The sequence below is a fragment of the Vibrio sp. JZG10 genome (assembly GCF_054064075.1).
The window spans coordinates 115,344-230,686 of sequence record NZ_JBSUGE010000008.1 but is presented as its reverse complement, the minus strand read 5'-3'; the positions used below and the strand labels follow the sequence as shown (position 1 = coordinate 230,686).

The 115,343-nt window shown below is 43.6% G+C and carries 81 protein-coding genes and 2 pseudogenes (2 of these 83 cut by a window edge); 28 read left to right on the top strand and 55 right to left on the bottom strand.

Annotation, left to right across the window (positions count from 1 at the left end; genetic code table 11):
- The 4 genes from ACWYVB_RS11560 to ACWYVB_RS11545 all read left to right on the top strand — a co-directional run.
- Positions 1 to 989 carry the 3' portion of a carboxyl transferase domain-containing protein gene (locus tag ACWYVB_RS11560; protein WP_317410428.1) on the top strand. It extends 619 nt beyond the left edge of the window, so 989 of the gene's 1,608 nt are visible here — the last part of the coding sequence; the start codon falls outside the window, past its left edge; its stop codon occupies positions 987 to 989.
- Positions 990 to 1,083: 94 nt separating this feature from the next.
- Positions 1,084 to 1,866 (top strand): enoyl-CoA hydratase-related protein, encoded by a 783-nt coding sequence (locus ACWYVB_RS11555; protein ID WP_317410426.1) that lies wholly within the window; start codon positions 1,084 to 1,086, stop codon positions 1,864 to 1,866.
- Positions 1,859 to 3,907 carry an acetyl/propionyl/methylcrotonyl-CoA carboxylase subunit alpha gene (locus ACWYVB_RS11550; RefSeq protein WP_457529006.1) on the top strand — a complete coding sequence of 683 codons (2,049 nt, stop codon included), beginning with the start codon at positions 1,859 to 1,861 and terminating at the stop codon, positions 3,905 to 3,907. The genes ACWYVB_RS11555 and ACWYVB_RS11550 overlap by 8 nt, the downstream gene beginning before the upstream one ends.
- Complete coding sequence (locus ACWYVB_RS11545; RefSeq protein ID WP_457529004.1) at positions 3,888 to 4,790, top strand: hydroxymethylglutaryl-CoA lyase; 903 nt, start codon at positions 3,888 to 3,890, stop codon at positions 4,788 to 4,790. The genes ACWYVB_RS11550 and ACWYVB_RS11545 overlap by 20 nt, the downstream gene beginning before the upstream one ends.
- 86 nt (positions 4,791 to 4,876) lie before the next feature.
- On the opposite strand, the gene ACWYVB_RS11540 is transcribed toward ACWYVB_RS11545, so the two are convergent.
- Positions 4,877 to 7,498 (bottom strand): hybrid sensor histidine kinase/response regulator, encoded by a 2,622-nt coding sequence (locus tag ACWYVB_RS11540; protein WP_256936480.1) that lies wholly within the window; start codon positions 7,496 to 7,498, stop codon positions 4,877 to 4,879.
- Between the two features lie 11 nt (positions 7,499 to 7,509).
- A complete protein-coding gene (locus ACWYVB_RS11535; RefSeq protein WP_264912309.1) occupies positions 7,510 to 8,346 on the bottom strand; it encodes a phosphate/phosphite/phosphonate ABC transporter substrate-binding protein in 837 nt (278 codons plus the stop codon).
- A 132-nt stretch (positions 8,347 to 8,478) separates the two neighbouring features.
- Between ACWYVB_RS11535 and ACWYVB_RS11530 the strand changes: the two genes are divergently transcribed.
- Together ACWYVB_RS11530 and ACWYVB_RS11525 are read left to right on the top strand one after the other, a co-directional pair.
- Positions 8,479 to 8,799, top strand: a complete 321-nt coding sequence (locus ACWYVB_RS11530) for a DUF1840 domain-containing protein (protein WP_031427956.1) — start codon at positions 8,479 to 8,481, stop codon at positions 8,797 to 8,799.
- Between the two features lie 248 nt (positions 8,800 to 9,047).
- Positions 9,048 to 9,596: a sugar O-acetyltransferase gene (locus tag ACWYVB_RS11525; RefSeq protein ID WP_074190546.1), complete on the top strand. Its 549-nt coding sequence runs from the start codon at positions 9,048 to 9,050 to the stop codon at positions 9,594 to 9,596.
- A gap of 9 nt (positions 9,597 to 9,605) precedes the next feature.
- Here the strand turns inward: ACWYVB_RS11525 and ACWYVB_RS11520 are convergent, their stop codons facing one another.
- Positions 9,606 to 11,021: an aminotransferase-like domain-containing protein gene (locus ACWYVB_RS11520; RefSeq protein ID WP_074190710.1), complete on the bottom strand. Its 1,416-nt coding sequence runs from the start codon at positions 11,019 to 11,021 to the stop codon at positions 9,606 to 9,608.
- A 154-nt stretch (positions 11,022 to 11,175) separates the two neighbouring features.
- On the opposite strand from ACWYVB_RS11520, the gene ACWYVB_RS11515 reads away from it, so the two are divergent.
- The 3 genes from ACWYVB_RS11515 to ACWYVB_RS11505 are packed head-to-tail and all read left to right on the top strand — an operon-like array spanning position 11,176 to position 13,725.
- Positions 11,176 to 12,540, top strand: coding sequence for a cytochrome ubiquinol oxidase subunit I (locus ACWYVB_RS11515; protein ID WP_025526204.1), 1,365 nt, complete (start codon positions 11,176 to 11,178; stop codon positions 12,538 to 12,540).
- A 28-nt stretch (positions 12,541 to 12,568) separates the two neighbouring features.
- Positions 12,569 to 13,576, top strand: a complete 1,008-nt coding sequence (cydB, locus tag ACWYVB_RS11510) for a cytochrome d ubiquinol oxidase subunit II (RefSeq protein WP_317410419.1) — start codon at positions 12,569 to 12,571, stop codon at positions 13,574 to 13,576.
- Between the two features lie 20 nt (positions 13,577 to 13,596).
- On the top strand, positions 13,597 to 13,725 hold the full coding sequence (locus ACWYVB_RS11505; protein WP_005392582.1) for a DUF2474 domain-containing protein: 129 nt from the start codon (positions 13,597 to 13,599) through the stop codon (positions 13,723 to 13,725).
- Between the two features lie 133 nt (positions 13,726 to 13,858).
- Here ACWYVB_RS11505 and ACWYVB_RS11500 read toward each other — a convergent pair whose 3' ends face one another.
- The 3 genes from ACWYVB_RS11500 to ACWYVB_RS11490 all read right to left on the bottom strand — a co-directional run bounded on the left by ACWYVB_RS11500 (position 13,859) and on the right by ACWYVB_RS11490 (position 16,093).
- Positions 13,859 to 14,365, bottom strand: a complete 507-nt coding sequence (locus ACWYVB_RS11500) for a hypothetical protein (protein WP_031780268.1) — start codon at positions 14,363 to 14,365, stop codon at positions 13,859 to 13,861.
- 15 nt (positions 14,366 to 14,380) lie between these two features.
- Positions 14,381 to 15,058, bottom strand: coding sequence for a hexitol phosphatase HxpB (gene hxpB / locus ACWYVB_RS11495; RefSeq protein WP_317410418.1), 678 nt, complete (start codon positions 15,056 to 15,058; stop codon positions 14,381 to 14,383).
- A gap of 153 nt (positions 15,059 to 15,211) precedes the next feature.
- Positions 15,212 to 16,093: a LysR family transcriptional regulator gene (locus ACWYVB_RS11490; RefSeq protein WP_152814136.1), complete on the bottom strand. Its 882-nt coding sequence runs from the start codon at positions 16,091 to 16,093 to the stop codon at positions 15,212 to 15,214.
- Positions 16,094 to 16,190: 97 nt separating this feature from the next.
- Here ACWYVB_RS11490 and budA point away from each other — a divergent pair, with 97 nt between their 5' ends.
- From budA to ACWYVB_RS11475, 3 genes are read left to right on the top strand one after another with little or no spacing between them, the layout of a single operon-like run.
- Entirely contained in the window at positions 16,191 to 16,976 is a 786-nt protein-coding gene (budA, locus tag ACWYVB_RS11485; RefSeq protein ID WP_005373273.1) for an acetolactate decarboxylase, read from the top strand.
- A 29-nt stretch (positions 16,977 to 17,005) separates the two neighbouring features.
- Positions 17,006 to 18,709: an acetolactate synthase AlsS gene (gene alsS, locus ACWYVB_RS11480; protein WP_317410416.1), complete on the top strand. Its 1,704-nt coding sequence runs from the start codon at positions 17,006 to 17,008 to the stop codon at positions 18,707 to 18,709.
- Positions 18,706 to 19,464, top strand: coding sequence for a meso-2,3-butanediol dehydrogenase (locus ACWYVB_RS11475; protein ID WP_317410415.1), 759 nt, complete (start codon positions 18,706 to 18,708; stop codon positions 19,462 to 19,464). The genes alsS and ACWYVB_RS11475 overlap by 4 nt, the downstream gene beginning before the upstream one ends.
- An 89-nt stretch (positions 19,465 to 19,553) precedes the next feature.
- On the opposite strand, the gene ACWYVB_RS11470 is transcribed toward ACWYVB_RS11475, so the two are convergent.
- Both ACWYVB_RS11470 and ACWYVB_RS11465 read right to left on the bottom strand, forming a co-directional pair.
- Complete coding sequence (locus tag ACWYVB_RS11470) at positions 19,554 to 21,467, bottom strand: BCCT family transporter (protein ID WP_048624916.1); 1,914 nt, start codon at positions 21,465 to 21,467, stop codon at positions 19,554 to 19,556.
- Positions 21,468 to 21,598: 131 nt separating this feature from the next.
- Positions 21,599 to 21,907: a TPMT family class I SAM-dependent methyltransferase gene (locus ACWYVB_RS11465; protein WP_250157835.1), complete on the bottom strand. Its 309-nt coding sequence runs from the start codon at positions 21,905 to 21,907 to the stop codon at positions 21,599 to 21,601.
- Here ACWYVB_RS11465 and ACWYVB_RS11460 point away from each other — a divergent pair.
- The 3 genes and pseudogenes from ACWYVB_RS11460 to ACWYVB_RS11450 all read left to right on the top strand — a co-directional run.
- Positions 21,892 to 22,116: pseudogene (locus tag ACWYVB_RS11460) on the top strand (molybdopterin containing oxidoreductase); the annotation flags it as partial. The gene ACWYVB_RS11465 and the pseudogene ACWYVB_RS11460 sit on opposite strands and share 16 nt — an antisense overlap.
- A 19-nt stretch (positions 22,117 to 22,135) precedes the next feature.
- Positions 22,136 to 22,809 (top strand): annotated as a pseudogene (locus ACWYVB_RS11455) (c-type cytochrome).
- Between the two features lie 117 nt (positions 22,810 to 22,926).
- Positions 22,927 to 23,409 (top strand): hypothetical protein, encoded by a 483-nt coding sequence (locus tag ACWYVB_RS11450; protein ID WP_104970585.1) that lies wholly within the window; start codon positions 22,927 to 22,929, stop codon positions 23,407 to 23,409.
- On the opposite strand, the gene ACWYVB_RS11445 is transcribed toward ACWYVB_RS11450, so the two are convergent.
- The 9 genes from ACWYVB_RS11445 to ACWYVB_RS11405 form a co-directional block, all read right to left on the bottom strand.
- Positions 23,406 to 24,002 (bottom strand): methyltransferase domain-containing protein, encoded by a 597-nt coding sequence (locus tag ACWYVB_RS11445; RefSeq protein WP_457528998.1) that lies wholly within the window; start codon positions 24,000 to 24,002, stop codon positions 23,406 to 23,408. The two genes, ACWYVB_RS11450 and ACWYVB_RS11445, sit on opposite strands and share 4 nt — an antisense overlap.
- Positions 24,003 to 24,126: 124 nt before the next feature.
- The gene (locus ACWYVB_RS11440; RefSeq protein WP_074190534.1) at positions 24,127 to 25,329 is read right to left on the bottom strand and encodes a phenylacetate--CoA ligase family protein; all 1,203 of its coding nucleotides are present in this window, start codon (positions 25,327 to 25,329) and stop codon (positions 24,127 to 24,129) included.
- A 9-nt stretch (positions 25,330 to 25,338) separates the two neighbouring features.
- Positions 25,339 to 26,160, bottom strand: coding sequence for an ABC transporter ATP-binding protein (locus ACWYVB_RS11435; protein ID WP_005392594.1), 822 nt, complete (start codon positions 26,158 to 26,160; stop codon positions 25,339 to 25,341).
- Positions 26,161 to 26,240: 80 nt separating this feature from the next.
- A complete protein-coding gene (locus tag ACWYVB_RS11430; protein WP_006741059.1) occupies positions 26,241 to 27,485 on the bottom strand; it encodes an ABC transporter substrate-binding protein in 1,245 nt (414 codons plus the stop codon).
- Positions 27,486 to 27,530: 45 nt separating this feature from the next.
- The gene (locus tag ACWYVB_RS11425; RefSeq protein ID WP_317410413.1) at positions 27,531 to 28,598 is read right to left on the bottom strand and encodes a branched-chain amino acid ABC transporter permease; all 1,068 of its coding nucleotides are present in this window, start codon (positions 28,596 to 28,598) and stop codon (positions 27,531 to 27,533) included.
- 11 nt (positions 28,599 to 28,609) lie between these two features.
- A complete protein-coding gene (locus ACWYVB_RS11420) occupies positions 28,610 to 29,503 on the bottom strand; it encodes a branched-chain amino acid ABC transporter permease (RefSeq protein ID WP_006741061.1) in 894 nt (297 codons plus the stop codon).
- The gene (locus ACWYVB_RS11415; protein ID WP_457528995.1) at positions 29,503 to 31,455 is read right to left on the bottom strand and encodes an AMP-binding protein; all 1,953 of its coding nucleotides are present in this window, start codon (positions 31,453 to 31,455) and stop codon (positions 29,503 to 29,505) included. Before ACWYVB_RS11415 ends, ACWYVB_RS11420 begins: the two co-directional genes overlap by 1 nt.
- Complete coding sequence (locus ACWYVB_RS11410) at positions 31,455 to 32,255, bottom strand: ABC transporter ATP-binding protein (RefSeq protein WP_005392600.1); 801 nt, start codon at positions 32,253 to 32,255, stop codon at positions 31,455 to 31,457. Before ACWYVB_RS11410 ends, ACWYVB_RS11415 begins: the two co-directional genes overlap by 1 nt.
- Before the next feature lie 241 nt (positions 32,256 to 32,496).
- Positions 32,497 to 34,134: an electron transfer flavoprotein-ubiquinone oxidoreductase gene (locus ACWYVB_RS11405; RefSeq protein WP_457528993.1), complete on the bottom strand. Its 1,638-nt coding sequence runs from the start codon at positions 34,132 to 34,134 to the stop codon at positions 32,497 to 32,499.
- Positions 34,135 to 34,290: 156 nt separating this feature from the next.
- On the opposite strand from ACWYVB_RS11405, the gene ACWYVB_RS11400 reads away from it, so the two are divergent.
- The 3 genes from ACWYVB_RS11400 (at position 34,291) to ACWYVB_RS11390 (ending at position 38,086) form a co-directional block, all read left to right on the top strand.
- Entirely contained in the window at positions 34,291 to 35,043 is a 753-nt protein-coding gene (locus ACWYVB_RS11400; protein WP_317410410.1) for an electron transfer flavoprotein subunit beta/FixA family protein, read from the top strand.
- On the top strand, positions 35,040 to 35,966 hold the full coding sequence (locus ACWYVB_RS11395) for an electron transfer flavoprotein subunit alpha/FixB family protein (protein ID WP_104970578.1): 927 nt from the start codon (positions 35,040 to 35,042) through the stop codon (positions 35,964 to 35,966). Before ACWYVB_RS11400 ends, ACWYVB_RS11395 begins: the two co-directional genes overlap by 4 nt.
- 89 nt (positions 35,967 to 36,055) lie before the next feature.
- A complete protein-coding gene (locus ACWYVB_RS11390) occupies positions 36,056 to 38,086 on the top strand; it encodes an acetoacetate--CoA ligase (protein WP_457528990.1) in 2,031 nt (676 codons plus the stop codon).
- A 178-nt stretch (positions 38,087 to 38,264) separates the two neighbouring features.
- Here the strand turns inward: ACWYVB_RS11390 and ACWYVB_RS11385 are convergent, their stop codons facing one another.
- Both ACWYVB_RS11385 and ACWYVB_RS11380 read right to left on the bottom strand, forming a co-directional pair.
- Complete coding sequence (locus ACWYVB_RS11385) at positions 38,265 to 39,815, bottom strand: alpha-glucoside-specific PTS transporter subunit IIBC (protein WP_074190707.1); 1,551 nt, start codon at positions 39,813 to 39,815, stop codon at positions 38,265 to 38,267.
- A 55-nt stretch (positions 39,816 to 39,870) separates the two neighbouring features.
- Positions 39,871 to 41,199 carry a 6-phospho-alpha-glucosidase gene (locus ACWYVB_RS11380; RefSeq protein WP_006741068.1) on the bottom strand — a complete coding sequence of 443 codons (1,329 nt, stop codon included), beginning with the start codon at positions 41,197 to 41,199 and terminating at the stop codon, positions 39,871 to 39,873.
- 180 nt (positions 41,200 to 41,379) lie between these two features.
- Between ACWYVB_RS11380 and ACWYVB_RS11375 the strand changes: the two genes are divergently transcribed.
- A complete protein-coding gene (locus ACWYVB_RS11375; protein WP_005373312.1) occupies positions 41,380 to 42,087 on the top strand; it encodes a GntR family transcriptional regulator in 708 nt (235 codons plus the stop codon).
- A 19-nt stretch (positions 42,088 to 42,106) separates the two neighbouring features.
- Here the strand turns inward: ACWYVB_RS11375 and mnhG are convergent, their stop codons facing one another.
- From mnhG to ACWYVB_RS11330, 9 genes are all read right to left on the bottom strand, one after another.
- Complete coding sequence (mnhG, locus tag ACWYVB_RS11370; RefSeq protein ID WP_005392605.1) at positions 42,107 to 42,400, bottom strand: monovalent cation/H(+) antiporter subunit G; 294 nt, start codon at positions 42,398 to 42,400, stop codon at positions 42,107 to 42,109.
- Complete coding sequence (locus ACWYVB_RS11365; RefSeq protein WP_203347549.1) at positions 42,400 to 42,678, bottom strand: cation:proton antiporter; 279 nt, start codon at positions 42,676 to 42,678, stop codon at positions 42,400 to 42,402. Before ACWYVB_RS11365 ends, mnhG begins: the two co-directional genes overlap by 1 nt.
- Positions 42,671 to 43,147, bottom strand: coding sequence for a Na+/H+ antiporter subunit E (locus ACWYVB_RS11360; protein WP_005392607.1), 477 nt, complete (start codon positions 43,145 to 43,147; stop codon positions 42,671 to 42,673). The genes ACWYVB_RS11365 and ACWYVB_RS11360 overlap by 8 nt, the downstream gene beginning before the upstream one ends.
- The gene (locus tag ACWYVB_RS11355; RefSeq protein ID WP_203347550.1) at positions 43,144 to 44,640 is read right to left on the bottom strand and encodes a Na+/H+ antiporter subunit D; all 1,497 of its coding nucleotides are present in this window, start codon (positions 44,638 to 44,640) and stop codon (positions 43,144 to 43,146) included. The genes ACWYVB_RS11360 and ACWYVB_RS11355 overlap by 4 nt, the downstream gene beginning before the upstream one ends.
- A complete protein-coding gene (locus ACWYVB_RS11350) occupies positions 44,637 to 44,990 on the bottom strand; it encodes a Na+/H+ antiporter subunit C (protein WP_006741070.1) in 354 nt (117 codons plus the stop codon). Before ACWYVB_RS11350 ends, ACWYVB_RS11355 begins: the two co-directional genes overlap by 4 nt.
- Positions 44,990 to 47,659 (bottom strand): hydrogen gas-evolving membrane-bound hydrogenase subunit E, encoded by a 2,670-nt coding sequence (mbhE, locus tag ACWYVB_RS11345; protein ID WP_317410404.1) that lies wholly within the window; start codon positions 47,657 to 47,659, stop codon positions 44,990 to 44,992. Before mbhE ends, ACWYVB_RS11350 begins: the two co-directional genes overlap by 1 nt.
- A 166-nt stretch (positions 47,660 to 47,825) precedes the next feature.
- A complete protein-coding gene (locus ACWYVB_RS11340) occupies positions 47,826 to 48,017 on the bottom strand; it encodes a hypothetical protein (RefSeq protein WP_005392611.1) in 192 nt (63 codons plus the stop codon).
- Between the two features lie 110 nt (positions 48,018 to 48,127).
- Positions 48,128 to 49,063 (bottom strand): universal stress protein, encoded by a 936-nt coding sequence (locus tag ACWYVB_RS11335; RefSeq protein ID WP_317410403.1) that lies wholly within the window; start codon positions 49,061 to 49,063, stop codon positions 48,128 to 48,130.
- Between the two features lie 396 nt (positions 49,064 to 49,459).
- Positions 49,460 to 50,179: an SDR family oxidoreductase gene (locus tag ACWYVB_RS11330; RefSeq protein WP_046875926.1), complete on the bottom strand. Its 720-nt coding sequence runs from the start codon at positions 50,177 to 50,179 to the stop codon at positions 49,460 to 49,462.
- Between the two features lie 135 nt (positions 50,180 to 50,314).
- On the opposite strand from ACWYVB_RS11330, the gene ACWYVB_RS11325 reads away from it, so the two are divergent.
- Positions 50,315 to 51,223: a LysR family transcriptional regulator gene (locus tag ACWYVB_RS11325; protein WP_074190705.1), complete on the top strand. Its 909-nt coding sequence runs from the start codon at positions 50,315 to 50,317 to the stop codon at positions 51,221 to 51,223.
- A 93-nt stretch (positions 51,224 to 51,316) separates the two neighbouring features.
- Here the strand turns inward: ACWYVB_RS11325 and ACWYVB_RS11320 are convergent, their stop codons facing one another.
- Entirely contained in the window at positions 51,317 to 52,090 is a 774-nt protein-coding gene (locus ACWYVB_RS11320; RefSeq protein WP_317410402.1) for an AraC family transcriptional regulator, read from the bottom strand.
- Between the two features lie 99 nt (positions 52,091 to 52,189).
- Between ACWYVB_RS11320 and ACWYVB_RS11315 the strand changes: the two genes are divergently transcribed.
- A complete protein-coding gene (locus ACWYVB_RS11315) occupies positions 52,190 to 53,326 on the top strand; it encodes a multidrug effflux MFS transporter (protein ID WP_317410401.1) in 1,137 nt (378 codons plus the stop codon).
- A 116-nt stretch (positions 53,327 to 53,442) separates the two neighbouring features.
- Here ACWYVB_RS11315 and ACWYVB_RS11310 read toward each other — a convergent pair whose 3' ends face one another.
- The 4 genes from ACWYVB_RS11310 to ACWYVB_RS11295 form a co-directional block, all read right to left on the bottom strand.
- Positions 53,443 to 54,546 (bottom strand): alpha/beta hydrolase, encoded by a 1,104-nt coding sequence (locus ACWYVB_RS11310; RefSeq protein ID WP_317410400.1) that lies wholly within the window; start codon positions 54,544 to 54,546, stop codon positions 53,443 to 53,445.
- 613 nt (positions 54,547 to 55,159) lie between these two features.
- On the bottom strand, positions 55,160 to 55,738 hold the full coding sequence (locus ACWYVB_RS11305) for a hypothetical protein (protein WP_308400518.1): 579 nt from the start codon (positions 55,736 to 55,738) through the stop codon (positions 55,160 to 55,162).
- Positions 55,739 to 55,907: 169 nt separating this feature from the next.
- Entirely contained in the window at positions 55,908 to 56,480 is a 573-nt protein-coding gene (locus tag ACWYVB_RS11300) for a hypothetical protein (protein ID WP_264301655.1), read from the bottom strand.
- 285 nt (positions 56,481 to 56,765) lie between these two features.
- Positions 56,766 to 57,695 carry a LysR family transcriptional regulator gene (locus ACWYVB_RS11295; protein ID WP_074190519.1) on the bottom strand — a complete coding sequence of 310 codons (930 nt, stop codon included), beginning with the start codon at positions 57,693 to 57,695 and terminating at the stop codon, positions 56,766 to 56,768.
- A gap of 264 nt (positions 57,696 to 57,959) precedes the next feature.
- On the opposite strand from ACWYVB_RS11295, the gene ACWYVB_RS11290 reads away from it, so the two are divergent.
- Positions 57,960 to 59,801: a 2-oxoacid:acceptor oxidoreductase subunit alpha gene (locus ACWYVB_RS11290; protein ID WP_074190518.1), complete on the top strand. Its 1,842-nt coding sequence runs from the start codon at positions 57,960 to 57,962 to the stop codon at positions 59,799 to 59,801.
- Complete coding sequence (locus ACWYVB_RS11285; protein WP_074190517.1) at positions 59,791 to 60,789, top strand: 2-oxoacid:ferredoxin oxidoreductase subunit beta; 999 nt, start codon at positions 59,791 to 59,793, stop codon at positions 60,787 to 60,789. The genes ACWYVB_RS11290 and ACWYVB_RS11285 overlap by 11 nt, the downstream gene beginning before the upstream one ends.
- Before the next feature lie 183 nt (positions 60,790 to 60,972).
- Here ACWYVB_RS11285 and ACWYVB_RS11280 read toward each other — a convergent pair whose 3' ends face one another.
- Together ACWYVB_RS11280 and ampC are read right to left on the bottom strand one after the other, a co-directional pair.
- Positions 60,973 to 61,617, bottom strand: coding sequence for a CatB-related O-acetyltransferase (locus tag ACWYVB_RS11280; RefSeq protein WP_074190516.1), 645 nt, complete (start codon positions 61,615 to 61,617; stop codon positions 60,973 to 60,975).
- Positions 61,618 to 61,711: 94 nt separating this feature from the next.
- On the bottom strand, positions 61,712 to 62,863 hold the full coding sequence (gene ampC / locus ACWYVB_RS11275) for a class C beta-lactamase (RefSeq protein WP_074190515.1): 1,152 nt from the start codon (positions 62,861 to 62,863) through the stop codon (positions 61,712 to 61,714).
- A gap of 359 nt (positions 62,864 to 63,222) precedes the next feature.
- Here ampC and pdxR point away from each other — a divergent pair, with 359 nt between their 5' ends.
- Positions 63,223 to 64,626, top strand: coding sequence for a MocR-like pyridoxine biosynthesis transcription factor PdxR (gene pdxR / locus ACWYVB_RS11270; protein WP_317410391.1), 1,404 nt, complete (start codon positions 63,223 to 63,225; stop codon positions 64,624 to 64,626).
- A gap of 388 nt (positions 64,627 to 65,014) precedes the next feature.
- Here the strand turns inward: pdxR and ACWYVB_RS11265 are convergent, their stop codons facing one another.
- The 4 genes from ACWYVB_RS11265 to ACWYVB_RS11250 all read right to left on the bottom strand — a co-directional run bounded on the left by ACWYVB_RS11265 (position 65,015) and on the right by ACWYVB_RS11250 (position 76,752).
- Positions 65,015 to 73,717, bottom strand: a complete 8,703-nt coding sequence (locus ACWYVB_RS11265) for an Ig-like domain-containing protein (protein ID WP_317410390.1) — start codon at positions 73,715 to 73,717, stop codon at positions 65,015 to 65,017.
- Between the two features lie 120 nt (positions 73,718 to 73,837).
- Positions 73,838 to 74,452: a phage tail protein gene (locus ACWYVB_RS11260; RefSeq protein WP_301658407.1), complete on the bottom strand. Its 615-nt coding sequence runs from the start codon at positions 74,450 to 74,452 to the stop codon at positions 73,838 to 73,840.
- Between the two features lie 31 nt (positions 74,453 to 74,483).
- The gene (locus tag ACWYVB_RS11255) at positions 74,484 to 75,446 is read right to left on the bottom strand and encodes a formyltransferase family protein (RefSeq protein WP_226977509.1); all 963 of its coding nucleotides are present in this window, start codon (positions 75,444 to 75,446) and stop codon (positions 74,484 to 74,486) included.
- Positions 75,447 to 75,453: 7 nt separating this feature from the next.
- Positions 75,454 to 76,752: an SAM-dependent methyltransferase gene (locus tag ACWYVB_RS11250; RefSeq protein ID WP_317410387.1), complete on the bottom strand. Its 1,299-nt coding sequence runs from the start codon at positions 76,750 to 76,752 to the stop codon at positions 75,454 to 75,456.
- A gap of 869 nt (positions 76,753 to 77,621) precedes the next feature.
- Between ACWYVB_RS11250 and ACWYVB_RS11245 the strand changes: the two genes are divergently transcribed.
- Complete coding sequence (locus ACWYVB_RS11245) at positions 77,622 to 80,795, top strand: AAA family ATPase (protein ID WP_317410386.1); 3,174 nt, start codon at positions 77,622 to 77,624, stop codon at positions 80,793 to 80,795.
- 134 nt (positions 80,796 to 80,929) lie between these two features.
- Here the strand turns inward: ACWYVB_RS11245 and ACWYVB_RS11240 are convergent, their stop codons facing one another.
- Positions 80,930 to 81,403, bottom strand: coding sequence for a DUF1842 domain-containing protein (locus ACWYVB_RS11240; RefSeq protein WP_258626976.1), 474 nt, complete (start codon positions 81,401 to 81,403; stop codon positions 80,930 to 80,932).
- Between the two features lie 284 nt (positions 81,404 to 81,687).
- Here ACWYVB_RS11240 and ACWYVB_RS11235 point away from each other — a divergent pair, with 284 nt between their 5' ends.
- The 3 genes from ACWYVB_RS11235 to ACWYVB_RS11225 all read left to right on the top strand — a co-directional run bounded on the left by ACWYVB_RS11235 (position 81,688) and on the right by ACWYVB_RS11225 (position 85,555).
- Positions 81,688 to 83,379, top strand: a complete 1,692-nt coding sequence (locus tag ACWYVB_RS11235) for an FAD-binding oxidoreductase (RefSeq protein WP_317410384.1) — start codon at positions 81,688 to 81,690, stop codon at positions 83,377 to 83,379.
- An 88-nt stretch (positions 83,380 to 83,467) separates the two neighbouring features.
- Complete coding sequence (locus ACWYVB_RS11230) at positions 83,468 to 83,794, top strand: hypothetical protein (protein WP_170901855.1); 327 nt, start codon at positions 83,468 to 83,470, stop codon at positions 83,792 to 83,794.
- A gap of 465 nt (positions 83,795 to 84,259) precedes the next feature.
- Entirely contained in the window at positions 84,260 to 85,555 is a 1,296-nt protein-coding gene (locus ACWYVB_RS11225) for a linear amide C-N hydrolase (RefSeq protein WP_457528979.1), read from the top strand.
- 414 nt (positions 85,556 to 85,969) lie between these two features.
- On the opposite strand, the gene ACWYVB_RS11220 is transcribed toward ACWYVB_RS11225, so the two are convergent.
- The 15 genes from ACWYVB_RS11220 to ACWYVB_RS11150 form a co-directional block, all read right to left on the bottom strand.
- Positions 85,970 to 92,293 carry a DEAD/DEAH box helicase gene (locus tag ACWYVB_RS11220; protein ID WP_262646765.1) on the bottom strand — a complete coding sequence of 2,108 codons (6,324 nt, stop codon included), beginning with the start codon at positions 92,291 to 92,293 and terminating at the stop codon, positions 85,970 to 85,972.
- Positions 92,294 to 95,602: an STY4851/ECs_5259 family protein gene (locus ACWYVB_RS11215; protein WP_447073694.1), complete on the bottom strand. Its 3,309-nt coding sequence runs from the start codon at positions 95,600 to 95,602 to the stop codon at positions 92,294 to 92,296.
- Between the two features lie 227 nt (positions 95,603 to 95,829).
- Positions 95,830 to 97,650 carry a hypothetical protein gene (locus ACWYVB_RS11210; RefSeq protein ID WP_457528976.1) on the bottom strand — a complete coding sequence of 607 codons (1,821 nt, stop codon included), beginning with the start codon at positions 97,648 to 97,650 and terminating at the stop codon, positions 95,830 to 95,832.
- A complete protein-coding gene (locus ACWYVB_RS11205) occupies positions 97,650 to 100,238 on the bottom strand; it encodes an AAA family ATPase (protein ID WP_457528975.1) in 2,589 nt (862 codons plus the stop codon). The genes ACWYVB_RS11210 and ACWYVB_RS11205 overlap by 1 nt, the downstream gene beginning before the upstream one ends.
- On the bottom strand, positions 100,231 to 101,724 hold the full coding sequence (locus tag ACWYVB_RS11200) for a hypothetical protein (RefSeq protein ID WP_457528973.1): 1,494 nt from the start codon (positions 101,722 to 101,724) through the stop codon (positions 100,231 to 100,233). The genes ACWYVB_RS11205 and ACWYVB_RS11200 overlap by 8 nt, the downstream gene beginning before the upstream one ends.
- Positions 101,708 to 105,163: a DEAD/DEAH box helicase gene (locus ACWYVB_RS11195; RefSeq protein WP_457528971.1), complete on the bottom strand. Its 3,456-nt coding sequence runs from the start codon at positions 105,161 to 105,163 to the stop codon at positions 101,708 to 101,710. Before ACWYVB_RS11195 ends, ACWYVB_RS11200 begins: the two co-directional genes overlap by 17 nt.
- A gap of 3 nt (positions 105,164 to 105,166) precedes the next feature.
- On the bottom strand, positions 105,167 to 106,594 hold the full coding sequence (locus ACWYVB_RS11190; protein ID WP_457528969.1) for a protein kinase domain-containing protein: 1,428 nt from the start codon (positions 106,592 to 106,594) through the stop codon (positions 105,167 to 105,169).
- 3 nt (positions 106,595 to 106,597) lie between these two features.
- A complete protein-coding gene (locus ACWYVB_RS11185; protein WP_457528967.1) occupies positions 106,598 to 107,299 on the bottom strand; it encodes a PP2C family serine/threonine-protein phosphatase in 702 nt (233 codons plus the stop codon).
- Positions 107,299 to 107,985 carry a vWA domain-containing protein gene (locus ACWYVB_RS11180; protein WP_029801945.1) on the bottom strand — a complete coding sequence of 229 codons (687 nt, stop codon included), beginning with the start codon at positions 107,983 to 107,985 and terminating at the stop codon, positions 107,299 to 107,301. The genes ACWYVB_RS11185 and ACWYVB_RS11180 overlap by 1 nt, the downstream gene beginning before the upstream one ends.
- A gap of 42 nt (positions 107,986 to 108,027) precedes the next feature.
- Positions 108,028 to 108,669: a hypothetical protein gene (locus ACWYVB_RS11175; RefSeq protein ID WP_172558321.1), complete on the bottom strand. Its 642-nt coding sequence runs from the start codon at positions 108,667 to 108,669 to the stop codon at positions 108,028 to 108,030.
- Position 108,670: 1 nt separating this feature from the next.
- On the bottom strand, positions 108,671 to 109,762 hold the full coding sequence (locus ACWYVB_RS11170) for an MBL fold metallo-hydrolase (protein ID WP_222793258.1): 1,092 nt from the start codon (positions 109,760 to 109,762) through the stop codon (positions 108,671 to 108,673).
- A gap of 189 nt (positions 109,763 to 109,951) precedes the next feature.
- On the bottom strand, positions 109,952 to 110,851 hold the full coding sequence (locus ACWYVB_RS11165; RefSeq protein WP_457528964.1) for a hypothetical protein: 900 nt from the start codon (positions 110,849 to 110,851) through the stop codon (positions 109,952 to 109,954).
- On the bottom strand, positions 110,851 to 112,494 hold the full coding sequence (locus tag ACWYVB_RS11160; protein WP_457528962.1) for an AAA family ATPase: 1,644 nt from the start codon (positions 112,492 to 112,494) through the stop codon (positions 110,851 to 110,853). The genes ACWYVB_RS11165 and ACWYVB_RS11160 overlap by 1 nt, the downstream gene beginning before the upstream one ends.
- 79 nt (positions 112,495 to 112,573) lie before the next feature.
- Positions 112,574 to 113,782, bottom strand: a complete 1,209-nt coding sequence (locus tag ACWYVB_RS11155; protein ID WP_457528960.1) for a restriction endonuclease subunit S — start codon at positions 113,780 to 113,782, stop codon at positions 112,574 to 112,576.
- A protein-coding gene (locus ACWYVB_RS11150) for a type I restriction-modification system subunit M (RefSeq protein ID WP_457528958.1) crosses the window boundary here: on the bottom strand, positions 113,779 to 115,343 show its 3' portion. The gene runs 37 nt beyond the window's last position; only the last 1,565 of its 1,602 coding nucleotides appear in the window; its start codon lies beyond the right edge, outside the window; the stop codon is at positions 113,779 to 113,781. The genes ACWYVB_RS11155 and ACWYVB_RS11150 overlap by 4 nt, the downstream gene beginning before the upstream one ends.

Below are 115,343 nucleotides of genomic sequence, written 5' to 3'. Positions count from 1 at the left end.
AACAAGGCACGATTTTCTTGGCAGGTCCACCTCTTGTAAAAGCAGCGACAGGTGAAGAAGTCAGCGCGGAAGATCTTGGTGGCGCAGACGTTCACTGCCGTACCTCTGGTGTGGCGGACTATTACGCAGAAAATGATCACCACGCGTTAGAGTTGGCAAGACAAGCGGTTTCACAAATCAACCACTTGAAACCCGTTCAACTCAAGCAAAAAGCACCACAGGAACCACGTTTTCCTGCCAAAGAGCTGTACGGCATCGTCGGAACCGATCTTAAAAAGCCGTTTGATGTTAAAGAGGTCATTGCCCGAATTGTTGATGATTCCCAGTTCGATGAATTTAAAGCCTTGTTCGGCGAAACCTTGGTCTGTGGCTTTGCCCATATTCACGGTATGCCGATTGGCATTGTCGCTAACAACGGCATTCTATTTTCGGAATCAGCACAAAAAGGCGCGCATTTTATTGAGCTGTGCGCACAACGCAAAATTCCTCTGCTCTTCTTGCAGAACATCACGGGCTTTATGGTCGGTCAGAAGTACGAAGCCGAAGGCATCGCCAAACATGGTGCGAAAATGGTAACTGCTGTTGCGTGTGCAGACGTGCCGAAGTTTACCGTGGTTATTGGTGGATCGTATGGCGCAGGAAACTACGGCATGTGTGGCCGCGCTTATGATCCAACCATGATGTGGATGTGGCCAAACGCACGTATTTCCGTAATGGGTGGAGAGCAAGCGGCTGGCGTGATGGCGCAAGTGACCCGCGATATCAAAACGCGCAAAGGCGAAAGCTGGAGCGCGGAGGAAGAAGAAGCGTTCAAACGTCCAATTGCGGAGCAATATCAGACTCAAAGCCATGCATACTACGCCAGTGCACGCCTGTGGGACGACGGCATTATTGACCCTGCGAAAACCCGTGATGTTATCGGCATTGCTCTGTCTGCTGCGCTTAATGCGCCAATACCAGACAGTAAATTTGGCATCTTCCGTATGTAGTCGGATACAAAGCAAAGCCTAACTCCTCGCTATCCATCAATGATGAATAAAGTGCTGATTAGCGAGTATTGGAATATCAGACAAAGGAAGTCACATGACCGGACTACTGCTTGAAAAAGACAGCAATGGCGTTGCCTGGTTGAGCCTGAATCGGCCAGAAAAACACAACGCGTTTAATGACGCATTGATTACATCACTAATTGAGACACTAGAACAGCTCGAAAAGGACGATTCTCTCCGTGCACTGGTGTTAAGTGCACAGGGAAAACACTTTTCTGCGGGTGCGGATCTTGGCTGGATGCAGTCAATGGCCACCAAAAACGAGAGTGAAAACCTGCAAGATGCACAGCAACTAGCAAAACTTTTGCATACGCTGGATACCTTTAGCAAACCGACTATTGCTATGGTGCATGGCGCTGCATTTGGCGGCGCACTTGGGCTTATCTGCTGCTGCGATATCGCTATTGGTACACCTGAAAGCCGCTTCTGTTTGAGTGAAGTAAAGCTCGGTTTATTACCCGCTACCATCGGACCTTACGTAATCCGAGCGATTGGACAACGACAAAGCCGACGCTACTTTTTAACCGCCGAACTGATTGATGCCGAGACTGCGCTTTCGATGAACATTCTTCATCAGATCAACTCTCAGCCAAGAGAAGCCGTCAACCGTATCATTGGTCACCTGCTTAACAACGGTCCACAAGCCATGCAGGCAGCAAAAGCACTTTGTTTACGTTGTGATAACCAACCTATCGATCACTCATTAATTGAATACACTAGCCAAGCCATAGCAACCGCCCGCGTGTCCAGCGAAGGACAAGAAGGACTAGCTGCATTTTTTGAAAAGCGCGCCGCCAATTGGAGGAATCATGTTTAAAAGAATACTGATCGCAAACCGCGGTGAAATTGCTTGCCGAATCATTAAAACCGCAAAAAGCATGGCCATCGAGACAGTTGCCGTCTATTCCGAAGCGGATCGCAGCAGCTTACATGTTAAACAAGCAGATTTCGCTGAATTTATCGGCCCTGCTCCGGCGAGTGAGTCTTATCTTGATATCGATGCGATTATCGGTGCTGCGAAAAAATGGCAAGCTGATGCTATCCACCCTGGGTATGGTTTTCTCTCCGAGAACCCAAAACTAGCCAAAGCGTGCAGCGAAAATGGCATTGTATTTATTGGCCCACCTACCAGCGCAATTGAGGCAATGGGTTCGAAGTCGCAAGCCAAGGCCATTATGTCAGAGGCGAACGTGCCTTTGGTTCCGGGTTATCACGGTACAGACAACAGCGTTGAGCACTTATTAGCGGAAGCGGAAAAAATCGGTTACCCAGTGATGCTTAAAGCAACACAAGGTGGCGGCGGTAAAGGCATGCGAGTGGTCAATAGCGCAGCCGAAATGCCCTTGGCCATCGACGGTGCGCAGCGTGAAGCGCTTTCAAGCTTTGGCGATAAGCAGCTTCTAATCGAAAAATGCATATTGCAGCCTCGCCACGTTGAAGTTCAGGTATTTGCTGACCAACATGGCAACTGTGTTTACCTGTCTGACCGCGACTGTTCCATTCAGCGTCGTCACCAAAAAGTAGTCGAAGAAGCGCCTGCTCCCGGTCTTAGTGATGAACTGCGTAAACAAATGGGTAAAGCCGCGGTTCAGGCCGCTCAAGCGATCGACTATGTTGGCGCTGGCACGGTTGAATTCTTGCTCGATAGCCGCGGTGAGTTCTACTTTATGGAGATGAATACCCGTCTGCAAGTTGAACACCCTGTCACCGAGTTGATCACTGGCGTTGATTTGGTTGAATGGCAATTCAAAATCGCAGCTGGTGAGTGTTTACCGATCTCGCAATCCGAAATCACTCATAACGGCCATTCAATCGAGCTGCGAATTTACGCCGAAGATGCCGACAACGACTTTATGCCGTCGACTGGCCGCATTGATTATTTAAAAGAACCCGTATCAGACAGTAATGTCCGCTTAGCGTGCGTGCGCGTTGATAGCGGTGTTACCCAGGGCAATACCATTAGCGAATACTACGATCCAATGATCAGCAAAATGATCGTCTGGGGGCAAACTCGTGATATCGCGCTAAAGCAGCTTAAGCAGGCGTTAACTCAATATCACGTACGTGGAGTAACGACAAACATTGGTTATCTGCACAGTATTATTTCGCAGCCAGCCTTTGCCGAGATTGAGCTCGATACAGGTTTCCTCGTCACACATCAGCAAGGCATCAGCGCGCAACAAAATGTGTCGGACTCTATCTGGCTAACGTTGGCTGCCGTTGCTCGCTGGAATGATCTCATTTCAAAATCAGGCAGCTCAACGTTACCCGCCCCAACCGCACAAGGTTTTAGGTTGTCAGTTGACAACGTCTATCGATTTAACTTCACGGATACCAATGCCAACCATCATGTACGTTTGCAACAATCATCGCAGGATACAGGTTCTCACTTCACTATCCGATGCGGCGAGGAGTTGCATCAGGTCATCCTGCTTGAAAGTGGCAACCCGTTTATCGTCGATATTGATAATGAGCGTCACACCTTTAATGCAGTTAGCGACGAACAAAAGACAACGCTGTTTTATCTTGGTCAGCAACGTACGTTCGCTCATCAACCAAGTTTTGAATCACCAAAAGGCAAAGACGACGAACTTAGTCCAACCGCACCACTGAACGGCGTTATCTCGGCGGTCATGGTGAATAAGGGAGACAAAGTAGCGGCTGGCGATCCGATGTTAGTGCTCGAAGCGATGAAGATGGAATACACCATTACCTCTCCGGTGGCAGCGACCATTGATGAAGTGTTTTATCAACATGGAGACCAAGTACAGCACGGTTCCATCCTGCTGCATTTGGCTTCTACGCCAGAAAGTGGTTGTGCCGATAAGGAGCGCGAATATGCTACCAGCGAAGGTTAATATCGTCGAAGTCGGTGCTCGCGATGGCTTACAAAATGAAACGGCAGTGACGCTGGTCGATAAAATCCGTTTTATCAATCAGCTAAGCAACAGTGGTTTAAAACATATTGAAGCGGGTTCTTTCGTCTCACCTAAATGGGTGCCACAAATGGCCGACTCTGCTCAGGTGTTTGCGGGTATCACACAGCAACCAGATGTTGTTTACAGCGCGCTTACTCCCAACCTAGCAGGGTTAGAACGTGCGCTGGAAAGTGGCGTAAAACAAATTGCGATATTTGGCTCCGCTTCAGAAGCGTTCAGCCAGAAAAACATCAACTGCAGTATTGCGGAAAGCCTAGCCCGTTTTGAACCCGTTATCGAACTGGCGAACCAACACACCATACCTGTGCGCGGGTACTTGTCTTGCACTATGGTTTGTCCCTACGAGGGAGAAATAAAACCAGAGCAAACCACAGCGGTAGCGAATGCGCTGTTTGATATGGGATGCTATGAAATATCTCTGGGCGATACTGTCGGTAAAGCAACGCCTAATCGCGTTATCGCCATGCTGGATTCGCTGTTAACGCAACTGCCAAAAGACGCGCTCGCGGTACATTTTCATGACACCTATGGACAAGCTTTGGCCAATATTTACCAAGCCTTGTTAATGGGCATCAACACCATTGATAGTGCGGTTGCTGGTTTGGGCGGCTGCCCTTACGCGAAAGGTGCCAGTGGCAATGTTGCAACGGAAGATGTGCTTTATCTTTGTGAGCAACTTGGGATTGAAACAGGCATTGATCTTAAAATAATCAACCAAGCAGGTTGGCAAATTTGCCGAGCCTTAGGTAAACGGCCGATGTCGAAAGTGGCGTTAGCATTGGGTGATCCAAACAGCTTGTAAATTGCTCAACCCACGATACACAATTACAAACGAGCATGTTTAATAACATGCTCGTTTTTTTGAGCCGATTTAATCTAACCGAAACACTAAACAGAGGCGTGCTTTTCCTCTGCAAGGGTGTGGCATCCCCACTTCGCAATCATATTAAGCAAATCACTTTTCTGAACTGGTTTTGTCAGGTAATCATCCATACCTAATGCGATACTTTTTTGTTGCTGCTCTTGCATCGCATGTGCGGAAAACGCGACGATTGGACACCAAGGAAACGCACCACTTTCCTGTAACTCACGAATGTCTTTTGTCACGCCAAAACCATCTTTGTTTGGCATAGAAATATCGGTAATCACCAAGTCCGGAGAAAGCTGTTTATAAAGTTCAACGGCTTCAACACCATCTTCCGCCAACGTCAGTTTAACACCTGTGTCTTGCAACATTTTTTCAATCAATATTCGATTGATATGGCTGTCTTCTGCGACTAATAGGTGCAGGCTAGAAAAGTCAGGATTCTCATCTGAGGCAAGTTCTCGACGCTTTTGTGTCTTAGTAGAAAACAGAGCTTGCAGTTTATGCTGCGTGACCGGTTGCGGCAATAAACGATCCCGCTCGCACGACCATGCCTGCCCTTCCTCCATCACGCAAGGTGCAAGGAACAGTACCCGTTTGGCAGCGGATTCTGTCGCATCAAGCTCATAGAGCTCATCTCTATCTTGAGCATTGTTTACACTCGCGAGGATACGATCAAAACCATCCAATTTTTTACCCAAAGACTGCGCAGTTGACCAATCGTTGGCATGAGTAACTTCAATGCCAATCTCTTGAGCTAAATGTATCAAGTGTTGCACGCGCGGTTGATAATCATCAATAAACAATAGTCGATTTGCACTCAGCTCTATCGGATCGGAAAGAAGCTGACTTTGCTTAGGCAACTGCAAACTAAAGCTAAAACACGACCCTTTTCCAAAATCTGAATGCACACAAAGCTCGCCGTTGTACATGCTGATCAAACGTTTTGAGATTGCCAACCCCAAGCCTGTACCTTCATGGCGTCTTGTCGCGGAGGTATCGACCTGCTCAAACTTATCCATAATATGAGCCAATCGATTTTCGGGAATACCAATGCCCGTATCACTCACGGAAAAATCAAAACCGTGCTCACTTTCTCTGACTTTGAGTAGCACATGGCCTTCATCTGTGAATTTCACCGCATTACCGATCAAGTTAAGCAAGATTTGATTAATCCGACCTTTATCACCGACCACGACCGTATTCATGGCCAATGGCATATCAACCAACAACTTGAGGTTCTTTTTATCCGCCTGATAGGCACACAAAGCGGTGCAGCTCTCGACGAGTGAACGCAAGTCAAACTCCTCTTCAACTAACGTCAACTTGCCCGCTTCTACTTTGCTGTAGTCGAGGATGTCGTTAATGATGGTCACAAGGTTATTGGCAGATTTGTGCAGCAGGAGCAATAACTCCCTTGGCTCTCGACGGTTTTCGTTCTCAAGCAATATCTCGCTGATCCCCATGATCGCGTTCATTGGGGTGCGAATCTCATGGCTCATGTTCGCCAAAAATTCCGATTTGGCTTGCATCGCCTTTTTCGATTTATCTAAAGCAGACGACAGACGCCTCTCCATCCTGCGCCTGTCGGTGATGTCACGCTCTACCGCAATAAAACGTAACAGCCCGCCATCTTCATCAAACACAGGAGAGAGCTCCAACTCGACCCAATACGGGTGCTTCGACTTGGTATAGTTGAGTATTTCAACCCTAATAGGAGAGTGCTTACGGACACTGTTTGAGAGCAATGCCACCGTATTTGGATCTGTGTCTGGCCCTTGGAGTAACTCGCCCGGCGATTTGCCAATAACTTCTTCCAACGTATATTCGGTTAGCTGTTCAAACGCAGGGTTTACCCATGCAATAGTGCCGTCAGGGTGAGTAATGATAATGGTATCACGCGCATGTTCAGCAACCTCAGCAAGCTGCGATATTTTGGCCGATAACTGTTGCTGGGTTTGATGCTCTTGCTGAAGTTTAGTTTGCGCTTGCGCTAAAGAGCGTGACATTTGGTTAAACGCTTCGCCAACACGTGTAACTTCGTCATTGCCTGAAATCGAAATTTGCGAACCCGGACCTTGCTGTGAAACCTTGATTACCCCAGTACGAAGAAGATCGAGCCGCTTCATCAAATAGCTACCGAGAGCATACGAAAACATGGCCACCAGCGACATTTCAATAAAGGCGATAACCAAACTTGCTTGAGTCGCAAATGAAAGAACTTGATGTACATGTTCAACATTCACACCCATTTCAACCTTACCGAAAGTCTGCTCTCCAAGAGTAATCTCTTGCGCAACATCGTAAACTCCATCGGTCACATCAAACGGTCTCACACCAGTATCAACACCGCTGTAATCCCCCTGTAGCGTCAGCTCGACGCCATCTTGGTTAACAATACGAATATAAGCCAGCTCGCGCTCACTCACGACAGAGCGAGCAAAACTGTCTAGATAGGCTAAGTCCGTCGCAATCACCGCATCTCTCGACGCCTGAGCAAATACACTCACCAAGTGTTGGCTCCCAACCTCGAGGCTAGTCTCGTTGGAACTTTCCAACCAATTAAGCCCACTAATGATGAGTACACCGAGCGCAAGGGCCTCAATAAGAGCAATGCCAAGTATCGTTTTCGAACGCAGCGTCATAGGACAACCATTTATCTTGAGATTCCCAATTGAACAACATCTTGCCAATCTTGGTCTTGTGCAAGCTGTAACCCGTCAATGTTGAGTAAAGTAAAACTCTCCTGTGCTTTTGGATCGTCATTAAGTTGCGAAATTGCCTTTCGTAAGGCAAGAGTAATCTCTTCATCGACATTATTTGAAACCGCAATAGCATGAGGCGTATAACCAGCAGTTGTATAAATGATGCTAAGTTGGTCTTTTATTTCACTCGGTAAGCTCTCAAAGGTACGCTTCACGCCACCACCAGCAATGTACAAACCTTTAAGTACCCCCAAATAGACTGAGTCGTGCGAACCGACGTATTTAGGCGTAAACTTGATGCCTTTCCGCGCCAACTCTGATTGTGTGATGATAGAAGCAGCAAATGCTCGTGGGGCAGGAAAAGCGATGGTCTTGTCTTGCAGCTCATCAAGGGAAACCGACTTCCCTCGCCTTGCTACAATAATGCCTGTGATGCGCTTATTCTTCGCTCTTGATAAAGCCGTATAACCTGGGTTTTGATTCACCAACGTAAAGTGATATGGGTTCATGTATGCAATGTCGTAGGCTCCAGCCATCAAGCGTGCTTCGAACGTGGGAATATCACGTGCCGTGGCAAACTTAATCTCAACGCCAGCAAGATCTCCCCAGCGTTGCAGTAATGGCTGCCATTGTTGCACTAGTTTGGTCGCCGACTGTTGCGGTACGACACCAAAAACAATGGAAGGTTGAGCAACGACAGAAGGTGACCATGTGCATAACACCATAAGCAACGTAAATATTCGCTTGTGAAGCCGCCAAATCAACGTCTTTAGTTGGGAGTTCAACAAAATCATCTCCTTATGTTTGTCTTTCGTTAAAGATAGATAGCTATCTGAAAGATTGCGAATTATCGGATTAAATTGCCTCGTGTCTCAGATACCATTTATACTCAAATGAACACCTACAACAGGAGCAGGTAAATGCTTATTACATTTCGTTGCCATAGCCACTCGAACGTCACTATGTTTGGCGATATTGCGATAAAGATGATCAAAATGATGGGGCATAGTGGCTCAGTACCAGGGTCAATTTCCGCTCAAGACATCCCTGATGCTCTATCTAGATTGACCTCCGCTCTCGCAGCACAAGAAGCGATAGAGCAGAACAACAGTCAAGCAATGGAAGAAGATGAGGAGCAAGAGGAACAAACGGTCAGTTTAGGACGCAGAGCATTTCCACTTATTGAGCTTTTAAAATCGGCTATTAAAGAAGAATGCGAAGTGATGTGGGACAGCCAATAAATGCTCCAAATCAAGCTGTGGAGAGGAAAGCAACATCCAATCTATACTTTCCTCCCCTGCTAAAAGGAACTCACCCAATTCACTTCACTCCTCTATTTGAATGACTCTTAACGAGTGCTTACTCAAAACTAACCTATTGAATATAAATCAGTGATAAGCCTCTGATTTTATAATAAAAATCCCCTATTGACTGAAACACTCACTTATCATTGTGGCCTCAACTGCAAACCATTAATGGAATGATTGTTATGTCAGAACTGACTCGGATGCGCTCTGGAGAAACCTATAATTGCCTGGATGAAGAACTAAAGCTAATGCGCGCCAACACTGCGCAGCTTGTCTTCCAATTTAACCACGAGCCAAACCCAGATATCCGTAGACAACTATTGGCGGAAATGGGCGTCCAATTAGAAAACAGCGCCTGTATAGAGCCACCGCTTCAACTTACCTACGGTTGTCACTTGTCCATCGGGGAAAACACCTACATCAACTGGGATGCCATTATTCTGGACAATGGACAGGTTGAGATTGGTGCGAACGTCATGATTGGGCCTAGAGTGCAAATTTACACAGCCGCTCATTCACTCGATACACAAAGACGCTTAGCCGGAGATGAGATCGCCAAACCGGTCAAAATCGGCAATAACGTTTGGATTGGTGGGGGCGCAATCATACTGCCAGGCGTGACCATTTGCGATGAGGCCGTCGTCGGCGCTGGCTCTGTCGTAACCAAAGATGTTGCGCCAGGCGATCGAGTTGCTGGAAATCCGGCGCGCTCCATTAAACCAAAAAACTGAAGAAAGTCGCTATTTTGCCAAATGTTCGCGAATAATGTTGGCAAGCAGATTGAGAGCATGGACGTATTTGTCATTGAGCTCAAAAGAAGCGTTAAGACGAATACAGTGATCGTATTGTTCTGTCAGGCTGAACATCTTTCCCGGTGCGATGCTGATATTGTCTTTTAGCGCTTCTCGATATATCTGCAAGGCGTCGATATGCTTGGGAAGCTCTAACCAAATAAAGTACCCGCCGCTTTGGCTTAACACTTTGACTTCTTCAGGTAACAGCTCACTAAGCCGATCCGTCATCTTACTTTTACGTTCAAACAGCTTTTTCCGTAACTGCTTCAAATGCGATTCATAATTGCGGCTTGTTAAATAGTGCACCAATGTCATTTGTACTGGTGCACTCGTCGCTAACGTACTCATTAACTGTAACTTTTGTACCTCTAGCGCCCGCTTTCCCGCCGCAACCCAACCAATACGTAGCCCTGCGATTAATGATTTTGAAAACGAGGAGCACAACATGGTATTGCCCGTGTCATCAAACATTCTTAGTGGGTAAACCGAGTCATTCCCGGCATGCAGTTCGCTGTACACATCATCTTCAATCACTGGCACGTTATATCGCTGTGTCAGTTCAATCAGCTTTTGTTTTTTCTCGTTGGAGAGCGTAAAACCCAGAGGATTTTGGAAGTTCGACATCAGCCAACATGCTTTCACATCGTGTGTTTGCAGCGCTCGTTCCAATGAATCTAGGTCAATACCCGTGACTGGGTCTGTTCTTACTGAGAGCGCTTTCAAACCTAACCGCTCTAAGGATTGCAATGCGCCATAGAATGCAGGCGACTCCACAACCACCCAATCTCCCGGTCTTGTGCAGGCTTGCAAACTGAGCGTTAACGCCTCCAGCGCGCCTGCCGTAATGACAATTTCATCGGGTGAAATTTCAATGCCTTTCGCAGCATAACGCTTCGCGATGATGGTGCGTAATTGTTCGTTTCCTGGAGGTAAGTTATCAAAGGTGGTGGAAATCGGCATATTGCGAGCGGCTGCGCTCATCGCCCGATTCACGTGATAGCGTGGGTACAAACTTGGATCTGGATAGGCAAAGCCAAAATTGATCATGGATGGATTTTTACTCGCCTGCAGCACATCAAATATAAACTCATTGATGTCTACCTGCTCTGTCCACGAAACCGCGGCTGGCGCTTGGGGTTCATTTGAACTCTTAATATTGGGAGCGACTCGATAACCAGAGCGCGGCTGTGAGGTGACCCAGCCTTGAGATTCCAGAATTTGATAAGCGTGCAATACCGTCATCAAGCTCAAACCCGAGTGTTCAGATTGGCGACGCAGAGAAGGCAGTTTGTCACCCGGGTGCCATATCCCCGATTTTATCTGCCTTTTAAGCTGTTCCACTAACTCTTGATACTTCGCCAAACGCAAATCCCCTTCCATAAAGCCGAATGCAAAATAATAACACTTCAATATTTAATCTGTTATAGGTTTATAGTCACTGTCTGTACCTACTTCCCTCATTCCGCTCCTTTTAAAATAGCTCTCTCATAAAACTTAAAAGATCAAAGGAAGTTTAATGTTTGGCCTCGACGCATTTATGCTTGCACGGATACAGTTCGCCTTTACGGTATCCTTTCATATTATTTTCCCCGCTATCACCATAGGTTTGGCCACCTATCTCGCCGTGCTGGAAGGCTTATGGCTAAAAACACGTAATCCCGATTACCAAAAGCTCTATCACTTCTGGTCGAAAATTTTTGCAGTTAACTTTGGGATGGGCGTTGTATCTGGTCTTGTCATGGCCTATCAATTCGGCACCAACTGGAGTGGTTTCTCCGACTTCGCTGGTTCTATCACTGGCCCATTACTGACTTATGAAGTGTTAACGGCTTTCTTTCTCGAAGCTGGATTTCTTGGCGTGATGCTATTTGGTTGGCGTCGCGTCGGCGAAAAGCTGCACTTTTTTGCAACCTCGATGGTGGCGTTAGGCACGATCATTTCGACCTTCTGGATTCTCGCCTCCAACAGTTGGATGCAAACGCCACAAGGCTATGAAATTGTCGACGGACGCGTGGTACCAACCGACTGGTTTGCTATCGTTTTCAATCCTTCATTTCCTTATCGTTTGGCGCACATGAGCGTCGCGGCTTTCGTCAGTTCAGCACTCTTTGTAGGCGCGTCAGCCGCTTGGCATTTATTGAGAGGCAATCAAACGACTGCGGTAAAAACGATGTTTTCGATGTCGCTCGGGATCTTAGTGTTCCTTGCGCCACTCCAAGCCGTGATTGGCGATGTACACGGGCTAAACACCTTAGAATACCAGCCCGCCAAAATCGCTGCCATCGAAGGGCATTGGGATAACAGTGATGGCAAACCAACCCCATTGATTTTGTTCGGCATGCCAAACATGGAACAAGAACGCACAGACTATGCCTTAGAAATTCCTGTTCTAGGAAGTTTGATCCTACGCCACAGTTTAACTGAGCCAATCCCGGCGCTGAAAGACTTCCCGAAAGAGGAACGACCGAACTCACCTATCGTCTTTTGGTCATTTCGAATCATGGTCGGGCTAGGACTCCTAATGATTTTTCAAAGCTTCTACAGCATGTGGTTACGAAAAAAGAACACGCTTTATACCTCGCGTTGGTTCCTCAAGTTTTCATTATTTATGGGGCCATCTGGTCTTATTGCGATACTCGCTGGCTGGTTTACGACAGAGGTTGGGCGGCAGCCTTGGGTCGTGTATGGCGTACAAAAAACGCGTGATGCGGTTTCTGCACACGGAGACCTACAAATGAGCATCAGCCTGCTGTGTTTCCTTGTTGTGTACAGCTTGGTGTTTGGTTTTGGGTATTACTACATGATCCACCAAATCAAGAAAGGCCCCGATGCAATCGAACACGATGAGCACGACATGACGACCGTTTCAGGCCGCATTTAGAATTTGTCACAAAGTGAAGGTAGAGAATATGCATTTTGATTTATCCGTGATTTGGTTCGCGATCATCGTTTTTGCCACTTTGATGTACATCATCATGGATGGCTTCGATTTGGGTATTGGAATACTGATGCCCTTCATCAAGGATGAAAAACAAAAAGACGTCATGGTCAACAGTGTCGCGCCAGTTTGGGACGGCAACGAAACTTGGATTGTTCTTGGAGGCGCATCTCTATTTGGCGCTTTTCCGATGGCTTACGCGGTAATTATTGAAGCGCTAACCATCCCTTTGACGTTGATGTTGATTGCTTTGATCTTTCGTGGCGTAGCGTTTGAGTTTCGCTTTAAAGCATTGGAAAACCACTTAAAGTTCTGGGATCGCTCTTTTATGGTCGGCTCGATTTTAACCACGTTTTTCCAAGGCATCGTTGTTGGCGCGGTAATTCAAGGCTTTGCGGTGGAAAACCGCGTTTTCGTAGGTAGCCAACTAGACTGGCTCACCCCTTTTCCCATCTTTTGTGGTTTGGGTTTAGTCGCAACGTACGCACTGCTTGGTAGCACATGGCTCATCATGAAAACGGAAGGTGCACTGCAAAACACGATGTACCGCTTCACTAACAAAACACTACTGGCGATGATCTCCGCATTAGTCATTGTGAGCGCTTGGACCCCACTTGCTTACCCTGCCATTGCGGAAAGATGGTTTTCTCTGCCTAATTTGTTCTACTTATTGCCCGTACCTGTCATTACTGGGCTGGTATGTTTGAAGATTGCCGACTCCGTTAAAAAGCGTAAAGAGCGCAGCCCTTTCGTGATGGCATTGGTGATCGTGATTCTCGGGTTCGCAGGGCTTGGCATCAGTATCTGGCCAAATATCATTCCTCCTAGCATATCAATATGGGAAGCAGCGGCTCCTGCAAGCAGTCAGCGCTTTATGCTCGTTGGAGCGGTGATCATCATCCCGATAATTCTGGCTTACACCTTTTGGAGTTACTACGTCTTCTCTGGAAAAGTGAAAGAAGGCGAAGCGTACCATTAACGAGTTAATGAGGAGTGATTATGAAAATCAAAAATTGGTGTCGCCAGTGGGCATGGATGATTGGGATCTGGGCGGCCAGTGTGCTAGCTCTGGGGTTCGTATCAATGCTGTTTCGCGCCATGATGACCGCTGCAGGGTTAAAATCTTAGCTCGGCACTTTTAAGTCAATAAAAAATGGAAGCCTCTAGATCTTGTGTAAGAGCTAGAGGCGTTGAACCTAATACTCAATCTTAATGATAAAGCCAAGCGTTAAGAATCTACTCAAAACACTCTTTCATAAGTCTACATTGCCTGCAGTCGTTCATGCATGCTTACGAGATCAAAAGGTTCAAGCTTTTTCGCAAGGTTCAGTAATGCTTCCTTTTTATCTTGCGGTAAACTTTGAAACTTCGACTCTAAACGTAAATCCACTTTGCTAAAAAGTAGCTTTCTAATTTGACTAGCTTTTGCCTTTGATAATTGCAATCCATCATTATCGGAGGTTTCAATTATCATGATAATCCTTGCTAACTCACCGAATTCATTATCAGAGCATAAATAAAGTGATTGTTTGTATAAATAGCCAACAGAAATTTCAAAATCAATATTAAGCGCTTGAATCTTATCGACAATATTTTCACTCACATCATTTTGAGAAGAAGAGTTGATACAATCATCAAATCGCCTTTCAAATGTAACAAATCGATTATTGAGCTCGTCCAACATAGTCGTATCTTTTGCGAATGATTCTATAGGTAAAACCAATAAGAACATTGGCAGTAGGTATTTTTTCAGCGACCGACTGTTCACAATCAAGTCCTTCTTCTAAAAACTTTCATACGGTGTTGGTGCAATTGTTGCTCTCAAACTCAAGTCCATTAAACTCGCCAAATGGCTTTCATTAAACTCTGATAGCTTTTGCAGCTTTAGACTGGCTTCATTAAACTCTTGGTAGAACTTATCAGGTTGAGGTATCACGACTGTTTTTATGTTTGCTCGTGTTGCCGCAAGCATACCCGAATAAGAGTCTTCAAAGGCAATACAGTTACTTGAATCTACACCTAGTTTATTGATTGTTGAAAGGTAGACATCTGGCTCTGGCTTGCCCTGTTCTACATCGTCTGACGATGATATCGCGTCAAAGTAACTGGCAATACCGAGTTTGTTCAAAATGATGGGAATGAGTTGATAAGGTGAATTAGTAGACAATCCTATCTTAAACCCTTTTTCCTTAAGCAATTTGAGTGTTTCTGTAACACCCTCTAATTCGCATCCTTTTTCAATTATTAATGCCTCCACTTTATCCACAACAGCATTCTCTACTTCCTCTAGGCTCTTTTCTTGCCAAGGATTACGTTCATACCAAAACCTTGTTACTTCACCTGTCGTCATCGTCGCAGTCTGCTTTGATAATACTTCGGTCACTTGGACGCCAACTGATGAAAACACCTGCTTTTCAGCTTCCTTCCACAAAGGTTCTGAATCAATCAGCAACCCGTCCATATCAAAGACCGCAGCGTATATCATTGGTACACCCTCAGTAAGTTCTATTCGTTGAGTAAGATTTGTCTATTCAACCAAAGCATAGCTTTGCATATAACGAGGGAGAGTATCACATTTGCCTGGGGCTATCAGAGCCAGTTCGATAACTCATCTTTAAGCCTCAACATGACTGATGTTCGTGACTACTTTTAACGCCAGCTTATTGAGATTAGACGCCTCCCAAGCAACGACAACACGACTGGTTAGGGGGATATCATCAATCTCGGCGACTGTCGCGGAATCATCGAGATGTTCAGCCAGTGAGCGCGGAACGAGAGCAATACCTAGCCCTGCCTGCGCCATGGCGATCGTCGTACGAAGTTGCGGTGCTGCGAACTGTGGTTCGAGCCTTACTCCTGCGTCGGCAAAAAGTGTGCTCATGCCATCAAACAATGCAGGTCCAGTCTCTCGTGGAAACAGTAAAATTTTATGGCCTCTCAACTGTTTCATCTGGATACAGGGATATTTTGCCAGTTCGTGCCCCGCCGGAATCACCGCGACAAAAGGGTCGTTAAACAACACCTTGTGCTCAAAAGGCTCACTGGCGTAACAAGGTAGCCGCATGATTGCGAGATCAAGTTGTTTGCTTTTTAACTGAGCGGCAAGCTCTGGCATTGACAGTTCCGCCGCCTGTAAATGAACCCCATTCTCTTGAATACGCCCCACCCTCTCTAATACCTTAATGCAGGTTGATGTTGACGTTGCGAACCCGATTTTAACCTGCGTATTTTCACCACGGGCAATCTGTCGGGCTTTTGCTTTAGCGCGTTCCACATCAGCAAGAATATTTACCGCATCCGTATAGAAGACTTGCCCAGCATGGGTCAGTTCTACCCCTCTAGACAAGCGCTTAAATAGGTCCACACCAAGCTCGTACTCTAACTTTTTGATTTGTTGACTTAAAGGAGGTTGCGCAATCCCTAACTGTTCAGCGGCTCGGGTAAAGTGACGAGTCTCGGCGACCGCGACAAAATACTTCAGGTAGCGAAATTCCATATATTTTCCATATCAAAATAAATCTTTTTTATATTGGATTTAGCACCGTGTAGAAGTCAATCTAAATATACTCTTCATTGCATAACTGGTCTTACTCATGCGTGGATTTTATAACCCTCTATGTGCTTGTTCGCTTGAAGTAGCGAAAGAATTTTCTGAATACCATCACGTTACCGGAGATGGTGAGATTTATCAGACTTCGTTAATGAGTGCTTTGATCGCTGGTGTTTACGAAGGCTCAACAACCATAGAAGAACTGCTGAAACATGGGGATTTTGGTTTAGGTACGTTCAATGAATTGGATGGTGAGTTGATTGCTTTTGATAAGGAAGTTTTTCAACTCAAGTCGGATGGCTCCGCAAACCCGGCAGACCTAGCGCAAAAAACGCCCTTTGCTGTCATGACTTTTTTTAAGCCTGATATCGAGCTGCCACTGACATCGCGCATGTCACGTCATGAAGTCCATAGCCTCATAGACGACATGGTTCCAAGTGACAACCTATTTTGCGCAGTGCGCATTGATGGCGTTTTCGATTCAGTTCGTACTCGCACCGTACCTAAACAAACACGCCCTTATCGGCCAATGCTTGAAGTGGTCAAAGAACAACCAACATTCCGCTTCACGCATAAGCAAGGCGTGGTCGCTGGCTTTCGTAGTCCTAAATATACGACTGGCATCAATGTACCCGGCTATCACGAACACTTTATTACCGATGACCGCCAAGGAGGTGGTCATATTCAGGATTACAGCATTTCGTCAGGATTTCTCCAGATTGGCAAAGTCTCGCGGCTAGTGATTGATACACCAGTATCGACAGACTTTCTCAACGCCAATTTGGCTCCGGAAGATATAAATACCGCTATAGAAAAGGCGGAAAAGTAACAAAGTCAGGCAAATAATAAGGACAACAAATGCAATCCAAACCTTCAAATAAAAATGGAGCTCAGTTGATCGCTCAACAGCTAGAGTCTCTCGGCATTAAGTACATTTTCGGTATTCCCGGTGCAAAAATCGATCGACTGTTTGATGCGATTGAAGACACTAACATCCAAATGATTCCTGTACGTCACGAGGCTAACGGCGCATTTATGGCGGGCGTTATGGGAAGACTAACCGGCAAAGCAGGCGTCACAATGGTTACGTCAGGCCCTGGCTGTGGAAATCTAGTTACGGGGGTGGCAACAGCAAACTCCGAAGGCGATCCGCTGATTGCTATCGGTGGTGCGGTGAAACGAACTGACCAGCAAAAACAAACACACCAGAGCATGGATACCGTCAGTATTTTTCGCTCTATAACCAAGTTCAGTGCTGAAGTGCAGCATGTGGACGCCGCAAGCGAGATCATGGCGAACGCATTTCGTATCGCAGAGTCAGGTCGTCCTGGGGCTTGCTTTTTGAGTCTCCCCCAAGATGTTTTATCCGAGCAAACCCAAACGGACATTATTGTCCCCTCGCCTTACACACAGCCTGGTTGCGCAGACATCGCAGCAATCGAAGAAGCGGTCAGTCGAATCAGTAAAGCAAAGCGCTGCGTGGTTTTACTTGGCCTTTACGCGAGCCGCAGTCAAAACGCTGCTGCTATCGCCCGATTTCTTCAAAATACGCAGCTACCCGTTGTCGGCACTTACCAGGCCGCCGGCACGGTAGACATCAATTACTATCATCACTTTGCTGGGCGTGTCGGTTTGTTTAATAACCAACCTAGCGATGTTTTACTGCGGGACGCCGATTTAATTCTCACCATCGGCTTTAGCCCAATAGAGTATGACCCTGAGCTTTGGAACAGCCACCGCAACCCAGTGATTCACCTCGATATTGAACCAGCAGAATACCAACTTAATTATCAACCTTGTGTTGAAATCGTCGGAAACATTGCGCAGTCATTAGACAAAATGGGCAGCTATATCTCTGAATATGCTCGCCTTTCCCCAACGGCACTTTCAGTACTGGAAGAGGTAGCACTGCAACGGCAAGTGATCAAGGCTTATCCCAATGTCTATAACAAGCAAGGGTTTCATCCACTGGCGCTAATTAAAGCCATGCAATCTATCATCACACCAGATACCACGCTATGCCTTGATATGGGGAGCTTCCACATCTGGATCGCTCGTTACTTAAGCTGTTTTCGAGCTCGCCAAATGCTGGTGTCTAACGGCCAACAAACAATGGGCGTTGCACTACCATGGGCCATTGGTGCCAGCCTACTAAAACCTGGTAGCAAAGTGGTATCGATATCGGGAGACGGCGGTTTTATGCAATCGAGCATGGAGTTAGAAACCGCGGTTAGACTGAACTGCAATATCGTCCATATTGTGTGGGTTGATAACGCCTACAACATGGTAGAAATGCAAGAGATCAACAAATATCAGCGCTGCTCTGGTGTGAAATTTGGACCAATTGATTTCAAGGCCTACGCCGAATCATTTGGCGCGAAAGGCTTCGCAGTGACTAGTCAACACGAATTGCTACCGACATTGAATAAAGCCATGGACGTTGAAGGACCAGCAGTGGTGGCTATCCCCGTAGATTACAGCGACAACGACAAACTGATGTTGCCGCGCACAGAGAAAAATCAAGATCCCGTTTTTGTAAGTTTCGAAGGAGAAATCGCATGAGAGGATTAAAAAATAAAGTCGCACTCGTCACTGGTTCTGCCAATGGTATTGGTTTGGCCATCGCAAAACGTTTGTATGAAGAAGGCGCAAACGTCGCTCTTGCCGATTGGAATGAAGAGCAGTTGGCAAACGCCGTTGAGGGCTTTGATAAACAGCGTGTGTCTGCGCATTCCATTGATGTTTCTGATCCAGACAAAGTCGCAGCACTGATTTCTGATATTGTTACCCGTTTCGGTAAACTGGATATTTTAGTAAACAATGCTGGTGTACATGTCCCAGGTTCCGTGATTGAAGGTCGTGTGGAAGACTGGAAGAAGATCTCTGGTGTAAACATTGATGGTGTCGTTTATTGCGCGAAGTTTGCGTTACCTGAACTCTTAAAAACGAAAGGTTGTATGGTGAATACCGCGTCCGTTTCTGGTTTGGGTGGTGACTGGGGTGCCGCATTCTATTGCGCGAGTAAAGGCGCTGTGGTCAACCTTACTAGAGCGATGGCATTGGACCATGGTGCGGAGGGCGTAAGAATTAACGCAGTATGCCCAAGCTTAGTAAAAACCAACATGACGAACGGCTGGCCGCAGGAAATCCGCGATAAATTCAATGAGCGCATTGCGCTCGGCCGAGCCGCCGAACCTGAAGAAATTGCGTCCGTCGTGACTTTCTTGGCAAGTGATGACGCATCTTTCATTAATGGTGTAAACCTACCTGTAGACGGCGGTGCCACCGCATCAGATGGTCAACCTAAAATAGTATAAGCATTAACACTGACTGAGCAGAATCTTTAACTGTAAGATATCCACATAAAAAAGAGCCGAGTTTGTACTCGGCTCTTGTGTGTCTGTTCTCAAGCCTGCGACGTTGCTAAACCTGCCGACGCGCCGCCTAATAACACATGATTAAATTCCATTCGAGATTCTTGGGCTTGTTCAGACAGTTCTTGTTTCTTCTGTTGAGCCAACTCAAGCGCTTCGGTTAGTTGCTGTAGCTCTGTTTGCATCTCTTCTGGTAAATGATGGTCCGAAAACCCAGATTCACAGCTGTGCTCTAAGGCAAATGCGCGAATTCTCTTACGCATGCTCATCAGGGCTGCCATTGCTTCGCGCTCTTCTTCAGCCGCCTGTTGAGCTAAGTCTTTAAAGCGCTCAAATTTCGCCAAAGCCATTCCCTCTGTTGACCAAGGGTCAATTTCCGGCAGTTCTTCAATGTTAATGGTTGGCTCTTCGTATTCTGCTTGATGTTTAATATCTAGGCTCGCCGCGCGAACAAAGGACACCATCAACATCACCGAGATAACTAGCAATGGTAAACCTCCCACGATCGCAGCGGTTTGTAATGTCGATAAACCTCCCATGAACATTAGGACGGTTGGCAGAAAAGACAAAGTAAACGCCCAGAACAAACGGTTCCAGCGCATCGGTTCTTCCGTCACATCATTTTGAACCACAGACGCAAGAATGTACGAGATAGAGTCAAACGAAGTCGCCGTAAAAATGATACACAACAGTGTAAAAACACCAATAACGATTGGCCCTAACGGTAGTGTATCTAACGTTGCAAAAATAGCCGCCGGTGCGCCCGATTCGTTGAGGATTGCGATGACATCAAGCTCACCCGTCAATTGCAACGATAACCCGTAGTTACCTAAAACAATGAAGAATAAGAAACAACCTAAAGAACCGTAAAATATCGAACCTACGACCATCTGTTTGATCGTTCTTCCACGCGAGATACGCGCAACAAACAATCCCATGCAAGGAGCAAAGACCAACCACCATGCCCAGTAGAAAATAGTCCAGTCTTGCGGGAAGTGTGTATCTGTAAACTCACCATAACCACCAAACGGCTCCGCCCAAGTTGCCATAACAAAGAAGTTAGACAACATACGACCAATAGAATCTAAGCCCGTTTCTAACATGAACACGGTTGGCCCAACGGCAAGTACAAAGAGTAACAAGCCCATCGCACCCCAGAAGTTAATGTTACTAAGGAATTTGATCCCCTTCTCAAGCCCTGCATACGCGGAGTAACCAAAAATCGCAGTACAGAGAAGTAATACAGCCACTTGGCTGAAGGTATTGTTTGGAAGACCGAAGATATGATGTAGACCACCGTTGATAAGAGGCGCTGCTAAGCCAAGCGTAGTCGCCGCGCCACCCAACATACCAAAAATAAACAGCACATCGATAAACTTGCCAATACCACCGTTTGCGCGCTTTTCTCCTAATACAGGCATTAACGCACTAGAGATTTTCAAAACAGGTTGTTTGCGTACATAAAAGAAGTAAGCGATAGGCAGAGCAGGAATAAGGTAAATTGACCAAGCGATCGGTCCCCAGTGAAACAGACCATAAGTCGCGGCCCAGCGAATGGCTTCTTCACTGCCTGCTTCCAACTGAAATGGAGGTGATTGATAGTAGTATGCCCATTCGATACACCCCCAATACAGAATACTTGCGCCAATACCTCCACAAAATAGCATTGCAGCCCATGAGGCGTTACCAAATTCTGGTTGCTCGTCGGCTTCACCAAGTTTGATTTGGCCAAGATCGCTGAACACGGTGTAAATCATAAAACACATTGCTGCGATACCCAGTGCGAGGTATAACACACCAAGCTTATCGGTCATGAAAAATTTGGCCGAAGCTATCCAATCCGCACCTTGTGTGGGAAATAAAATTAAAGGTATAACGACGCTGAGTAAAAGAAAGAGTGAGCCTAAGAAGGTAGGCTTATCGATGAGAGAAAATGATTTATCCATATTATATATCCTTATGTTTTCAAAGGACATGATCCACATTTCTCGCAACTTCGCCAATTCACAACACTTATCGTTACCACAAGAATAATTGTCTTTAAAAGATGCATTATGTGACGCTGATTTTGTATTCATTATTTGATGCCATAGCGTTTAAATACGGCAACTTTTCTGCCACACCATCCAGCGCTCCTACCTTTAAAAACCTCAACACTGTTTGCCACCACTGAGGATTCCACAAGCTTAAACGTCGGTTCTAGATAACCCTCCAACTCCCCACTTCGCAAACAAAATGGAGGGAAGCGAGAGTGGTAATCATCATCTATAACGAAATAACCAATTAACAAACCGTCTCTTGGCAGCAATTTATCCACCATAGCAAAGTAATCTGGCCACTGGTCTCTCGGTAGTGCAGCGAGAAAGGATTGATTTTGGCGCAACATGGATGGATGCCGAACTCGCAGCCCCAGCCAATGACAGCGCTTGGCAGACGTTCAACGCCAAAGTGACATTCCCCCAAGCGGGCTACTACGAAGTTGGGGCAAAGGCGACTGATGACCAAGAGGTGGGCCAACCTTTTGCTATCGCATGGAACCCGAAAGGTTACCTCAACAACACCTTCCACCGAATCGCGCTGATTGTTAAGGGTTAAACATGAAGGGGGAATAACAGTGAAAGCAACATCCTTAAATAAGCGGGTTTTCCCGCTCTCGTTTACTCTTCTCGCGCTGTTAAGTTACTCAGCCCTAGCAAACAATGACGAGTTGATAGCCGCAGGCGAACAGCAAGCGATGGTGTGTAAAGCTTGTCACCAGTTTGAAAAATGGAGAAAGTGTTTGTGGTGCTGCCTCTTTGGGGCTTAGCAGAGCGTGATATTGCCGGCTTTACAGGCTTCAATTACAGCGAAGCCATCAAACAGCATCAAGGTCAATGGGACGCAGAAAAACTGGATGCTTTTTTTGGCGTCACCACCGGAGTTTGCTCCGGGCACAAACATGGTCTTTCCCGGCGTAAAAGACCCGGGGGCGCGAGCCGCAATCATTGCATGGCTAGCAACCCAAAACCCTACGCCACCAGATTGGAATACTGCTTCATCTGAAATGGAGGTCAAATCAGCTGGTGATGGGATATTAGCGCCAGGAGAGAATATGGAAATCGTCGCAGCAGTATGTCGGCCAGTCACTCTTTACACATGGTCACGCAGCAAGGATTAAGCCGACAAAGATGGGATGAAACCTTAGACTGGATGATTGAAGAACAAGGGATGGATGAACTGCCGGGTGATGATCGCGAAGCCATTCTGAAATACCTTTCGACCTATTATGGGGGTAACTCCCGCCTTTAAAACTAACGCTTATTGATATTTTACATACGTATTCTTTCTATGTGAGTATCCCCTCAACAGGAATAGAGTGAAGTAACCTCTGTTATTTCACAGTATGTATCGATGAGGTTTAAGAGATTGAAGGCAGAAGAGTTTTTTGACAACCATTACCTTTCTATTTGGGTTTTTCTTGTTGGCGTGGCAGTCATTACCTTGATTATGATGGGAGGCGGCATGGCAGTAACGTTGCTGGCAATATTGATTGACCAGTCGTCTGAGCACTTAACAACTGATGCTTTCTTGGCTCTAAACTTTTCTTTTGCTGGGATCATGACTCTACTGCTTGTTATCCCAAACATGATGATTGTTAGAGGCAAACCTAAAGCGGCAGAAATCAACTTAATCAATATTTACTTTCAGTTCCTTGTTTACGCTCTTGGCCTATTCCTTCTTGAAGATGAACATAAACTTTTTTTTGTTAGTTTTGTACTTTTTCCTATTATCGCTCTCTGGCTCATGGCATCGACCAAATATCATACATTTGTGACTTACTTTTCAGCGATTAAAAAAGAGCCAGAAAGTTTCCGCGAATACTTCTTCAAAAAGATTAAAAGCGACTAACACTTCTGCCACACCATCCAATACTCCTTACCTTTAAATACATCCACACTATTTGTAACGGTTGAAGATTCAATAAGTGTAAACGTTGGTTCAAAATATTGCGCCAACTCCCCACTTCGCAAACAAAATGGAGGGAAGCGAGAGTGGTAATCATCATCTATAACGAAATAACCAATTAACAAACCGTCTCTTGGCAGCAATTTATCCACCATAGCAAAGTAATCTGGCCACTGGTCTCTCGGTAGTGCAGCAAGAAAGGCACGCTCGTAAATCACATCAAATGAGTGCGTAGAGTCAGCGTTAAATACATCCCCCAGCACGACTTTATCTTTGTGCTTGCCCAACATCGATTGCGCCATTTTTACTGCTTGTTGGCTGTAATCCATCGCGATCACGTCATGCCCATATTGAATAAAAGAGCAGAGTTCATACGCAGCGCCACAACCGGGGATAAAAACAGATTGGCGGCCACTAAGCGCTTTTTCTAGGTAAGCTTTTAGCTCTTGAGGTGTGGTTTTGGCATCCCATGGCATAGTGCCTTGGGTAAACAAATTATCCCAAAACTGTTGATTGATGGTCGGTGCCTGCTTCATTTATCGCCCTCCTGATTGTACTGGCACAAAAAGAAAGGGATACGCAGCACAATGTGGTATCCCCTCTCCTAGCCTTTGATTTTTACGTTGTTAGCTTTTTATAAATTCGTTTTACAATGATGGGTTAACTGCGCAGGTCATTGATTAATGGCTGCTCCGCTTGGTTCGGTACAAACTGGACATTGCCTTTCAGTTTAGTGACAGACTGGAGTGTTGCTTGAATGTCCTCTGCTGATACATGAACATCATGACAGCAGAAAGTAATGGTATCGTTGAAGCCATCACGCTCAATTTTCAAAGAACCTTTAATATCGTGGCGACGACAGACTTCTTGGATCTGATGCGGATAAACAAACAGGCCTTTCACTTTCACCGCTGAGTCCGCACGCCCCATCCAGCCTTTAATTCGCGCATTCGTGCGTGGCGAACCCGAGCCCGTTTCTAGGTATGCCGATAAATCTCCCGTTGCGTAGCGAATCAGCGGAAACTTCTCATCGAGCGATGTCACGACCACTTCACCGACTTCTCCCGGTTGTACAGGAATGCCATCAGGATTAACGATTTCAACGATAATATCTTCGGCAATCACCAAGCCTTGCTCGCCTGTGACTTGATAAGCAATCAAACCAAGCTCAGCACTTGCGTAGGCTTGAGAGACTGCAATGCCTTTGTCCGCAAACGCCTGTTGCATGTCTGCGGTGACCGCTTCACCAGAGACCAGCGCTTTGGTAAAACTCGGCGACTCATCGTATTGTTCTTGGTACTTTTGTAGCAACGTCAGCAAGTAAGAAGGCGTGCCCGTATAACCCGTTGGCTGCAGCTGTTTAATCGCTTCAATTTGTGCTTCGGTATTCCCTACACCCGCCGGAAATACCGCGCAGCCACAAGCTCTTGCGCCACCATCCATAATAAATCCACCAGGCGAGAAATGATAAGAGAGCGTGTTATGCACTAAATCGCCCGCACTAAATCCAGCCGCGTGAAACGCGCGCCCCATACGCCAGAAATCCATCTCATCCGTTTGTGCCTCATACAACGGCCCCGGTGATTGGAATACACGCGCCATCTGACCAATCGCAACACTATTTAAACCACCAAACGGCGGTTTAAGTTGCTGCTGGTTTGGCATATTGAATTTGCGCGTAATTGGAAACTGGGTAAGCCCTTCACGATTATTCGCCAATGTAGGATCTAACTCAGCAAAATGCGCCGCATAATGTTCGCTGTTGGCTTTTGCATTTTCAATCAACGTTGGCAGACGTTGAAACAGTGATTCTTCTCGTGCTTGCGGAGACAACGATTCTTTCGCATCAAATAGTTCGTTCATCCTTGCTCCTTATAACCAACGCTTACGACGTTTGTAAGATTTCAGATTCTTGAAGCTCTTGCGATCTTCATCGCCGCCGCCAAGGTAGAACTCTTTCACATCTTCATTGTTTAGCAGTTCGTGCTTGCTGCCATCCAGTACGATTTTGCCTGATTCCATGATGTAACCGTAATCGGCCGCTTGAAGGGCAAAGTTGGCATTCTGCTCAACCAAAAGCATGGTAATGCCTTGATCTTTATTAATCTTGTTAATAATGCTGAACACCTCCTTCACCAACAGCGGCGAAAGCCCCATCGAAGGTTCATCCAACAAGATCATTTTTGGACGAGCCATCAGTGCACGACCAATCGCTAGCATTTGCTGCTCACCACCTGACAAATAACCCGCTAGACCAGTGCGCTCTTTAAGGCGAGGGAAATAATCAAACACCATTTCGATGTCTTGCTCGACTTCGTTGTCCGTGCGCGTGTAAGCGCCTAAGCGAAGATTTTCTATTACAGTCATATCTTCAACAATTCGGCGCCCTTCCATAACTTGGAAGATGCCCGAACGGACGATCTCTTCCGGGCTTTTGTTGTCTATGCGCTCGCCCATGAAGTTGATTTCGCCGCGCGTCACTTCACCATCTTCGGTTTTCAACAGACCAGAAATGGCTTTCAACGTCGTGGATTTACCCGCACCGTTGGCACCCAGTAAGGTCACAATCTGCCCTTTTGGAACTTCTAAGCTCACACCGCGAAGTACTAGTATTACTTCGTCGTAGACGACTTCAATGTTGTTCACTGAAAGCAGTATTTCTGCCGGTTCGATATTCGTTGCTAATTCAGCCATCAAGCTACTCCTTGCTAGGGTGAGAGTGTTCTCTCACCCATCCTTATTTTCAGTAAGCTTTGTTATTAATAAGTCGTAGATTAGTAACCTAGCCAGTCGTCACGACGTGACAATGTCACTTGAGACACTTTCTTAATATCGACTGCGCCGCCGTTGTTGTTACCCATAAACACGTTCACGGTTGTTGTGCCACGGTGATCTTCCGGCTTCCAGTTCGCAGGTACACAAACACCTTCTAAGCCTTGTGGGACCCAGTTGTCATGGACATACATGCCCTTCTTGATGTTTTCACCCGTGATGCCACCGTTGTCTTTCGCCCACTCCATCGCTTCTTTCATGTAGAACGCAGAACAAATGCCGCGAATGTAGTGGTGAGTTCTAAACTCGCCAGGCTCTGATTCAGACTGCTTAGAAATCTCACGAACCAGTTTCATGCCTTCGTTATCGTCTCCCCAAAACGCCGTCATGCCAGGAAAAACATAATCTTTAAGGCCATCGCCCGCCGCTTCAAGTACTGGTTTGTCACCGCCCCAAATGTTCGCCATGTACTGGAACTCTGTACCAACCGTATTACAAGACTTCACGAGTGAGATTACCGAGCTACCGATATTGGCAATGTAACCGTAGTTGGTGCCAGACTCTTTGAGTGACAGACATTGTGCTTTGAAGTCCCCTGGTTTTAGTGACACAACGACTGGGTTTTGCACCTCAAAACCAAGCTCTTCAGCATATTCTGCACACGCTTCTTTTGGCGCATTCGGGAATGGGTGGTTATCGCCAATATGGGTAAATTTCGGCGCACCTTGGTTGCCCTTTGATTCCCAATCTTCTTTCGCCCACTTCACTAGTGCACGACACGCATCTGAGTACGACGCACCATAGAAGAAGTTATAAGGCGCTGGTTTCGCGGTTTTTGGGTTCTTGCCGGTTGGGTCCGTTAAGTGACCTGAATAAGAGGCAGAGAACACTGGGACTTTGTCTTTGGTCACAAACGAGATGAGTGCTTCGGTATCTGCCGTGCCCCAGCCTTGTAGCGCAACCATGTCTTTACGCGCCACCCAACGTTTGTAGTTGGAAATGGCTACTGGCACTTTATACGCCATGTCTACCGTTTCAAATTCGAGCTCAGTACCGTTAATGCCACCGTTTTGGTTGATCCAGCGCAATGCGTCTCGTACACCAGAGCCATAAGGCTTACTCACGTAGGCTGTTGGTCCAGAAAAGTCGACCAATTGCCCGACAAATACAGAGTCTTTTGCCCAAGTGGCGGTAGTAAACAGTGCCGAAGATAGCACCAACGTTGTCGCTAAATGTCCTTTGTTCATAACTCGTTGTCCTTGTTATTGAGGTATATTCCACTTAATTCCACGTTAATATGAGAACGGATAGTGTTTCCAATATGCTCTAATCTGTTGCCAGCGATGCGATAACCCTTGAGGTTCGAAAATAAGGAACAGCATGATGACCAAGCCGATCGCCATTTCTTTGAAGTAAGCAAGCCCATCAACGAACGAAGTGTTATTGCTAAACGCAGCCAACCCCGTCACGCCAAACTCCAACACTTCTGGCAGTAATACGATAAATATCGTGCCCATCAATGTGCCTTTGACGGAACCCAAGCCACCAATGATGATCATTGCCAAGAACTGGATAGACATCATGATGGTGAAACCTTCTGCTGATACGAACCCTAAATAATGCCCGTAGAGTGCACCCCCGATGCCTGCATAGAACGCACACACACCAAATGAGAGCAGACGATACTTGGTGAGGTTGATACCCATGATTTCTGCCGACAGGTAGTGATCTCGTACCGAGACAAACGCACGACCATCACGAGAACGGATCAAGTTCGATGCCCACATGTACATAAAGATCAGCGCAAACAGAGCAATGTAGAAGAAGCTTTCATCGGTCGTAAACTCAAAGCCAAACAGATTGATAGGGTTTGCACCAGCACCGTATGAACCGCCACTGAACCACTCTGCGCGAGCAAAGAAATCTTCCAAAATAAACTGCGCAGCCAAAGTCGCGATCGCGAGGTATAAACCTTTAATTCGCGCGGCTGGCAGACCAAACAGCATCCCGACAATCATGGTTAAGTAACCCGCAAGCGGAATAGCAAACACGACTGGAATGTTGTACTGGTTATTCAGCCAAGCCGATGCAAAGGCACCAAAGCCAAAAAACGCGCCATGACCGAGTGAAATTTGTCCGGTAAAGCCAACTAGGATGTTTAAACCCAGCGCCGCGATACCGAGATACGCAATCTGAATAAACAGGTTAAGAAAATAGATATCCAATACCAAAGGCGCTGCCAACATGGCGATTACACCGGCAATCGCAAGGCTTCTTATGGTTTTGGTTTCAAAAATTGGCGTATCACTTTTGTATGTGGTTCGAAAATCCCCACATGGGCGCATGCTAAGTTGAGCCATGTTATTTCTCCTTAAATACGCTCGATATCTTTGGTACCAAACAGGCCGTATGGCTTGAAGGCAAGAATGATTAACAGCACATAGAAAGGTGCAATGTTATAAAGGTTACCCACTTGCAGGTATTGGCTATCAAAGAACTCAGCCAAGTTCTCTAGCACCCCGATGGTGATACCACCGACAATCGCGCCGACCACCGAGTCCAAGCCACCTAAAATAACGGCTGGGAACACTTTGATACCGATGATGGATAGCGCGTCAGAGACGCCGTTTACGATCCCGATAACAATCCCTGCTGTCGCGGATACCATTGCCGAAATAGCCCAACTGATGGCGAACACTTTCTTGATGGAAATGCCAAGACTCTGGGCGACTTGCTGGTTAAACGCCGTTGCGCGCATCGCCAAACCCATTTTGCTGAATTTGAAGAACCAGTAGAACGCACCCATGATGAACATTGAGAAGATCAAGCTCAGAATGTAAGCGAACTCAACGTTCAAACCTCCGATATTCACCACATTTGTTTCGAACACTTGCGGGTACGACACAGCCGAGACACCAAATATCCATTTCATCAATGCTTGGAAGAACATCGATAGACCGATGGTCACCATGATCACCGAGATGATCGGCTCACCAATCAACGGTCTGAGCACAATGGTTTGCACGGCAATACCGAACACCATCATGAACGCGAGTGTGAGTAAAAAGCCGATAAAAAATGGCAACTGTAGGTGCACCAACGCCGCCCAACATACCCACGCGCCAATCAGCAAGAACTCACCCTGAGCGAAGTTGACCACCTGGGTCGATTTGTATATCAGTACAAAGCACATGGCGACCACGCCATACAACATGCCAACGATCACGCCATTAATGACGAGTTGCAGTAATAAATCCGTATTCACTATGCGATCCTCCGTTGTTCGCTATCCACCAGTGTTGGCTCATGTTCAATAAGCGTTTCAATCACTAGCGACGTTTGAATGCGTGTTTTGGTGCCATCCTGATAAGTGATCACCGTATCCACATCGACTTTTGGATCGTCGCTGTAGATGGTTTCGATGATGTCTCCGTATTTCTCCGCAACCACACCACGGCGCACTTTACGCGTACGAGTTAGCTCGCCATCGTCGGCATCTAGCTCTTTGTAAAGTAGAATGAATTTGCTGATCTTCTGTGCATCCGGTAGGGATTCGTTCACTTTCAGCACTTCTTCACGAATCGCTTGATACACTTCTGGTTGAGCAGATAAGTTGGTGTAGTTAGTGAATGCTAAGCCACGCTGCTCTGCCCACTTCGCAACAATCGCGTAGCGAATACAGATGATGGCAGACAGCCAAGGTCGACCTTTGCCCACCACTACGGCTTCTGCAATAAACGGCGAGAACTTGAGTTTGTTTTCAATGAACTGCGGAGAGTAGCGGTCGCCATGGCTGGTTTCCGACATATCTTTCAGACGATCAATCACCACCAAGTGGCCAGAGTCTTTAAAATAGCCCGCATCGCCTGTGTGCATCCATCCGTCTTGTATGTCTTCGTCATACGCTTCCTGGTTGTTCAGGTAGCCAGTAAACATACCCGTACTTTTCGCGATGATCTCACCCACGCCATTGCTGTCTGGGTTGATGACTTTCACTTCTGCATTGTCAAACGCGACGCCGACGGAATCGTAATCCACGTCATCGGCTTGGTGGACGGTGTACGCACCACACATTTCGGTTTGACCGTAAAGCTGCTTGAGTGGTACGCCGATCGCTTGCAGATAACGGAAAGTATCCGGTCCCATCGCCGCACCACCCGTCGCAGCAGATGCTAGATTCGAGAAACCTAAGCGGTCACGCAGAGCACGTAGCAAAATCCATTCAGCGAGTTTTGAACGTTTACCCTGCTCCAACGCTTTATTCGCTAAGCTCATGCCCAGTTTGTACATCTTCTGCTTAAACGGTGTGGAATCCATCATTCGTGCAGACACATCTGCCACAATGTTTTCCCACACTCGCGGCGCAAGTAGGACGAAGTTTGGACCGATTTCGCGCAAGTCAGACATCATGGTTTCTTGTTCTTCCACGAAGTTGACGATTTGACGCGAAATCAACGCCTGACCAACCACATACACCTGCTCCATAATCCAAGGCAAAGGCAGAACAGAAACATAATTGTCGCCTGGGGAGCGCGGGTCGGCACGCAAATAAGCCGCACAGTGATCCAAGAAAGTTCCGCTGTGGAGCTGAGCCAATTTTGGTTTGGAAGTCGTACCCGACGTGGTACAAAGAATCGAAAGATCGCTGCCTTTGGTTGCCGCAACCATATTGAGGTATTTATCGGGATCCGCTTTGTCGATCAGTTGACCTTTTTTATAGACCTGCTCAACATCAATCAGTCGTGGGTCGTCGTACTTGCGCATTCCACGCGGGTCACAATAGATAATGAATTCTACGCTTGGGATCTCATCACCGAGCTCAAGTAGCTTATCGCATTGCTCCTCATCTTCCGCAACCACGACTTTTGCTTTGGCATAGTTTATGAGGTACGCCACCTCTTCGTGCATGGAATCTTGATAGATGCCCAGCGAGAAACCTTTGATCGCATGTGCGGCCAACTCGCCCCATACCCATTCCGGGCGGTTATCACCCAGCAAACCAACAACGTCTTGCTCACCAACACCTAAATCTTGCAGTGCCAGAGACATCCACTTCACTCGGTTTTCATAATCTTGCCAAGTGAACTCTCGCCAAATACCAAACTCCTTTTCACGCATTGCGACTTGCTCGGGCCAGTGCTTGGCGTTGTGCTGCAATACTTTTGGAAAGGTATCTAAGCGGGTTATATCTGCCCAATCATTATGTTGCTGTGCCATTATGCACTCTCCTCTAATGTCGGTAGCTCTTCGCCTAAGTACGCTTGTTTCACATGCGGGTTGGCCATCACTTCTTCTGGCTCGCCCATAGCAATGTGTTTACCAAAATCCAACACCAATACGCGGTTAGAGATATCCATCACCACGCCCATATCGTGCTCGATCATGATGATGGTGATGTCTAACTCTTCGTTTAAATCCATGATGTAACGCGCCATGTCTTCCTTTTCTTCCAAGTTCATGCCTGCCATTGGTTCATCAAGCAGCAGTAACTTAGGTTTTAAGGCAATGGCACGAGCAAGCTCTACACGTTTACGTAAACCGTAAGAAAGTGTGCCAGCGGTGGCTTTGCGAATGTGCTGAATTTCAAGAAAATCGATTACGTCTTCTACGTATTTACGGTGCGCCATTTCTTCTTTCTGCGCGTTAGAGAACCAGTAAAGTGGTCCTGTGACGAAGTTGTTTTTCAGTAGGTGATGTCGACCAACCATAATGTTGTCGAGTACCGACATATGAGAAAAGAGTGCTAAGTTCTGGAAGGTCCTTCCCAACCCTAACTCAGCTCGTTGGCTAGGTGTTCGTTTGGTTACATCATCTCCAGCGAAGATTACAGAGCCTTTGTTTGGTGTGTATCGACCAGAGATGCAATTGAGCATTGAGGTTTTACCTGCACCGTTTGGACCAATGATTGAAAAGATTTCCTTTTCATTCACATGGAAGCTCACGTCAGTTAGAGCTTTCACCCCACCAAAAGCCAATGAAATATCGTTTACCTGCAACAGAGGCGATTCCGATACCATAGTTGATCTCCCTTTCGTTATTTAAGTACGTTCCATTGAGCACTATTTGATCAAACCTAACTTTGATACTGGTAACCGCTTTTACACCTATGCATCAACTTTGTATTCAGTTTACGTAAACGTCAATTTAAAATCAGAATAGTGCTTGAAAGATTAAGTTGCAATCGAGTTCATCGAGAAAGATTTGAACTAACGCAAACTTTAAGTAAATAAATTGTTAATAAAAATTATTCTCAGACGACTACATATTCGGATAGTTAGGGCCACCACCACCTTCCGGCGGTGTCCAGGTAATATTTTGACTTGGATCTTTGATGTCGCAGGTCTTACAGTGGATACAGTTCGCCGCATTTATTTGCAGCTCTGGCTGCTCCTCCCCCTGTACGATTTCATACACGCCAGCCGGACAATAGCGCTGTGCTGGCTCTGCATATAATTCAAGGTTCTGCTCAATAGGAATCCGCTGGTTCGCCAAACGTAAGTGGCACGGCTGATCTTCCTCATGGAAGATATTGGATAGATAAACAGAAGAGAGGCGATCGAAACTTAACACGCCATCAGGCTTCGGATAGACAATTTCATTGCTGTTTTCCGCCAATAACAGAGACTGATGGTCGGGCTTATCACAGTGGATATGCCACTTAGCTTTACCTTTTAACACGTTATGTTCCAGCAGCGCTAAGCCACCGCCCAGCCACGATCCAAAGCGGTGAATGCCACTTGAGAAGTTACGTGCTTGATAAAGCTCTTCATACAGCCAAGACTGTTTGAAGAGCTTTTGATAATCAGCAGTAACTGACTGACTCTCAAGGGCTTCACATACTGCTTCGGCGGCAAGCATGCCTGATTTCATCGCGGTGTGCGTGCCTTTAATTTTAGCGCCGTTAAGCGTTCCTGCATCACAGCCAATCAACAAACCACCAGCAAACTGTTGCGTGGGAAGCGAATGGAAACCGCCCTTGGTGATCGCTCTTGCGCCATAACTAATGCGTTTACCATTTTTGAGGTATTGCTCAATCAACGGGTGATGTTTAAAACGTTGAAACTCATCGAATGGACTCAAGTGCGGATTCTTATAATTCAAGTCAACAATCAACCCAACGGCAACTTGGTTTCCCTCTAAATGGTAGAGGTAACTGCCACCTGTGGCTTCGTTTGATAACGGCCAACCTAATCCGTGCACTACTAAACCTTGCTGATGCTGCTCTGATGGGATTTCCCACAGCTCTTTAAAACCGATAGCGTAATGTTGAGGCGTTTTCTCTTCAGCAAGATTAAATCGGTTAATCAATTGCTTACCAATATGACCCCGCGCGCCTTCAGCAAACAGGGTAAACTTCGCTCGCAGTTCAATACCAGGTTCGAAATTGGCTTTTTGTTCGCCATTTTTATCTAACCCCATATCGCCCGTGATAACGCCACAAACACGGTTGTCTTCATCAATGATGGCTTGGCTGGCGGTAAAGCCTGGGTAGATCTCCACCCCTAAGTTCTCGGCCTGCAACGCCATCCATCGGCATAGATTGCCCAAGCTGATAATGTAATTACTGTCGTTATGTAACGTGTTAGGCACAGCCCAAGAAGGCAGCTCATGACCATTAATTTCATTGCCTAGATAGTAGGTTTTATCTTCGTTTACTTTGGTATTGAGTGGAGCGCCCTTCTCTTCCCAGTCGGGAAACAGTTCATCCAAACTTCGCGTTTCAAACACCGCACCCGATAAAATATGCGCTCCAACTTCAGAGCCTTTTTCTACCACGCAAACAGAGAGGTCTTGTTCTTTTTCTGCTGCTAATTGTTTGATTCGGCATGCCGCAGACAAACCTGCGGGACCAGCGCCTACAATCAGAACATCAAATTCCATGCAGTCTCTTTCCATGATTGCATTCCTTTTTCTTTGCATGTTGCCAACTTGTTAAGCAACAATATATTTAAAGTTGACGCAAACGTAAAGGTAAATTAACATCATTTTAAAGACGTCATCACATCGTCTTCACTGTAAACACATAGCCTTCACTGTAAAAAGGAATCTAACGTGAAAATACTAGTGCCAATCAAAAGGGTCATTGATCCCTACGTTAAAGTTCGTGTGAAAGCGGACCATAGCGAAGTTGAAACCAATAACGTCAAGATGACGATTAATCCATTTTGCGAAATAGCCGTTGAAGAAGCCGTACGACTAAAAGAGCAAGGTATTGCAGATGAAGTCATCGTTGTCAGTGCTGGCGGTAGCCAATGTCAGGAGCAACTACGTACTGCGCTTGCGTTAGGTGCCGATCGCGCTATTCATGTCGATACTGAAGACAAAATAGAGCCATTGGTCGTCGCTAAGCTGCTCAAAGCTCTGGTCGAGCAAGAACAAGCACAGCTTGTGATTACGGGTAAACAATCCATTGATACTGACAACAACCAAGTGGCTCAGATGCTGGCAGCCCTACTTGACTGGCCTCAAGCAACTTTCGCTTCCGACGTGAAGATAGAAGATCAAAAAGTTCAGGTCGTGAGAGAAGTGGATGGCGGCTTGATGACGGTTGCGATGAACTTACCTGCTGTGATCAGTACTGACTTACGCCTGAATGAACCGCGTTTTGCCTCTTTGCCTAATATTATGAAAGCTAAGCGCAAGCCGTTAGATACAATCACACCTGACACTCTGGGTGTTGAAGTGGTATTTAGCCAAACCATTCAAGAAGTCACACCACCAGCGCAGAGAAAAGGTGGCATCAAGGTTGAATCTGTCTCAGAGCTTCTCGATAAGCTGCGTAACGAAGCGAAGGTGATTTCATGAAGAACTTAATCATAGCAGAGCATGACAATAACCAATTGCATGCGGACACACTCAAAGTGGTTAATGCAGCAAAACAAGTCAGCCAAGACAATGTTTTGATCGTAGTGGGCCACGAGTGTGAAGAAGTCGCTCAGCAAGCCTGTCGCGTTGATGGTATATCAAATGTAATTTGTGTCGATGATGAGCAACTTAAGCATCAATTTGCCGAGAGTATCGCACCTATTGTAGTGAGTATTGCTGAAGGTTTTGACGCAATCTGGGCTAGCTCATCATCAAAAGGGAAAGATCTTGCACCGCGAATAGCAGCGAAGTTCGGCGTTGGGCAAATCTCCGATATTGTCCAAGTTATCGATGAAAACACTTTTATCCGCCCTATTTACGCAGGGAATGCATTTGCCAAAGTGACCACCAGCGACAAGGTTCGCGTCGTCACCGTGCGAGCATCTGCGTTTGAGCCGGTTACTTGTCACAACCAAGCTGATATCGAACATCAGCAGGTCACTATCTCAGAGCCAATGGTTGAATTGGTTTCTGTCGATAAAACCGTGTCAGAGCGTCCTGAATTAAGCGCGGCAGAGGTGGTTGTGTCAGGTGGACGCGGGGTCGGTAGCAAAGAGAACTTCGCATTGATCGAACAAGTCGCCGATAAACTGGGGGCCGCCATTGGCGCTTCTCGCGCGGCGGTTGATGCTGGGTTTGTCGCCAACGACTTACAAGTGGGTCAAACCGGAAAAATCGTTGCACCTAAGCTTTATATTGCGGTCGGGATCTCCGGTGCCATCCAACACCTTGCAGGAATGAAAGAGTCCAAAGTGATTGTCGCGATCAATAAAGATCCTGAATCTCCTATCTTTGAAGTTGCCGACTATGGATTGGTTGGTGATTTGTTTGAGGTATTACCTCAGCTTGCCGAGCAACTTTAAGCAATCGAAACGAGGGGCGAGCATTACGATGTTCGCCCTTTTATTTTGTTTTTAGCCATATTCAAACGGATTGAAGTTAGGAGGGACCTATGCCAAATTCTGCACCTATTTGGTCACCATCTGCTGAGCGCATCAGCAATAGCAACTTGCTACGATTTATCGAGACGGTTAATGCGCACCAAACTAAAGATATCTCAATCAATAATTACACGTCTTTACACCAGTGGTCCATTGACCACAATGACGAATTTTGGCGACATACCTGGCATTTCTGTAACGTCATTGGAAATATTGGCTCGCAAGTCAAAAGCCTTGGTGCTCCCAAGTGGACACAGACAGATTTTACTCAGAGCCATGTAAATAGGGACACCGTATGGTTTGCTGACGCCACGCTGAACTACGCAGAGAACCTCCTCTCTCAGGCCGAACAAACACCTGAGCGTGAGTTTATCGTTTTTACTAATGAACGCGGTGAACACAAGCAGCTCACTGGTACACAGTTGCTCGAACAAGTGTCTGTCGTTCAGCAATGGCTAATCACTTGTGGTGTTGGCAAAGGCGATGTCGTTGCGGGTTATTTGCCCTACCTTCCTGAAACCGTTATTGCCATGCTGGCCACCACCAGTCTTGGTGCCATTTGGACTTCAACCTCGCCTGATTTTGGTATCGATAGCGTCGTAGAGCGTTTTGGCCAGGTCAAGCCGAAAGTTCTTTTTTGCTGTGATGGCTACCAGTTCGGAGGCAAAGCTTTCGATATGACGGACAAAAACACGACTCTTAGTAGTAAGCTAAGCAGTGTCTCCGAATACGCCACTATTAGCGTATGCCAAATCGAATATGTACAAAACGCTAAGAGTGCTAGCACTTCTGACTTTGTGTATTGGTCTGATATTACTCACCACTTTTCTCCAAAACCAGTTCAATATCAATCAACATTGTTTAATGACCCGTTATTCATTTTGTATTCTTCTGGCACAACGGGGCAACCTAAGTGTATTGTCCATTCCGTGGGCGGTACCTTGCTCAATCACCTCAAAGAACATCAACTACATTGCGATATCAAACCACAAGACAAGGTTTTCTACTACACAACATGTGGCTGGATGATGTGGAACTGGCATGTTTCAGCACTTGCGAGTGGTGCTACCTTAGTGATTTACGATGGTAGTCCGGTTTACCCTGATCATTCCGTCTTATGGCGATTAGCGGAAGAACATAGCGTGTCACTGTTTGGTACGTCAGCGAAATACTTAGAGGCACTGGAGCATGCGAGTTACTCTCCCAAGTCAGAACATGACCTGAAATCACTCACAACCCTGTGTTCGACTGGCTCAGTGCTTTACCCAGAACAATTTAATTATGTCTATCAGCACATCAAGCAGGATTTACATCTAGCTTCTATCGCTGGCGGCACCGATATTTGTGGGTGTTTTGTACTTGGAAACCCTATCTCACCAGTTTACAAAGGCGAATGCCAAGGTTCAGGGCTTGGAATCGACGTGCGTGTTTTGGACGACGAGGGAAAAACCATTACACCGCAACGCGGCGAACTGACTTGCAATAACTCACTACCTAACTTCCCTATCGGTTTTTGGCACGACAACGGCGAACGCTATCACAACGCTTATTGGAGCAAGTTTACCGATATCTGGCACCACGGCGACGATGTGATGCAAACCGAACATGGCGGTTTTATTTTTTATGGCCGTAGTGACGCAACCTTAAATCCAGGCGGCGTACGAATCGGTACCGCCGAAATTTATCAGCAAGTGAACGCGTTACCCGAGATTGAAGACTCCATCGCTGTCGGCAAGTTAAACCAGCAGTCTGAAGAAATCTGGTTACTAGTAAAACTCGCTCACGACGTCGAGTTAACCCAACAACTCACCGATTCAATTCGCCAAACATTAAAAACAAAATGTTCACCGCGCCATGTACCACGCCAAATTTTTGCTATCAGTGATATTCCTAAAACGCGCTCAGGCAAATTGGTTGAGCTAGCAGTGAAACAATTGGTAAACGGACAAGCTGTAAAAAACATTGGTGCTATTGCTAACCCAGAAGTGCTGGAAGAAATTAAAACGCTTTTCAACATAGAAAGTGGCGCCACTGTCACTTAGAGACTCAACAAGTCTTCCAACAATACAGACGGGTATAACCTAACTGTATTTTTAGCTCGCTCGATAACTCCTCCCCACTTTCGTGGAAACTGCGCGAAATATGCTTCATGTACACAAAAAAGGTGAGATAATTCTATCTCACCTTTGAGCCATATTAGCTGGAGCATTAATTTGGGGGTTAAGCTTTTATCAGTTGGCTCATATCTTCGCGAACTTGTGGCACCGTTAAACCAACGATGATTTGAAGGCTCTCTTGATTTCTAACAATATTCACCGCTCCGTGCTGTGTGAAAAATGCGTTCTCCTTTACAAGAGAGACATCTTTAACTTTAACACGCAGACGCGTCGCGCAATTAGTTAACAATTCAATGTTTTCTTTTCCACCCAAACCTTCAATAAAGGCACTAGCTTGTGACGGACTTGCGCTACTGTTGTGGACCGCTTTCGCTTCTTTGTAGTCAGTTTTGGAATACAACTTACTATCTGCACCTTCACGTCCCGGAGTAAGTATGTTGTATTTTAAAATAAGCGCGCGAAACGTCACAAAGTAAACACCAGTAAACATGAGACCAATAATAATCTGAATCACGTATGTTCCCGCATGGTTACCAGCCAAAGGCAACCAGTTTTGGAAAATAAAGTCTATCAAGCCAGTCTGAAAGTTACCGGAAACACCAAACATAAAGGCGATCGTTGCCATTGTCGCAGATAACAACGCATGCAAAGCAAACAGCGCAGGTGCGATAAATAAGAATGTAAACTCTATTGGTTCAGTGATCCCTGTAAGAATTGCTGTGATTGCGGCTCCGAGCACTAACCCCATCACCATCTTTTTATTTTCTTTTTTCGCAACTGAATAAAGTGCTAGTGCGATACCCGTACAACCAAACACTTTACCCATTCCCGTCAACATCAAACCACCTTGGGGAAATTGTGTCGTTAAACTTTCCGAGCTCTGGGCGAATGTCTGTATATTTTGAATCCAATAGGCAACCGTCCCGCCATCGACTGCAACTGGCCCATAAAAAACGGGACCATATACGAAATGATGCAACCCCGTTGGTATCATGATTCGCTCTAAAAACGTAAATAGCCATACCCCTAAAGATCCAGCAGAAACCAAAAATGATTGCAGATTGTTAATACCATGCTGAATACTTGGCCAAGTCAAACAAGTTAGAATTGCCATCACGACCATAATTGGGAAACTAATGATCACAACCAATGGCGTTCCGCCAAATACAGCCGCCCAATCCGGTAGCTTTTTATCAAAGAATCGGTTGTGAACCCAAACAGAAAGACTTGCAATTAAAATGGCACCTAGCAAGTTTGTATCAAGCGTTAGAATGCCACCAACTTCAGTCAAACCTCGCTCACCTTCCGTATAGTTAACGCCCAGTTCTGGTCCCCAAAATTGAAGGATTCCACCAATAACGTAGTTAAACGTAATGTAGGAAACGAGTGTTGCAAGTACAGCGCGACCAGATGCTTTTTTAGCTAAAGCGATAGGTAACCCAACGGCAAAAATAAGTGCCATATTTTTAAATACGGCGAGTGATGCCTGTAAAATGATCGTCGAGACTTTAACCCAAGCACTCCCCTCCAGTGCCCAAGGAAACACTTCTTGATTTAACAGCACAACGGAGAAACCCAATAACATGCCCGCTGCTGGAAATAATAGAACGGGAACAAACATCGCGGCCCCGAACCTTTGAATAATGTCTTTCATATAAACCTCTTGTTTCATTCACGGAGCCTACAAGTAGGCCCCGAACGTCCAGTTGTTATTGAAAAAATTGAGGAAGGTAGGCTTTATTTTCTTCTAGTAATTGTTTTGTTATTTCTTTAGCTTTTGGCACATTAACCACGGTACGGTTAAGTGTGAGTGCATTAATCAGCTTTTGCTGACTTCCTTCGTACCAAGCATCCACGACTAATTTCTCGTAACCAAGTTGGCTCTCAATCATGGCTTTTTGGAAAGTTGGGATTTTTCCTACAGTAAAAGCTTTCGGTCCATCACTAGTTAGCGCTGCAGGAACTTCTACCATAGCGTCATTTTGTAAGTTTGTAATAGCACCATTATTCGGTACGATGACGAGATATACATCGCTCAAGTTGTAGGCTAGCGAAGCCGCGACTCTCACCATGTATCGACCATGGATATCGGCATGCAGTGTTTCGTGCTTCGTGGTGCCCGCTTCAATTATTCTTGCGTTCAATTCGAACACTCGCTTCTCACGGCCGTTAATTACCTGCCTTGCGCGAGTATTGTTGATATCCTCTTTCGCCACCATTTTTTCAGGGTACAAATAGTATTGAAGATACGTATTCGGCAAAAACTCTGGATTATCAGCAAGCATCGTTCTCATGTTTTTGAATGTGGCTTGCCACGATGGGTCATCCGCTATTTCCGCATCAACCGCACTGATCCCTTCTTTTAAGATGATATTTTTAATTTTATCCGTTAAGTCATAACCCTGTTTGTTACGAATTTTGGTAAACCAGCCATAGTGATTAAGCCCAAAGTATTCAGGAACAAAGTCCCAAATTTCACACCCTAACAATTGCGCATAGCTGACCATAATCGCTGCTGGCATATCACAGATATTTAGAATTCGCTTATCATGCGGAAATTCACGATTTAAAGCTTCAGCGACAATTGCCGCCGGGTTGGTGTAATTAAGAATCCACGCATCTGGACACGTTTGTCGGATCTCGTTCACTAGCTGGATCATGTCGCCGATAGAGCGAAGTCCATATGCCATTCCTCCCGCGCCACATGTCTCTTGCCCAACACAAGAGTTGGATAGCGGGATTTGTTCATCGCGCTCGCGCATGGCCAACCCACCAGTGCGGATCTGGATAAAGAAAAAGTCCGAATCTGCGAATGCGACAGATTTATCCGTTGTATAAACAAACTCTTCAACTTCTGGATAGTGTTCTCGCAATAGAATTTCAGTAGCTAATGCATTCGACTCTTGGCGTTTTTCATCTATGTCGTAAAACACGACTTTTGCGAGTGGAAAGTTATCTTTTTCGGCAATAAGGCTGTTCATCATACCAAGTGTGTATGTACTGCCAGCACCAACAATCGTTAATTTTTGACGTTTCATTTCGCTACCTCAAATGTTTACCCTGAAAATGTATAAAATAAGTATTAATACTTTTATGATACTTTTAAAGTGTAAGCACAAAGATACGAGATAAAAATCACACAAAGATCCTAAGGAAAAGTATTAACTACATCTCAGATCACATTCTTGCTATCATGATCCAAGACTTAGCGAGGTATTATGAAACCCAAATACATAGACATTGCGGAACGATTAGAAAAAAAGATCAAAGATGGGGAACTACAACCTAAATCGATGCTTCCAAAAGAGAGTGATTTGCAAGAAGAGTTTTCCGTAAGCCGCGTAACCATCAGAAAAAGCTTACAAATTCTGGTCGATAATAATTTAATTAGTCGGACAAGAGGTAGTGGAACTTATGTAAACGATCTAAAAGCCCAACATGATGCCTTACATTTGCTGGGTTTTATCGAGGAAGTCAGTAAACAGGGGAAAACTCCTAGCTCTCAAGTCATAAAGTTCGAACTTAAAAAGCCGAATGAGCAGGTTGCTAAGCAGTTAAATCTCTCGCCCAATGATGATACATATGAAATACATAGACTCAGATGTATTAATGATGAGCCTGAAATTTACGAAGTCACTCATATGCCAGCAGTGTTATTTCCAGACTTGAGCATAGCCATAATGAATGGTTCTAAATATGAGTACATTGAAAATAGCAAAGGATTGAAAATTGCGAAAAGCAGTCAGTCTGTCAAACCGTATTTGTTAGATGCAGAGACGGCCTCATACCTGAATGAATCAGAAGCTTCCCCTATTCTAAAAGTTGAGTCCACTGGTTACCTAGAAGATGGTCGTGCATTTGAATATACCGTCAATTACTTCCGACTTCATCAATACAGCTTCGAGTTTATTTCAACTAGGACGTAGTAGTATTCGACGCTAATGGTTAATCATTGCGCCAAATCTTATATCCGACCTCTCGCATTGCTCTTCCGAGTAGGTGGGAGGCAACTGGCGCAGTGAGAACGATAAACAACATCGTACCGATAACCCGAGAGATCACAGTAACTTCAGGGAGTGAGAAGGCAACCGCTAGTAGTAAGCAACTAACTCCAACGGTACCGGCTTTGGTTGCGGCATGCATTCGGGTATATAGATCTGGCAACCGCAACACACCTAAACTAGCGCTTAGGATCAATAACGTCCCTAAACATAAAAACAGCCCAATCAACACATCCATTATTCTCTCTCCTTCCTTTTAACGATCAAACGCGCAAATGCGATTGTGCCAAGAAATGCGACCAAACCTAATGTAATGGCGATATCTAACAAGGCATCCTCACCACTGTCTAAGGTGTAAACCGTAATAAAACCGATGGTGATAAATGAAATCAAATCTAACGCCACAACTCGGTCAGCCAGCGTTGGTCCTAAAATTAAACGGAAGAAAGCCATAACAAAACTGAGTAATAGCCCTGCATAGGCAAAAGTGACACTTATTTGCAGCCAGCTACCCACGCGTCACCTCCAAAATTCGATGCTCTAATCCGTTTTTAATTCCACGAATAACTTCTTCATGCTCAGGTGCAAACATGGCGTGAACGATAAGATGCTTTTTATCAGGCGTAACATCCAAACTGAGTGTGCCCGGTGTTAAAGAAACCATATTCGCAAGTAAGGTGATTTCAAGGTCGGAATCGACGTCCAAAGGGACATAGACGATATCTGGCTGGCTCAAATGCGTTGGCGTCACGACATCCCACACGACTCTTGCAACCGATATGATCATTTCATAAGCGAAGTACACCAGTAACTTTAATGCCGACGCAAAACGTCGAAAGTAGCTGGTTTTTAATCCAAATGGTTGGCTCAACCGTAAGGCAAAAAAACCGACCGTAAATCCGACAATAAAATTCAAACTCGAATAGCTGCCGTTTAACATCATCCATGCTAATGCTAAGAAAAGATTGAGGAATAGATAGATCATGGATTTCCTCCCAATACCGCTCGAATGTATTCATTCGGATTTAACAGTTGTTCAGCAGCTTGAACAGAAAACTGATAAAAAGGCTCCGCCACAAAGCCTATGACCAACGTGAATATGGTCAATACGGCAATTGGAACGCAATACAACCAATGTACTTTGACTTGCAGAGTCTGTTCTGTTTTCTCCCTAACCAGCTTTTTCCAGAATGCCTCACTCCAAATTTTCGTCATCGAGTAGACGGTAAGCAGCCCCACCAACAGCGCGGTACCGGCTAACCAGTAATATTCAGCCTGTAAACTCGATTTGATCACCAAAAATTTGCCCCAGAAACCAGAGAGCGGCGGAAATCCTGCCAGAGAAAACGCAGGGACAAGAAACAAGAACGCTAACCAAGGCATTGCTTTATATACCCCGCCCAAATGTTCAAGTTGACTAGAGCCATATTTGCGCTCAATAAAGCCACCGATTAAGAACAAATTCGCTTTTACAATGATGTGATGAACAATGTAGAAAATAGCGCCAGCCAAAGCTAAAGGAGTGTAAATCGCTAATCCCATTATCATGTAACCTATTTGGCTAATGATGTGAAAAGAAAGAATTTTCTTAATGTCGAATTGACTTGCCGCCCCCAAAACGCCCGTTAACATGGTGAGGCCAGCAATCCAAATCAACGTCGGCTGCCAACCACTCTCGGCGAGCGGAAATACTAATGTGAAGACTCGTATTAACGCGTATACGCCGACTTTAGTAAGCAACGCAGCAAACAGCGCAACCACACCACTTGGTAAGGTGTGATAAGAAGCTGGCAACCAAGCAAATAAAGGAAATAGTGCCGCTTTGATAGAAAAGGCAAACAAAAACAAGGCGGACAACATCATGTTGATGCTCAATTCGCTCTCTCCCGCTTTGGTATAGAGATCGGCCAAGTTCAAGGTGCCCGTAGCGCCATACAACAAACCGATGGCAAGTAAGAACACTAGCGTCGAAATCAGGTTCAACATCACATACTTCACTGCCCCATCAATTTGAGTTTTCGTTGCATCTAATACCATTAAACCAAATGACGCGATGAGCATGACCTCAAACCAAACATACAGATTAAAAATATCTCCGGTGAGGAACGCGCCATAAACACCAGCAAGCAACACGTGCGTCAACGCATGGTAATTGCTATAGGAAGGTTTTCGGTGAAGGTCCGCCATGGCATAGAAAACACATATCGCACCAATCACTGCCGTAATCATCACCATGGCAACGCTGAAGTAATCTGCGACAAAGACGATACCAAACGGTGCTTGCCACTGGCCAAAAGCAACGGCTTGAATACCATTACTTATGATGTTTTCTGTGAGAAGGCCTGCGACAACAAGGTTCAAAATCGCACTCGCGCCACTTAACCACTCAGCACTTTTTGTTGAGCGACGTACAAAGAAAATGGTCAGCGCCGTACTCAATGAAAGAACAACAGGTAACGTCAGCAAAATCGAACTCATTGACCCTCCTCAGAACGTTGCATTTCATCGACGTCTGCGGTTCCAGAATCTTTATAAGCTCGATAGAACAACATTAAAGCAAAAATAAGTAGCCCAAAACCGATGACTATCGCAGTTAAAATCAGTGCTTGAGGTAATGGGTTTGCCGCGCCATCTGGTGGCAAAAGTGCATTATCACCAATCAATGGCGGCTCTCCAGGAGTCAGCCTTCCCGCGGTAAAAATAGCAAGGTTAACCGCACTACTGAGTAACATGATACCGAACAAAAGACGCAAGATATGCTTTTCTAGCATTAAGTAAACGCCTGCGGCAACAAGTATTCCAACGACAACACTCCAGACTATTTCCATTACTCTAGCTCCTCATTAATACGAAGCAACATTCCCATCACGCCACCTATAACGGCAAGATAAACACCAACATCAAAAACCAACGGCGTACCCAGTGGTATCACATCTTTCCACCACAACCCGGTTAAAAACGGTTTATCAAACGCAAAGCTCAAAGCACCAGATATTAAGCTCAATGCGATGCCAGATAACGCAATGAAAAACGGCTTGAAATACAATCTAGAACGAACGTATTTCGGTGATTCCGCGAACATGAGAAGCGATAAGCCAATAACGGCAATCAATGCACCAATGAAGCCACCACCCGGTTCGTTATGACCACGTAATAACAGATACACTGAGAACACGAGCATGAGCGCCGCAACGATATGTGCCGTGGTTGCAAAAATTAATGATTGAATACGGTTTTGCTTTTTCGCTCTTGTCTTAAGCAAGCTCACTGCTGCAATCCCAGCAATGACAACGACGACAACCTCTCCCAATGTATCGAACGCACGAAAGTCGACGAGAATGACGTTGACAATATTGCGCCCATGCCCGCCTGGGACACTATTTTCCGCAAAGAAATCCGACACCGATGAATCCATCGGCTGGGACGTGATTCCTAACAAGAGGAAAGTAATCGAAACACCTATCACGCCCGCTATACAAACATTCGCCACTTTGCGTTTTATTGAATGCTTGGGCACGGTGGTTAAACGCGGCATATGACGCATTAACAATGCTAAAAAGACCACCATTAATGTTTCCACTAACAGTAAAGTCTTCGCGACGTCCGGAGCGCTGTAGATCATAAAAACAAGCGTGGTCATAAAGCCAATCATACCTAGCGCAGAAATCGCAAGAAGCCTTGAGTGAGACAACGTACATACGATCGCTGCACCAATCAGCAATAAGGCAATGCCAATTTCATAGAAAGCCACGTTTGAAAGCTGTTCAAACAAAGGCAGAGGAATAAATGCTACCTGACCAAGCAAAGCGACGGCGAGTACCGTGAAAAATAGCAGAACATAACGACTCAACTGCTTTTGCTGCAACAGCGCCGTTTGCCACTTCGCCAGTGTCATCATGCCATCTAATAGTCGTTCAAAAGCGTTCTCCGCTTTAGGTACGAACAGATGTAACCGCTGAAAAAATGCAGACACAGTAGGATAAACACGGTACACCACATACCCCAATACTAGCGTGATAACGCTTAGGACCAGCGGTACATTCACACCATGCCATAATGATGTCGCTTTAAGAGCAGCTGTGGGCAGAATGTCAGCAGAGCCCGGAAAAATGATATTGCGATCTAACCAATTTAAACCGACTAACGGAACGATGAGACTGCCAAGTGCCAAGAGTAAAGGTGAAACCCACATAGCCTTTTGGGCCTCAATCGGCTTCGTTTCAATTGGCACGAGATCACGGTGAGCAAAGAATGGTCTCGCAATAAGCATAATAGTTAGCGCAACCATCAGTATATTCACGATTAAAAGTACAAAGGCGATCCAGTTATTGAGCTCTACGGCGGATTTGTACATGTATTCTTTGCTCAAAAAGCCTAACAACGGCGGAAACCCAGCTTTCGACAATGCAGCCAAACTCCCCGCAACCATGCTGATGACGAGCACTGACTTCAAGCCGTACAGTTGATCGATATCTCGTGTTCCTGTCGCTTTGTCGATATTGCCCACCACCATAAACAGCGCTGCTTTATAGAAAGAGTGAGCGAGAATAAACATCAATACTGCACTCACGGCCAAATCTGTGCCCATACCTAACAATAATGTTAGTTTCCCCAAAGCCACGTTCGTGCTGTAGGCTAGCATCAGCTTCAAGTCAGTTTGTTTTAATGCGACAAACGTGCACCAAACGGCGGTGATACTCCCTGTGATCACTAAGGCATAAAACCAAACCTCGCTATGAGCATAAACTGGCGATAAACGTGCTAACAAGTAAATGCCCGCCTTTACCATTGTTGCCGAGTGTAAATACGCACTGACTGGAGTGGGCGCTGCCATCGCGTTAGGTAGCCAAAAATGAAACGGGAACTGCGCAGATTTAGTAAATGCACCAAGTAGTATGAGCACGAGAGATGGGATAAACCATTCATGCTGCGCAATAGTGTCTGCCTGCTCGATAATGGTATTTAGCTCATAACTCCCTGCCATTGCTCCCAGCAAGATAAGACCAGCTAGCAACGCTAGCCCACCAGCACCTGTAACGATCAACGACTGCAGTGCATTTTTTCGTGACGTTTTGTTTTCGTGATTAAAACCAATCAGTAAGTAAGAAGTGATGGTGGTGAGTTCCCAGAAAACAAATAACAACAGGATGTTATCGCTCATCACAATCCCTAGCATGGCAAGCATGAATAGGGTTAGGTATAAATGAAAGGAAAATCGGCTATCACTCTCTCGTAAGTAAGCCAAAGCGTATATTTGGATCAGTGCGCCAATCCCGCTGATCAGCCCGGCAAAAAGGAATGACAGACCATCTAACCTAAAGCTGAAGTTAATATCGAGGCCAGGTATCCATTCCGCATTCCAGCTTACGCCTGCGGGTGTGTAGATGTAAAAAAGAAAAGAGAAGATTAAAATTGGCAGCACAGGGAAAATCAGTAAGACCAACTGATTATCGAGATTTTTCGGCAGGTTTTCTTTACCCGTTATGCTATTCAACATCGCAGCCCATTCATTTTTATAAGAAAGTTCGCCCTATTTGGCGCAAAGATAAAAAGCTCCACTTGATTGTTTTAGCCCAAGTATTTCAAAAAAGATCATAAAACCAAGGGATAAGTAGCAAACAGCAATCACTGAATGCTACTTAAAGGAACGTTAATACAAACAGCTACTTGCTGTCCGCTACGGTGTAAGAACGTAGATCACTACTTACGTGTTCTCGACTGAATGTGTATGGATTATCGTCATCAGTTAACTCGAACGCATCGTAGGTGCAGTCACCGATATCATTTCTCGGACAAACATAAACGTTCGAACGTTCTATCATTTCTGTGTGGCATTTCGGGCATAGGTTTTTCATGTCACTCTCCTCTGATAACTTATTGATACACTGATAATTCCATGTTCTAGAACTCCGTCTCCCTCCTTTACCTAAAACAACCACTTAAACCCAGGTTTGTTACACACCAATTACTGAATCGGCGATACAAAACCATCGGGCTTAAGAGCGACCAAACTACAGTTTATAGATTGCAAAATGTTTTCAGCCGTATTACCAATGACGTAGCCAGATATCCCTGTTCTCGCTAAGGTACCCATGACTAGAACGTCCACTTCTATGCTTTCTACGTAATCCGGGATTTTTTCATCAGGCTTTCCGTGTAAATGATGAATCACAATTTCACCCGTAATCCCCGACTCTTCCAGCAGTTGTTGTAGAGCTTGTTTATGATCGGCTTTTGCTTTGTCGAGTTCATGTTTCAACTCAGCATCGTCGACTTGAATCCAAGCATTGTCATGTAGGTAGTTCTCTAAGTAATATTCCCAGCAAGAAATCACATGTAAACGACTGTCACAGGTGTCGGCTATTGAACGAGATAATTCAAGTAAACGCAACGCTAATGAGTGCTGTTCATCGCTCGCCGTTAACGGATCTATAGCAACAGCCACACGGCGTTTGTCTCTCGGCTTATCAATCGGTCGGTGTAACCATAATGGACAAGGACATTTGCGTAACAGTGTCATATCAATGGCTTTGAAGCCTTCAGCACCTTCACCGAGTGGTTCAGCTTCTTTGATGATAAGATCTTTGTTGTCAGCTAATGCTTCTTTAATGATACAGACAGCGGGTTTTTCACTGCTTTTCACAGTAAGAGGAAATGCCAGATCATCTTCAGAAAGATCGAGCTTCTGTCTGTATTCCTGAATGCTTTGTTTGAGGGAGTCTTGTAGCGATTGCTCATAACTTTGCTGATACTGGAGCATATCCGCGGGGAAATCGGGGCACGCAATTAGCCCTGAAACAGGTACTTTGTTGCTGGATGCGATCCTCATCGCTTGTTCGAGCGCCTCACTATGACCAGGCAATCCTTGTGTTGCAAAAAGTATGTTCGCGAATCGTTTCATACACACCTCCTTGTTTGGTTAAATATTAACCACCCACAAAGTATAATACCTAACGGATAATTGTAACGGCTTGTGACGTTGATGAAATCAATTCTCATTAAGCTATGGATATTGCTTCATTTTGCTTTACGTCACCTTCTCCTTTTCTTTACGACTGTGGCCCGCTGACCCCAATAGAGCTACATACTAAAAATTGAGACCAAATAAAAACCCAAATTACTCAAAGTTTTTTCTCACCTTGAGTAACTTGGGTATAAGCAATAACACACTTAGGCTACGGACTTAAATGGGTAACCTAAATTTTCATACGACTTAGTTGAAAGATGCCATATCAATCACGAATCAGTGTGCAAGTATTCACAGCCCTAATGATCCAGAAGTCGCTGTAAATTAATGTTAAGGTTGCTGTTTTGTTGGTGCCAAAGCAATTTCGCGAACACATACACCTTGCGGTTGCTGATAAGCAAACAGCACTGCTCGTGCAATATCGTCGGCTGCCAACACGCCCCCCATATCCTCTTTCCAAGCATCATAGCCATCTTTAATATCTTGAGACGTAGTATGGGAAAGTAATTCAGTTTCCACTGCGCCAGGTGCAATAGTCGTAACACGAACATTCGATGATGCGACTTCTTCACGTACGTTTTCAGAAATCGCATGAACCGCAAATTTGGTACCACAGTAAGCGGCATGATCAGGAAATGTTTTCTTGCCCGCAATAGAGCTGATATTAATGATCGTACCACTGTTACGCGCTTTCATCGGTGCTAAAACGGACTGCATGCCATTTAGCAAGCCAAGTACGTTCACATCAAACATGCGCTTCCACTCCGATGCGTCCTGAGTATCTATCTGGCCTAGAAGCATAACGCCTGCGTTATTTACAAGTGCATCTACCGGACCATACAACGCTTCTGCTTTCTCAATTGCCGCTTCAAAAGAAGCTTTATCGGTCACATCTACCTTTTCACAAAGCGTATTTGGTAAGTTTAATGCTTCTAAACGTTCTACACGTCTTGCTAACAAAAGAAGAGCATGGCCCTGTTCGCTGAAATGACGTGCAATCGCTTCACCAATGCCTGAACTAGCGCCTGTAATAACAATTAACTTTTTCATTTTGAATCCTTAATAGAACGGTTTACCTCAATGGCGATAAGTTTAAGAAAACTTTGTTTGTTGATATATACCGACCTAGTTGAAACACTGTTGTTATACTGCAACAATACTTTTTTGAATTACGCAGAAGTCATCATGCAAACACACATCAACCTTGCGGATATCCGCTCTTTCGTCCTAATCGCTCAACTAGGAAACTTCACGAAAGCAGCAGAGCAACTTGGCGTTTCTCGCTCACACGTTTCACGTCAAATAACAAATCTGGAACAACAAATTGGTGTTACTTTGCTACAAAGGACCACTCGAACACTGAACCTCACTGAAGCAGGCAAGGTTCTGTATAAACAGTGTGAAACTGCCCTTCACAATATTGATCAAGCTGTTATGGCAGTGGTTGATGATGTAGAAGACTTAAGAGGTGAAATTCGTATCAACTGCGTGGGGGGCTATTTAGGAGAAGACGTTGTCGCAGATATCGTTTCTCAGTTTCTAATCCAACACCCACAGGTGAGCATTAACTTAGATTTCAGCAGCCATCGTGTCGATTTAATCGCGGATGAATTCGACATCGCTTTTCGAATGGGAAAGTTAGACGACTCCAACTTTATCGCTCGCAAACTGATTGATGTGGAAATGGGGACGTACGCAAGCCCAAGTTATTTAGAAACATATGGCTATCCTTCGCATCCAAAAGACTTAGAAAAACACACTTGTTTGACAGGTAGTGTGACACGCTGGGCATTCGAGAACACAAATACAAAGCAGTCAACGGAACACCAGATACGTGGACAGTTACGATGTAAGAGTGGCAGAGTAATGATAAAAGCAGCGTTGGCGGGAAATGGTATCATCCGTGTACCAGCACTTTATTGCCAACAAGAACTCCAGACAGGCAAGCTAAAAGAAGTGTTTACCGACTGGAGCATTCCGAGTGTGGAGTTTTCACTCCTTTACCATCACGACCGACATCAACCAAAACGCATCCGAGCCTTTATTGACTTTGCTACTCAATATTTTCGTCAGCTGCCGAGTAAACACAAGTAACGTGCTCGATAGCATTTCACTATGTGAACCAATATATACGGAATCTATAAAACCCAAATTTGTACTAAAGAAATACGTAAGCATCGTGATGTTTTAAGGTCTAGTTTTCATAAACATTAGCGGTGTTTGCCCAGTTTGCTTTTTGAAAAATGCAATAAAAGCACTGTCTGAAGAAAACTCCAGCCAATCAGCAACGGCGCTGACTTGCATTCCCGTTGATAACAATTCAACTGCTTTTAAGAGCCTCCACTGTTGACGCCAATCTTGATAATTCATACCCGTTTCCGACTTAAATAATCGTGTTACCGTCTTAGTACTTGCCCCCACTTTGTCTGCAAGAGTAGTAAGCGAAGGAGCGAGAAATGAAGGTTCAACCAACTCCCGGCGAAATGTTGTTAAGCGCCGATGTGATGGCAAAGGCAACTGAAACGAATAACGTTTCGCAGCATAAAACTCCTCCCAGAAGAGTGCTGTCGTATTTAGCATCTCGCTGTTAGGCTTATCCCACTCCCAAAATGACATTTTATCAATGAGGGCTTGGAGTAAATTATTCACTTCTATCATCGTGATCTTACTCGGACAGGCAAACTCCTCACAATCAAAATACAAAGATCGATACGCCACCACATTCGTCATCAGTGCGCGATGCGGCGTATTAGGTGGGATCCAAACCGCCTTTGTCGGTGGCAAAATACAAATCGAGTCTTCCAGAGCAAAACTCATACAACCTTGAGGTGCGTACAATAACTGCCCTTTTTTGTGCTGATGCATACCTGAGTCGTGCTTGCCAATATCCGCAGCAATTCCCACTACACAATTAGAAATTTTGTCTGCGTCAAATTGTGTTTTTTCGTTAATAAGCGCCATTTTGTCCGAATGTTGATGTATTTGGTTTTTATGTTGTTATTAGATCAATCATAGCCTCATTTATACTGCCCGCCAACTTCATTAACGATGGGTAACAATATGAATACTAAGCCCTCTTTATGGCTCATGCTGGTTATGTTGATGTTTCCGCAAATTGTAGAAACCATCTATAGCCCAGCGTTGAGCTCAATCGCTCTATCATTTGATGTAAACCACGCACAAGCAGCCCAAACATTGTCGATTTACTTCCTAGCTTTTGCCATTGGCGTTGTAGTTTGGGGAGTTCTCGCAGATAAACTGGGAAGAAGGCCCACCATGCTTATTGGGCTCTTTATCTATGGTTGCGCATCTTTACTCGCAACTCAAACCGAAAGCTTTGCTGTTGTCATGGCTGCGCGAGCCCTGAGCGCATTTGGTATCGCGGTAGGATCCGTTGTCACACAGACCATGCTTCGTGACGCGTTTGACGGCCAAGAACTGAGTAAAGTCTTCAGCTTAATGGGGATGGGTATATCAATCAGCCCGGTAGTTGGCATGCTATTAGGTGGGCAGCTTACAGGGCTTGGTGGATATCGTTATGTGTTTTTTGCCTTATTTTTAATCGCGCTAGTATTGCTCGCTTATAACGTTATTAAGCTTCCTGAAACACAGAAGGAACACACACCAGTGCGGTTGCATCAACTTAGCTTGAAAATGCTAAGAGACGCGCGAATTTGGCGCTCAGCATTATTAGTCGCTTTGTATAACATTGCTCTGTTTGCTTATTACCAACTTGGCGCATTTACTTTCTCAGCACTTGGGTATAACTCCGAACAATTTGGATACAGTGGCATGGTACTGGGGTTAGGCACTCTGCTTGGAAGTTATTTAAATAAATCCCTAGTGTCTAAAAATGTTCGAAAAAGCCAACTACTTTGGCTCTCAGCAGTATTGCTTAGTTTGGGATCAGTCGGTGTGTTGATTCTGAGCCAATCAATCTGGTTTGTTGCTCCAATGATGTTAGTCGTCATGTCGTATGGGATTGCGATACCCAATATACTCAGTGACGCACTCGTTGATTATAAACAACAGGTAGGTAGCGCAGGCGCTTTATTTGGGCTCATGTACTACATCATGATCGGGACGGGATTAGCGATGGCTGGAACAGCACAAAACTTAGGTGTCGTTCTATTAGCATGTAGCTGTTTAGCGATTTTATTAGCGTTTTCTACAAAACAAGTTCATACCGACTTGTGAGTATAATAATGAAATACTCTCCGTAATGGTTCACCGAGAATCTAGAGAATTTTTCAATCAATAGGAACTGAGGAGCACAATAGTAACCGCTCCTCAGTTGTCTTCTAGAGGGCGATCTAAACTAAATTAACCTTAAAGAAGCTCTCTAATTTATCAAATGGGATCACATCCAATTGATCGTAGAGATCCGTATGATTCGCATTTGGAATGATCATCAATTCTTTAGGCTCTGCCGCCGCTTCATACGCCGTTTCACTGAAATAGCGAGAGTGCGCCTTTTCGCCATGAATGAACAACACTGGGCGTGGAGATATCTCTTCAATGTAGGTCAGAATTGGCATATTCATAAACGACAGCGGCGTTGTGAGTGTCCATGCAGCATTTGAGTTAATCGCTCGTGGATGAAAGCCACGTTCAGGAGACTTGTAATAGGCTGCATACTCAATAACAAATTGGGGCTCACCTCCAACTAACTCAAGCGATACTGGCCCGTAAGTAGGTGTTCCATTTTCGGCGTCTTCCCATCGTTGCAGGCTTAGCTGCTCTAACGTTTGCGTGCGCTGTTCAAACGTCGTACTGTCGTTATAGCCTTTAGACATTACACGGGTCATATCATACATCGTACTGGTTGCGACTGCTTTGACGCGTTTATCTGCAGCAGCTGCGTTTAACGCCATGCCGCCCCAACCACATATGCCTATCACACCAATTTTCTGACGATCAACGTCTTTCTGTAGGCCAATAAAGTCCACAGCTGCGCTAAAGTCCTCTGTATTGATATCAGGTGATGCAACGTTTCTTGGTTCACCACCACTCTCTCCGGTATACGACGGATCAAACGCTAAAGTAATGAAGCCTCGCTCGGCTAATGTTTGAGCATATAACCCTGAAGACTGCTCTTTCACAGCGCCAAATGGACCACTAATGACGATAGCCGCAAGCTTGCCACTTTTATTTTTAGGTCGATAAAGATCCGCTGCCAACATGATGCCATAACGGTTTTTAAAACTCACTTTGCGATGTTGAACTTGGTTACTTTTCGTAAATGTTTTATCCCAGGTGTCACCAAGATTTATTTGCGTCTCAGCTTGAACAGAACTCGTTGAGAGCGATCCGACTCCCATAGCAACCACGCTGGCACCCGTCATTTTCATCATATTGCGACGACCTTCATCAGGTTCATCTTGGTAACTTGCTTGATTGTCGTTCTGGCTTTTCATGGTAGACACTCCTAATTAACGTAACACACGATGAGTACAGTACGCGGAGGCTTTATCGCTCCTACTTTACTGACACGTACATTGTTGCAACTTTCGTATTTTTTCGTTAACCAGATACTACGCATTGCTTGCCTAATCTTCCGAAGATTGGTCTAAACCTGCCATAACGGTAAGTGCCTAAGTCAATTAGTCTCAGGGACTCACATGAGCCACTCTCATCGCAAAACTATGAAATTTACCTAAAGCTTGATAATCGTTGTGAAACCATCTATCAAAAACTTTCGCCCCAAAATCGTTCCTCCGACAAAGCTATGACATTTTCAAACCATATGTTAACTAAATGCTAAGGGGTACTGATAAAACTAGCAAAGTACTTACTAAATAATAAAGTGGCTCGCTCGTTATGCCAAAAATTCAAATATCACTTTATTTTCAAAACCAGCTATTGAAATCTGCAAAGTGTATGGGGGTTAATAATCCTGTTCTACGTGCGAAGTACTCTAACCAACGGCGAATGGCTCCGAATACCACCTATAGCTATCGCATTCCAGAGAGAGCACATAAATTATGCACCAGCGTGCACTAATAGTTAAAATGATTGGTGATAGCTACGTTAATTAAATGATTCTGTCAAATTAGAAGAGAATACAAGCCCATTAAGCTGATTTTGTTCACATATAACCTTGAACTTCTCAGTACAGTATAAGTTGCCGGCCCCTTCTAATCTCGATTTAAAGATCACTTTATCTTTTACATCGTCATCAATGAACACAAGGACCTCTAACCCGTCCGGGCTTCCATATGAGATCTTTTCTATACATTTTTGTCTATCTTCTTTTCCAAAAGTCAGCGATGTATATAAATACCATTTCTCGCCTTGATAGTTAACAGGTAAAAACTCCCCGCCCTCTGATAGATAAGTATTCAAGATTTCATATGCCCTCGGAGATAAAACAAGATATGTACGCAACCATAAGCTAATATCAGGTAATTCAGAGTTTTTTGTTAACACGTCTTCAAACTCGACTACCGCAGGCTTCCAAATACCTTTCAGAGATTTATTTTCAACACCCTGTAATAAGATCTTCTCAAAATAATTGAAATCCCCCAGCTGGGTAGCGACTTCATCGGGACAAGTGCATATCGTCTGAAACACATGTAAATTATCGTTAATCTTATAAACCGTCATCATCTTTTCCAAGCTTCACTCTTACCTTCCAATAAATAAATGTTATCCTTTAAGTCTATTTTGACTCGAAATAAGTTCACTTCAAAGTGCTGATTACGAAGAATTGCATTATAAAATTGGCGTTAATACAAGAGGTCATTTTTGATAAGTCAATTTCTTGCCGACCGATTAGTTAACTAAATGGGTCTGTCAAACTAGATGAGAACACAACTCCACCTAGATCATTTCTCTCGCACAAACTCTTAAACGATTCCGTACAATACAGAAAGGTCGGTCCTAGCATCTTTGACTTAAAAACGGCCTTTTCCGTAACACCGTTTCCATTAAACACTAACACCTCTAAACCTGCTAAGCTACCATATTCAAGTTTTTGGACACACTTGTCTTTATCTTCTGGCCCAAACTCCAATGGTGTATATAAGTACCACTCTTCTCCTTGATAACGAATCGATAAGAACTCACCTACTTTGCTCAGTGGTTCTTTTAAATATGCATAAGATTTAGGGGAAAGCACTAAGAAAACTCGTAGCCATAAACTGATATCTGGAAGTAATGAGTCTTTCTTGAGAACATCTTCAAACTCAATATCCACTTCACCCCATATACTTTTTAAAGAAAAGTTTTCTAATGGCTGCACAACGATTTTTTCTATTAAATCTATATCACCTAACTGCCTAGCGACAGAACTAGGCGTAGTGCTCACAATTTTATATTCATTGTGACAGTCGGAAATTTTATAAATCATTATAGGCCTCTTCAGTACTCATTTATCCTTTCAGGTATGGTCTTAGGATATATTCATTTTTTCAAATGATTTTTTACTGGAAGGAAAGAAGCTATAAAGGACAAGATAACAAAATAAAAGAGTCTCTCTACCTTAATGAGGCTGGGATTCCAACGGTGCTGATGGTGAAGCGTAACTTCTCAACTCCGTTACGACTTCAATTCCGTATTTAAGCTTGTCAATTAGCCATGGTCATATTACATTTCGACCTGTCACCACTTTCCAGTTTCAGAACAAAGAAGAGCTTTAATGGTTCAGCATCCAACTGCTGTTGATCGCCTCTCCCTGCTCATCAAGTTTATGAATAATATAGTCGATAAACACTTTTACTTTCGCGGGCACAAACTTACGACTTGGATAGTATATATAGACACCCTGACCTTCGGTTCTTTGAGGTTCAGAAACCAACATCAGTTTACCTTGCTGTACTAAGTCTCGAGCAAGATATTGGGGCATCAGAGCAATCCCTGCTCCTAAACTCGCTAAAGAGGCCATCGCATAACCATTGTCTACTGTCACTTGATGTGTAGGACTAAATTCTACTAATTGCCCATCTAAAGGCATCGTCAAGGTAAGCAAGCGCCCCGATTGTTTATAGCGGTACATTATCCATTTGTGCTGGTTAAGCGCTTCAACACTCTGAGGCCGACCAAACTTCTTTATGTACTCCGGACTGGCAAACATACCCATATCAATAGGACATAATCGCCTCGCAATCAGGTTGCTGTCATTAAGTCTCCCGCTTCGAATAGCAACGTCCATCCCACTCTCCAATATACTGGTGTATTCATCAGAAAAGCTAAGATCCAACTTCACTTCAGGGTAACGTTCGCAAAACTCTGGAATCAGCGGAGTTATATAGTTTTGCCCGAACGATAAAGGAAGGCTGACACGAAGTGTACCAAACGGAGATGCAATACTTTGATGAAGCTGCTCTTCACTACTTTTGAGCAAGTTGATCACTTCTCTTGCCGTCTCAAGGTAGTTAAACCCCGCTTCAGTGAGCTGGAGTTGACGTGTTGTACGGTGAACTAAACGAACACCCAAATCCTGTTCTAGGCGAGCAATCGCTTTACTAACAGTAGAAGGCGACTGCCCTAATTGATTCGCGACTGCTGTAAAGTTCCCTAAGTCCACAACAGATACAAACAACTTTATTAATGACAACTTATCCATACGCTCACAATTAATGAAAAATAATCACATCTAATATGACAGAAAAAGTATTTTTGTGTCATGCAAACTTTTCTAGTATTTCGGAAAAGCATACCTAGCTATGGATATTTCTACTGACCTCAGAGACGACAAATAAAGCCAACACCATTAACTCTACACTCATAATGCTCGTGCTTACGGCATTTTCTCCAACCTTTATTCCATTGCATCTCATTAAGTGCAATAAAACATACTGAACTTGCTCTAACACGGTAAGAGGTTTTAATGACAATAATTCAACTTAAACGCGAAGTGATCTGTTTTGCTGGCGATTCTGGAGATGGTATCCAATTACTTGGAGAACGCTTTTCAGACAACTCGTCGAAACAAGGAAACGATGTCATGACGTTACCTGATTATCCAGCTGAGATAAGGGCTCCGGCAGGAACCACATCTGGAGTATCGGCTTTTCAGATGCAGTTTGCCTCAACAGAGATTTATACTCCTGGCGACGATTTTTCAGTCTTAATCGCTCTGAATGCCGCTGCATTAAAAACCAAAATCTCACAACTCGTTGAAGGCGGTTTGGTGCTTATTGATCTCGATGGTTTTAATAAAAAAAACCTTGAGCTTGCTGGCTATGAATCTAACCCATTGAGCGATGGTAGCCTCGCAAATTACCGAGTGATTAGTGACAGTTTTACGCGTTTAACCGTTCAATCTCTTTCTCAGTTAAACATAGCGCCTAAAGTAGTGAAGCGAAGCAAAAACTTTTTTATGCTTGGTATTGTTTTATGGATTTACAGCCGTCCACTAGAGCCGACCATTGAATGGCTAAATAATAAATTCGCTGACAATCCGCAAGCGAGAGAGGCAAATACTTTAGCCATAAAGTCGGGATTTCATTATGCCGAAACAACCGAAATATTCAGCGACTGTTTTCAGGTTGCTCCCGTAGCAGATAAAGCAGGCTTGTATCGCACTGTTTCAGGGAACGAAGCATTATCGCTTGGGTTAATATGCGCAGCAGAAAAACTCCAACGCCAGCTATTTTTGGGCTCGTACCCCATAACACCCGCCTCAGATATTCTACACACGCTATCAACCTATCAACACTTTGGGGTTACGACATTCCAAGCAGAAGATGAGATTGCAGCTGCTTGTTCAGCTTTAGGCGCATCTTATGCTGGCGGTTTAGGAGTCACATCAACGTCTGGCCCTGGATTATGTTTGAAAGCAGAGACCATTAACCTTGCCGTGATGGCGGAGTTGCCAATGGTTGTTATCAACGTACAACGTGGAGGCCCCTCAACTGGCCTACCGACTAAAACAGAGCAATCAGACTTGCTTTTGTCTTTGTATGGTAGAAATGGGGATTCACCACTCCCAGTGTTGGCTCCTGCTTCTCCCGCAGACTGCTTTGACATGGCAATCGAGGCCTGTCGAATTGCTACTACATTTATGACGCCAGTGATCTTATTGAGTGACGGCTACTTAGCAAACGGCTCCGAATCTTGGCTCGTGCCCAACCCTGATGAGATTAAGCTCACTGCCGAGGCAGCAAAAGCAAACATAAGCCCGTTTTATCCCTATGCCCGTGATGACGTGTATTACAGCAGAGAGTGGGTCACGCCTGGTACAAAAGAGAAAATGCATCGCATTGGAGGATTGGAAAAGCAAGCGATTACAGGCAACCCTTCTCATGATCCTGAAAACCACCAGCGCATGACTGATGAAAGAGCAAAAAAAATAAATAACATCTGCCATTTCATCCCTAAACAAACGCTAACAGGCAGTACTCAAGACTCACTGCTAGTGCTAAGTTGGGGAAGCACGCAAGGTTCTGTGTCGACCGCAATTGAGCATCTGAGAAAGCAAGGAGCATCGGTTGCTCACGCCCATATTAAGTATCTAAACCCGTTTCCAATCAATTTGGAAGAGATCATTAGCCAATTCAAACATGTGCTTGTTTTTGAGTTGAATAACCAACAACTCGTCAAAGTGATTCGCTCACAATATGCCATTTCTGCACGCTCCGTAACCCAAGTTAAGGGGTTACCATTCAAAGTTCACGAGGTTATTGAGTCTATTAACCACCACCTGAAGGATATTAAAAATGACGACTAAGGTACTCAACCGCAAAGATTTCGCATCTGATGTTGAAGTCAAATGGTGTCGAGGCTGTGGTGATTTTAACGTATTAAAAACGATGCAATCCGTTCTAGCACGATTAGGTCGAACTAAAGAGAACACCGTATTCATCTCAGGGATTGGCTGCTCATCTCGTTTTCCTTATTATCTCGATACTTATGGATTTCATACGATTCACGGCCGTGCCCCTGCCATCGCTACTGGTGTAAAAGCTAGCAATCCAGAGTTAGATGTTTGGGTTGTAACTGGCGATGGTGACGCACTGAGTATTGGCGGTAATCACTTTATTCACGCGATTCGACGCAACCAAGACATTAAAATTTTGCTTTTTAATAATGCTGTCTATGGACTGACCAAAGGCCAATTTTCCCCGACAAGCGAACAGGGCTTCATTTCTAAGTCGAGTCCTGAAGGTTCTCCCGATCAAGCGCTTAAACCTCTGGCATTAGCAGCATCCGCAGGTGCTACGTTCATAGCACGAACATCGGACAATGATCCTACACACATGACGATGGTGTTAGAGGCTGCTGCCGCGCATTCGGGCACTGCTGTAGTTGAAATCCTGCAAAACTGCGTCATTTTTAACGATAAAGTGCACGAACCTTACAACGGCCCAGCTAATAGAAGCGAACATCTACTTTATCTCTCAGATAATGAACCGTTATTGTTTGGTAAAACACACTCAAAAGCGTTGATCAATAAAGGGTTTGGCTTCCAGATTGTCGAATCAGAGGCCCCGAACCTTTTGCTCCACTCCAGTCAATGCGAGGAGTCATACTATGCTTATGCGCTTGCTAACTTGAGCTATCCAGACTTTCCCGTACCCGTGGGCGTTTTTCGTTCAGTGACTCGACCTACTTTTGATCAGGTCATTCGACATCAAAAACATCAAGCAACTCTAAAATATGGTCAAGGCGACTTAACCGAATTGCTCAAACAAAACAGTTATGAGCGTCTCTGCTAACAATTGAAAGAGCCAGCTATTGAGGCAATCTTCCCTGCAAAGATGAAACTAAAAGGTTTCCGATTCTAGTTGGCAACTTGCTGAATGATGAGTTGATAAGGAAGTGTGGTGGTTGCAGATATCCATCACACTAAAAAGAGGCTCTATAATGAGCCTCTTCTGTTTTTTAAAATAGTGACATCGTCACTCTACTGAATGATTTCTATCGTATTCAGCGCTTGCCTTTTTCAGCCCTTCTAAATCGTCTGAACATAACAATCTCTTCAGGCTGTCGATTTTCTTATCAGGCCAATCATATATCCTAAGAGCGAGTAGTTCGTCTATCGTCTCTAGAGAAAAGCGATATTTGATATGCTTAGCTGGTGAGCCTGCAACCATGCTGTAAGGCTCAACATCTTTCGTCACCACGCTGTTTGCCGCAACGATTGCTCCTTCTCCGATAGTCACACCCGGCATTATCATGGATCGCATACCGAGCCAGGCGCCATCGCCAATGTGAGTATCTCCTTTCCCGACATACGCTTCTTCAATAAAGTCCATAAATGGGTACAAGGAGAACCAATCAGCTCTATGTGTACTATTTCCCCCCATAACAATCACAACTTCCGCTGCAATACAGACAAAGTCACCTATATGTAACTTATCAATCTTCCATTTTGGTTCCCAATCTCGGCTGAACTCATCGCCTTGTAGATATCTTACAACGGACTCCTCAAAACCGGCGTCCCAACAATCACTGTAATAACTATGTTTACCTTTAATCGTTATATTGGGATTCGTAACAACTTCATGTAGCAAAGTCACCTTAGACCAATGCTTAGTTTTCATGAATACTCCTATAAATACTATCGAATAAAACAATGCAGATAGTATGTATCTAAATAAGCTCTAATAATTACGTAGTGCCTATTACCACTAAAATTTATTTCACCACCGAGCTAATAATATTGTAAGCAGCCTCTACTCTTTCTGCATTGGGGTAGTTTTTATTCGCTAGAATCACTATGCCTATTTTTTCAGAGGGTACATACGCGACATATGCCCCAAAGCCACCTGTTGAGCCCGTTTTGTTATACCAAACGTCACGACCGAGAGTACCGGATAAACTTGCTTGAACCGGTTTAGCGTTGAGAATTACGTCGCTGGAGTTACCCTTCAATAATTGCGAAAGTGAAACGGGATAATCATAACCTTCCCACCCTACGGCTTGTGTAAACGTGTCGGTATCAAAATACTTAGTATGAGTTCGCTCTAGCGCGTTTTCTATATCAGTATTAAGTTGCGCTTGACCCATATTTGCTTCGATATATTGAAGCATATCTAAGCTTGTTGATTTAATACCATAGGCTTGTGCATCAAGAATACCTGGATTAACTCTAACGGGTTTTCCCTCAGAACTATAACCAAAAGCATAGTTGTTAAGCTTATCCTTTGGTACATCGACAAACGTATTGGTCATACCGAGCTCAGATAGGATGACGGTTTCCATCATTTCCGTATAGTCTGACTTCATACTCAAGGCACCGATGTAGCCAAATAGACCAATACTAGGGTTTGAGTACTTCCTCTTAGTACCGGCTTCGTACTCCGGTTTCCACGTTTTGTAGTACTGAATCATGTCAGCGTCGTTCGTTACTTCGCTAGGGAATTGCAATGGTAGACCACCTGCAGTGTAGGTTGCGACATGAACTAGCTTGGTATTACCCAGAACACTATTTTCTAATTCTGGAATATAATCTTTGACCTTGTCATCCATATTCAACTTGCCTTTTTCTTGGGCGTACCCAGTCAAAGTAGCGGCAAAAGTTTTACTGATAGAGCCGAGTTCAAAAATAGTGTCGTTAGTGACTAAACTCCCCTTACTTTCGTCAGCGAAACCGTAATTGTAAAAATAACGCATACCATCAATCGTTACTGCAACAGCCAACCCCGGAATGTCGTATTCGTTCATTAATCCTTTAGCACATTCATCAACTACGCTCTTTAATTGACTGCTAACCGTTAACTCCGTTTTCGCAAACGTGACGAAAGAAGTGAGCGATAAAATGGCCACCAAGGCATTGTTTAATTTCATTGAACCCTCAATTTTTAATTTTCACTTATAATTAATTTCTAGTTTATTCCAAGGCTTTTAGCTTTTTATATAAAAGTAATCCTGACTTGAAGAACTCCAATCGTTAACCCCCGTTGAATAACACTGTGTCTTCAAATTTTTAGTGCGATATAAACAGGTTTAAACCTGATCACCGTTGATAGGTAGGCCGATTAGATACGAATGTAAGTAACATCCGTTTGCAAAATGGGGAAATAGTGTACTCAAATGCGCTTTCTCCATACCAAGATAACGGTATACTAGGCAGATATACTTGGTATATACAGATCCACATCCTCACAACGCTTTAGAGCCACTTTTCAACGTCTACAGAGAAAACGATGCCATTTTCACTACACTTCGAAACTGGAAAAGTCACCAGCCAACAGCTTTATTCCGAGATATACCAAGGGATATTAGAAGGCAGATTACGATCAAATGAGAGATTACCGTCGACTCGCATGTTGTCAAAAAAGTTAGGCATAGCAAGAAACACTGTCATTTCGGTGTATGAGCGACTTCAGTTCGAGGGGTGGATAGTAAAAAAGGCAGGGTCTGGCACGTACGTAAGTAATGCTCTAGAACAAACGGTGAATCAAGATAAGAGACCAATAAAACACTACCAACTAGGGGTGTTTGGCACTAACGCAGCGAAAAAGCCAGAGATCATCGCACCAAAGAATCTAGACTATGACTTCACTTTAGGCGTTCCTGATCATCAGAGAATAGCAAAGCATATTTGGCGACACTCAAGACTGAGTAGGCTCAATGCATTAACTCCAGAGTTTGCACATGGTGGTGATTTGCAAGGGTTAGCTTGTTTACGAGAGTCTATCTGCGAGTATGTAAGACATTCGAGAGGCGTAATCTGTGATCCTGAAGACATCATCATTACGCAAGGGTGCCAGCAGGCAATAATGACGACTCTCCTTACATTACTCTCTCCGGGGGACCTCGTGTCGACAGAAGATCCAGGATATCCTGTTTTTCGAAATCAAGCTCGATTGCTTGGCGCGCAAATAGGCACCGTGCCGATGGACGACCAAGGCGTTGTCGTTGAATCAATCCCTTCTAATACCAAAATTATTTATACAACGCCTAGTCATCAGTTCCCTTTAGGCTTTAGCTACTCCGTCGAAAGAAAGTTAGAACTGTTGAGGTGGGCAGAAGTTAATAACGCAATCATTATCGAAGATGATTATGATGCGGAATATCACTATCTCAATACCAGTAAGCAAGCTCTCAAGTCACAAGACAAAAATGACTGCGTCATAATGATAGGCAGTTTCTCTAAAATACTATTTCCCGGCATACGCATTGGCTATATGATTCCACCAAAGTCTTTAATAGAGCCAATTTCAAATATGTTATGGCACTTGGGAAGAAGTACATCTGTAGTGTCTCAAATCCTACTTGACGAATTCATGCGTGACGGTCATTTCTCTCACCATTTACTCAATATGAATAAAATTTACAGCGAAAGGTACCATAAACTCACTCAATTAATTGACAACGTAGATTGCTTACAACGTATTCCGAGCCAAGGTGGGTTACATATAGCAGCTGAAGTATCGGGGTGCGCGACAAAAATGGCGAATAAGTTTGCTTCATCCAATGTAGCGGTTTATCCATCATCACATTTTTCTATCAACAATCATTCTAATGCCATCTTATTTGGATTTGGCATTATCCCTACCCCAAAAATAGAAAGAGCATTTGATATTATTCAATCAGTATTAGATTAAACCGAGATAGTAGCAAGTATCTCATCCTAAAGCAGATATAAAATTGCCCCTTCAAAAATATTATAAACTTAAAGAGTCATAGACTTATGAAGAGGCAATATCAAATTATCGTTTAGGTATCAATTTATCGTCTTGTTATCACCAGCAGAGTCAGGGCAACTGCGAGCTTGGAACGCTTTTCAACCCAATAAGGGTTCACTACGAATTGTGGCTCTCTAACCCGCTTGTTTTGCTTCAGCCCCAACACTATATTTCTTCGACTATAAACGTACTAGGTTCAAAGTAAAGCGACGTATCACGCATTAATCTCCAGTAATTTACCATACCGCTTCATGATCACTTGGGATACAAATTATCGAAAAATACCAAACCATAAGTTAATACGCTGCTAACGGCTCAAAAAATAACGAAGTTGTAGCGCAATTATATCAACATCATTTTCATGTAAAAAATAACGAGCGCCTTGGACACCGATCTCCCAATTATCTGAGAGGTTGTAGCCAACTTCTGCACCAATATATCCATCAAAACCATCCACTTCCGTCGTTATCTTGCTGCCTTGATACGTACTTTCAATATCGGTATCCCAAAACAAGCCCCCTAAACTCAGTTTTGCGGACCATGAATTGTATTGCCAGAACTTATAACCGATGTCGAAGCCTATGCCCTTAACAAGGAGTGGTGCTATAGATGCGACACTAACGTGATAGTCTTCTGGTGAAGTAGTCGCACTACGCAATGTTGCACTACCTTCCCCCATATCAATATAACGGATAGTTCCTGACCATTGCTCAGAAAAAGCATATCCAAACCCGATAGAACGGTAGAGCCCGGTGTTGTCAGTAGAGATTACGTTATCACCTTTAACAGCATCACGCTCATCTGCATGGCTTGACCCCATTTGAACATCAACATACCAACCCGCTTGACTACTAAAACTAAACACAGCAATTAGTGCTAGAGCACTGTTTCTTCCATAACGTTTCATGGCTCCTAACAAAATCAAAAGCATCAACACCATGCCACCCAATGATCCTGCTGAAGTATTTTCAACCTTTACATCTCTTACCAACTTAACTGTCACTATAACTTTCCCTGTGTCTTGCAGGCCTTGGCTATCTTGAATGATATATGTCAACACATCATTGCCTTCAAACCCTGAGGTAGGGGTATAGGTCACGCTCTGATCTGCATTCATGACCACCTGCCCATACTGCGCTTGGACTGAAACCAACTTCAATGTGTCGTTATCCGGATCGGTATCGTTAGCAAGGACATAAACCGTGACAGGGGTACGATCATCGGTGGTAATATTATCGTCCACCGCATTCGGATTCTGACTGTTTACCACATTCACCGTCACCTTCGCCGATCCCGTTCCACCATTACCATCCGTTACGCTATAAGTGATCAAAGCCTCCCCGTAGTACTGTGGTTGAGTGACATAACTTAGTTTGTTATCAACCACACTAACACTACCAATATCTACAGAAGCGCGACTTACCTTCAGCCCATCACCATCAGCATCGGTATCATTGCTCAATACATCGAGCGTCACCGTACCATTGAGACTCACAAACGCATTGTCGTCAATCGCTTGAGGAAGTGCATTATTGCTTACACGAGCGGCAACGACGCCAGGGTCAACGACACTGCCATTAGCCAATCCGTCATCATCGTTCGGACCACCGTCTTCAATGGTAAGTTGTACACACCAGTCACCTTCAGTCAGACCCTGTGACCATGAACTGTGCCCTGGTGGCGGACAATAACCAGCCTCGCCAGCACTAGAAGAAACTGTGTTTTGAGCATCCTCAATAAAGTCTATCCACCCCTGTTCAGCGTTATACTTTCGGTACACTGCATTTGCTGGAACAGGTAAACGCTGAGGCAAAACTAATTGATAGCTTTGGCCGGGCAGCGGCAAATTAGTTACTACAAAATCAAAGATTCCCCCGATGCTCTTCATGTTGATATCTTTAGGAAGCTCCTCATCTAGCAATAAAGCTCCTCCTGTTGTGTTAGTCAGAATGGTTATTCCTTTGCGTAAACAGACACCTGGCTGCCCCTCAATGAGGAAGCGATCTTTTTCTGACACAACCTGTTGAATTACGTTACAGTCAGAAATTGCGTCAAGATAGTCAGGAATGCCATCACCATCACTATCATTATGACCTTCTTGATCATCCGGGATTAAGTCGCCATCACTATCTTCACTTCCGAGCTCCGCCAATGTGTGTACCACTTCTAAATAGACATTCCGTGTCACTGATAATGGTGGAGTGCCATTGTCAGTAACTGTCAATTGCAAATTGTAAATCGCTGAACTCAGTAATTGCGGAGAGAAAGTCAATGTTTCGCTGTACATCTGCCCCGCAATCACTTGGTTAAGTACATCGCTATCACTACTCCATCTGAAACTGTGTATATCGGACATATTTGCATCATTAACACTGCTTGTGATTGTGACCGGTTCAACACCATTTTCAATTTGGCTCCGCTGCTCCCCCGCCTGAGATACACTTACCGAGACCTTCGGAGCCACATTCTCTTCAAAGATTGTCAAGGTGTAACGACTCTTACTACCTAGATTAAGGGTGCTGTCCAAATCAATCACTAAGGTTTCAACGCCTTCACTTTGTCCATCATTAAGTAGTTCGAACGAAAGTTTGCCTTCGGTACCACTAGTTATCACCACTTCGCCAGAGGTGAGTGTGTGGTCATCACTGTCTGTGCTTCCTGAAACCGTGTAAGGTACGACTACTGGGTAACTCGGCGAAGGGCCGTTAAGGTGTATCGTTACGCTATGGTTGGTGCCTTCCGTGGTTTGCGCATCTTTGGAGATACTTATCAGTGGATACACTGTTACCGTTTGACTAGCCTCAGCGACGTTTCCATCAGAGTCTTGAGTACGCCAATAGACCGTATTAGTTCCAGGTCGGAAGAAGGTCGTGCTGTCGACCAATGAAACAGGTAATAGCTTGCCTGTACTATCTCGGGCCACGGCAGAGCCTAATTCAACTTTAGTAAAGAGCGAAGTTGCTTTCACTTCAATATCTGAAGGTGCGGTTATTGTTGGTGCGTCCAATTTCGCACTTTTAATTGTCACGATTGCTTTCGCGGTGGCCTTTCCACCATTACCATCTTTCACACTGTATTGCACTGTCACTGTACCAATTGAGGTCGTTACCAATTGGATTTGACTGCCCACAATCGTTGCCGTTCCAGATGTAGGTTTAACCCATTCCAGTTGTAATGTGTCTAGATCAATATCGCTGTCGTTGCTGAGTACATCCAATAAGTAGCTACCATCGTTACTCTCGGTAAAGACATAGGTATCATTAACTGCCATTGGTTCATCATTGACGTTGATTACCGTGATGCTAAACGCTGCTAGAGAGGCGCTTAGCTCACCGTCAGAGACACTAATAACAATATTATTGGTACTGCCAACATGCTCATTTTCCGGCGTACCACTTAGCAACCCAGTTGCTCTATCAAAGGTTGCCCATGATGGTTTATTGCGGATTGAAAAGCTCAAGCTACTACTATCAACATCCGATGCCTGCAGCGCGAAGCGATACGTACTGCCTTCGTCGACCGTAAGAGCAGGAGTGCCACTGATCACTGGCGCGTCATTGACATTGTTAACAACAATACTGAATCGATTGAGCATTGTGGTCGTGAGACCATCAGAAACCGAGATAACAATGCCCTGATATTTGCCAACATCACCATTATCTGGTGTACCACTAAGCGTGCCTGTTGATGCATCAAAGCTAGCCCAAGATGGCTTGTTCACGATACTGAAGGTGAAGGCTTGGCTGTCAACATCTGACACTTGTGGCGTGAACAGATAGATGCTGTCTTCATTCACTTGTGTTGCTGGTGAGCCAGATATAACGGGTGCATCATTCACGTTATTCACAGTAATCGAAAACGCTGACAATGAGGAAGAAATTTTGCCGTCGGATACGCTAATCACTATATCTGAATAAGTCCCCACATCACTGTTACTTGGCGTGCCAGAAAGTGCTCCTGTTGTCTTGTCAAATGTAGCCCAAGGTGGCTTGTTAGCTATCAAGTAGGTCAGAGTATCCGCTGGGTCATCGTCCAATGCCGCGGGCACAAACTGATACACACTATCTTCATCAACTTGCGCCGATGGGGTACCCGTAATCACTGGCGAGTCATTAACGCTATTCACCGTGATGGTCACTAACGCCACTCCAGAGGTAAGTTCTCCGTCACTTACGCTGTAAGTGAAACTGTCCTGACCAAAGAAGTTACTGTTACCCGTATAAACCGCGTGATTGCCTGTGACGGTAACATTACCGTTGACTGGCGATGTTACAATTTGATAGCTCAAAGATGAGCCTTCTGCATCGTTACCATTTAAAGTAATGGTCAGCGGTATCTCTTCCTCTCCCGTAGCACTGATATCGGTCGCGGTTGGTGTATCGTTGACTGGATTAACCGTCAAATCGACACGAACCTCTGTCGAGTCTAGATCACCGTCGTTGACCTTGAACAAGAAGAAGTCGGAGCCATTGAAGTTCGCTTCTGGTGTATAGCGCCAACCATTATTGGTCAACTGCTCTAGCACGCCATGACTGACTTGCTCAGTGATAAGATACTGCAGAGTGTCATCATCGTTATCAATATCTGAACCAACCAGCGTGATCACCAAACTATTGTCTTCATCAAGCGTTTGTGACTGTGCTTGCGCCATTGGTGCGTCGTTGACTGGTGTTACCGTCATGGTCACTGTTGCGACGTTAGATACAGCACCTGCTAAGTCTGCCACCGTATAGGTGAAGCTGTCTTCACCGAAGTAGTTCTCATTGGGGTTGTAAACAATCGCTCCTGACGCCGTCACGTTCACACTGCCATATGCTGGCGTATCGACGACTGTGACACTAGTGAGTTCAAAACTGTCTCCAGCATCGGCATCACTATCATTGCCTAATACGTTGACTTCAAAGGAGCCTCCCTCCAGTAGTTGTGCACTGTTATCAACAGCAACGGGGGCATCATTCACTGGCGTAATATTGAGCGTGACGGTTGCTGGCACGGAGACTGCCTGACCACTATCGGTTAACGTGTAGGTAAAGCTATGTTGACCATTAACGTTCGCTGTTGGCACAATCTTTAGGGTCCCATCGGCATTAACACTGACCGAGGCAAAACTGTATCCCCCCTCTCCTTGACCAAGATCTTGCAGGGTAATACTACTCGCGGTGAATGACCCATCTTCAATATCACTGTCGTTACTTAAAACATCGAGTATCGATGTGACATCTTCATCAAAGGTAAAACTGTCTGCCTCCGCCACTGGTGAGTCATTGACGGAACCGATATTGACGCTGACTGTGGCCGCAAGAGAAACGCCGCCTTCACTGTCTGCGATCGTGTAAGTAAAACTGTCGCTACCATTTTCATTCGCATTCGGCGTATATACAAAAGTGCCTACAGCTTGATCAATGGCGACTTGTCCTTTTTGAGGCAAACTAACTAACGCTAAATCACCCGCTGGGATGCCATCTTCAACATCCTTCGCTTGACTACGCGCGGTGACTGCTGCGCTTGCGGTATCTTCGTCAGTGTTAATGGTCAGCGCTTTCGCGACTGGCGCATCATTTATAGCCATGATAGTGACGGTCACTGTCGCGTCTTGTGACTCCTGCAACAGGGCATCTTTCACGGTATAGGTAAAGCTATCCGTGCCTGTCTCATTACTATTTGGCGTATAGGTAACAACACCATTACTGATCGACACCTGACCTTTAATTGGTTGCGTTTTAACCGTTGCAGAAGAAGCGACCATGTCATCATTAATATCGGAATCGTTGGCTAACAGATCAAATTGTTTCGCCGTATCTTCCTCAGTCGAGAAGCTATCATCAACTGCCGTTGGCGCGACATCGTAGCGTTTAGTCACCGTATCCGTCACTGCATCAGATGCATTGCCTGCGGCATCGGTTACCACCACGCTTACTGTCAACGTCCCCTCTTGCAAACCAGTGACGTCAATGCCCGTTACTTGCATGGTCTCCGAGGAGATTGTTTGACTAGCGCCGTCAATGGTCGTGGTACCGTCGGTCACGCGATAAGTGAACATCGCGTTCACTTCAGCTGCTGCGAAGGTAAAGCTCATCGCCTGTTCGTTGGTTTTGTTAATGCTCTCCTGATCAATGCTGATGCTATGTCCAGTCGGGATCCCCGTATCCACTGAGATCAACAACTGAGTCGCTGCAGTATTGAGGTTGCCAGCTGCATCGCTAAATTGCTCTGCTGCAACATCAATAGTTGCATCCTCAGTGCTTTCTTCTGCAGGTGTAAAGGTAGCCGTGTAACTGGCGCCACTGCCCGCAAAGTTAGAAAGAGTTCCGCCAGCAACGGTCACATCGGCTTCGGCAAAATCAGTTGCGGCTTCACTCAATGTAAACGTGAGTGTTGCCGTTTCACCCGCTTTCAGCGCAGCGCTGGAGCTAGTGATACTGACGGTTGGAAGCACAGTATCGACGCTGATGGAAAGTGGTGTTGCTGCACTATTGCTGTTACCAGAGGCATCGGTATATGTGCCGGTGGCAACATCAATGGTGCCGCTCGCCACACTCTCTTCCGTTGGTGTAAAGGTCGCCGTGTAACTGCTACCGCTGCCCGCAAAGTTGGACAAACTGCCGCCAGTGACGGTGACATCTGACTCAGCAAAGTCACTTGATGACTCACTTAAGGTGAACGTGATACTCGCCGTTTCGCCAGAGATCAAATCGAGGTCTGAACTGCTCAAAGAAACAGTTGGCTGCACGTTATCTAACGTAAATGTTTTGCTAGCTGCACTGGAGGTGTTGCCTGCAGCATCGCTCTGGCTAGCCGCGACCGTCAGGGTGCCGTTGTTAAACGCACTTACATCAAGCTCACTGCCAATAGTCGTCCAAGCCCCGGTATTGTCGGCCGTCACCGTACGACTGGCATAATTGCTGTAGTCCGTGATGGTCACGGTCACGCTATTGCCTGCTTCCGCGCCGGAGCCAGCAATCAGCACGTCGTTGTCTTCTGCCGCATTGACGATGCCATCAGTTTCAATCGGCGTGGTGATGGTCACAGCTGATGGTGCGGCGTTATCCAGGGTAATGCTCTGAGTGGCGGCGGTGGAAGTATTACCTGCTATATCTGCTTGGGTTGCAGACACCGTCAGGGTGCCGTTGTTAAACGCACTTACATCAAGCTCGCTGCCGCTCAGAGTCCAGTTGCCTGAGTTGTCGGCCGTCACCGTACGACTGACAGAGCTGTTATTGTCCGTGATAGTCACGGTCACGCTGTTGCCTGCTTCCGCGCCGGAACCGGCAATCAGCACATCATTATCTTCCGCTGCATTGACAATACCATCGGTTTCAATCGGCGTGGTGATGGTCACTGCTGATGGGGCTGCATTGTCCAGGGTAATGCTCTGTGTGGCTGCGGTGGAGATATTACCTGCTATATCAGCTTGGGTTGCAGACACCGTCAGGGTACCATTGTTCAAGCCACTGATATCCAGCTCGCTGCCGCTTAATGTCCAGTTGCCTGAGTTGTCGGCCGTCACCGTACGACTGACAGAGCTGTTATTGTCTGTGATAGTCACGGTCACGCTGTTACCTGCTTCCGCGCCGGAGCCAGCGATCAGCACATCGTTGTCTTCTGCAGCGTTGACGATACTGTCAGTCTCAATCGGCGTGGTAATGCTCACTACGGATGGTGCTATTGTATCAATGGTGACACTTAACGCGTTGGATGCCGAGCTAACATTATCATCGCTATCTGACGCTTTAGCACTTATTGCATGTGTAATACCAGACGCCAACTCATTGGTTGTTATCTGCCAGTTTCCTCCAGTAGCAGTGCCTGTGCCAATAACCGTTGCACCTCCACCGACTTGATCACTGTATAAAGTAACGATCGATCCACTCTCGGAAATCCCACTAAACGTTGGAGTAGTGTCACTGGTAATATTATCAGTATTTAATGATCCGGTATCCGAACTAGCATCTAAATCGGGTGTAGATGGCGCATTTGGCGTGGTATCGACCGTAGTAAAGTTAAATGTGGCATCATCGCTGATCCCAGCAAAGCTATTATTTGCGGTGTCAGCCACGGCACTAGATTCAATATGAATGGCGTAAGTCCGGTTTCCTATCAGATCACTGGTTGGGTTTAAGTAAACTTTATCGTTGGTAACACTGATGCGGCCAGCGCCTGGTGAAGTTGTTGTGCCATCGCTTTCGGTGGCAACATTAAATACTTCAAAATCGCGACTGTCTGTAACATTACGAATGGTAATATTGCCGCTCTTCAGCTCAATATTCTCATCAAAGGCAATCTCGATGTTTTTGCTAACAGAAACATTGGTTGCATCATCAGTGGGGGTTGAGCTCGCACTGACAAAAGTAGGCGCGGTTGAGTCTGAAACCGCAGCGTCATCAATCTTGATACTTTTGATAAGATAACGAGAGTCAGCACCCGGACTTCGGGTAAACGCCATAGTCACTGTATCAACGTCCTGCCATGCAGAATCAGTAAAGTCTGTACCACGGGTCAGGGTAAACAAATCCTGTAACCCTGAGTTTGCTTCACCACCTTTTGGCAAGGTGACAGTTTCGGTCACTGTTTGAGTATTATTAGAGAAGCCAGTTAACACAAGTTGATACGTTTTATCTGAGTCTCGGGCCGACCCCTGCATAAAGGTAATTTCGTCGAAACTGAAGTTAGTACTTGATCGCTCAAAAAAGCGGAAGCCACGATTGTTGAACTCATTAATCATGGTATTTGAGAAAAAAACACCAGCTACAAACCCGAGGTCATTTAGGCCAGTAAACGGAGTGCTATCAGTGCTATTGCCGGCATCTAATACCATAGACACAGCACCTGCACTGGTAAGAGTGACCGAGGGCATACCCCCAGTGACGCCTGTCTCCACCTCACTAAAATTGGAACCTGAACCATTAGAGTAGTTAATCGTTTGCTGTGCGGCCCAGACTTCACCGGAAAAAAACGCTGAGGACACCCATGCTGTTGTAATTGCGATCGCTACCTGACGACGTAATCTCATTTTCCTCTCCCTGAATATGACGGCCTTATCAACATAGCCGGGTTATCATAATCAACTTAAATATTTAATTTTTTATAGGAAAGGATTAGCGAAAGTTTCAGCCAATTCTTTCTTGGTTGATTAGCTGCGCGGTGGGTATACTCCCGCAGTGGCAATTAACCAATTAATCGGCAATACCGGGCTCAAAATATTAAGTGGCTCTGAACCGCCTGTTTCAGTCACAGTTACAGTACCTCCTTCCGAGCCACCACCAGACACACTTAAGCCTTCGATCTCAGTCAAATCTGGTTGCTGAAACGTCGGTTTATAGAACCCGGGGGTAGAGTTTTGCGCTATATACGAATTACTTTCGGGTACCTGCGTATTTGCAGCATTGGTAGCAACCTGCATCCTGCCTGTTACAGGTGCAGCAGTGCCAAGAGGGGTAAAAATTGCCGTATGTAAGTGTGCTGGCATTTGGGTTATATCAATGGTTACCAGTTCAGTACCCAATCTTTCTCCCTGATGATAATCCATCCCCCCAGGTCGTGTGCCTACACCAACTGGACTGCGGCCACGCAAATCAGGTAAACCAAAGGTAGTTCGGGCGTCACCTCCGTATAGAGTGCTAACTAGAGAGAAGAGTGCTGGATTATCTTCAATTGCCTGCATTTGCCCCGAGCACATTGCCCAATTTCTAATTGCAAAATTGCCGCCAAATGCGGTTAGTGTCCCAAGATACGGTTCTGTAGCCATACTGTTCTTCCTTTTAACGTATACACTTAAGTTAAAACCAACCCATAACGTAATCTTTACTCGCAGGCTGAAGCAATGACATTCCAGCGTCCAGCCCAGCCATTTGCGCGTAGCGATAACCCGAAAACACGCCTTGCGGTGTAGCAATAACATCTATTGATATGGCGCTATCTAACGTTTTCACTTGTAACCCATGTTGTGGGCTGATCTGGAGAATGCTCCCCGCCTCAACACCGACTAAAGAAGTCTCCATTGCGCTTGCTTGCAAAACATTGGCGACACCATTTGGCAAGCTCAACATCGCACCTCCGAAGTCATGATTGCCTGCTCGCACTAAGTTGACGATTTCGCGACTCGTTTGCACGTTCCAACGAATGTGCAGATCATGTTGGTTTACTGCTCGTGCCACTTCGTTGGGGTTTGATACTTGCTTATGCCAAACCAGCCCTTGCTTTTGTTGCGCGATGAGGAAGTCATACATCAGCTTAGCCGTCATTTGTGACGCTTTTTGCTGAGCACTGGTTAAGGTCTCAAACGGGTGAAATGGTACCTCTAACTCCATTCCTATAGCGCCAGAATCAGCCGATGCCTCAAGACGATGCAGGGTGAGGCTAAAGGTGTCTAAACCGTCTCTTAATTGCCAATAGAGAGGCATCGGGCCTCGATACTCGGGCAGCTTTCCCGGATGAATGTTGTACAAGTTTCCGTTGAAAAACTGACACAGCGAGGAATGAACTATGTGCCTGAACAAATAGATGACGCCATCCGTGACTCGCCAAGCATCGAGTTGCGCTATCAAAGCACTGCTGTCATTGGCGGTATACTGAGCAATATGAATCGATTGAGCGCTCAGATAGCTATGTAGCTGCTGTAAGTCAGGATTTAGTTCTCCTTCCGGTACTACCACGCCCGCCAATTTATGCTGTTGTGCCAACAACTGAATGATGGGCAAGGCGTAACAACTTCCTGTAAAAACGACGTATTTTTGCTGCATATCGAAATCATCCATGGGTGGCGACAAAACCTGGCAATCCGGTTAACTGATAATAGAAACTGACCTTACCCCCTCCCTTCGCTTCAAAGTAATGGTGTTCAACAGCTTTGGGCTTGGCATCCACATAAAAAGTCATGTCGGGTTTAGGATGGGTAATACCAGAGTCGTATTGTCCGACCATCGCATCTCCGTAAGTATCGATATGGCTGTAAATGGCCAGGATACGTTTTGCCATATCTGGCACATCTTTCGGCAGCTCAATGGTGTTGCCTTGCAGCATTTTTATTCCACCATCTAGCTCAAAAATCTCGCTTCTGAGCAACATGGCTTTATTGACGTTAAGAATTTCTCCCAGATCAATTCGCTCATCTATCGCTTCCGGCTGGCAATGGTTGGAATGTGCATACTCTGCTTTTTCCCATTGTTGATTAAATTCCGTCTCCCCGATGACCATCATGGCGCGCACAGATACCTGATTGGGGATCATTTCGCCTTGAATATGTAAATATTGAACCAAATGTTTCGCGATGCTGAGGAACCCTTCCCGACTAAAGCCATGCTGCATCGCTTCAAGTATCAGGAGATCAAACGTTTGAGTTGGCGAAAATTGGGTAGCATCTTCTTCCACTAAGGCTTCAATGTAGTCTGCGATATCGAGATCAGCGATCAATTGATTGAGTGCTTTAATCGCTCCGGGGTGAATATCTACTAGTGTCACCTGAAGCTGCTCTGCGCTAATCCGATCACTTTGTTTGTAGTGAGCAAGTAAAGGCAGCAGCAATGGTGCAAAGGGGCCGCAAGCTGGATAAAGCACTTTAACCTGTGGCTTGTTGGCAAGCATTTGTTGGATAGCTTTGTTTGTACCACACGCAAAGCCTTTAATTCGGTACACATCTTTGATGGTGTGTTTACAGTTAAGTGGAGACATGACCAGCCCAGACGTGGAAATGTACTGTCGGGTCAGTTCCTCTTGAGTGAGTTTAGCCAGAGAAAGAGATTGGCAAGCGTTGCCATACATGCTCTGAAAGGCTTGCACCAGTGTTCGGTGCTCAACTTTCGTCTCCTTCAATACGAGCTCAACTGCCGCAGCGAAACTCTCTTTCAGTTGCCGTTGGCGTTCAGCCGTGCTGAGTTGGTTTTGGAGCATAGCCTCAAGTTGAGTCCGTAATGAGTACTTAAGCAGCTCATCCATTTCGGGTTCAGCAAAACCAAACTGTTGAGTTTGTTGCTGCACTTCTTCACCACCGACCGTCTCACGAGATTGAGGACGTTGCTGGTAGAATTCTATAGGTGAGCCCTTTTGCATAATTCATGAACCTCAATTGCCGCTGTAGCAGTTGTTAATGATGTAAACAAGCCTGTACTTGAGAAAAACATACACCATAAGCTCGGCGTTATAATATCTGAGCTCACGGATCTAATTTCATAAACCGTACTGACAAAATTGGGCAGAAAAATTGAGATAAAAACAGTTCCAATTCTGGAAATTCAGAGAGTAGTAAATAGTTAGGGTAATAGGCCTTTCGATAGGATTCTTCTAAAGCAAGCGCTTGCCAATCCCCTCGATAACAAGATCGTTTGACATGTGGCAGCCACGCAGTCTCCTTGATAGAGGTAAGCGCGGCATTCAAGTGTGGTGTAATATGAAATCCTTTTAACAGGCAGAAAAAGCCAATATCCATTGTATAAAGCCAACTATTTATAATATTGAAATTAAAATTATTTTTATCGGCAGTTATTTAGAAATTGCCGATATTTAATTTATAGACTAGAAAAACTTAACTCGCCAGAATAGAAATAAAAAAAACACTAAAAATAAAACTGTCAATTTATGTATTTAAAATTAAAGAATTTAATTGTTAAAGTTTAATATAATCCAATATAAGTTGAAGGTGTGCAATCTTTTAAAAGATATACATTTAAAGATATTTCAAAAAACTTATTAAGAAAAACATGAATTCACAACAATAATTATCAAAATTATTAATAACAAAAACACCACTAATACAACAATGAATTAAGGTAGTTTGAAGATTAAAATGCCCATTTCATTTTCGTATATAACATTTTAACTACTAGTATTATATGTGGTGAAATAAGATAAATTTATTCACTCAACATATCCAATCGATTCAGGTTTACTGGGAAAAGCTGTACGTTACAACGGAGTGAAATATGGCAAATAGGGATGGAAGAATTCCACTCAACGTATTACGACTCAAAGAACTGAGAAAGAAATTAGGACTGAGCCAAGAAAGACTGGCGGAAGAATGCTTTCAACAGGGTTTTGTCGTATCTATTGCTTCCATAAAGCGAGCAGAGTCTGGGGCGAATGTGCTGTATCGTACCGCATCCAATCTCGCGGAATACTTTTCTGTCCCCGTAGAGGACCTCTTAATAGATCGCGCCTCAGAACCATTACTTACAAATGTGTCTTCATCACCACCATATTTTTTTATTTTTGCAATCGAAGCAAAGTGTGATTTGACCGTAAAGACTCTGCAAACATTACTTTTCAGCCAAAACACTACACCCATAATACAAAACCGGACGTTTGTTCTTACTTGGTCTATACAGGAATCGGACGAATATGTTTTTGAACGAATTCGACAACTAGCCCTTCAATTACAGGTTGCTCTTTCGGCTTCGATTCGGTCTTTTATCAATGTGAAATACAAGCATCGAGTCACTGAGCTATCGGAACATCCGAATGCGATAACCCCAATCAATGAAATCCTAGTTAAAATCCCTTGGGGAGAAATAGCTGCTTGTCCTTGCTTTATCTCGTCCAATTGTGCCAGACCAATAAAACCGTTTCTAACAGGAGAGCCAGACTTCAACAACTGGCATCTTGTATCCTTACACCAAAGCCATACTGACTGTTTTGTAGGGCGTAAACTTGAACTAGAAACATTAAATAGCGGAATCAAGCGATGGCAAAAACAAGAAGCAGGCCAAACGTATTGTATTACTGGTACCGCAGGGATAGGAAAGACCAGCCTACTCAACCAGGTCATTGCGTCTTTGAATCGATCCTCGTGTTTAACCACAGAGATTCAAATCCTGAATCATGGTAGTGCTTATCTCTTGTCCCCTCAAAATATATTCACTCGGGCAATTTGTTCATTTACTCGTGAAGATACCGATGATTCTATTCGTCAGCAAACTGTCGAGTCATCAATTCCCTCTTCTTTCCACCTCTGCCTTTATTGGTTAATGGGGGTAGCACTCAACGAATCAGAAAAGCAGTTGCTGAACTTAATGGAGTTCCAAACGCTGAAACAAACGATAGAGCAATCTATCCCTTTCTTAATTCAACAACGGCAGACCAGCAAACCGCATTTGATTATTGTTGAAGATGTCCATTGGGCCGACGAAGTAATGTTGGCATTTCTTGAGACACTGCTACCTCATATCACAAAAACCAATATTTTACTCTTTCTGACGTTTAGGCAGCAAAAACGACTTAGTTCCAAACAATCTTGGTTTGCCAACGTGAATCTAATCGAACTTAGGGAGTTATCATCTGAAGAGTCTTACGAGTTAGCTTGCTCAATCACATGCCAACAGAATAAACATATCAATGACTGTATAAAGCTTGCGAAAGGCCATCCTCTATACTTGCGCCAAACACTGCTTTGCTCTCAGTTTGATAAAGACGTTCCGGAGTCATTGGAACATTTAGTTTCGATACAATTAGCTCAACTTCCAGCCCAAGATCGCCAAGCACTCTGTACTGCCTCTGTGTTGGGGCAGTGCTTTCAACTGGAGCAACTGCGTGAAATCACTCGAATTCCCGGCTACGTACCAGATAAGTTAGTCGATGCTGGCTTAGTAAAACTCAATGGCGATCAATACCTTTTCCATCATGATTTGATTTGCAATGCTGTTTTCCGTCAAATAGACAAGTCACAGTGTTCAAAAATACACATGGCCTGTGCAAAATGGTATGAGAACCGAGATCGATTCTTATATGCCGTCCATATTAATCATGCCAAGGTCGAAGGTGTATTTACTGTTCTTGAACAGACCGCCAAACATTACCTGAGTAATTATCAGTTTGAAAAAGCACTGACTCTTATTGAGTACGCTATTAAAGAGTCACCTAAAGAACAGATGGCGTATGCACTAAATATGAAAGGAAACTGCCTGTATTCGATGGGACGCATCAAAGAGAGTATTGAGGTTCTTGAGCAAGCGGTTCATCACACAGAAAATGATCCTGAACGTGTTCAATACTATTTAGACCTCATTAACCCCTACCGCTTAACCGACAACTTTGTACAAGCGATGTCGATTTTAGACCAAGCCCAAGCCCTGTGCGAAAAGCTGACGTTAAATAAATCTTTGTGTGAAATCCACTCGATGAGAGGTAATATGCTGTTCCCTACTGGGCAGCTAGACGAATGTGAGAAAGAACATTTACTTGCATTAGATTACAGTCAGCGAGCAAACTGTTTTCGCGCGAAAGCGAAATCGCTTGGCGGCCTCGGTGATTGTGCCTACGCACAAGGAAAAATGGCCCGCTCATACGAGCACTTAACCCAGTGTTTGCAATTGTGTGAAGAGCATCAGTTGCTTTCGATTGAAACTGCCAATCGCTACATGCTGGCAACAGTGATGATCTATCAACTGCAATCTGACGAAGCACTAAAACAGGCTCAGCATGCCTCGAATCTTGCCTATCTCACGGCAAACCGCCGAGCAGAAATTGTTTCCAGACTTACGGCAGCATGGATCTTTCTCGACCGTAATGTCTTGGTGCAAGCTGAAAACGAAATATCGACCGCTCTGCAACTTTCAAAACAGCTTAATGCTCATCGATTTGTCGCTTTTCTTTTGGAGTCCAGTGCAAGATTGCACTGGTATCAGGGAAAAGAGGAGAAAGCCCTTTCGGACATCGACACGGCTCTAGATCTTGTTCATATCAATAAGCTACACAATTTTATTGGTCCTTGGCTCGTATCTACCAAGGCACTTATTTGTGGCGATGAATCAACGGCCCTCTCCGCTTTGCGCACTGGTGAGGCTTGGCTAGAATCTACCTGTGTTGGTCATAACTATTTACGCTTTTACCAACAAGGAATCCAAGTAGCGTGGCAGTATAAGCAGCCTACGCTACTTCGAAAATATCGCGATAAGCTGTCTAACTTCACCCAAGAAGATCCGCATCCATGGGGTGATTTTTATATTGAACAAGCGAATCTGATGCTTGCCTTACTCGACCAGTCCAGCTCCGTCTCTGAGTTGTTAAACTTCAATCAGGCCGCGCGTAAGCATCAACTGAACCAGGCTCAAATAAGTGTTGATGAGCTCGACCATTGGCTCTTCACATCTACTCAACCATGAAATATTCAATAAACGAAGAAAGTCGACTAATTGCACCGTCAAATCCTCTTGTTTGCTCGATTTACCTCATCAAACACAGATATTCGAAACCATCGAATATCTGTGTTTTGGCACAGTGTCATCGCTGATTAGATTTATGCTGGCGCAAGATCACTTTGCTCCACCTTAAAGTTTTCGATGCTAGGAACATGCTCAGGTAAAAGTAGAGTAACGCGTTGATTTGCTACTTCAACCCATTTACCTGAACTATTTTTATATCGATAGAATGCCACGCCTGACTTCCAATCATCATTAAGTAGGATGTTGAGCGTTACGTTGTGAAGATCTGCTCCTAGAGGAGCAATGCCTAGGTAAGGCTGGTAGCCCTGCAACGTGACCATGATATGACAATCACGCATCGTGCATTGATAGTTGAAACTGCCATTGAGATCAGACACCACATTTAACGGTGGGTTAATGGCCTGAAAGATATGTCCTTTACCCACTATTGATTTGTCTTCGCTGGCCACGAGTAGATTAACATCGAAGTTCACTCCTCCAGGTAAGCCGTTACCAATTTGATAATGAGCAGTAAAAATTGCTTGTGATTCTTTTGATTCCATTTTCATTGTGTTCTCCAACTGAATTTATTGTCGTTAGTGACCCATTCAATGTAGATAACACGTCATTCAAGTTCAGTATCACTTTAGGCTCAGATCTACTTGATCTACATAAATTATCTACGGTCACGCAGATGCCGCTCGTTCTTTTCATCAACCAGATATTATTGCTCTCTCGCTGATGCTTTTGGCGATTTGTACAGAACAACTGATACCAAACTGATATGGCGAACATATGCGTGCGAGTTAATATTTAAACAACTATTCAATACATAAGCCAAATGGGAAAAATAATGGAACAAGAATGGATGCAGGGAACTAAAGAAAACCAAGTGGTAGAACAGCACCCTAACCCTCAAATACAACGCCTCGCTGTACTTAACGCGTACTCAATATCAATCAATAATGCCAAACTGTTTATTCAGAAAATGGATAAATGCGGTTTTCCTAAAGAGCGACTACTGACACCTCTTGAAAACACGGTTTCACCGGTTCCCGGTTTGAACCAATATCAAGTCGAGTCACTCATCTTCAATACTCGCTATCAACACCAACCCTTTGTCATTGTCATGTGCGAAAGTACGCAAGAAGTTCAACAAGCCTATCTAACAGCAACTCGATTCAGTCTCCCGATTCGTGTTCGCTCAGGAGGGCATGATCACGCAGGTGAATGCAGTGGTGACAACGTCATTTTGATTGACGTGAGCAGAATTAAGACCTTCCAATTGTGTGAAAATATTGCCACCATTGGTGCTGGCTATCGCTTCTATCAACTGACACCAAAACTTGCAGAGCATGATCGAATGATTGCACATGGAACCTGTGCCACAGTTGGGTTGACTGGCTATATTCAAGGCGGAGGATGGGGCCCTTGGACGCGAAAATACGGCATGTGTTGTGAGCACCTAGTGAGTGCAACCGTGGTATTGGGTGATGGTACGATCACAAAAGTCTCAGCAGAGTCCAACCCTCACCTATTTTGGGCACTAAGAGGCGGCGGAGGCATGAGTTATGGCATTGTTACCGAGCTACGCGTAAAAACATTCCCTTTACCCAAAGAGATCCACCGCTTCGAGCTTCAGTGGAACCTCTATCCAAAAATCAACGGTATGCTTCAGCCAATACCAACGCACCCTACCATAGATGTGCTAAAAAATTGGGAGCAGGCTATAAAAAGCCTCGATACGCCTAAACTTCTTGGCACCAACTTGCAAATTGATGCTCTGCCTGAATCATCTAACCACTGTGATCTCGAAACCATCAGCCATCACTGCACCATGTATGGCTACTGGGAAGGAACAGAACAAGATCTTCACCAATTTATAGCCGTTCAATTTGGCGCTTGCTTCCCTGATTTAGTTCAAGTCTATGAAGCACATGGCACTGACTTTGACGGGAAGAAATACGATCACTCCCTGATGAGCACATGGGGGCGCGATTCTTTGTGTCAAAGCGGTTCTCCTTTCCCTCCAGATTATGACGCCCCAGCACCTCACAAAATCACTTCGCGATTGGTGTCAGAGCGAGGTCTTAAAGCAGAAGGCTATACTGCACTTTTGCAAAGCTTAACTTCGCCTTTGATAAAGCCAGAAAACCGCGATCAAGGGCTATTTAGTTACGTAACCTTAGGTGCGATCACTGGTGGCTTTTATCATCACTCAGACGACCTTGAAGACATATCTTTCCCCTACCGCCAGTGTCAATATACAGTCCAATACCAAACTTGGTGGAATGAAGAGATAAAGCAAAAACTAGAACTACAAAATAACCCAGTACTTGTTGATGTAAACAGAGCCATGGACTGGATTGATAAAGCCAGAGAAGCTGATATACCGGGAACCTATGGTGCCTTCATCAGCTTTAAAGATCCGGCAATTCCCACAAGCGTTTATTTTGATCGAAGCTACCGCGACTTAATCGGTATAAAAGAGAAATACGCTAAGGATAAGTTTAATCATCTTAGAACTAATAAGACCATCATTTAACATCAATATGCATCTTAAGAAGCATATATTAACAGACCGTCATTTGGCCGTTCTATTACGTATAGAAATTAAAAAAAGAGGAAAAATTATGACAACTAAGGGGTCATTTTACGTTAAAAATAACTCCAGCGATAAAATCACCGGATATGTGAGATTTAAAGACTCTCCGGAAATGGAGGTCCGTTTCGACTTGAATACTGGCGAACAATCTGAATCTGCTAGTTTTGAATCCGGTGCCGCTACCCATGACTCCTGGTACTACAGTTTCAAAAAGGCAGGTGAAACCTATACTGGGAACAAGTCCTGTGCATTCTATGCAAAAGACGAAAATAAAGGCCCCGTCGCTGTGGAAATCTTTAATGATAATTTAAAAATATCTCCACCACTTAGCGGTTCTTGTGAGAAAACTTTATAGCCGCTTACCCGATTCATCACTTCGCCCGAGACAGTTGCACAACTTCTCGGGCAGTTTCATTTCTCGGTATTTGGATTGAAAACCCTCCCCATTTTCAATCACAATCTGAAATTGTTAACTTTATGTTCTCACTTTATATCACCACTGCAAGATAATCGAATCAATACAAATCACTTTTAAAATCAACTTTAAATCTAGAGTAACCAAGATTGAAAAAATAAATATATTATTGAGTTCTAAGATCAAAGATTTTTACTTAATACATCACTTTTTATTTTAACTCTATCAACTGATACTAAACTGCTACTGACGTTTTTTGATTGAATGCTTAAATTAATAGCATGCGCTTATCTCCATGGCTAAAACCATTATTAAAGCGCAATTCTTCTATATCCACGTAATCTCCAAGCATTTGATTCAGAGAGTTTCTTGGATATGCATCATTCAAGATAAACAACGGAAAGCATGGCTATGTGTACAGATGTGAATATCAATTATGGTTGCAACAACCAAACCTTATCCGCTAGAACCATGGAGTTTGCAGTTAACCTTCAGACCGAGATTTGGTTTAGAGCCCAACAAACTTACCAAATTACGACCTTTACTTCCGACGAAAAAGCCGACCGTGTTTTTAATGGTCAGCCGCCACAACGTCACAGTAAAGAATGTGAGTTTAAAGCAAGTTGGCAGGGAAAATTAAGCTTCATCCACTGCAACGCCATTACCCGATATAATAACCCTCTTTTAACAGCTGATGGCATTAATGAATCCGGCCTTTCCGTCGGATCGCTATACTTGCCCATACTCAATCAAAATGTATCGACCTCTCACATCCCCAATGATGCCTTTGCATTAGGAAGCGGTCTGTTTGGTACTTTTATCTTGTCTACGTTTAATACTGTGGACGAGATGGTGACCTACTTCACCACCCACCCCGTTTACGTGTTTAACTCTACTATTTCAACTGGTGAAACAGAGAGTGACAATATGACGTTGGATCAGCATTTCGTGATTCACGATGCAAATAATGACAGTGCAGTCATTGAGTTTCTTAACGGTAATATGCATATCTATCGAGCATTTAAAGAAAGCGATATGTTCAGCAAAGAGGAAAATCAGCAAGCACGCTATCAATGTACCGAATACGACTTTGATGATTATAAAGTGGTTGTGGACCACTCCTACGTAGGAGTAATGACTAACTGCCCAAATTACCATTGGCATGTCAATCACCTCTCTTATTTTTCCAATTTGCGCAACTACAACCCAGAACCGAACAATGAAGTAACCATGCAACGTCATGTCCAAGTGCCTGGCCCACTTCAATCAATCAATGGCGCTGGCTTGATGGGCCTACCCGCCGACCCAACACCGCCGTCTCGATTTGTACAAACCTATGCAATTAAGCAGTTAAGCGAACAACCAACTAACTTCGACGAAGCCTTCTCACTCGGACAAAAGCTACTTAATCGCGTTGATATACCTTTGGGCATCATGGCGAATGAGTTTGAGACATCCGATAACCCTGAAGTCTTTTTTAGTGATATCACCCAATGGAGCGTTATTAGACATAACAGTCATCAGTCACCCGCGTTCTATCTGCGTACTTACGGAGACATGACTTGGCGAGTCGCTAATGTCAAAGACTATATTGGATTAAATAGAGACTGTCAGATTTCAAGCGTTTTACAGCTCATGCCAGTTACAACATCATTACCGTTTGAACAAGTCGAATCTCGACCAACTATTAAAATCGCTTAGAGTTAATTTTGAAGCGCAAACAAATGAGAAGCAAAAAGCTAATAAAAAAGCCAGAGTAAGAAATCAATCTCACTCTGGCTCATAGCTGCATATAGTATAGTTTTATCTGCTATAGATATAACGTATGGTTGCTTTTATTGTTGATACAACCATAATTTGATATTTATAAATCTCATAATTTCAACTAGTTATAAAAAATACAACCATATATTGATATCACCAAATACAACCATAAGTTGATATTTTTGTGATAAACAGAATTAATGCTGAGTTTTTATGTAAGAAAGTTTCTTACATAAAAACTGTCGCTGTACCAAGTTTGGTTAATACAAAGCGCTCATACATTAAACTGAACTTTAATGTGTGATTGATAACCCAACAGTAATATCTATAGACAATACTGATTGGAAATACCTACAACACGTTAACAGCAATCCAAGTGGACCAGTTAGCACTGTTAGACACCTTAGCTAATTTATATACTTCAATTAACCTTTTTATCTGGTCGTGCGTGTCTCTCATAAAATCAAACCGATGCATACCACCAGAGAGATCTAATCGCCAATAGCCAAACCCTTGATCTAGAGTGACTTCAACTATATCACCAGTAGAAAAATGCAACTTTATCGCTCTTCGATGCGGCACTTCGCGTTTATTATCAATTATATTTGTATCTACTGTTTTAGCGGCCATATGAGTCAACCATGCACCAAATATTGCTTTATAGTCATCCCGATCATCCCAATCATGGTTTACCGTATAAGGATTTCTATTTTGTTCATCAAAGCAACTATTTACTTCTATTTGGCAATCTGATGTTCCTACTAGTGCTTTGAGAACTTCCGCTAACAATAATAAAGAAACTGGGCTTTGGAGATACCGATCCGAATACGAAACACTCTTCAGTTCACCTTCTTTAAGCAGCTTTGTTAGTCGCTCATCTTTACTTTTTAATAACGTCACAAAACCTCGACCGAAGTTTGAGAGCTGCCCATTTAATTCAGTCGCAATATCAACATGAACAGCTCCTAACAAGTGAGTTGGTTCCTTGGAGTCTAACTCAAAAGGAATTGTCGAGATTTCTGGTTCACTATAAGAAATAATGGAGATGTCTTCTGCTGTAAGCCAATGCTCTCCTGGGGTGGTGGCTCTAACGTCAAGGTTGGCTAATGTTGACCAACCACTACTTGTCAAGCCTTGGAAAACGATCGCCCCACACTCTTCCCCATATCTTAGCTGAACTCCAATTTTTTGTATGTCCCTTAAGAAACTCACAATTTCTTCAGTAAATTCAATTTTAGGTACAACGACTGAAACCGCTATATTCCTCGCTAATAGTTCATGCAATTTAGTTTTCATCAAGACGAGAGAGGTATCCCAACCTTCTACTTCAGAAGAAAGAACAAACAAACATTCCGATACCTTTTCATTGAGTACATCGTTCAACTGCGCTTCAATAGTTTGGGGACAGTACCTCCCATCCTTGATAAGGTTTTGGTGCTTAGGCGATAGTGATACGTAATGCTTAAAATCCTCTCCTAACCATGCTATTGCTAACATGCGATCGAGTTTATCGGTATCGTGTTTCGAATCCGTTTCTAAGAGGCACTCAGGGCAAAACGCATCACACTGCTTCCTACAATCAAGCTTTACAAGCAACCCATTCAATATTTCAGATATATGACATGGTGCTTTTGTCGCAAATCCAGCCCCTCCCCCAACACTGTCGAATAATTGAAGCACCAACGCATGTTGATTATCACCAATGACTGTTGGGCGAACGCTATACTGGACCTCATTTGTCGAGACACCGAGTTGCTCTACTAAGCACTTTCGTAACGCTACAGCCAAAGTGGTCGCTATTTTTCGACCCTGCTCATTATCAGGTATGTATTCACCCGTTTTGGGATTCTTAATCACCAGTTCAAATACGTCTGTTCGAGAGTTAATACCCAAATGAATCGAAGACATTATCTTGGCAGACCCGTCACAGTCCGCATGTCGACCTACTTCATCTTTATCGAACTTACTAGGGCGCGGTGGTTTATGTGTCTTTTCAAAGTTAAGTGCGTTTGGCAACTCACCTTTCGCTGTCATTGACTCTGCACGACCACAAGCCATACATAACGCATATCCTTTACCCGACAGACCAGAACTATGATGGAAGACCTTACCGTTATTGTCAGAGATCATATATCCAAGTGCAGGCATTGGTAATGGAGTCGCTGTACCTGATGCAATAACCCAGGAAGGTTGAACGGGAACATAAACATTATTAGAAATATTATTCGTCGGCTCTCGATAATAATCAGTGACAAACCCTGTAGGCTGAATTACTTTTTTGCGGCATTCCGTGTTATCAGGAATTGCTTGCCCACAAGCGATATTAGTACACACGAGATTACTCGAATCAGATTGTACTTCTAAATCAGTTTCGTAACCTGTCTGACCACACCTTGGACAACGCCAGGCTAGGTCAAACTTCTGAGAATCTTTCGCGCCATCAACGTGAATTTTTTGCCAATTCAGAGAAATACCTGCCGCTCGATGTACTCGACCATCAAGCACTATTTCAGAACCAGGAGCATACTCGCGAATTGCAACAGCTAAATTTCGACTTGGCAATCCTCGATTTATAGAAACATTATCTTCTCGATCGAGTTTACTTAGATTCCTAAATTGAAGCTGCCTTCTAAAATCGACGATATTATCGGTATCCAAGTTTACGACATCCGTAGGGAATCCATATCCCGGGAGGAACGCCCTTGTTGCTAAATCTCGCAGTAAGTACTCTCGACATAAACGGGACTTCTCACTATTTAGCTTAAAAGCATACGGGCCATCAGGATCAACGCCGATCAATTCATTTTCTATGTATTGATATTCATTTACCCACCTAGTGGTTATTTCCTCTATTTTCTTTGCTGAGTACTTACAAATTTGTGCCAAAGGAGCATTTCTCAACGCGGTACCTTTAACTAAAGTAGACAAGGCTGATTGAAACTTCTTATCACACGTTTTCACCCAATTGATATAACGTTCTGCGATAGATTTTTCGTCATTAACCTTTGCGTTAAACCACTCAAGATCTAAGTTAAATTTTTCTTTACTTGTTAAACCAATTTCTTCGATTAAAAAGCGTCCCATCAAAAATGAATTTACATGTCTCTGCACCAATTTCTCAGATGAAAATTCAACGTGTGGAGCAGGTATAACGGTGGTGAATGGCCATTTCGGGTTGTTAAAAACCAACGAGTCATGAGGATTGCTTTTGCATAGCGTATAACTTATCGCTCTAGACTCTTTAGATCGGCCTGCCCGACCTGCGCGTTGAAGGTAGTTAGCAGGGTGTGGCGGTACATTATTCATCACTACCGCAGTAATCCCCCCTATATCAACGCCCATTTCCATTGTTGTAGAGCAATTGAGGACATTTTTCCTACCAACTTTAAACTCATCCTCATATATTTTAAGTCGCTCAGCGGATTGTTGCGCAGAGTGTTCTGCAGAAGAGTAGTAAAAACCACCCTCTACTGTTCTGTCATTAATATCCGTCCACAAGTTTTGCTCTCTTAGTGCTTTCACTTCCGATGAGTTCGCAATAGCTTTGCGCGTTAAAATCAGTGAAAGCAAGAAGTCATCACTTCCTTCAAAAGCCCATACAGCCGGAAGTTTCACTTCTTCACATAGATTATCATCTAACTGACCTTTAAACGGAATATACGGAGTGATTCCTTTGAACGTAGTATCCAACAGCTTGTTCGTAACCGGGCATATGTAAGCCGAATTCATCAATGAAAAGCTGACATTAGTCAAGTTCAAACTATATTGTTTGTCTGCTGTTGAATCTTGCAAGATTTTCGAACCAGTTAACGCATTCCAAGCAGAAATCAACCAGCCATTAATAGTGTCTTCTCCTGACGTACTCGTTATATCAATACCTGTGGCAATAGTGAGCAAATTGATTATACGTTGTTGACGTTTACTGCCTTTTCTTACTAGCGGCCAACTCTTTGCTCTGTTTTCATCGACATCACTCGCGTCAGGCCCTAATAAGGTTTTGGGAGAAAAGTGCATGCCGATCCAACGAATCCATTCACGATCAATGGTTATATAGGAGTTTTCGCGTACAAAGAAATCCAGACATACTTTAAGGTAATCGCGCCAATCTGTTACTGTTAAGCCGTAATTTTCCCAAAGCTCCGGTACAACATCGATTTTATCCAATCCTGGGTAGACTATCTTAACCAAGCCCTGAGTTTCTAGACTGTTTCTATTTTTGGGTCGTCTAGCAAATTCTCTTGTCAGTAGCATTTGAGTCAGTCGTATAGGCCCAGTCGAATCATCAAATATTTCCGGCGACAACCTCTTGTTCTCTTTTAACATCGACTCTTTTAAATCATTATCTTGCTTAATAACATCAACAAGATCAGACCAAGGGACCGTTTGAGGCACCGATATAGCAACCGAGCTACTAGCAATATTAATATATTCTTTTAGTGCTTTTGCGTCTTCAGGCATAGATTGTTCGATGGATGGCAACATAACTCGTAGTTTTTCGATCGGCATACTCAAGTAGTCTTTCACCTGGTTAAGTAACGCCCCATCTATAACAACTTTGTCTTCAACATGCCTACGAAGCTCCTTAAATACTAAACCTCGCAACCGAGACCGCTCAGCTTCTTGTTGCATCCGAATTGACATTTTCGCGGTTCCTTGTCGGCTATCGGTAAAGGTAATTAACCGACGTCCTCTCCCTGGAACGGAATTAGGACCTATCCTGGATTCTTTATCCACCTCAATATCTGGGCAGTACTCGAGTACTGTTGGTACCGCATTCGCCGTATAGAATGGCGCGCCTAATAGACCTCTTCGCAACGCTTTATTGTACTGACCTCTTCCTGAGTAACCACATTCACAACACTGTTGCGATTCACTCATCGACTTAGTCAACCGGATTGGACTCTTATCTGGAAAGCGTTCATGTCCAGCAATATCAAAACCCGTTAATAGGTAATCATCGCTCTGTTTTGAGCCGATAACGACTTGAGTATCACTTGCCGTTGCATTTTTAGAAAACTGATCTGAGCGCTCTTCATCCATCTCTTTTTCAGCTTCATCAAGTAGCGAAAACTCATCATTAATTTTTCCCGTCCACTGTTGCAAGTGTCCATTGTGATCGGCTGCCAATAAATGAGGTTCGTTACAATCATTGCAAAACGCAAGTTCAAGCACTACCGCACCACAATGACATTTCTGACGATGTTCACTATACACATACCCAAATGGCCATGCGCCATTCAGTTTAGATTGTTTTTTATTCGGGCAGTTGGGGTCAATACAGCACCACAAACCATGCAATGTTCGCTGAAAATAATGAGCTCTGAGTTTTAAAAATGCCTCACTATTATGGGAACTTTTAGTTCCTGTGCAAATATCTAACCATCGAGTTAACTCTGCTTCATCTAACTCATAAGGTTTTAATTTATCTATTAATTCAGCGTAATGTACTGGACCTATATTGTCTCCAGATAACAATTCTCGTATTTTCACAGCTAATGCTGAGCTCGCTAAAGCAGAGTATCGACGTTCTGATACTTCCGAGTTTTGACTCCGCTTCTTCTCTTTGGGTTGTTCACCTTCTGGATCTATCGCTTCTATTTCACTGAGGGTTAAATTTGCTGGCGTTACTTTGGGCAAGTTAGGAACAACACGTTTCCCCCCAATGACAACTACCTGCTGTACATCAACATTAGCTAACCTAGCAAGATATTGTTTTAGTTGCGTTTCAGCTTCTGCGCCCGCAATCGTTGCGGAAGTCGCAATAAAGCGAATATCTTCAGGCTTAACATCAAAAGCTTGCATGACACGTCTTAATTGCAGAGCAAGCTCAGCGGCCTGGGAACCAACATACGTATGCGCTTCATCGAGTACGATCCAACGCAACTTACCCTGCGACTTTTGGATAATGGGAGCATCAGCTTGCCTCACCAACATATACTCCAGCATGGTTCCGTTAGTTACCAAAATGGGTGCTGGGTCGTCTCGCATCAACTTTCTAGAAAGAACTTCCTGAGGCTGCTTTCTTTGCCTTTGCCTATCTTGGGCTTTAAGGTCATTTGGGGTATTCCCGTTATACAAACAAAAACGAATATCTCCGTTAAAGTGCCTCGTCCAAGCATTTAGTCGTTCTTTCTGAGAATTTATTAACGCATTCAAAGGATAAAGAAATAACGCTCTCACTCCAGTTAGCGAATTGTTTATCTGTTGCGTTTCTCTATACAAATCTTCGAGTACTGGCACCATGAAGCACTCAGTTTTACCAGAGCCAGTACCACTGGTGATAATTTGAGATTGGGGTTGAAGATCAAGTAAGCCTCTCCATGCTTCTAATTGGTGTTTATATGGTCTTATCTCTCGATTCAACACATACTTACACTTGCAACTGCTGTCTTTTTTACACCCTTCTTTATGCGGTGCGACATCTAGCGCGTCTAGTAGTTCTGGGCTGAGTAGGTTGTTATGTTTAGGGGTAGAGAGGTCTTCTATCGTTATTTCGTCTGCTTCCCAAGCAAACATTTGCTCAAACACAGGACCATGAACAAACTTTTCATCCGTTTCCATCAACTCACTTAAATGGTTTCTAAGAGCGGGATTATTAATACCCAAAATACTCAAAGTTGACTCTTTTGCTCGACTATTAGCTTGTTGTTTTAGGGTGGAAAAATATTGCTTCATTTAAGCTTCCTCTTGAGCAAATACATATAATGCACTTTGAAATACGGGGTTAAACCAATGACGATCAAACTCGACAATCTGTCGCAAATGGAAATAATGAATGGGATAAAGTGTCGACGATAGTTCTTCCAATTGAACTTTTCCACACGCCACTGCCGCTGCAAAGATAGGAAAATAAAGGACGCTCTTGTGGAACCCACGAATGACTTCGAAATGAATAAGCGATTCACAGTGTTTTTTGCACCATGTTTCTAACTCAAAACTAAATGCTGTCGGCCACTCACGGTCAGACAAATGAACTCGCACCAAGTCTTGACTCCATTCAGGCAGACAATATTGAAAAACAGCTGACAAATTCGGTTCTGGTTGGATAAATTGATCGGAGAACAATGCTCGACACTGTTCTTCAAACAATGGGGTAAATTCAGAAAGTGTTTCTAGTCTACTGTTTACTTTGTTATCCACCACTTTGTCAGGCAGTCCTATGCTTAACAACATCTGACGATATTTATCAATATTCGACTGCCAAATATGCAGCGGTATAAGCTCCCAAATAACATTAAATTCCACTTTCAAACGTTCCATCAACTGAACGGGGTTATCAGCTTTAAACGCTAGTGCTGATAGGCAAGCGGTGTGTTTCACTATTGCTTTCCATACTTCAAACGTAGCCAATGGGAGGTGAGAATAATTGGCAAATAAGTCATTAATAAATCGCCAACTACTGTGATTAAAATCATTAGCTAACATTGGAAATACATCGGCTATCGCATTTGGATTAGTTATTGGGTGGAATAAGGCAACAGCCTTGTTTAAGGTATGGATATCACTAATACAATCAATAGCCTCACTACCAGGAATAAATTTTGCGCGAAATGCCAGCTCAGTCTTGCTTGAAGGAACGATTAACGTTGGCTGATATAACCTTTTATTCAGTTCGAATACACCTGTCGCTGCGCCATTGGAATATCTTTGTTGAAGAGCATGCGGTTTTTCTGCTGGGTCTGCCAAATTAATCACTTCTGGCTGAATGATGAGATCTTTCCCCAGCTTCACGTCAAAACTTACCGTCTCATTAACCAACTGAGCTTCGGTTGCATATCGACCAATAATTATTTGTTGCTCTCTACAACCCGCCCCCCCAATTACCATTCGAACTTCATCATCAAGTTCACCAGATGCCGCCAGTAGCTCCTGAATTCTATGACGGAACTCATATAGACTTACTTCAAGTACCTTATCTGTAACCTTGTACTCCCAATAATAATAAGCATCACGAGACTTCATAGGTCCTTTCAATTCAATATGATAACTCGCCGCAACATCCACGCGCGGGAAAAACTGAATACGCGCGCCTAATAAATCATCTATGGTGATACGTTTAGCTAGACCCTTACCATCTTTGTCAAAGATTAATGCACCAGACGCTGGAAAAGGTACCCGTACTTTTATCGGGTCAGCCATCAAGTTAGCACTTATGGAAACAATAATATCTGCTGGCGGTGCCCCTTCGGCTGTCACCTTGATCCTTTTACCGCTTTCTATATTTGTTTGCTTATAAGAGATTTGCTCTCCTTCTATCGATACAAATAAGTTGCGTTCACAATGAAGATCAACGTAGCCACTATTAGCTTGTTTAGACGGCTTAAGCTCAAACTGGAATGACTGCGGAAGAATAGCAAGCCGTTTACGAAGTATTGTGCGATTACCACTCCCCTTTAAACGTACTGATTGGATACCAAACAAACCAGATTGATGAGCTTCTCCTAATGGCTTACTACCTAACCACAATTCTGTATTCGCTTCTTGACTGGTAATGGTTGGCAAACCCAAATAGATTGGTTGTCCCGTACTAGAGTAATACTGTAATTTAGCTCCTCGCACACTCACTTGCTCAGCCAACACTGCTGACTGACGAGTCGATATTACATAGGTGTCGCCTTCACCTTCTTCAGTACGGTAATCAACCTTAATTTCCCCACTAAACTCTACTAATTGGTAGCGTTCAGTCGTTACTGACTTGCACAAGTCTGGAAACTCGGCTGTGTACGTTGAACCTTTTAGCAAAAGAGCTTTAAGTTGGTCTGCTTTGACATTTACGCTTCCTTGTCCAATGACCCAATCATGTTCACCGTCTGACTTAAGAACAATCGGCATCTCATTAATAGCGATGTCACAGTTCGGAATTTCTTCTCTATGAAGCTCAATACCAGCCTGTAATACTACTAAGTACAAGTCTTGCTCTATGGATTGGCGACGAAACTCACATGCAGGGGTTCGCAAAATTACCTGGGTCATTTCGCCTTCAAAGGTTGTATGCCCTACCCCCAACTCGGCGATTACTCGATTACCTTCTTGTATAAATAACTCAACCCGACTGTTAATCAATGCTTCGCGTTTAAAAGGCATTGGTATCGCCTTCATCAATTTAATTTGAGTAACAAAACCCAAGTCTTCATTGTTCGAAACCCTTTGCGAGCAAATAATTCGTTTTGTTTGTTGTGACTTGCTTTGTCGCTGAACTGAAGCTGAAGTCAGTAAACTGGAGAGAAATTCACTGCCAGTGTCTGTATCAAGTGGGATTGGAAATAGATCTCGCCAATTTGGCAGTTGGGTATCTAAATGATTGACTGGTTGCTCTTGTTGTTGCAGGTTGTATTCGTCGGTTAAACGCAGCAATAGCTCCGCCATATTAGTAATAAGATCAACCGTTGTTTCTTGTTTAAATGCCTCAGGTAAGTGTTCAAGCCCCTCTAACACCAACTCGAACGGCGACTGACCGAATGCCTGAGCATCATCAAAAACCCTAAGAATACGCTTAAAAATTACTAAGAACCTGCCGCCTTCACTAGCTAGCAGACCATAAGGCAGACCGCCCTCTCGGAACACTGAGCCAAGAAAACTATGCCTATCATCGTTATATTGACTAACGGTTCGCTGCCAATATTGAAAACCTGTTTTTATTACCTTACTACGTTGATTTGCATCTAACTCAAACCCTAAACTGCTTGATATACCACTCCAACTCCATCCTCCTTGATATTTACGTCGGTACCATTCAGCACTAAAAAGACAAAAAGCCGCACACCAGCTACTATCCCGATGCAACTTTGTTGGCAATTTTTGGCTTTTTAAACTGATTTGCAAATGACTATATTCGGGCTCTGATAGTTGATAAGTAAATAGCGGCTGGCCCGTGGGCTGAGATAGTTCTCGTTTCGTCAAAATGGCCCTTAGACAGCCACTAACAGAAGTAGAGTCGAATATCATACTTGCAGATCCAAGTTTGCTGCGGGACGTAGTATCCATTGAACACCTCTCCTTAGTGCCTAGCCTCAAATTTTATTTTGCTAAATACTCCGTACTTAGCAGCCTCTGTATACAAGCAAGTGCATTGCAACAAACATTCCCTTCAGTAACAAGTTGATTTCATATGGAATAAGTAGGTAGTCACACTTTGATTTAGTAAATAAAATTACAGAGGTGTAACTAATTTACCTATCTCATCCCTTAGCCTAGTCAACGCTTGCTCTTGATTACTCATCAAAATCAACAGAAAAACTTCTTCGTCCGGTAAGTAAAAAGTCGCTGCTCTTATAGAATTGTTCAAAATTAAAATTGCCATTGTTTGAATCTTTCAAGTATCGTGTAAAGCCGCAACTACAAGTTTGCTTAAACCCAGAAGGTTGAGATACAAAATTAGTCTTTGCTGAACAAATGGGGCATACAATCAAAGATTCTATTTCCTTTTGACGTATTTCTAGGGCTGTAATCTGTTCTCGAGCATTAGATTGAACTAATAAGTCTTTTAACTGCTTTAGCTCTTTCTGGTTTATTTCACCAAATAATCGTAAAGAATGTTTGTGGGAATCGACGGAAATACTTGTTATTTTCTGAGCGAACTCCAGAGGTTTTGTAGGTACTTTTACTATAGGTGTTCCATAAGACATTAAAATGTCCTTATACAGTACTCTATCAACTATGAGTCCTAACCGTTCTACACAGTACATATCTGACGGTGTGATCGTAATGAATTTATCCGCATTCATATCTTGATGGTTCTGATTGCCGATATTTGGCCAAGCGATAACATGGTTTTTACTGAGATGCTGACAATTCTCAGCTAAGGGCACATGACTAAACCAAGGTACAACTGTTAGCAATATATCATTGCTTCTAGAAACCCCATCTCTAACAAGCACTAATTGCCATTCAAAACCACATCGCTGAAGCCTTAGTTTTCTTCCCGCCCACTCTCCTTCACTTCGCCCATTCAAATACGGGTGTAAAGCATGTGTTAGTACGAGGCCTACATATTGAGAATATGAATAAGCCAGTTCCTGATTCAGCCAAAATTGCTCATCAGGGCTATTCTTTGTTCTCGATATCGTTACCTCTAACTGTTCCCACAAAATCGCCAAATGCCCATAATGCGGGTCATGACTAAGGATATTTGTTCGGTGTAGTGCTCCACTTAATTGCTTATTTCTGTCAATTCGAGAGTACAAACCCGTTTGTTTAAGGCTTTGAACAGAGTGATTCAGATGCTGAAGTTTATCTATGGTTTCACTCAGTAACTCGCTCGCCTGGGCTGTCGTTTCTTCATCAAAAGTCCTTCCCCAGAGCTCACATACGTTTTTAGATAAACGAAAATCAATATATTGAGACTGATAAAACTTCATTGCCTGATCTATCGTCAGCAATAAAGTTGTGAGTGTGGATAAACGCCTCTGAAGATGATATTCGAATTTATCTAAAAGCCTCGCAAAGACACAATTTTCGTAAATATTGTATTCGTCGTCACTAAACCGAGCCAATACCTTCTTGGGTACTACGCCACTGAGAGTCTGTCGCTGCCAGCATTCAGAATGGGAAGCCAAATGAACTAAAGCTCCTTTTGACAGTCGTTTCGCCCGAGCCGCATCTGTCACTTCTTCATCGTAACGAATATCGAGTCTTGGGCGCTGCGAAATATGGTGAAAATGCCCCTTATTAAGAACTTCCAACAACACGATTTCCACAGGTAGCAAATGGCTTTCTGAATTAACAATAGCAGCAGGTAACATAGGTGAAACCAAACTATCAGCATGACTCTCCATTTGTTTACTGATGGTTGTGATTGCATTATTAAATAGATCAATTGAAGGTTTAAGTCCTTTATCTGCCTGTATAAAAGAATAGTTTCCCGAATTTAGCTGACAACGTACATAACCATCATCAACCAGTAAGTGTTCATAATGTATTTTTGCATGCCTATTGAGACACTCATCATTTTTACCTAGCCATTGATAACGACATGGCTCAATAGTTGGTGGTAAATCAGGTAACTTTTTTTGACTCAACCTGTCAAACCACATTACAAACGCTCCTTACGTTGGCGGTCTGTATTTAATAATTCTAAAGATTTGCGAGGATCACCGGATAGATTATGACTAATCCAAAAATCTTCCAAAGCATCGGTCAATTTGCCGACATCATCAGCGTTAATATCATAACGTCCAGTAACCTTGCCACTACGCATAACACGACTGGATAACAAATGATCTAAAGCTTCTCCTTCAGTTGCACCACAAGCTAGCATTACGGGAATAAAACGTTTCGCCTGACGTTCAAATCGGTTACCCCATCCAAGCTCAAAAGTCTCAGTCAATTGAGTGGTAATATCATGCTCAGACAGCTTCAAAAGCAAATTTTCCACTTCCTTTCTGTGCTTCTGACTTGCTTGATGAAATGCTTTCTGGAGCGACTTAAATGAATAATTAGCCTTATCAAACTTTTCGATATTGAATTGGATATCCTGCTTCGGTAACGTCATCACGTGTGCACGGTCATAAGTTTTGTCTGCTAATTCATTCGTCGTTTCATCATGGTTTGATGTCCCGATAAACCAAACATTCTGTGGTACTAAGATTTGCCGACCATCTTTTAAGCCTTTAGGAGCATTTGGGAGAGCTGTTTCTGAGAGGCTTATCAGGCGGTCCTGACGGTCATTTTTCTCTAATGCAGAAAGGAATTCCGAAAAGTACTGTTCAGGCCGAGATAAGTTCATTTCATCCAACAAAATAACGTTACAGGTGTCATTCCAGCGAGGAGTTTGAGCCTGGTAAAGTGCTTGCAAACAGTCTTTTTCGTAAAACTTACGCTCGAAAGCATTATAGTGACCAAGAAGATCATCTCTATCACGCCAGCCTGACTGAACGGCGATATCCGTACAGAAACCACCCATCGCTTTAGCAAACGCTTTAGCCAAACTGGTTTTACCTGTACCACTGATCCCCTGAAAAACGTGCAACTGACTCATTGCTAGACCACTCAGTAATACTCGGATATCTTCTAATGGGTAATATAGTTTTACGCGCTCTGCCTGAGCAATTCGGTGCTGAAGCTCTGATGCAAAGATACGAAGATCAGGCACATCTTCGAGTTCCATTGTCGCCTGAAAACCCTTCTTGCTGTCCATATTTGACATAGCAGGGAAAGGAGTCTGGGTTTTATGCGCGTCGGTAAGTTTTTCGATACGACTTTCCAAATCGTTGATATGCACACTTAATGTGTTTTTGTGCTGTTCAAGTACCTTATTCTGTTGCTGGATAGTCTGTAATTGAGTTGCGGCTATCCGTTTTTGTCCAACTTCTGACTTTGCCTTCTCATACTCAGGTCGAATTTCATTCAACTCTTTTTCCAACTCACTGACACGACTGCGTAAATATTGGCTTTGCTCTTCCAAACCTGCATGATCAGTATCAGAAAGCTTATTTTTTAATTCTCGGTTCTGCTGTTTAAGTTGCTCCAATTGATCAATAAATTCTCTTATCGGCTGTTCACCCAAAGAATGTTGTAACTCTTCAAAATCTGCCAACTTATCATTTAATTGCTCAACTTTATTCCATGCGTTATCTATTTTTTGTTTCTGCGTAGAAGTTTCCTTTTGATGGGATACACGTTCTTCAGCCATCCTCTCATCAACAATAGAATCCAGATTATCTTTAGCTTCACGCAAATCTTCCCACTCATCATTAAGCTGTTTTCTCTCCAGATCCAAAGCATCTTGAATCTCTTTACGCTGACGTTCTATTGTTTCTTGCTGATAATGATTTTTTAAATCCAGTGTCGTTTTATAAGTCGCTTTTTCATCTTCTAAAGCAGACAGTTCCAACTTAAGCTGTTCTTTCTCTTTATCCAGCTCTGATGCCTTAACCTGCTGAGCAGATTGCAACGTAATCAATTCAATCTCTTTTTTATCCAACTCAGCTTTACGTTGCAATTCAGTATCCGACAGCGCTAGCTTAGCTGCTTCAATTGCATGCTCAAGCTCAAATTTCTGCTTGCTTAACTCGGAGATCTTTAATTTGTAGCCTGTAATTTCTTTTTCTTGCTCTATCTTCAACCGCTCTAACGATTCACGATTTTGTCGTTCAAAACCTTGGTTAGCATTTAGCTCACGAGAATTCAGTTCGCGTTCACGAGACGTCTGTTCACTTTGTTGTTTTGCCAACTTTGTTTGCAGAAGATCCAATTCATTACTTTGTTTTCCTAAACTTTCAGTTCGGATACATAGCTCATCTTGTTCTGTATGAAGTTTCTCTTCTAATGCTTCTAATTCTAAGCCTTTTTGATTGCTGGTATCCCAACGCACTTTATATTCTTCATCCAGACCTTGTTTATATTTATTGATTTCTTTGCAAACATCGGCAAACTGTCGAATCCAACCTCTGAACTGGTTTGTTTTCTCATCAGGAAGTGCATTAATAAGACTCTTCAAATAATCTTCATCAAGCAATATATTCAGTTTTTTACCCACACTATCATAGACTTGACTAGCATTTTCGAAAGATGCCGTCCACATAGGTATCTGTTTTTCCAACTGGGTTTTATCGTTCGACTTCTGAGTTGTTGCTACGTTGTTCTGGGGTTGATTTCCGTTATTTTTTTTACTTCTAGCCACGGATCCATTCCTTAAATTGTTCTGAAAATTGTAATGCGAATTCGATATTTTTCTGCGCCACTTCAACCGTTATTTCAGTGTACTGCTTCCCTGTGTAACGACTATTTCCATGGCTGGTTTGATTGCGTAAGTCAGCTAACGCTAATAATTTTTGTAAATCCAATTGTTCACTTTTAAGAACTTTCAACGGATGTATAGCGGTACCTATCGTCCCAAGCGCGGCTGCAAAAACTAAAGCTTTTAAGGAACTAGTTGGATTTTTGAAAGCACGAATAACCATTTGTAGCTTCTGCCTAGACAGCGTCGCTATAACATCTTCAGTAAATGCGGGAAGATTTAGGCTAGTTAATAAACTACGGTTTAAATTAGCATCATTTTGTTTTGACTTAGGTAATTGCTCAACTGATCCTTGAAAGGACTTAATCAGCCATTGCATCAACACTTCTAACAGCTTTTGGCATTCCGTAATGGCTGCTTCCAGGTCATTTTTATTATTTTGCCCACTTTCCAACATTTCCTGGCGAGTGAGTAATACCGATAATGCATCTGCAATATCAGGCTCCTTTTGTACCCATGGATACTCCATCATTACTTGTAAAGATGCTTGCTCCTGTAAGCTTTTCAGCCACTCTGACACTGTCTGGTTATCAGGTTCTGGCTGTTCAATTAACCCACTCAAGCTTATACATAAATTTTTGTCATGTTCTAATAGTTCAGGCAAGTTTCCAGCTAACCACCAAGCTTCATCACGAATGTCAAAAGGATCCTTAATACTCCAAAGTCTGGTACTATGGCTTGCCGTAATCCATACCAATATCCAAGCAGATTCCGGTTGTTCTGATTGGTAAGTCAACCCTGAAAGTTTTATCTGTTTTGGTAACTCGCCAGATGCATATAGCTGTCGAGCTATACGATAATCACTACGATAGTCTTGCCATGCCCGCATAGTATCTTGTGTCTTTGGTATGGAATGATTGACCTGTTTAAATGAAGGTTTGAATGGCTCCAATGCTTTCCCTGTTTTACGATTTAATGAAAATTTAGGAAATTTTTCACTTGGATTATCTGGTTCTATTATTGCGAGGCGATTATCAATTCTAGGCCAAAGCTTACCTGATACGGCATCCTGAAAAAGATATCCACTAGCTAATTGTTCACTTTGATCGTCTTCTTCACCAATCGCTTTAAGTCCAGACTCTGTCAATTCGATCGCTTTATCATCAATCCAGCCTCTACTTAATAATTGCGCCTGAATAAGCTTAACCAAATTGATATGAAAACCTGTTAATTCAGCGATATCACCAGTATCAAAAGTATTAGCTCGAATTAAACGCATCACGACTTTTTGAAACAAGTTCATTTTAGGCTGTTGAACTTCTGGATACAGAACCTGATGAACAAGCACTGGCCAAAGAATAGCTCTGGCTTTACCTGAAGGTTTATTACCGTATTTAAGGTAAGTCATAGTATCAACGAATGCAGCCATGCTGACCTCCACATAGTTCATAAAATGCGTTCAAGGCCGGAACACCTTCCTGTGCACATTCATTGGTTACTAATTCTGAATCTCCCACGCAAATTAACATCTGACGCTGACGACTCATTGCTACGTTCATACGATTAGGCAAACGTAAAAATCCAAACATACGATTAAGTTTGCTTTCGAACCTCTCATCAGAAGATTTCTCATCATTTTCTGTCTTCACCGAATCTAGTGCCGGCTTTTGCCACGTTCTTACACAAGACAATAACACCACATCGAACTCTTTCCCCTGAAAGGCATCTACAGATCCAACTCGCAAACCCTCTTCTTTGTCTATTGTTCCATCTTTTTTCCTTTTTACTGCCCACTTAAACTCATCATGTGGTTCATATTGTCCTTCACGTTTAACCATAAGTGGAATACCGTTTACCTGTTTGGTAGCCAATTTTTCCATGATAAGGTCTCGTTGTGCTGCATAGAAAGTAATAACACCAATCGATAAACTATTTCCTGCTGCCTCAAACAGATGCTGTACTTCTGTTGCAATTCGTTCAGCCTCAGCATCGCGAATCCGGCTAGTCCCACGTTTATTAGCTTTCCCATCAGATAAAGGAACATTGATCCACTGACAAACTTTGTTTTTATAAAACGTACCCTCATATTCAAGAGCATCAATTAATTCGGAAGAAAAAGTGAAATCATCGGCATGTCTGCCAGCTTTTACTTTATCCAAACCAATTGATTCATAGAATTGCTGACTCACAAAATCACCAAGAATAGGATGCATACGGAACTGGGTATCAAGCATTACAACTCGAGAATAATCACTTAACTTATCGAGCTGCAGCCGTAGGCGTTCAAACAAACTAGATTTAAAAGCTGCCAATTGTTGTTCTGTCAATAAATGTTCTTCTTGAAGTTGCTCTTCTATATCAGGTTCAAGCATATGGGGGAGCTGACGGTCATCACCAACTAATATAACTCTACGTTTTGCCATCGACATTGGAATAAACAGATCAAGTGGGTTTGCCCGTGCAGCTTCATCGATGATGACCGTATCAAATTCAATTTCAGAACTATCAAGATCAACTATAGCCTTTAGATTTGCCATTTTCTTACCTGCAGATTGCTGACAGGTTGCGCCTACAACCATGGCATACTCTTCGGTCGTGTTTAATGCAGATAATCGATCAGTTTCGATGTTATCAACAAGCTCTTGAAGAGCCCAGGCAACTCCCTGTTTATGCTGATGCATATACTGGTCAAGAGATAACTCAAGTCGATCTAGCAAATCACTTCCCGTCTTATCAAGAACCTGTTTCAGTTCTGGAGGTCGATAATCAGGTAAATACTGGTCAAGTAATTGGTTTTTGAGATTATTCAATAACTGCAATAACTGATTATCAGGCTGCGTCGTATCTGAGGCTTGTTGCAGTAATTCTTTACTTTCTTTGGAAAAGCGATGCAACTGTCGTTTTAATTCACGTAACAAATCTACTGCTCTTGCGCACCCGTCATCTGCAAAACTTAACTCTGTCACTCGTAAACCGCGAATACTACGCAAAAGAGTTTCATTACCGCCACTATGTTCACATACAGCAGTCTCTTGCTCCTGCTCAGCAATATAATCTTCCAATTCGCTTATCAAACGCATAGGTATTCGCATATTGAGTTGTTGTAAATCATCTAACTGACGATACAACTGCCGAAGGCGCTCAATATACTGAGCCGGAGAAACCTGACTGACACGCAACAAAGTCATCGACAGAGAAACTTCATCTAATTTTTTTAGAAATGGGATTTTCTTATATTGTTGGTCAATTTGTTCTTTCAGATAATTTGACTGAGCATCAACCCAACGACTAAAGTTTCCTTCTTCATCAGCATTTTGTTTTTTTCCACCTACTCGAGTTGCTGGTAAATTGAAAACCTGACTTCGATCAAGTGCATTATCAACAGCATCATGTTGAAAACTACTTACCAACACTTGACCACTGATATTCTGCTCTTCAAATTCTTCTGCTAGTCGACGCTGTAATGCGGCTATTACCTGAGTTTTTCCCGTACCAGGAGGGCCGATGATTATAGCCAGATCAGGAGTATTTAATGCTGTTTCCAATGCCAACAACTGTTTATCTGTTGGCTTTCCGCCCTTAAAAGTATCTTTAGCGTATGGCGTTAATCCTTTGAGTTTTCGATGTCTATCCATTGGGACTGAAACACCTTCCAACAACCATTTTAATTGGGGCATTCGTTTTCCGGAATCAATCACCTGGCGAGCACTCAAACGACGTTTCCCTGCCGTACGCTGCCCAGCTATTGACAAATACAACCAGCCACCTTTGCCATTTTCCCCATCTTGTCTGGAAAATCGAGGAACCGCATCTCTTCGTTCCGATGATGGTGTAAAGACAATATGATCGTCCTCAAAGCGAATTTCACCTCGAGGATTTTGGCGTTGATCTCCAGATGTACTATCAACGCTAAGTTCTTCAGCCCAATCGGGAGCTTGTTCGGATAAATCAACTTGCGTTGCTTTATCCAACTCTAACGATTTCCAGTTTGCCTGAAACTCTTGATATGCTTCAGCTGATTTTGGCCAAATATTCCAGCGGTTTGTTCTAGTATCTTCAAATGATTCAGAATGAGTAAAACGTAATGCTCTAAGTGTCTCTGCTTTCTTTAGGGCAATTTCCCATTCTTTATCATTGTAGAGATTCCACAACTCTAAATAGCTTCCATTATCTCGTAATGCAGCATCCAACATGGCTCGGTGTGACGCATTATTTAATGCTGTTGCGGTGCTTACATCAGTAAAAGAAAATTCACCGTTCAAGAATGAAAATCCGCTGTCACGACGAGCATGACGTGTTATACGCTTAATCAAATAGCGGTCATCACGCTGCGCTTCCACATCAGCACGCCAACCTTTACCTAATATTTGAAAACCATTTCCACGATTAGAATTACTAAACCGAGATATCGATAACCAATTTTCTTCTGAAGTATCCGAGTTAGCTAAATCTGAAGTATTTGTCGTCGAAAGGATAAAATGCTCAGCTAACCATTGGCATGCTAATTCAATACTATTTTCACTAATTTCATTTTTTGTAAACAAATCATCCGAAATCAAACCGTCAACACCAAGCGTCAAATCTAGTGTATTAATCTCCACTGGTGCCATATATTGCAGTTGCAATGTATTGTTCTGTATATGTGCAAGCATCCAACGTGTTTGATCTCGTCTTGTTAAGCTGGTCAGATGTGGGCGAACAATTTTGGAACAAAAAACTGAAACCCGCTCTTCAGCCTGTTGCAATAACCAGTGATCATCGTACTCAAAAAGTTGTACTGGTTGATTCACTCGTAAACGGGATATATTTTCTTCTGATGTTATGTTAATAACATCATTAGCAAAGTAAGGGAATTCTTTTAATTGCATGACTTACCACCTAAACTCCCAAAAAATGTGCGTGTCTTGCGGATTACCCAAATGAATACAGTAGGGTTCGTTACTTTTCCCACGATTATCAGCTTTCAGACGAATTTTTTTGCTAAATTCCTGAATATGTTCATTACCACGAGAAATATGCAAAGGTTCTACAGGGATAACCATTAAGCAAGAATCGGAATATTCAAGCTGAATATGATCACTAGGAATTTTATCGTAGCTAAACGATGGCAATAATCGCTTTAGCTCTTTTTTATCGCCAGGTTGCAGACAAACTTTTCTACCTGTAACAATCTTATTACCATCCAATTCAGGATATGTTTCCTGTTTTTCTTTATCTGATAAAAATATAAATTCCTCAAACTGAACTAACTGTTCATCAACCGCAAAATCACAGAAGAAACAACTAATATCATCAAGATCAGAATTATCTAACGGTAATAAACTGTGACCGCCGCAATTGTGGCAAACAAATAGATGTTCATCTATTTCAGTAAGTGCTTCTAACCATTCAGCCATACTAGGACGTTCTAATGGCATATTTTTTCCAGGTCCAAAAGTCTGTTGAAATAGATGGGGTAACTTACTTTCTTCAATCAATTGAATCGGTAAATTAGCCCAACATTCATTATCAGGATCATCCGGGTCGTTTATCCACGGATGTTCGCCACGTAATGCTTCGTCTTCGATCTCTGGTTCTCCATCATTCACCAAATCACCTTTCAGTGGGTGGTTATGGGTCAACAATTGATAAGCAATTACTGCAAAGCTCCAACAGTCGGTCAAACTAGACAACATAGCTTCACCACGAACAACTTCTGGCGCACCATAATCTGGAGTATGTACAGTTAAACCAGAGTGAGATTCAAAACTAATGTTATCGCAGTCAATCAGCCAAGTTTCTGAATAATTAGGATCATCCGATACAAAGATGTTGTCCGGTGAAATATCACCATATAACATTCCTCGACTATGCAATTGGTTAATGGTACGAGCCAGTTGACATAACATACGGATTCGTCTGCGCAAACCACCTTGATCAAGATAGTTCTGAATATGCGGTGTTTGATTTTCTTCTGATATACTGTCTGTTGCTTCAATATAGCTATCTAACAATGACCTCAGTGGTACTAAACCATCCATCAGTTCCATCACATAACCCATGCGAGGTTCTTTTAACAAAACCAATGGTCGGGCTAATTTCAGATCAGCAATATCCTGACGAATAAGCCATTCAATATGAGAATGCCAACGCTTTTTAGCTATTTCATCCTTATTCGTAAAACCTTTAATCAAAACCTGGGGTAACTCCGTTGTGTACACAACCCCTTGACCACCACTTGCCAACTGACTTTTTAGTGGATACTTAGCACCACGAATGTCTTCCAAAATAGGTAATTTTTTCGTTTTATTTGTACTCATAAATCAGTCAATCCTGAATATACCAGCAATACTCTTATCATCCCCATGTCTCGGGGTAGTCCATTCATTCAATTCTTTTGTTAGCCATCGTTTACAACGACGTTTATTAGTCCGTTTCAACTGCTTGAAAATTGCATCAAAAAAGGCTTCTAGGTGTTCAGGAATCAGATCATCGGAAATACCATCCGTCATCAGCAATACACCGTCACCGGGTGACGTTAAAGAACATTCAATTGTTGACCAATCACTGTCTTTCGCTCGGGCTAAAGTTTGGGTTTGATTACCAAAGCCATCTCGTTGGGGTGTCACCACAGAAAATTGCCCCTGTCTTCTAACTAATAACAGCCCATCACCTACCTGGGCTGCTTTGATTTGACCTTTATCATTACTCCAGGCCCAAAGACAGGTCGCTTCATACTGCAAATATTCATTATTATAAATTTCCAGCCATCGCTTTTGAGCCTGCTGACTGATACTTAATGGTGATAGATTCGCAACATCCCCCATTTCTCGAAGGACAGAACGGACAACCTTTGTAGCCTGTTTGGAACCTTTATGACTCAGTTTTCGACTACCTAAGCCATCACAAACAGAAATACACATTCCCTTATTAATGCCGTGGACTAACACGGCATCCTGATTAGGGATATTGTCTTGCAAATGAGCGGGGCCCACAACTGAACTGGCCGTTGCTAACAATTTCATCAGAAATCTAACTCTTCAAATTCATCATCCTCTGCACTATCTGCAGAAGGAAGAGATAGAGGTGCTGACTGATTTGGCGTCGTCGAACGACTGCGAGTCGTCACGCTCATGGTTACAGCTTTGAAGAAACGATGAATATCACGTGCATTTTCAGCCTTAAATACAGGCGCTTCCAAATCATTGGCAAAATCACCCAAAAGAGATAAATCTGCATCAGCCCCAATCCCCATAGCAAAGCGAGTTGCCTTGGCAGAACGTTCACCATGTAAAAGAGACTGAAAAGCCCCAGAAAAATCATCAGTCGGATGACCATCTGATACCAATACAATAACTGGCTTGTATGCGCGAGATGGAATTTGCTCTTTATCTTCAATCAAATTGGCAACCAACTTACAAGCTTCACCTAATGGCGTACCACCACTAGCCGGCAATGGTTTAATGGCTTCAATTTGATAAGCCGGTGTTAATGGCAAGTGAACTTCCGCGATACCACCAAAAGTCACCACACTCACTTGCAGTTCTGCTCTCAAGCGACTTTCACTTGCAAAGACACTAATCATGTCTTTAAGCGCTTTGTTTAATGCCTCAACTTTCCCGTCAACCGACATACTGCCGCTGGTATCAGCCATAACAATAATTGGTAATGGACGAGCACTCTGAACCTGAAATTTTTTAAGATCTGACATTGTTATATTCTCTTTTAATTAATAACCACTAATATACGTCTTTTACTCGGTAACTGTCGTAGTCAAACTCACAGCAATTGCTGTGGTAACCATTCTCTGCCCTGCATTTCGTGCTGCAACGATAAAACCGATAATGGCAATAGCAAATACCCAAACAGAATCAAAACCAATTTGTGCCATTTGTATGTCTATCAATAATTTCGCCAACACCAAGATAATCGCACTAATCAAAGAAACTGCCGCTGCATCCCTGTAAAGCAAATAAGATTTATGCGTTGACGCTACTTCATCGTGATTTGTTACCGGTCGATAAAATTCCCGATACCAGTAACTATTTTGGTTTTTGTTGTCAGATTTAAGAGATTCATAATCAACTACTCTCGTCTTAAACAAGTCGATATCAATACGAGCATCTTTTTCGGCGAGCTGAATAAATCGATGGCCTGGTAACACATTTCGCCAGCGAAGAAACACCAGTGCATTTTTTAAGTCTGCAGGCATAAGGTGGCTAAGCCACCCTGCTAATACACTAATTGCCAACATCGCTCCCCCGGTATCCTTTAAAATATCCAACAAACTGGCATCGAAGGTATGACGGTTAACCATAGTAACAGCAATAAGTTGAATAACCACTAACACAGAAAGTGGTGCGATATTTTTCGCCTTTAGAGATAAGCCAGCCATCTTATGCCACCTCATCTTCATATTCATAGTGGTAAGGTTCTGGATCTAAACTATTCCAGCCGGCTCGGTTTGGGGCATTGTGGTAATGGTGGATGCCTGTCCCTCTGGTGGCGAGAACTTTCACACCTCGGTGAGTAAAAGCATTCATCACCGCTTTTCTTGGATGTTTTGGCTCTGCACCTTTCGCTGTGGAAGCTATCGCCGTAATCCCGCGGGATTCTCCTTGTGCAACAGGCTCTCCGACTAAACGATTAAGTACCGTTTTACCAATATTGCGTTTGCTGCCATGGTGCGGAATTTGTATAAATCGAAGGTCTGCAGTTTGACCACTTTGTTCTAATTGGTCGGCTGCGTATTCAAGGGCCTTAATACCAGCATCTCCCGTGAATAGTGAACGCCGTTCATCCACCAATAGTTGAGTAATGACACTCGTATTGTTTCTAGGAGAGGTTTCGCCACTATCATCAATTTTATCTTCTCCCCAGGAGACAAAGAAACGACGAAGTGCAGAAGCCGCTTTATTCAATGCACTTTCCAGCATATTTGATAGAGAGGCTTTTTCTGGCATGCCTTCAAAATCCGGAATAAGCGACTCATAAAACTCAACTGAAGGTCCAAGAATTTTAATACCACCACCGGCGTCCACTAGACCAGTAAACGGCTCTTGAACTTTAATACCTTTTGCTTCAGCCAATTTAACTAACGACCAAGCTTTTTCTAAGTTCTCCTTGAGACGCTCACCAATACTGTTGTCAGTGACTCGTCCATCTTTAAACTTATCAGCCAAACCTTGGTTGTGTTCCCAAGGCTTATGAATCCAGAGTTCTTTGACATCCAGTTCATTGAGTACTGTTTCCAGACCGTTGATATGGTCCAAATCTGGATGAGTATTGATAACTAAATCAACTACAGATGTACCGTAATAATTTTTGATATGTTCAACGAGGCTTGTACCTGTATCTTTGAACCCACCATCAATCACAACTACGGTTTGCTCTTCGCGAGTCCCGTACAGATTGCCATAGCGCAAAGCAATCGCATCGCCACTCTTAGATTCTTCACCAACACCTAAAAAATCGATTTCATAACCCATAACATTTTTCCTCTCTTGTTAATGTTACAGGTTATATATCAAGGTTCATGCCAATCAATAAAATACATATAAATCAATGCATTAAAAATTTTCACATCAGAGAAACAGGATAGAAAAATAAAATATATTACTATTTAGTAAAAATTATTATGTTGAAAAATAAAGTCCTATCCCTTTCGTTGATAAACTCTAAAGCAATTGAAAATGATCAATCACTTTGGGGTTACCTTCATAATTAGAAAATTGTGACAGAATTTCATTTTTCCTATTCTCATCCATGCACGTTAGATCCGTCATATTCTCTCTTTGAGCCACATCCTCCGGTTCAACAAATCCACGATCGATGCGTAAACCTGCTTTTTCAGAAATAAAATAGCGAGCATGAAAATCGAAATCTAAATAATCATCAGACCAACGAACAACTTGAATAGTAGTCTTATCATTGGAAAACGGAGCTAACATCGCTGTACATTCATTCTTGAACTGTTCAACAGAAATGGGATATTTACTGTAAGCCGTGTGAATAACAAAATCACAGTTCTTACGACCCATATTGCCGCACACAGTTAGAAGGGCAACCAGAACCTTTAGACATCTATTCTTTGATTGAAAATAAGGATCAACTAAAGTGAACTTACTACTATCGCTGATAACGAATTTTGCTGATTCCGCCAAACAATTTGCTGTTCTTTTTATGTTTATATCACGGCGATTTTGGAACAAAATTTCATCGACTTGATTAAGTGGATGTACTTTATCGTTATCAAAATCAGCTTTGACTAATATCGCATCCAATTGTGAACAAATTGCATCGGATGTAGTGTTATGAATCCAGTCGATCTCACTATCATAAGGTTGACTAAATTTATAAACCCGATCCTGTTTTATCTGACTGAGCTTTTCTTCGATCCGTTTAAGTTGAATATCACCCAACCCATTCTTTCTGCAGGCTTCCATAACTAAGGCAAACCATCTTTTAGGATAACGGGCAATCAAAAGACCATTGCTATAACCAAATTTCTCGACCGTATAGCGAAAATCAGCCCAGTTATCAATCGCCTCCGGCTCTATGGCAAATAAACTATGCATTAGAACAGCTCCTCAGAACGTTCAACAAAGAACCCTTGCGGCCAGCGGTCGACAAACTCACCATCTTCATCAATACGGATACGCTTCGTCACGACACCATCATTCGTCGGCTCTAAATAAACAATTGCGACATCCTCTTGTTTAATTGAAGGATAGCCATCTGGCAATTCATCATCCGTTGTTTGTCTGATTCTTTTGAGCAACCTGAGAATTAAGTGTTCACTATGAGTTTCAATCAGAAACGAATGTTTATCTTTGGTTTTAAAAAACACATCAGCCAGTTCAACCTGAAAGCGAGGATGAATATGTAACTCAGGCTGTTCAATGCTTATCAAACCAACATCATCATAATTTGCAGCAACAATTAGAGGCAGAACCTGTGAAATCCCAGTTCCCAATTGATTGGCAGACAACATGATATTTGAGCGTAACTCTTTGAAGAATACATGGCGTTTACTTAACAAACCCAATTCATCTGGTACACCTGAAAGATTAGAAATTTCAGCAATGGATTGGTTAATAATTTCATAACCAGCATCAAGCTTATCACTCGATGCAAACCACTCGCTGGTGTCTTTAATCAGTTTCTTAATTGCCTCATTACTTTTCGGATCTTTATACAACAGATCCCAAGCTGCAGAACCATCAACCCAGTCTTTTTGTTCTGGATGAGGATTGGGAACATAATCATTGTCAGGAACTAGACGCAAAGGGCCAATCTGAGCATTGGCGTTAAAATATTCCAGCAACTTATCAAGCGGTAATACAAATGCTTGACTCAAGACCTGACGAACGACAAGAAAGTTAAAATGAATGTCTAAATCATCAAATTCCTGGCCATCCAAATTGGTAAACACTGGCAGCCCTAAATACGGAATAGCGCCGCTTCGACAGCCTAAACTGATTGGTGCAACCCGGTTTACAAATGAAATACCAGCCCCTTCGGTATCAGCCACTTCTGCTGTACTTACCGGATTGGGATTGAGAATATCCAATACAGCTTCGAATTCGCTATGAAATGCATCTTCATCAAGAGGCTCTCGCTCACTTGCATCACCATATTGCTCCTCTAGCCAATCATCATGGTTAAATGGAATCAATAATGGGTGTTGAGTATTCATTTCACTGATGGCCGTGTTTTTCAGATCTTCTTTTGAACTGATACAACCGACATAAATATCATTAATCCAAACTCGATAATGTTTAACGTATGCTCGTTTAAAACGCTCTGACCACGCGATTTCGAATTCAACCGCGCCTGATTCAATGCTGCCACCAAAGTCATCCATCAGCAGATAACTAATGACTTGAATTTCATTCGCCATTTCCTCAACGTCAGAACCATAGTAGACAAATGGGGTTCTGTCTGGAGAAAAATCCAAGCGGATCTTTATTGATTTTTTTAAGTCCTGACCATGCACGAGTGAACGAAAACCACCAATGGATTTATCGCCAAGGGCATCCAATTTTTGTGGATCGCAATGTCCATTTTTTAAAATCTGCTGAACATAAGCCAACGCCATCAGCACCGAACTCTTACCGACACTATTAGGTCCAAATAACAGTGTCACCGGAGCAAGATCGATGGATTGATTGCTTTTAAACGAGCGAAAATTGGTGAGAGATATTTTGGTGAGCTTCATTGAACTATACCCAATTATTATTCATCTTTAATAAAAAACAGCGACATAACCTGCAGTCATATCGCTGTTAAAAATATATCTAAAGCATGCCGCTGAAAGCTTTTTGACTCAAGGATCCAAATAGAGTATCCGCTTCAACTTTGTTATTAACAATTCGATGCATTGTCTTTCTAAACTTTTTAACCACTTCGCAAAATACTTGCTGGTGTTGTAAAGGAGGCAGCGGTATAGATAACGAAGACAAAATTTTCTGATTGATATTTTGAATATTTGCTCCTTGACCACCTTTCAACATAGCTCGCTTCATTGAAGGTGTTCTAAGCAAGTAATTCAGATATTCAGGTTCAATTTCAGAATCTTCAACTCGATATCTAATACAAAAACCACTGAAGGTTAGCGCTTCATCATCTGGATAAACGGAAATACAACGTCCAACCAATGCTTTGTTACCATTTGAACGAACAAAAACTAAATCCCCATTTTTAAGTAAATAGTCTTTGGCTGGACACTCATTCAGTTCTACACGACCTAAAGATTGCATATCAGTAATAGTCGTTAATGACTTAAAGTCTCCAACACCAAGGTAGCGCAAAGAGATACCTGAATCTTCTTTCGAAAAGTTCAATCCATTTTTAAACGTACCATGTGAAGGTAATCTACTTATATCCCACCCCTTCGGATTCGTCACAGGATCACCAAACATATCCAAAAACACTGCACGCAAAAATTCATCGGCAAGCTCAATAGCTTGTTGTCGTTTACGACGAATGGCATCGGCTTTATCCAAAATAGCTGCAATACGTTTTTGTTCGGCTAGAGGAGGAAGTGGGATTTCCAGTCCTTTAAATCGTTCAACATCTAAGTTAGATATATTTGTTGTTTGCCTACCACAATATCTAATAGCATGTTGAATTTTTGGTGATGACACCCAGTGATATAAATAACGCTCATCTATTTTATTAAATATTGGACGAACAATAGAAATAAAACCGCCCGCTGTCGTTTCATAATTCAAATTTTCAATGAAACTAACTTTACCTACGAGCTCCCAACTATTAGCAGAAGAAATTAATAAGTCACCATACTTAAGTTTTTGCTCTTCTCTTTTTACTATGCTTTTAGGTATAGCGATTAGGTCTCTAGAATCCAACCCTGACACTTGAACGTTTTTTGTTCTCATAACCACAATAGAGTCTTGAGAAAAGGGCTCGATAACATCATCTGGCTTAAAAGTTACACCTCGTATAAATTTAATAACTGTGCCCAGTTTCACCAATGGCCAACTCATAGCATTTCCTCCAACTCATTTAAGTCAGCCAGGATTTCTTTTTCTAATGCTTTAAGTTTACCTAATATCACTTTAGGTTCGTCATATTGCTCTTCCTTATACACCACCTGTTTATAGCGGTTAATCGAAAGGTCAAACTTATTATTGGCTATATCCTCAGCATCCACGACAAATGCTTTTTGAGTCTTATCACCAAAGGCTTTGTTAATGTCCTCAACTGAGGCATTACGTTGCACCAATTGACAATATTGCTTCCATTGAGCAAGTGCATCCGGTAAATCATTACTACCCTTGCCTTTGAGCTCTTGGCGCTTATCATCTAATGAGTAACCATCGGCTTGCAGATCATAAAACCAGACACGATCCGTTTTACCGCCCTTGGTAAAGAGCAATATTGCAGTAGATACTCCCGCGTAAGGTTTAAATACCCCACTTGGCAGGCTAACAATCCCTTCCAGCTGATTGTTTTCCAGCAGCTCCTGACGTAATTGCTGGTGCGCTTTAGAAGAACCAAACAAAACTCCATCAGGGACAATCACTGCAGCACGTCCACCTAACTTAAGTGCACGCAAAATATGGGCAACAAACAGTAATTCTGTCTTTTTAGTTTTTACCATTCCTAATACATCTGGATTGGTATTCGTTTCATCCAGACTGCCTTTAAATGGCGGATTAGCCAAAATCACATTGAAGAAGTTTTCTTCCTGCTTGGGAAAGTTCTCTTTAATCGACTTACTCAAGGTATCCTGATAACGAATATTCGCGCCATTCACACCATGAAGCGCCATGTTCATACTACTTACCCGCAGCATGGTAGTATCAAAATCAAAGCCCCAAAACATATCCTGATTAATATGATCCCGGTAAGGTTCTAATAGATCGCCCGAATACTGTTTATTACCATCTTCATCCTCAAAGATACCTGCCGCACTAGAATGAGCACGGTTTAAATATTCCATCGTACGAGCTAAAAATCCCGCAGTACCACAAGCTGGATCACAAATGATATCCGTTGGTTGTGGATCAATAAATTCAATCATGGCGTCAATGATATGGCGTGGGGTACGGAATTGTCCGTTGATACCGGCAGTGGTTAACTTACTCAACAAGTATTCGTAGATATCACCTTTAACATCGCTCTCAGTAAGAGGTAGACAGTCTACAGCCCCAACTGCGCTGGTTAATACCGATTCATTTTTAATCTCTAGATCAGCGTCTTGCATATATTCGCCGATACTACCTAACGCTTGTTTCTGGTCACCATTTTGCTCGTCAACATCTTTATCTAACTCATGACCAATTTCGGCAAAAAAAGGAAAGACTTTGTCCTTGAGGTGAGAGTGAAGTGCTTTCCCGCTTAAATTTTTAAAGTTCTTCCAACGCAGCAACTGCCCTTCTGGCGTATTAGGAAACAAGCGATCAAATTCTTTACCGGAACGATTTGCTTTACGCTCAGCAACATCTTCCTGCATATCCAACATTCGAGCAAACATCAAATAGCTGATCTGCTCAATCACAGTCAGTGGGTTGGTGATACCACCTGTCCAGAATTGTTCCCAGA

Coding starts and splice junctions, on each gene's coding strand:
- ACWYVB_RS11405 (WP_457528993.1), bottom strand. CDS start 34,134: ATGGAAAGAGACTGCATGGAATTTGATGTTCTGATTGTAGGCGCTGGT.
- ACWYVB_RS11550 (WP_457529006.1), top strand. CDS start 1,859: ATGTTTAAAAGAATACTGATCGCAAACCGCGGTGAAATTGCTTGCCGA.
- ACWYVB_RS11240 (WP_258626976.1), bottom strand. CDS start 81,403: ATGAAAATGGAATCAAAAGAATCACAAGCAATTTTTACTGCTCATTAT.
- ACWYVB_RS11195 (WP_457528971.1), bottom strand. CDS start 105,163: ATGCAATTAAAAGAATTCCCTTACTTTGCTAATGATGTTATTAACATA.
- ACWYVB_RS11210 (WP_457528976.1), bottom strand. CDS start 97,650: ATGTGGTTTGACAGGTTGAGTCAAAAAAAGTTACCTGATTTACCACCA.
- ACWYVB_RS11430 (WP_006741059.1), bottom strand. CDS start 27,485: ATGAACAAAGGACATTTAGCGACAACGTTGGTGCTATCTTCGGCACTG.
- ACWYVB_RS11475 (WP_317410415.1), top strand. CDS start 18,706: ATGAGAGGATTAAAAAATAAAGTCGCACTCGTCACTGGTTCTGCCAAT.
- ACWYVB_RS11425 (WP_317410413.1), bottom strand. CDS start 28,598: ATGGCTCAACTTAGCATGCGCCCATGTGGGGATTTTCGAACCACATAC.
- ACWYVB_RS11355 (WP_203347550.1), bottom strand. CDS start 44,640: ATGAGTTCGATTTTGCTGACGTTACCTGTTGTTCTTTCATTGAGTACG.
- ACWYVB_RS11350 (WP_006741070.1), bottom strand. CDS start 44,990: ATGGAAATAGTCTGGAGTGTTGTCGTTGGAATACTTGTTGCCGCAGGC.
- ACWYVB_RS11180 (WP_029801945.1), bottom strand. CDS start 107,985: ATGTCAGATCTTAAAAAATTTCAGGTTCAGAGTGCTCGTCCATTACCA.
- ACWYVB_RS11435 (WP_005392594.1), bottom strand. CDS start 26,160: ATGGCTGAATTAGCAACGAATATCGAACCGGCAGAAATACTGCTTTCA.
- ACWYVB_RS11225 (WP_457528979.1), top strand. CDS start 84,260: ATGGCTATGTGTACAGATGTGAATATCAATTATGGTTGCAACAACCAA.
- ampC (WP_074190515.1), bottom strand. CDS start 62,863: ATGAAATTAAACAATGCCTTGGTGGCCATTTTATCGCTCACTTCTTTC.
- ACWYVB_RS11340 (WP_005392611.1), bottom strand. CDS start 48,017: ATGAAAAACCTATGCCCGAAATGCCACACAGAAATGATAGAACGTTCG.
- cydB (WP_317410419.1), top strand. CDS start 12,569: ATGCATTTTGATTTATCCGTGATTTGGTTCGCGATCATCGTTTTTGCC.
- ACWYVB_RS11490 (WP_152814136.1), bottom strand. CDS start 16,093: ATGGAATTTCGCTACCTGAAGTATTTTGTCGCGGTCGCCGAGACTCGT.
- ACWYVB_RS11185 (WP_457528967.1), bottom strand. CDS start 107,299: ATGAAATTGTTAGCAACGGCCAGTTCAGTTGTGGGCCCCGCTCATTTG.
- ACWYVB_RS11470 (WP_048624916.1), bottom strand. CDS start 21,467: ATGGATAAATCATTTTCTCTCATCGATAAGCCTACCTTCTTAGGCTCA.
- ACWYVB_RS11390 (WP_457528990.1), top strand. CDS start 36,056: ATGCCAAATTCTGCACCTATTTGGTCACCATCTGCTGAGCGCATCAGC.
- ACWYVB_RS11160 (WP_457528962.1), bottom strand. CDS start 112,494: ATGAAGCTCACCAAAATATCTCTCACCAATTTTCGCTCGTTTAAAAGC.
- ACWYVB_RS11200 (WP_457528973.1), bottom strand. CDS start 101,724: ATGGCTGCATTCGTTGATACTATGACTTACCTTAAATACGGTAATAAA.
- ACWYVB_RS11315 (WP_317410401.1), top strand. CDS start 52,190: ATGAATACTAAGCCCTCTTTATGGCTCATGCTGGTTATGTTGATGTTT.
- mbhE (WP_317410404.1), bottom strand. CDS start 47,659: ATGTTGAATAGCATAACGGGTAAAGAAAACCTGCCGAAAAATCTCGAT.
- ACWYVB_RS11530 (WP_031427956.1), top strand. CDS start 8,479: ATGCTTATTACATTTCGTTGCCATAGCCACTCGAACGTCACTATGTTT.
- ACWYVB_RS11265 (WP_317410390.1), bottom strand. CDS start 73,717: ATGAGATTACGTCGTCAGGTAGCGATCGCAATTACAACAGCATGGGTG.
- ACWYVB_RS11545 (WP_457529004.1), top strand. CDS start 3,888: ATGCTACCAGCGAAGGTTAATATCGTCGAAGTCGGTGCTCGCGATGGC.
- ACWYVB_RS11380 (WP_006741068.1), bottom strand. CDS start 41,199: ATGAAACGTCAAAAATTAACGATTGTTGGTGCTGGCAGTACATACACA.
- ACWYVB_RS11290 (WP_074190518.1), top strand. CDS start 57,960: ATGACAATAATTCAACTTAAACGCGAAGTGATCTGTTTTGCTGGCGAT.
- ACWYVB_RS11415 (WP_457528995.1), bottom strand. CDS start 31,455: ATGGCACAGCAACATAATGATTGGGCAGATATAACCCGCTTAGATACC.
- ACWYVB_RS11255 (WP_226977509.1), bottom strand. CDS start 75,446: ATGCAGCAAAAATACGTCGTTTTTACAGGAAGTTGTTACGCCTTGCCC.
- ACWYVB_RS11320 (WP_317410402.1), bottom strand. CDS start 52,090: ATGGCGCTTATTAACGAAAAAACACAATTTGACGCAGACAAAATTTCT.
- ACWYVB_RS11245 (WP_317410386.1), top strand. CDS start 77,622: ATGGCAAATAGGGATGGAAGAATTCCACTCAACGTATTACGACTCAAA.
- ACWYVB_RS11555 (WP_317410426.1), top strand. CDS start 1,084: ATGACCGGACTACTGCTTGAAAAAGACAGCAATGGCGTTGCCTGGTTG.
- ACWYVB_RS11445 (WP_457528998.1), bottom strand. CDS start 24,002: ATGAAGCAGGCACCGACCATCAATCAACAGTTTTGGGATAATTTGTTT.
- ACWYVB_RS11505 (WP_005392582.1), top strand. CDS start 13,597: ATGAAAATCAAAAATTGGTGTCGCCAGTGGGCATGGATGATTGGGATC.
- ACWYVB_RS11515 (WP_025526204.1), top strand. CDS start 11,176: ATGTTTGGCCTCGACGCATTTATGCTTGCACGGATACAGTTCGCCTTT.
- ACWYVB_RS11335 (WP_317410403.1), bottom strand. CDS start 49,063: ATGAAACGATTCGCGAACATACTTTTTGCAACACAAGGATTGCCTGGT.
- ACWYVB_RS11465 (WP_250157835.1), bottom strand. CDS start 21,907: ATGTTGCGCCAAAATCAATCCTTTCTCGCTGCACTACCGAGAGACCAG.
- ACWYVB_RS11525 (WP_074190546.1), top strand. CDS start 9,048: ATGTCAGAACTGACTCGGATGCGCTCTGGAGAAACCTATAATTGCCTG.
- ACWYVB_RS11410 (WP_005392600.1), bottom strand. CDS start 32,255: ATGGTATCGGAATCGCCTCTGTTGCAGGTAAACGATATTTCATTGGCT.
- ACWYVB_RS11190 (WP_457528969.1), bottom strand. CDS start 106,594: ATGAGTACAAATAAAACGAAAAAATTACCTATTTTGGAAGACATTCGT.
- hxpB (WP_317410418.1), bottom strand. CDS start 15,058: ATGGACGGGTTGCTGATTGATTCAGAACCTTTGTGGAAGGAAGCTGAA.
- ACWYVB_RS11165 (WP_457528964.1), bottom strand. CDS start 110,851: ATGCATAGTTTATTTGCCATAGAGCCGGAGGCGATTGATAACTGGGCT.
- ACWYVB_RS11305 (WP_308400518.1), bottom strand. CDS start 55,738: ATGATGACGGTTTATAAGATTAACGATAATTTACATGTGTTTCAGACG.
- ACWYVB_RS11385 (WP_074190707.1), bottom strand. CDS start 39,815: ATGAAAGACATTATTCAAAGGTTCGGGGCCGCGATGTTTGTTCCCGTT.
- ACWYVB_RS11175 (WP_172558321.1), bottom strand. CDS start 108,669: ATGGCTGGCTTATCTCTAAAGGCGAAAAATATCGCACCACTTTCTGTG.
- ACWYVB_RS11300 (WP_264301655.1), bottom strand. CDS start 56,480: ATGATTTATAAAATTTCCGACTGTCACAATGAATATAAAATTGTGAGC.
- ACWYVB_RS11375 (WP_005373312.1), top strand. CDS start 41,380: ATGAAACCCAAATACATAGACATTGCGGAACGATTAGAAAAAAAGATC.
- ACWYVB_RS11360 (WP_005392607.1), bottom strand. CDS start 43,147: ATGATCTATCTATTCCTCAATCTTTTCTTAGCATTAGCATGGATGATG.
- ACWYVB_RS11310 (WP_317410400.1), bottom strand. CDS start 54,546: ATGAAAAGCCAGAACGACAATCAAGCAAGTTACCAAGATGAACCTGAT.
- ACWYVB_RS11395 (WP_104970578.1), top strand. CDS start 35,040: ATGAAGAACTTAATCATAGCAGAGCATGACAATAACCAATTGCATGCG.
- pdxR (WP_317410391.1), top strand. CDS start 63,223: ATGCCATTTTCACTACACTTCGAAACTGGAAAAGTCACCAGCCAACAG.
- ACWYVB_RS11250 (WP_317410387.1), bottom strand. CDS start 76,752: ATGCAAAAGGGCTCACCTATAGAATTCTACCAGCAACGTCCTCAATCT.
- ACWYVB_RS11220 (WP_262646765.1), bottom strand. CDS start 92,293: ATGAAGCAATATTTTTCCACCCTAAAACAACAAGCTAATAGTCGAGCA.
- ACWYVB_RS11215 (WP_447073694.1), bottom strand. CDS start 95,602: ATGGATACTACGTCCCGCAGCAAACTTGGATCTGCAAGTATGATATTC.
- ACWYVB_RS11170 (WP_222793258.1), bottom strand. CDS start 109,762: ATGGGTTATGAAATCGATTTTTTAGGTGTTGGTGAAGAATCTAAGAGT.
- ACWYVB_RS11285 (WP_074190517.1), top strand. CDS start 59,791: ATGACGACTAAGGTACTCAACCGCAAAGATTTCGCATCTGATGTTGAA.
- alsS (WP_317410416.1), top strand. CDS start 17,006: ATGCAATCCAAACCTTCAAATAAAAATGGAGCTCAGTTGATCGCTCAA.
- ACWYVB_RS11260 (WP_301658407.1), bottom strand. CDS start 74,452: ATGGCTACAGAACCGTATCTTGGGACACTAACCGCATTTGGCGGCAAT.
- budA (WP_005373273.1), top strand. CDS start 16,191: ATGCGTGGATTTTATAACCCTCTATGTGCTTGTTCGCTTGAAGTAGCG.
- ACWYVB_RS11230 (WP_170901855.1), top strand. CDS start 83,468: ATGACAACTAAGGGGTCATTTTACGTTAAAAATAACTCCAGCGATAAA.
- ACWYVB_RS11325 (WP_074190705.1), top strand. CDS start 50,315: ATGCAAACACACATCAACCTTGCGGATATCCGCTCTTTCGTCCTAATC.
- ACWYVB_RS11235 (WP_317410384.1), top strand. CDS start 81,688: ATGGAACAAGAATGGATGCAGGGAACTAAAGAAAACCAAGTGGTAGAA.
- mnhG (WP_005392605.1), bottom strand. CDS start 42,400: ATGGATGTGTTGATTGGGCTGTTTTTATGTTTAGGGACGTTATTGATC.
- ACWYVB_RS11155 (WP_457528960.1), bottom strand. CDS start 113,782: ATGAGTTGGCCATTGGTGAAACTGGGCACAGTTATTAAATTTATACGA.
- ACWYVB_RS11280 (WP_074190516.1), bottom strand. CDS start 61,617: ATGAAAACTAAGCATTGGTCTAAGGTGACTTTGCTACATGAAGTTGTT.
- ACWYVB_RS11295 (WP_074190519.1), bottom strand. CDS start 57,695: ATGGATAAGTTGTCATTAATAAAGTTGTTTGTATCTGTTGTGGACTTA.
- ACWYVB_RS11540 (WP_256936480.1), bottom strand. CDS start 7,498: ATGACGCTGCGTTCGAAAACGATACTTGGCATTGCTCTTATTGAGGCC.
- ACWYVB_RS11440 (WP_074190534.1), bottom strand. CDS start 25,329: ATGAACGAACTATTTGATGCGAAAGAATCGTTGTCTCCGCAAGCACGA.
- ACWYVB_RS11330 (WP_046875926.1), bottom strand. CDS start 50,179: ATGAAAAAGTTAATTGTTATTACAGGCGCTAGTTCAGGCATTGGTGAA.